Origin of the sequence: Streptomyces sp. HM190 (assembly GCF_009857135.1) — a bacterium.
GTDB classification, from domain to species: Bacteria; Actinomycetota; Actinomycetes; order Streptomycetales; family Streptomycetaceae; genus Streptomyces; species Streptomyces heilongjiangensis.
Genome location: NZ_CP047318.1, coordinates 3,102,333 through 3,216,795, shown reverse-complemented (window position 1 = coordinate 3,216,795; position 114,463 = coordinate 3,102,333). Strand labels below are relative to the sequence as shown.

Genomic DNA, 114,463 nt, shown 5'->3' with positions numbered 1-114,463 from the left:
CTCGGGACGGCCGCTGCCGCTCGCCGAACTCACCCGCCGCGCCGCCTCCGACCCGCATCCCGGCCGCGTCGAACACGGCAGGGCGCTCACCGACTTCACCGGCGGCGCGGTGGCCGTGACCGACGCGGCGGCCGTCGCCTCGCCCGCCCCACCGCCGTCGGTGTTCCGCTGACCCGACGTCAGGGCACGGCGGGGCAGGGCACGGTGTCGCTGGTCGCCGGTCGCCGGTCAGAAGTTCTGCACGTCCACGCGGGGCGCGCTGTCGTGCCAGGTGCAGAACACCGACACCCGGTCCGCACCCGCGGCGAAGTCCACGCGGATCCAGGACTCCGTCTTCCACACCTGCATCGACCAGCCCGCGCCGGGCGTCGCCGAGACGAGCGTCGCGTACGTCCTCGTCAGCGAGAAGACCACCCGGCCGCCCTCGGTGCCGTACGCCTTGACCTGACCGGAGTCGCCGGACGCGCCCCCGCCCGGACTCGGGCTGACCCGCAGGGACTTCGCCGGGGGCGGTGACGCCGCGCCGGTGCCGCTGCTCCCCCGACCGTCCGTCCGCTCCGTCCGGTCGGCACCGGGGGAGGTCGGGCCGGCCGTGTCGGGGACCCGCTCGGGCTCCTCTCGGTCCGCTTCCCGGTCCTTCGCGTCGGCGGCCGTGATGGGCAGGGCGCGGGGCGGGTCGTAGGCGGTGCCCTCCATCACCGTGTGGACACTCCACCACGTCAGCGTGACCGCCGCGCTCGTGGCGAGCAGCCAGGCCAGTACGGGGAGAAGTCCTCTGCGCATCGCGGCCATCCTGCACCACGAGCCCCGTCCGTGTCGTGGGGGTGCGGGGGCCCGCCCGACGCGTGGAGGGCCTGGGGCGCGTGTGCGCGGGGCCTGTGGACAAGTTGTCCACAGGCCCCGACCGGGCTCGCCCCGATGGCGTACGGTGCGGCGCATGGCAAGTGTGCTCGTGGTCGAGGACGACCAGTTCGTACGCTCGGCGCTGATCAGGCATCTGACGGACGCCGCACACACCGTGCGCAGCGTCGGCACGGCCCTGGAGGCGCTGCGCGAGGTCGCCCACCACCGCTTCGACCTGGTCGTCCTCGACCTCGGGCTGCCCGATCTGGACGGCTCCGAGGCGCTGAAGATGCTGCGCGGGATCACCGACGTACCGGTGATCGTCGCCACCGCCCGGGACGACGAGACGGAGATCGTCCGCCTGCTCAACGCGGGCGCGGACGACTATCTGACCAAGCCGTTCTCCGTGGAGCACCTGTCGGCCCGGATGGCCGCCGTCCTGCGCCGCGCACGCGGGCCCGTCGGCGAGCCGCCCCCGTCCACGGTCATCCGCGTCGGTGGTCTCGCCATCGACCCGCTGCGCCGTCAGGCCGCCCTGGACGGCGTACGACTCGACCTGACGCGCCGCGAGTTCGACCTCCTCGCGTTCCTCGCCGGCCGGCCCGGGGTGGTCGTGCCCCGCAGGGAACTGCTGGCGGAGGTGTGGCAGCAGTCCTACGGCGACGACCAGACGATCGACGTCCATCTGTCGTGGCTGCGGCGGAAGTTGGGGGAGACGGCGGCGCAGCCGCGCTATCTGCACACCCTGCGGGGCGTCGGGGTGAAGCTGGAGCCGCCGGGGCCGGCGGTGCTGCCATGAGGTGGGCGCTGGTCAAGGTGTGCGTGGCGGTGACGACGATGGTCGTGGTCGCCTTCGCCGTGCCGCTCGGGCTCGTCATCAAGGAGATGGCCCGCGACCGCGCGTTCTCGGGCGCCGAGCGGGTGGCGGCGGCCATCGCCCCGGCCCTGTCCATCACCAGCGACCGCGAGCAGTTGGAGCGGGTCGTCGCCTCGGCGGGCGCGGACGACGGCCTCGCCGTCCACATCCCCGCGGCCGGTGACGGGGCCGCCGCGCTCGACCTCGGCCGGCAGCGGGCCTCCGACGAGGACATCGCCACCGTCCGCGCGTTGGGCCGCGCGTCCACCACCGACGTCGCGGGCGGGTCCACGCTGCTGCAGCCCACCGCGGTCAGCTCGGGCGAGACAGCCGTCGTCGAGGTGTTCGTCCCCGAGGCCGCGGTGAGCAACGGCGTGGCCACCGCGTGGGCGGTGCTCGCCGGGGTGGGCGTGGCCCTCGTCGTCGGCTCGGTCGCGGTGGCCGACCGGCTGGGGGTGCGGATGGTCCGGCCCGCCCGGCGGCTGGTGCACAGCGCCCGCGACCTGGGCGAGGGGCAGCTGGGCGCGCGGGTGCCCGAGGAGGGGCCGAAGGAACTGCGGCTGGCGGCGGTGGCGTTCAACGCGATGGCCGACCAGGTGGTCCAGCTCCTGGCGAACGAGCGGGAGCTGGCGGCCGATCTGTCGCACCGGCTGCGTACGCCGCTGACCGTGCTGCGGCTCAACGCGGCCTCGCTCGGCGACGGGCCGGCCGCCGAGCAGACCCGGGCGGCGGTGGAGCAGCTGGAGCGCGAGGTCGACACGATCATCCGGACGGCGCGGGAGGCCAAGCCGCAGACCGCGTCGGTGGGCCCGGGCGCCGGGTGCGACGCCGCGGAGGTGGTGCGGGAACGGATGGCGTTCTGGTCGGCGCTCGCGGAGGACGAGGGCCGCAAGTGGCGGGTGGCCGGGGTCGAGCGGCCGGTCCGCGCCCCCGTCGCCCGGGCCGACCTCGCCGCAGCGCTCGACGCCCTCCTCGGCAACGTCTTCCGGCACACGGCGGAGGGCACCGCGTTCGCCGTCGACGTCCACGACGGCGAGGACGCCGTGATCGTGCTCGTCTCCGACGCGGGTGACGGCATAGCCGACCCCGCGGCGGCCATGGCCCGCGGCCGGGGTTCCGGGCACGACGGCTCGACCGGGCTCGGCCTCGACATCGTGCGCCGCCTCGCGGAGGCCACGGGCGGCGACGTCCGCATCGGATCGTCGGTGCTGGGTGGCGCCGAGGTACGGATCTGGATCCAGTTGGGCGGACCGGGCGGCAAGGGGCCGGCCCGCAAGGGGAACCGCGGGACGATGCGACGCCGCAGACAGACCGGACCGGCGTCGGTCCTCAGGTGACGACACCCCTCGGGGACGAGGATCTCGGTGGCCGGGGTGGCCGGGGTGGCCGGGGTCCGGGCCATGGCCCCCGGGTGTTTGCAGGAACGAACTCCTGGTGGTCCCGGTCCAGTGGCCCAGGGCCAGGGACACGCTCGCCGTCCGCCCGCGGGCCGAGACCGGCACCGGGTGCCGCCCCGGGTCGTCCCGCGCGCCGCAGGGCCCGCCCTGTGGGCTCGCCGGGCCTTCGTACCTGCTGGGTCGGGGTGGACCGTGCACGGGTCCGCGAGGGTTTCGCGGCACGGGTGTGCAGCGTGGGCACGGTGCCGCCGCCGACGAACAAACACGAACGAACAAGAACTGTCACGGCGACCGGTCGGTGGCCCTCGCAAACGAGTCGCACGCGGCCTGGCGCGCCCGGACGACCCACACGGGGACGCGCGCGGACGGCCGTGCCGTACGCGGGCGCGCACGGTACGGCCCCCCGTACCGTCGCCGACCAGGAGGCGGAGCCGGCCGGTACCCCCGAGGCCGCCCCGGCGGCGCCCTCAGGGCGGCGCACGGGCCCGTCGGGGCGCCCGGGGGCCCCAGGAGCGCCCGGCGCGCCACCGAGGCCGACAGGAGCCCCGTCCAGGGCCGACCTCACCCGCCCCCGCCTGTTCCCGCCCGCCCCAGCCCGTTCCCGCTCTCGGCGGCCCCCCGGTGGCCGCTCCCCCCCCGTGTGGGGTGTCTTGTGCGATCGCCGCGCCCCGGTCGCGTGAGCCTCCCGACACGTGACATGACTCACGTATGTGACGGTCACGTTTCGACGAACAGGGATTACGTTTCAACAAAGGGGGACAAGAAGGCTTGACGCGCGACCTGGCATGGAGCTGTTATGGCGACCACCGTGTTCGGTCAAGTTGGTTTCTGGTTGATTTCGATCACTAACCGACGAGGGCCTCTTGATGACCGAACCACTTGTCCCCAGGGAGCCGTTCATGCATCTCACACCTTCCGGTCTCTCCGTGCCCGGCACGAGCCGCCGCACCCTGCTGCGCGGCATAGGCGGGGCCGCGGCGCTCGGCGCGGGCATCCCGCTGCTCAGCGCCTGCGGCGGCAGTGGCAGCTCGGCCACTGACTCGAAGACCGTCTCGCTCGGCTCCAACGCCTCCGACGCGGTGCCGAAGAAGGCGTTCGCGGAGATCTACGCCGACTTCGCCAAGAAGTCAGGCATCAAGGTCGACGTGAACACCAAGGACCACAACACGTTCCAGGAGCAGATCAACTCCTACCTGCAGGGCACGCCGGACGACGTCTTCCACTGGTTCGCGGGCTACCGGATGCAGTTCTTCGCCTCCAAGGGGCTGGCCAGCCCGATCGACGACGTCTGGAAGACGATCAGCGGGAACTTCCCCGAGGCGATGCAGAAGCTGAGCAAGGGCGAGGACGGCAAGTTCTACTTCGTGCCGCTGTACACGTACCCCTGGGCGCTCTTCTACCGCAAGAGCGTCTTCCAGGAGAAGGGCTACGAGGTTCCCACCACGTGGGACCAGCTCATCGCGCTGTGCAAGCAGATGAAGAAGGACGGCCTCGTCCCGATCGCCTTCGGCGACAAGGACGCCTGGCCGGCGATGGGCACGTTCGACCAGATCAACTTCCGCGCCAACGGCTACGACTTCCACGTCGAGCTGATGGCGGGCAAGGTCTCCTGGACCGACGCCAAGGTCCGCAAGACGTTCGACCTGTGGACCGAGCTGCTGCCGTACCACCAGGAGGGCGCGGTCGGCCGCACCTGGCAGGACGCGGCGCAGACGCTGGTGTCGAAGAAGGCGGGCATGTACCTGCTGGGCTCCTTCGTGGGCCAGCAGTTCACCAACAAGGCCGACCTGGACGACCTGGACTTCTTCGCCTTCCCGGAGATCGACCCGGCGTACGGCCAGGACACCGTCGAGGCCCCGACCGACGGCTTCATGATGAGCAAGAGCCCGAAGAACAAGTCCGGCGCGGTCAAGCTCCTGGAGTTCCTCGGCACCGCCGAGGCGGAGCAGATCTACCTCAAGGCCGACCCGAACGTGGTGGCCGCCTCCACCAAGGCCGACACCTCCTCGTACACGCCGCTGCAGAAGAAGGCGTACGACATGATCTCCGGCGCCAAGAGCCTGACGCAGTTCATGGACCGCGACAGCCGCCCGGACTTCACCTCCACGGTGATGCAGCCGTCGCTGCAGAAGTTCATCCGGGACCCCAAGGGCATCGACAGCCTGCTCTCGTCGATCGAGCGCCAGAAGAAGACGATCTTCGCGTCCTGACGGCCGACCGTCCCGACGGCCGCCCCACGACCGCCTCCGCGGTCACGCGGGCGGCCGCCGGGGCGGCTGTCCCCAGGACTGTCCGCCCCCCAGACCGTCCTCACGACTGGATGACCGACAGACATGACGACCTCGCCCACCAAGAGCCCGGAAGCGCCCGCGCCGCCTCCGGGCTCCACCCCTGCCGCCGCGAAGGCGGCCACCAAGGTGCCCCAGGGGCACAAGCGCCTCCTCACCCCGCGTGACCGGCTCACGCTGGGCCTGATGGCGGGCCTGCCGACGTTCCTGCACGTCGCCCTCGTCTGGGTGACCGCGCTCGCCTCGATCCTGCTGGCCTTCACCACCTGGGACGGCATCGGCTTCGACTCCATCAAGTGGGTCGGACTGCACAACTTCTCGGAACTGTTCACCAACAACCCGCAGTTCTGGCCCGCGGTCGAGCACAACATCGTGTGGTTCGTGGTGCTGATCCTGATCCCGACACCGCTGGGACTGTTCCTCGCGGTGCAGCTGGACAAGCAGATCCGCTTCAGCCGCGTCTACCAGACCGCGTTCTTCCTGCCCGTCGTGATGTCGCTCGCCGTCATCGGCTTCGTGTGGCAGCTGATCTACAACCCCGACACGGGCCTGATCAACAGCATCATCGGCGCCAACGAGCCCGGCCGCTACATCGACTGGATCGGCGACCCGGACCTGAACCTCTGGGCGATCCTGATCGCCGCGTCCTGGCGCCACACCGGCTACATGATGATCCTCTACCTGGCCGGTCTCAAGAGCGTCGACCCGTCCCTGCGGGAGGCCTCCGCCCTCGACGGCGCCAACGAGTGGCAGACGTTCAAGAACGTCATCTTCCCGACGCTGCGCCCCACGAACACCGTCGTGCTGGTCGTCACCATCATCGAGGCCCTGCGCGCCTTCGACCTCGTCTTCGTCTTCAACAAGGGCGCCGAGGGCACCGAGCTGCTGTCGATCCTGGTCACCAACAACATCATCGGTGAGTCCAGCCGTATCGGATACGGCTCGGCCATCGCCGTCGTCCTGCTGGTGATCTCCCTCGCCGTGATCATCCCCTACCTGATCGCGACCTTCCGGAAGGAGCGGCGCGCATGAGCACCACCGTCGCGACCGGCGCTCTGAAGAAGCGCACTCCCGTCCGCCCGGCCCGGGTCCTGCTGCACGTCTTCCTCGCCGGTGCGGCGCTCGCCTGGCTGGCGCCCCTGCTGTGGGCGCTCTACGCGGCGATGCGCCCCTACGGCGAGACCAGCGAGAAGGGCTACGTCTCCTGGCCCGACAAGCTGAGTTTCGACAACTTCACGAACGCGTTCACCCAGTCGGAGATGACGCACTACTTCGTGAACACGCTGATCATCGCCGTACCCGCGGTGCTGCTGACGCTGTTCCTGTCGTCGATGGTCGCGTTCTACGTCAGCCGCTTCGACTTCCGTGTCAACCTCTTCCTGCTGCTGGTCTTCACCGCGGGCAACCTGCTCCCGCAGCAGGTCATCATCACCCCGCTGTACCGCCTGTACCTGCTCATCGACCTGCCCGGCATCACGATGAGCGGCAAGCTCTACGACTCCGCGCTCGGCCTGGTCCTCATCCACGTGGCCTTCCAGTCCGGCTTCTGCGCCTTCGTGCTGAGCAACTACATGCGGTCCCTGCCGCACGAGCTGACCGAGGCCGCGCTCGTCGACGGCGCCTCCGTGTGGCGTCTGTACTGGCAGATCGTGCTGCCCCTGTGCAAGCCCGCCATGGCCGCCCTGGCGACGCTGCTGTCGATCTGGATCTACAACGACTTCTTCTGGGCGCTGGTGCTGATCTCCACCGGTGAGAACATGCCGATCACCTCGGCCCTGAACAACCTCTCCGGCCAGTACTTCACCGACCCCAACCTGGTCGCCGCCGGTGCCCTGCTCACCGCCATCCCGACGCTGGTCGTGTACTTCGCGCTCCAGCGGCAGTTCGTCAGCGGTCTGACGCTCGGCGCCAACAAGGGCTGACACCGGCCCCGTTCGAAAGAGAACAACCCGACCCATGAGCACCCTGAACGTCCCCGGCATCGCGTACGGCGGCGACTACAACCCCGAGCAGTGGCCCGAGGAGGTCTGGCAGGAGGACGTACGCCTCATGCGCGAGGCCGGCGTCACCATGGTCAGCGTCAACATCTTCTCGTGGGCGCTCCTGGAGCCCCGCGAGGGCGAGTACGACTTCTCCCGCCTGGACCGCATCCTCGCCCTGCTCCACGAGAACGGCATCGCGGCCGACCTCGCCACCCCGACGGCGGCGCCCCCGGCGTGGTTCTTCCGCGCCCACCCCGAGGCGCTTCCCGTCGACAAGGACGGCCGCACCCTGTCGTACGGCAGCCGCCAGACGTTCTGCCCGTCGAGCCCCGCGTACCGTGAGGCGGCCCTGCGGATGGCCGGCGAACTCGGCCGCCGCTACGCCGACCACCCCGCGGTGGTCATGTGGCACGTCCACAACGAGTACGGCTGCCACAACGGCGAGTGCCACTGCGACACCAGCGCCGCCGCGTTCCGCGTCTGGCTGCGCGAGAAGTACGACGACGACCTGGCGGCGCTCAACGACGCCTGGGGCACCACGTTCTGGAGCCAGTGGTACTACGACTGGGACGAGATCATCCCGCCCCGCGCCACCGGTGCCGTCCCCAACCCCACGCACCAGCTGGACTGGCGCCGCTTCTGCAGCGACGCGCTGCTGTCCCTGCTGAAGGCGGAGCGCGAGGTACTGCGGGGCGCCGCCCCCGAGGTGCCCGCCACCACCAACTTCATGGTGATGTACAACTTCGACAAGCTGGACTACTGGCGCTGGGCCCCCGAGCTGGACATCGTCTCCAACGACCACTACCTCCAGTCCACGGACCCCGAGTCGGAGATCGACATCGCGCTCAGCGGCGACCTGGTGCGTTCGCTCGCGGGCGGCCGCCCCTGGCTGCTGATGGAGCACTCCACCGGCGCGGTCAACTGGCAGCCGGTCAACCGGGCCAAGACGGCAGGCGAACTGCGCCGCAACGCGCTCTCCCACGTGGCGCGCGGCGCCGACGGCATCGCCTACTTCCAGTGGCGGGCCGCGAAGGCGGGCGCCGAGCAGTGGCACTCGGCGATGCTCCCGCACGCCGGCACCGACAGCCGGATCTGGCGGGACGTCGTCGCCCTGGGCGCGGACCTGAAGGCGCTCGCGGAGGTCCGCGGCAGCACGGGCACCGCCGAGGTCGCCGTCGTCTGGGACTGGGACGCCTGGTGGGCCGTGGAACTCCCCTCGCAGCCGAGCGGTGAGCTGCGCTTCCAGGACCTGGTGCGGGCCTGGTACGAGCCGCTGTGGCGGTCCGGCGTGGCGGTGGACTTCGTCCGCCCCGACGCGGACCTGTCGGCGTACCGGCTGGTCCTCGCACCGAGCCTGTACCTGGTGGACGACGAGGGCGCCGCGAACCTCACCGGCTTCGCCGAGCGGGGCGGCACCCTGGCCGTCGGCTTCCACAGCGGGGCGGTCGACGAGAACTGCCACATCCGCCTCGGCGGCTACCCGGGCGCGTTCCGCGAGGCGCTCGGCGTCCACACGGACGAGGTGTTCCCGCTGCTGCCGGACGAGTCGGTCGAGCTGACCGGACTGGGCGAGGGCGCGCGCGGCGTCCTGTGGTCCGAGCGGGTCGCGCTGCGGGGCGCCGAGCCGGTCGCCTCGTACGCCTCCTGCCCGCTCGCCGGGGTCCCGGCGGTGACCCGTCACACGTACGGCACGGGCACGACCTGGTACGTGGCGACCCGCCCCGACGGGGAGACCCTGGCAGCCCTGCTGGACCGCATCCGCGAGGAGGCGGGCGTACGCCCGGTCCGCACGACCCCGCGCACGGTCGAGGCGGCCCTGCGGCGCGGCCCCGAGGCCGACTACCTCTTCCTGATCAACCACGGGGACGAGGAGGCCGAGGTCGAGGTGGCCGCGGACGCGGTCGACCTCCTGACGGGCAGGACCGTCACCACCGGCTCCCTGAAGCTGGCGGCCGGCGACGTGGCGGTGGTGCGCGAACCGCGCTGACGGTCGCGAACTGCTCGGGGCGCCCGTACGAGCACTGACTTGTGAGTCGGTGCCGTGCGGGCGCCCCGCGCGTATTCCTACTCGTTTGATAATCTCGGTCCATGAGTGAGACCTCGTACAGCATCGGCGAAGGGCCCGCCACCAGGGTCAGTCTCTCCTTGCCGGAGGGCACCGCCGAGGCGATTCGCCGGCGGGTGGGCAAACGGGAGTTCTCGGCGTTCATCACCAGGGCGGTGGAGCGTGAACTGCGGGGGCAGATCCTCGACGAGTACCTCGCCGACTACGAACAGCGCAAGGGCCCGATCTCCCCGGACGAGCAGGAGCGTGCCCGGCGGGTCTTCGACGAGGTGTTCGCCGAGGAGGGGCAGTGGCCCGCCGCAAGCTGAGCCACGAGGGCACTCTCGTCCTGGACTGTGAAGGCATGTCCAAGCTCGTGGACGACCGGGAGCCGGTCGTCGCCCTGGTCGCCGAGGCGCGCAGGCGCGGCATGGAAGTGGCCGTCAGCGCGCTCACGATCATCGAAGCGGTGCACCGGCGGACCGACAGGGCACGGCTCGCCTGGATCCTGTCCGGCGTGCGGATCGTGCCCGTCGGGGACGAGGAGGCCCGAGCGGCGTCGGCCATGCTGATGTCCGCCGGTCTGCATGGCCACAAGTACGCCCTCGACGCCGCGGTCGCCGAGATGGCCCTGCGGCAGCACCGCCCGGTGGTCATGCTCACCTCGGACGTCGACGACATGGCGAAACTCTGCGGGGAAAGCGTGCGCCTGGTCGCCGTGTAGGGAGCCGGTCCGGGCCGGGCCGTCACGCATGCGGGGCGCGCACACCCCGAGGGGCGCGGTGCTCCCCTAATGGCACCGCGCCCCTCGCCCCCGCTCCCCCCGGAGGGCTTCCCCGGCCCTCCGTTCGCGTCCGGCGGCTTCGCGGCCGCCGGAGGTCGGTGTGTTACGGCCTGGGCGTCGCCAGCGGCGGGAGCGCGCCCGTCTTCGCGGCCTGGGAGTACCACAGCGCGCTGGACTTGGGGGTGCGGGTCAGCGTCGCGTAGTCGACGTACACCGCGCCGAAGCGCTTGCTGTAGCCGTAGGCCCACTCGAAGTTGTCCATCAGGGACCACAGGTAGTAGCCGCGCACGTCCGCGCCCTCGGCGATGGCGCGGCGCACGGCGCGCAGGTGGCCGTGCAGGTAGGCGATGCGCTCCGGGTCGTGGACGCGGCCGTCGCTGTCCATCTTGTCGTCGTAGGCCGCGCCGTTCTCCGTGACGTACAGCGGCAGGCCCGGCGCCTCGCGGGTGTACCGCATGATCAGCTCGTGCAGGCCGGTCGGGTCGATGGTCCAGCCCATCTCCGTGCGCTCGCCCGGCGTCTGGTGGAACAGCACGTCGTCCGCGCCCGGCCACGGCGAGTGCTCGCTCGCGCCGTGCCCGTCCGCCCGCGGCCCGGCCATGTCCGGCGACGCCGCGCCGACCAGGGTGGGCGTGTAGTAGTTCAACCCCAGCGCGTCCAGCGGCTGGTGGGCCGTCGCCACGTCCCCGTCCTGCACGAACGCCCAGTCCGTCAGCTGCGACGTCGCCGCGAACAGCGACTCCGGGTACGCCCCGTGCAGCATCGGCCCGTGGAAGACCCCGTTCGCCAGGTCGTCGATCTTCCGGACCGCCGCCAGGTCCTCCGGGGTGTTCGACAGCGGCCGGACGACGGACGAGTTCAGGCTCACCGCGACCGAGTTGCGCGCCGGCATCACCGAGCGCAGCGCCACCGTGCCGAGACCGTGCGCCAGGTTCAGGTGGTGGGCCGCGCGCAGCGACGCCACCGGGTCCGTACGGCCCGGCGCGTGCACCCCGGAGCCGTAGCCCAGGAACGCGCTGCACCACGGCTCGTTCAGCGTGATCCACTGCTCGACGCGGTCGCCCAGCGCCTCGCCCACGATCCGCGCGTACTCGGCGAAGCGGTACGCCGTCTCGCGCTCCGGCCAGCCGCCCGCGTCCTCCAGCTCCTGGGGCAGGTCCCAGTGGTAGAGCGTCACGGCCGGCTTGATGTTCTTCGCCAGCAGCTCGTCGACCAGCCGGCGGTAGAAGTCCAGGCCCCGCTGGATCGCCGGGCCCCGGCCCGTCGGCTGCACCCGCGACCAGGAGATCGAGAAGCGGTACGAGGTCAGCCCCAGGTCCGCCATGAGCGCCACGTCGTCGCGGTAGCGGTGGTAGTGGTCGACAGCGATGTCACCGGTCTCACCACCGGCCGTCTTGCCCGGCGTGTGGCTGAAGGTGTCCCAGATGGACGGCGTGCGGCCGTCCTCCCGCACCGCCCCCTCGATCTGGTACGCGGACGTCGCCGCGCCCCAGAGGAAGGCGGGAGGAAAGGTCACTGGCGTCGTGGGCTCAGGCATGGAAGCGCTCCCATTGGTGGTCGATCAGACCGACGATGTGGGTGGGGGGAAGGAGGAACTGACGAGCGGGGAAGGGGCCGGGGCGGCGGTGACCCGGCCCCCAGGAGTGCGGCGGACGGCGCGGGGGTCAGCCCTTCACCGCGCCCTGCATGATGCCCCCGACGATCTGCTTGCCGAAGATCGCGAAGACCAGGAGCAGCGGCAGCGTGCTGAGCAGCGCGCCCGCCATGATCAGGGCCTGGTCGGGGGTGTAGCCCCGGCCGAGACCGGCGACCGCGACCTGCACGGTCGGGTTGCCCAGCTGGGTCAGGACGAGGAACGGCCAGAGGAAGTCGTTCCAGGTCTGGACGAACATCAGCATGCCCAGCACGGCCATCGCGGGCCGCGCGGCGGGGAAGACCACGTGCCAGACCACCCGCCAGCTGCTCGCGCCGTCGACGCGGGCCGCCTCGATGATCTCGTCGGGCAGCGCCTGGAGCAGGTACTGCCGCATGAAGAACACACCGAACGCGCTGACCAGCGACGGCAGGATGACCGCCTGGAGCTGGTCGGTCCAGTCGAGCTTGGCGACCATCATGTACAGCGGGATCACCTGGAGCTGCGGCGGCACCATCATCGTGCCGATCACGATCAGCATCAGCGCGCCGCGGCCCTTGAACTTCAGCTTGGCGAAGGCGAAGCCGGCGACGGTCGACAGGAAGACGATGGTCAGCGAGGAGACGCCGGCCACGATCGTGGTGTTGAGGAACGCCTCGCCGAGGTTGGCGTCCTTCCAGGCCACTTCGATCTTGTCGAAGAGGTTCGCGCCGAACCAGAACGGCGGCGGGGTCTCCGCCAGCCGCGCGTTGTCACGGGAGGCGGCGACCGCCGTCCAGAACAACGGGAAGATCGACACGACGGTGAACGCGATGAGGAGGACGTACGCGAGGGGTCCCGCGTGGTGCTGGCCGCCCGCGCGGGCGGCCTTCGGGCCGCGCCTGCGCCTGCCGCTGTCCGGCGGCTCGGGCGCCGCGTCGGCCGGGGGTTTGGTGATTGTCGTCGTCACGGCCGGTCTCCTAACTACTGGCGCGCAGCCGGCGCGAGATGACGTAGTTGATGATTCCGACCACGATGAGGATCAGGAACATCGTCCAGGCGATCGCCGAGGCACGGCCCAGGTGCTGGTTCACCCAGCCCTGCTCGTACAGGTACAGGCCGAGCGTCTGGAACTGGTGCTGGGACCCGCCGGACGCGCCCTTGTTGGCGTCGAACAGCAGGGGCTCGGCGAAGAGCTGCGAGGCGCCGATGGTCGAGACGACGCAGGTGAAGAGGATCGTCGGGCGCAGCGAGGGCAGCGTCACATGGAGGAACTGCCGCCAGCGGCTCGCGCCGTCCAGGGCCGCCGACTCGTACAGGTCCTGCGGGATCGCCTGCATCGCGGCCAGGTAGATCAGCGCGTTGTAGCCGGTCCAGCGCCAGATGACGATGGTCGACACGGCGATCTTCGAGTACCAGGTGCCGTTCTGCCAGTCGATCTGGTCGATGCCGAACAGCCCCAGGAACCAGTTGATCATGCCGTAGTCGCGGCCGAAGAGCAGCACGAAGACCAGGGTGGCGGCCGCGATCGACGTGGCGTACGGGGCGAGCATGATGACCCGGTAGAAGGTCGACGCGCGGAGCTTGTAGTTGAGGATGTGCGCGATGCCCAGCGCCATCAGCAACTGCGGGACGGTCGAGATGATCCCGATGATCAGCGTGTTCTTCGCCGCGTTCCAGAAGAACTCGTCGTCGAAGATGCGGGTGAAGTTCCGCAGTCCCACCCAGTCCATGTCGGTGGGGGCGGTCAGTTCCACCGCGTGCAGCGAGGCCCAGCCGGTGTAGAGCAGCGGGAACAGGCCGAACGCGACGAACAGCAGGAAGAAGGGCGAGACGAAGGCGTACGGGCTCCAGCGCACGTCCCGCTGCCAGCGGCGGGACAGCCGGGCCCGGCGTCGTTCCTCGGTCGCGGACTCCGCGGGCGGGCGGGCCGGGGCCGCGCCCCCCTTGACGGGGGGCGCGGCGGCGTCGTGCCGTGTGGGCATACCGGTCACTTGTCCAGTGCGTTGTCGATGGTCTTGACGGCGTTCTTCCACGCGTCCGCGGCGGACTTGCCCTGGGTCACGAGGATCACGCCGTTGTCGGTCAGGCCCTGCTGGATGATCTGGTCCTTCGGGCCGATCGTCTGGACGGGGATGTTCTTGGCGGCCTCGGCGAAGATCGTGCCGATCGGCGCGTCACCGGTCATGTCGTTCTTCGCGTCCTTCACCGCGGCCGAGTCGTAGGCGGCCGGGGTGCTGGGGAAGCTGCCCTGTACGGCGAAGAGCTTCGCCTGCTGCTCGGGAGCGGTCAACCAGGCGGCGAGCTTCGCGGCCTCCTCGGCGTTCTTGCCGTTCTTCGGCACGGAGAGGAACGAGCCGCCCCAGTTGCCGGACTTCGGGGCCTGGGCGATGTCCCACTTGCCGGCCGCGTCGGGCTTCGACTTGCCCTTGATGTAGCCGAGCATCCACGGCGGGCAGGACATCGCGGCGAACTTGCTGTTGGCGATCGTCGTGTCCCAGGCGGGCTGGAACTGCGTCTGGTTGCCGACCAGCCCGTCCTCGGCGGCCTTCGCCGTGAGGTCGAAGGCGTCCTTGACGGCCGGGTTCGTCTTGTAGATGACCTCGCCGGAGGAGTCGTAGAACCGGTCCTTCTCACTGCTGAGGATCGCCTGCAGCAGACCACCGGGGGAGTCCAGGAACGTGGTGCCCTTGGGCGCCTTCGCCTTGTACTTGTTGCCGGTCTCGACGAACTTGTCCCAGCTGCCGGCCCACAGCTTGCCGACCTCGGCGCGGTCGGTGGGCAGCCCGGCCTTCTCGAAGAGGTCCTTGCGGTAGCAGATGGCCATCGGGCCGACGTCGGTGCCGAGCGCGACGGTCTGGCCGCCGGAGGTGGTGGCCTGCTGCCACTTCCAGGGCAGGTAGTCGTCCTTCTTGCCGTACTTGGACAGGTCGAGCAGCTTGTCCGACTGGGTGCCGACGATTTCGGCGATGTTGCCGACCTCGACCATCTGGATGTCCTGCAGACCGCTGCCGGTGGTCAGGTGGTTGAGGAGAGCGGGGTAGTAGTTCTCGTTCCGCTCCACCACGGTCTGCTGGATGTCGATGTCCGGGTGGAGCTTCTCGTACTCCTTGTACAGGCCGGACTCCTCGAAGCCCGCGGTGCCGAACAGCCCCAGGGTGATCTTGGTCTTGCCGCCGCCACCACTGCCCGACGACGAGTCGTCCTCGTCCTTGCCGTCGTCGGCGCAGCCGGCGAGCAGCCCGGCGCCCAGTGCGGCGACGGCCGCGATGACCACCGTCTTGCGCGTGGTGCGGGCGATTCGGGTGCCCCCGCCCGACCGCAGCCGAGAGTGGGGGAGGGTACGTGCTCGCATTGCGTCCTCCTGATGCCCTGACGTGCCGACCCCCCGGCCAACTGCGTTGTTGGGCCCGTCTTTTCACTGCTGCGGCTCGGGCGGGGAACGTGCGGGATGTGTAAGTGCCAGGTACTGTGGGAGCGCTCCCACAAGTGATGTGTTGAAGAGTCGTCGGTTCGTGCGGGGGTGTCAAGGGAGTCGGCGCGGAGAGATGTCTTCGGTTATCGGGCTGTTAACTAACCGCGGGACCGAGGGCCGGGCAAGCCCCGTGTCGTCCTCCGGCACGGCCGGGGGTCTTCACAGGTCGGCGGTACCGGGGAGACGAACAGGTCGGCGGCCGGGGCCGCGCCGGTCCGGGGACCGGGCCCCGGGGTCCGGAACAGGGGTCGCCGGACGTCGTCGGGGGAGCGGGGCTGTTAGATTCCACGCCAGTGCGGTGTGAACGGGAGGCGACCATGGTGGCAGGCCACGGAGCACGGGGCCGGAGCGGCCGGCGGCCGACCCTGGAGGAGGTCGCCGCGCGGGCCGGTGTCGGCCGCGGCACGGTGTCCCGTGTGATCAACGGCTCGCCGCGGGTCAGCGAGGCGACCCGGGCGGCGGTCGAGGCGGCCGTCGCGGAGCTGGGCTACGTCCCGAACACGGCGGCCCGCGCCCTCGCCGCGAACCGCACCGACGCGATCGCGATGGTCGTGCCCGAGCCGGAGACCCGCTTCTTCTCCGAGCCCTACTTCTCCGACATCCTCAAGGGCGTCGGCGCCCAGCTCTCCGACACGGAGATGCAGCTCCTGCTGATCTTCGCGGGCAGCGACCGGGAGCGCCGGAGGCTGGCCCAGTACCTGGCGGCCCACCGGGTCGACGGGGTGCTGCTGGTCTCCGTGCACGCCGACGACCCGCTGCCCGACCTGCTGTCGCAGCTGGAGATCCCCGCGGTGATCAGCGGTCCGCGCTCCGAGCACGAGACGCTGCCCTCGGTCGACTCCGACAACTACGGCGGCGGCCGCTCGGCCGTGGAGCACCTGATCGCACGCGGCCGGTCCCGGATAGCCACGATCACCGGCCGCCTCGACGTGTACGGCGCCCAGCGCCGTATCGAGGGCTACCGCGACGCACTGGAGGACGCGGGGCGCGAGGTGGACGAGCGGCTGATCGCCCCCGGTGACTTCACGGAGGAGGGCGGCCGCCGGGCGATGCGGGAGCTGCTGGAGCGCTGCCCGGACCTCGACGCGGTGTTCGCGGAGTCCGACGTCATGGCGGCGGGAGCCCGGCAGGTCCTCCGGGAGGCGGGGCGCCGCCTGCCCGACGACGTCGCCATGGTGGGCTACGACGACTCCGCCATCGCCCGTCACATGGACCCGCCCCTCACCAGCGTCCGCCAGCCGATCGAGGAGATGGGCCGCGCCATGATCGACCTGCTCCTCGACGAGATCGCCGACCGCCGTCCGGCGATCTCCCGGGGTCTGGAACGCCGTCAGGTGGTCCTGCCCACGGAGCTGGTGGCGCGGGCGTCGTCCTGAGCCGGCCGCGCGCCCGCGCGGGTGGTCAGCCGAACGCCTCGGGGACCCACAGCCGGGCCGCCGCGTCGCGGGCACGGGGAACCCGGCGATGGCGAGGATCCACCCGGTGGCGCTGGTGGCCCGCTCGGTGATCCATGCGTTCGTCTCGGCGCCCGGATCAACCAGCCCGCACGGAGGGTGGGTTCGACGGGGTGGAACGACGATCGGCCCCGGTCCGCTTCCGCGGGCCGGGGCCGATGTATCAGGGTGAGTGACGGGACTCGAACCCGCGACATCCTGGACCACAACCAGGTGCTCTACCAGCTGAGCTACACCCACCATGACCGGCGGTTCATCCGAAGGTTTCCCCGACCGGCCGAGAAAAAGTGTACAGGGTCTTCAGGGGTGCCCGCGCACACGTTTCCCCGCGGGGCTTCAGGGGCCCGGCGAGGCCCCCGGAGCCGGTCTAGCCGGCGGGCAGGACGTGCTTCGCGGCGATGGTGCGTGCGGTGTCGGAGTCGGGGCCCGGCTGCGGGACGAAGATCGCCTCGCGGTAGTAGCGGAGCTCGGCGATGGATTCGCGGATGTCCGCCAGCGCGCGGTGGTTGCCGTTCTTCTCCGGGCTGTTGAAGTACGCCCTCGGGTACCAGCGGCGGGCCAGCTCCTTGACCGAGGAGACGTCGACGATCCGGTAGTGGAGGTAGTCCTCCAGCGTCGGCATGTCCCGCAGCAGGAAGCCGCGGTCGGTGCCCACCGAGTTGCCGCACAGCGGCGCCTTGCCCGGCTCCTTCACATGTTCGCGGACGTACGCGAGGACCTGCTCCTCGGCGTCCGCCAGGGTCGTGCCGCCGGGCAGCGCGTCGAGCAGACCGGACGCGGTGTGCATCTGGCGCACCACCTCCGGCATGGTCTCCAGCGCCGAGTCCGGCGGGCGGATGACGATGTCGACACCGTCACCGAGCACGTTCAGCTCGGAGTCGGTGACGAGGGCGGCCACCTCGATGAGCGCGTCGTCGGACAGCGAGAGGCCGGTCATCTCGCAGTCGATCCACACCATGCGATCGTTCATGTGTCTCACCTTACGGCCCGTGACAGCCGTCCGGCCCGGTCCTGCACCGGGGTGATCCAGTGCGGGACCGGGCCGTCATGCGCCGTCGCGCGCTAGTGCGCGCTGCGCTGCCCCGGCAGCCTGCCGGTGGCGTACAGCTCCGGCTTGGCGCCGTCCGCCGACAGGGACGCCGACGGCGCCAGGGCGCTTGCCGTGGCCGTACGCCGGGCCTGGGGCGGCACCCCGTGGGCGTGCTCCGGCGACACCGGGGACGGACCGGGGTGGCCGGCCTGGCTGTCGTGCTCGGCGGGCTTGTCGCCCTGCGGGCGACGGGCGCGGTAGGCCGCCCGGTACGCCGCGGGGGACGAGCCGAGCTGGCGGCGGAAGTGCCCGCGCAGCGCCACCGGCGAACGGAAGCCGCAGCGGCCCGCGACCTCGTCCACCGAGTAGTCGGACGTCTCCAGCAGCCGCTGCGCCTGCAGCACCCGCTGGGTGATCAGCCACTGCAGCGGGGCGCTGCCCGTCAGCGACCGGAACCGGCGGTCGAACGTCCGCCGGCTCATGTACGCGCGCGCGGCGAGCGTCTCCACGTCGAACTGCTCGTGGAGGTGCTCCAGCGCCCAGGCGACGACCTCGGCGAGCGGGTCGGCGCCGATCTCCTCCGGTAAAGACCGGTCGAGGTAGCGCTCCTGGCCGCCCGACCGGCGCGGCGGGACCACCAGCCGGCGGGCGAGCGCGCCGGCCGCCTCGTTGCCGTGGTCCGTCCGCACGATGTGCAGACAGAGATCGATTCCGGCCGCGGTGCCGGCCGATGTCAGTACGTCCCCGTCGTCCACGAACAGCTCGCGCGGATCGACGTGGACGGACGGATAGCGCTTGGCCAGCGTCGGCGCGTACATCCAGTGCGTGGTGGCCGGCCTGCCGTCCAGCAGTCCGGCCGCGGCCAGCACGAACGCTCCGGTGCACAGCCCCACGATGCGGGCGCCCTCTTCGTGCGCGCGACGCAGGGCGTCGAGCGCTTCCTCCGGCGGCGGTGAGGTGATCGAACGCCATGCGGGCACGACCACCGTGCCCGCCCGCGAGATCGCCTCCAGGCCGTTCGGTGCGGTGAGTTCCAGGCCCCCCGTGGTCCGCAGGGGGCCTTCCTCGCCCGCGCACACCAGAAGGCGGTAGCGCGGTACGCCGGCGTCCTGGCGGTCGATCCCGAACACCGACAGCGGTATGGAACTCTCGAAGATGGGGCCGCCGCTGAACAGCAGCACCGCGACGATCTCCTTGCGGCGACGCCCGGAAAGCTTCCGGGCCGCGGCATCCGGCGCGGCGGTGGAGTCGTGGCTCATCCTGCTAAGCCCCCCTCGGTGGTCGCGGCTCCTCGGTTGTGTCGCTCCTGCACGTTTCCCCTCGGTCCTGCACGAGTCCCCCGCCGTAAGACAGTCATGATCGAATCTACTGTGTCCCGTGGTGCCGGCGTGACCAGTTCGCCATCCGGCACATTGTCGACATGGCAACTTGGCGTAAAGCATTCGATCACGAAGCGTTGCACTCGTGGGCCGTGCAGGGAAGTGCGCCTCGTCCCGGTGGCTGGTCCACGTAGGGTGCGCGCGGCCCCAGGACCCCTTTCAGCGCAGGTCGAACGGGGGGTGGGGGGGTGTTCGACCCAGGGATACCCGGTGAGCCGAAGTTGGCTGAAAAGATACGGGCGTGGGTACGGAAACCGGTCAGTCGACCGGCGTACTCGAACCGGGGTTCCGCCCGCCCCTGTGCGCCCGCGAGGCGGCGCGGCCGTGCCGGCCACGCTGGGAGGAGCGCTCTTCGGTCACGGCGCGTTCGGTTCGGTCCGTGTGCGGTGAACGGCTCGGGGGGACCGGGCGAACCGTATGGGTCGGGTGGGTCGCCCCGGTCACGTGGGTCGCGTGGGGCGCGTGTGCCATGTGGGCCGCTCCGCGTTCGGACTGGCGCAGCAGGACGCGGCACACCCCGGTCACCGCGGCCAGGCCCAGGGCCGCGCCCGTCGCGCCGGCCAGCGAGGTGCCGTACCAGACGAGGACGACGGGTACGAGCACGCAGCTGAACACCGCCCAGCGGACCACGTCCGTCGCGGTGTCGGGGTGGGCGGGGGCCGGACCGGGCGCGGCGGCGGGGGGAGGACCGTCGGCCGGAGGGGGGCCGTCCGCCGCGGCGGGGCGGGGGGTGTCGGGGACGGTGCGCGGGGCGTCGGGGGCGGGGTGGGGCGACTGTCGGGCGGGGCGGGGTGCGGACACGGGCTGGCTCGCTTCTGGGCTCCCTCGGGTCTGGCTTACCGGGGTTCAACGCGTGTTCGACCCGTCGGTCACTGCCGTCGCCCCGTCGGGTGGACCTCGGGGGCCGCCCGGTGCGCACCCCGGCCGGGCGGTGTCCGGGCCGGGCGGTGTCCGGGCCGGGCGGTGGGAACCGGCTGTACGTGGCAGCAACCATTGCGTTACGGGCGGGGGGTCGTGCATGCTCCCTGGAACCCCGCGGAGCCGGTGCGCGGAGGAGGCGTGCGGCCGTACCCTTGGGGGTATGGGGTTGGGAAGATGATTCCCGGACACAGCTCCGCCGCACACTGACGTCCCATCCACGTCGTCCCACCCACGAGGATCCGAACGCCGAGACACTCATGGCCGGTCACGATTTCTTCGACTCCGCGGACCGCAAGCGACGTCCCGTCGCCGATCACACGGCGGCCGACCCCCTCGCGGCGGAAGAGGCACGCCCCAGCTGCGACCCCGCCTTCAAGCACGGCGTCGTCGTCGGCTTCGACGGTTCGACGTCCAGTGAGCGCGCCCTCGCCTACGCCATCGGCATGGCCAGCCGCTCCGGCTCGGGCCTGATCATCGTCCATGTCGCCAACCGGCTGCCCACGACCGTGTGGGCCGGCTGCGAGCCGCCGGTCTTCGTCGACGTGCCGGATCACCGCACCGAGGTGCTCGGACTGGAGCTGGCATGCGCCGACTACCTCGCCGAGGTGCCGTGGATCCTCGTCGAGCGCGGCGGTGACATCTGCCACGAACTCGAAGAGGTCGGGCGGGAGTACGAGGCGGACGCGATCGTCGTCGGGTCCACGCACGGGATCGTCGGGCGGATCTTCGGCTCCGTCGCCGGACGCCTCGCGAAGCGGGCGCAGCGGCCCGTCATCGTCATCCCGTAGCCCGTAGCCCGTAGCCCGTAGCCCGTAGCCCGTAGCCCGTAGCCCGTAGCCCGTAGCCCGTAGGCCCGTTGTCCGTCGTCCGGTGGCTCCCCTCCGCCGCGCTCCCTCCCTTCTCCCGCCTCTCCTCCTTCCGTCCCGCAACTCCCGTTTCCCACAGGTGGGATGGCGGGGCTTCGCGCGGGTCCGCCGTGCGCCGCCGGGTGAACCTACTGGCGCGTAGAGGTGTTTGTGCTCTTGTGAAGGGCATAACCCGTGCTGGGTCAACTCGCTCTCGGGCGGCCGACGTACGGGCCGCCGCGCGCGGCGTCGGCCCACCGGCCCACGAGGCTTCCCAGGCGGGCTGCCGGACGGGGTGTGACGGCCACGGGTTGACCGGCAGCCGGTGCCGGGGAGTTGGGCGACCCCGGCGACATGGAGCGGACCCCCACGGGTGCGGTGGCACCACGTGGGGGTCCGTTCGGCTGTTCTCGCCCGTGCGGGGGAGCGTGGTCGCCCGACTACTCCACCGTCACCGACTTCGCCAGGTTCCGCGGCTTGTCGATGTCCCGGCCGAGGGCCAGCGCCGTGTGGTAGGCGAGGAGTTGGAGGGGGATGCCCATCAGGATCGGGTCGAGTTCGTCCTCGTTCTTGGGGACGACGATCGTCTGGTCGGCCTTCTCCTGCTCCTGGTGCGCGACGGCGAGGATCTTGCCGCTGCGGGCCTTGATCTCCTCCAGCGCGGCGCGGTTCTTCTCCAGCAGGTCGTCGTCGGGGACGATCGCGACCGTGGGGAGCGCCGGCTCGATCAGGGCCAGCGGGCCGTGCTTCAGCTCGGAGGCGGGGTAGGCCTCGGCGTGGATGTACGAGACCTCCTTGAGCTTGAGGGAGGCCTCGCGGGCGACCGGGTAGCCGCGGACCCGGCCGATGAAGAGCATCGAGCGGGCCTCGGCGTACTCCAGGGCCAGCTTCTTGATCTCCTCCTCCTGCTCCAGCATCTCGGCGATCTGTGCGGGCAGCTTGCGCAGGCCCTCGATGATCCGCTTGCCGTCGCGGACCGAGAGGTCGCGGGTGCGGCCCAGGTGCAGGGCGAGGAGCGCGAAGGCCACCGTCGTGTTGGTGAAGCACTTCGTGGAGACCACGCAGACCTCGGGGCCCGCGTGGACGTAGATGCCGCCGTCGGCCTCGCGGGCGATCGCCGAGCCGACGACGTTCACCACGCCGAGGACGCGGGCGCCCTTGCGCTTCAGCTCCTGGACGGCCGCCAGTACGTCGTAGGTCTCACCGGACTGGGAGACGGCGACGTAGAGGGTGTCGGGGTCCACGACCGCGTTGCGGTAGCGGAACTCGGAGGCCGGCTCGGCGTCGGCGGGGATGCGGGCCAGCTCCTCGATCATCTGGGCGCCGATCATGCCCGCGTGGTACGAGGTGCCGCAGCCGAGGATCTTCACCCGGCGGATCTGGCGCGCCTCGCGGGCGTCCAGGTTGAGACCGCCGAGGTGCACGGTGGAGAACCGGTCGTCGATGCGGCCGCGCAGCACCCGGTCCACGGCGTCGGCCTGCTCGTGGATCTCCTTGTGCATGTACGTGTCGTGGCCGCCCATGTCGTACGAGGCCGCCTCCCACTCCACGGTGGTGGGCTCCGCGGTGGTGCGGGTGCCCTCCGTGGTGTAGGTGCGGAAGTCGTCGGCCTTGAGGGTGGCCATCTCGCCGTCGTCGAGGGTCACTATCTGCCGGGTGTGGGCGACCAGCGCGGCGATGTCCGAGGCGACGAACATCTCCTTCTCGCCGATGCCGAGGACGACCGGGGAGCCGTTGCGGGCGACGACGATGCGGTCGTTGAAGTCGGCGTGCATGACGGCGATGCCGTAGGTGCCCTCGACGATCCGCAGGGCCTGGCGGACCTTCTCCTCCAGGGTCTCCGCCTGGGAGCGGGCGATGAGGTGGGTGAGGACCTCGGTGTCCGTCTCGGAGAGGAACTCGACGCCGTCCGCCTCCAGCTTGCGGCGCAGGTCGGAGGCGTTGTCGATGATGCCGTTGTGGACGACGGCGACCTTGTCGTCGGCCGACATGTGCGGGTGGGCGTTGATGTCGGAGGGGGCGCCGTGGGTGGCCCAGCGGGTGTGGGCGATGCCGGTGGTGCCCTTGAAGCGCGCGGGGACCTTGGCCTCCAGGTCCCGGACCCGGCCCTTGGCCTTGACCATCTTCAGCCCGGCCGTCCTGGGCGAGGTGACCACTATGCCCGCGGAGTCGTAGCCCCGGTACTCCAGGCGCTGCAGGCCCTCCAGGAGCAGCGGCGCGACATCACGCTTGCCGATGTAGCCGACAATTCCGCACATGTATGGGTATCCCGTTTCTCGGTCGGTGTGTACCGGGTCCGTGGCCGTCCCGTCAGCCGTAGACGATGCGGCGCAGCTGCCTGAGCGTCAGCTCCGGCGGCGCGACCGCCCGGTATGTCAGATCCGCCGCGATCCGTTCGAAGATCGCCGCGTTCACCAGGCCCTGGGCCTGGAGCTCGCGGTGGCGGCGACGGACGTAGTCCTCCGTCGTCTCGTCGAAGTAGGCGAGCACGTCCTGGATCACCCGCAGGGCCTCGCCCCGGCTCAAGGGCGTGGACCGCGTCAGATGATCGACAAGTTCGTCGTGCACCCGGTAGATCCTGGGGTACGGGCGTCCGTTTCGCAAGAATCCTGCCCGATTTCGGGCAAGCTGCTGTCGGAGGGCCCGCGCGCGGCGGTCCCGGGCGGGTCACATGCGCTTGAGGACCGCCTGCTTGGCCAGCGTGAACTCCTCGTCCGTGAGGACGCCCGACCTGTGCAGCTCGCCCAGCTCACGCAGACGGCGCAGCAGGGCGTCGTGGTCGTCCCCGCCGCCGGGGGCGGGGAGCCGCGGCGCGGGTGCGTCGGCGGCGCTTGACGGGTGCGGCAGCCGGGCCTTCCTCACCGTCGACCAGGGCAAGCGGTACGTCGACCAGCTGGCGCTCCACAGGTTCGACAAGCTGCACCTGCACCTGCACCTCTCCGACGACCAGGGCTGGCGCATCGCGATCGACTCCTGGCCGCGCCTCGCCACCCGCGGCGGCTCCACCCAGGTCGGCGGCGCCCCTGCGGCGTCCAGCCCGCCACCGCGAGGTGGGCAGGAATCTCCCGGCTTCAGCCGGGAGAGCACGTCAACTCGACATGAAGTACGACAAGGACACGCCGCTGGGGCTCGACTGGGCGGGGTACGTGGAGGTGCGGCGGTCCTACGACTGGGATCCGGGCGCCTACCGGGACGGCGTGCCGGCCTCGGCGGTCCGGGGGGTCGAGGCGCCGCTGTGGACGGAGACGGTCGTGACGCCCGCCGACATGGACCGGATGGTGTTCCCGAGGCTGCCGGGCGTCGCCGAGCCGGGCTGGTCGCCGGCCTCGACGCACGACTGGGACGGCTATCGGGTGCGGTCGGCCGCGCAGGGGCCACGGTGGGCGGCGCTCGGGATCGGGTACCACCGGTCGCCGCAGGTGGACTGGCCCGCGCGGTAGGACGCGGGGTTCGGGTCCCGCCGGCGGGTGTGCATCGGCACGACGCGACGGGCACCTCGCAGGACCGTACTCCGAGGTGCCCGTCTGTTCTTGGGGGACGTGCCGGGGGCTACAGGCCCGCTATCGGGTTCCTCAGGTCGCCGACCAGTTGCAGCGCGCCGGCCGGGTCCGACAGGTCGACCATCTGGCGGTTGTCGCGCAGTTGGAGCCGGTTGAGGCAGGACAGCGCGAACTCGGGCGCGAACATGTCGTACTGGGCGAACTTGTCGGCCAGTTCGGGCACCGCGTGCTGGTAGTCGCGTACCGTCTCGGCGACCGTCCGCCAGAAGTCGTCCTCCGCCAGCACACCCTCCTCGGCCAGCTGGGCGGCGAGGAAGCGGAAGAAGCAGTCGAAGACGTCCGTGAAGATCGACAGGAGCTTCTTGTCGTCGGGGACGTCCACCCGCAGGCGCTCGACCGTCGGCGGGAGGACCGCCTGCGGGTCCATGACCGCGATCTCCTCCGCGATGTCCTTGAAGATCGCCCGCTCGACCGCCCCGTCCTTCAGCACCAGGATGACGTTCTCGCCGTGCGGCATGAACACCAGGTCGTAGGCGTAGAAGCAGTGCAGCAGCGGCGTGAGGTACGCGTTCAGGTAGCGGCGCAGCCATTCCGTCGGGGTCAGGCCCGAGCGGGCGATCAGGGCCGCCGCGAAGCCGTCGCCCTCGTGGTCGACATGGACCAGCGAGGCCATCGTCGCCAGTGACTCGCCCTCCCGGAGGGACGCCACCGGGCTCTCCCGCCACAGCGCGGCCAGCATCTTGCGGTACGGGGAGTACCGGTCGGTGGCGGCCTCGTACTCCAGGTGCCGGTAGCCGACGGCGGCGCGCTCGCGGATGATCGTCAGGCCCGTCGACTTCAGCACCGGGTCGTTCTCGATCAGGGCGGCCAGCCAGTCGTTGATCGCCGGGGTCGCCTCCATGTACGCCGCCGACAGGCCCCGCATGAAGCCCATGTTGAGGACGGACAGGGCCGTCTTCACGTAGTGCTTCTCCGGGCTGGAGGCGTTGAAGAAGGTGCGGATGGACTGCTGGGCCAGGTACGCGTCGTCGCCCTCGCCGAGCAGCACGAGGTGCCGCCGGGCGACCTCGGCGGCGAAGGTCACGGACAGCTTGTTCCACCACTGCCAGGGGTGGACCGGGATGAACAGGTAGTCGGCCGGGTCGAGGTCCAGGCCGGTGAGGACGGAGGTGAAGCGGGCGACGGTCTCCGCGCCCAGCTCGTCCCGCAGGAAGGTCTCGTACTCGATGCCGACGCCCGCCGTGAACGCCGCCCGGGAGCGGTGCGCGGCCAGCCAGACCAGGCGGACCGGGCTCGCCGTCTCGGGGGCGTACGCCAGGTACTCGTGGACGCCGAAGCCGAGGCGGCCGTTGTTGGCGACGAAGCAGGGGTGGCCCTCGGTCATCCCGGTCTCGACGGCCTGGAAGCCGGCGTCCACCAGCTCGGCGACCGGGACCTGCGGTCTGGTCAGCTTGTAGCAGGTGCCGGAGAGGGTGGAGGAGATCTCCTCCAGGTAGACGGGGAGGATCTCGTCGCTCAGCCCCAGGGACCCCCTCAGCTCGATGAAGAAGTCCAGCGCGGCGAGGGGGAGGTCGACGCCGTCCCGGTGACGGGTGATCGAGTCGGCGTCGACCTGCCAGTGGTCGAGGGCGTAGCGCGTCGCGGTGAACCCGTAGCGGGTCTGACCGTCGTCGCTGCGGACCTCGAAGCGGCCGTCGGCGGTGGCCTGCGGCGTGATGAGCCGCTCGTGGGCGAACTCGGCGAGGGCTTTGCGGACGAGCAGGCGGTTGGCCCGTGCCCAGCGGTGGGGGGACAGATGCGCCACGGCATCGGACAGGGTCATACGGGGACTCCTCGGGCGGCGAGGCGGTGACGGGCGAGGAACTGCTCGCGGGTGCAGAAGCTGAGCAGGGCGCGCTTCTCCGGCTTGTCGATCTCGCGGTCGGGGACGAAACCGACGAACGCGTTGAGCGCGTGCACCGCCGTGTTGGACACGTCCGGCTCGACGACGACCCGGCGGGTGGCCGGGTCCTCGAAGAGGTGCGCCATCACGGCGGTGATCACGGACCGGGTGAACCCGTGCACGGGGGTGTCCGTCGGCGGCACCAGGAAGTGCATGCCGACATCGCCGGGCTCCGGCTCGTACAGGCCGACCAGCTCGCGGTGGGCGGGGTCGTACTTCTCCATCAGGAAGGCGGGCTCGCCGTCGCGCAGGCCCAGCAGGGCGTGGTGGTGGGGGTCGGCCGCGATCTCCAGGTAGGCGCGCTCGACGTCCTCCGGCCGGGCGTCCTGCATCATCCAGTAGGCAGCCTTGGGGTGGGTGACCCAGCCGTGCAGCAGCTCCGCGTCCCCCAGCGGGTCCAGGGGGCGGAAGGTGAAGTCCGTGCCGCTCATACCGCGAACTCCTGGAAGGCGATGGTCTTCTCGACCGGGTAGTACTCGGTGCCCAGCAGCTCACGGATGATGGACGCGTTGCGGTACGCGCCCATGCCCAGGTCGGGCGAGGTGATGCTGTGGGTGTGGACGCCCGCGTTCTGCAGGAAGATCCCGCGGCCGGTGGTGTCGATGGCGTAGTTGCGGGCCACGTCGAAGCGGCCGTGGCCGTCGTGGACGAGCCGGTCGCGGATCGGGGCGAGGAACGCCGGCGGCCGGTAGTGGTAGCCGGTGGCCAGGACCAGGCCCTCGGTCTCGATCGCGAAGTCCTTGCCCTGCTCGTCCTGGCGGAAGCCGAGGGTGTACCGGCCGTCCGTGTAGGAGGCGCTGCGCAGGGTGGAGTTGGTGAGCAGCCGGGTGGGGACCGGGCGGCCGCCGGCGGTCACGTTCTTCTGGTACAGCAGGTCGAAGATCGAGTCGATCAGATCCCCGTTGATGCCCTTGAACAGGCCCTTCTGCTGCTTCTCCAGCCGGTAGCGGGTGTCCTCGGGCAGCGCGTGGAAGTAGTCGATGTAGTCCGGGGACGTCATCTCCAGCGTCAGCTTGGTGTATTCGAGGGGGAAGAACCGGGGGGAGCGGGTGACCCAGTTGAGCCGGTAGCCGTGGACGTCGATCTCGGAGAGCAGCTCGTAGTAGATCTCCGCGGCGCTCTGCCCGCTGCCGATGATCGTGATCGACTTCTTCTTCAGCAGCTCCGCCTTGCGGTGCACGTACTGCGCGTTGTGGAAGAAGTCGCCGCCCAGGCCCTCGCACGCCTCGGGGACGTGCGGGACGGTGCCGGTGCCGAGGACCAGCCGCCGGGCGCGCAGGACCTCCCCGCCGGCCGTCCGCACCGCGTACACGTCGTCCTCGTACGTCACCTCGGTGACCGTCGTGCCGAAGCGGACGTTGCTCAGCCGGTTCGCGGCCCAGCGGCAGTAGTCGTCGTACTCGACGCGCAGTGGGTAGAAGTTCTCGCGGATGTAGAACGAGTACAGCCGGCCGGATTCCTTCAGGTAGTTGAGGAAGGAGTACGGCGACGTCGGGTCGGCGAGGGTGACCAGGTCCGACATGAACGGGGTCTGGAGGTGGGCGCCGTCGAGGAACATCCCCGAGTGCCACTCGAAGTGCGGCTTCGCGTCCAGGAAGATCCCGTCGAGTTCGGCGATGGGCTCGGTGAGGCAGGCCAGGCCGAGGTTGAAGGGTCCCAGTCCGATGCCGATGAAGTCGTGGACGTGCCCGGCGGGTTCAGGAAGCGACGCGGTCAACGGATTCTCCCAGGTACTGCTCGGCGTGGCCGGCGATCAGGTCGAGCACGGCGGCGATGTCGGCGACCGTGGTCTCGGGGTTGAGCAGGGTGAACTTCAGGTAGTGGCGGCCGTCCACCTTGGTGCCCGCCACCACGGCGTCGCCGGAGGCGAACAGGGCCTTGCGGGCGTACAGGTTGGCGCGGTCGATCTGGGCGGGGTCGGTGACGGCCTCGGGGACGTAGCGGTAGACCAGCGTGGACAGGCGGGGCTCGACGACCACGTCGTAGCGCGGGTCCGCGGCGAGCAGCCGCCAGCCCTCCTCCGCCAGGTCGCAGACCTCGTCGAAGAGCTGCCCGACACCGTCGGCGCCCATCGTGCGCAGCGTCATCCACAGCTTCAGCGCGTCGAAGCGGCGGGTGGTCTGGAGGGACTTGTCGACCTGGTTGGGGATGCGCTCGGTGACCATGCGGCGCGGGTTGAGGTACTCCGCGTGGTACGTGGCGTGGCGCAGGGTCGCCCCGTCCCGGACCAGGACCGCGGACGAACTCACCGGCTGGAAGAAGGACTTGTGGTAGTCGACGGTGACCGAGTCGGCGCGCTCGATCCCGTCGAGCAGCGCGCGCCGCTTGCGGGAGACGAGCAGTCCGCAGCCGTAGGCGGCGTCGACGTGCATCCACGTCCCGTACTGGGCGCACAGCTCGGCGATCTCGGGCAGCGGGTCGATGGACCCGAAGTCGGTGGTGCCGGCGGTGGCGACGACCGCCATGGGGACGAGGCCCTCGCCGCGGCAGCGCTCCAGCTCGCGGGCGAGCGCCATGGTCTGCATCCGCTTGTCGGCGTCGACCGGGACGGAGACCACCGCGTCCGGTCCGAGGCCGAGCAGTTTCGCCGACTTCTTCACACTGAAGTGGCTGACCTCGGAGGCGAAGATCCGCAGTCGGGCGTGGTCGGCCGGTCCCTCCCACCCGTCGGGCCCCGGCTTCGCCTCCTCCCGGGCGAGGAGCAGTGCCTGGAGGTTGGACTGCGAGCCGCCGGAGGTGAACACGCCGTCGGCGGCGGGGCCGAAGCCGACGCGCTCGTTGGTCCAGTCGATGAGTTTCCGCTCGATCAGGGTGCCGCCCGCGGACTGGTCCCAGGTGTCCAGCGAGGAGTTGACGGCGGACAGGACGGCCTCGCCGAGCACGGCCGGTATGACGACCGGGCAGTTGAGGTGGGCGAGGTAGCGGGGGTGGTGGAAGTAGACCGCGTCCCGGAGGTACACCTCCTCCAGTTCGTCGAGGACGGCGGCCGTGTCGTGCAGCGGCCGGTCGAGGTCGATCCTGTCGATGACGGGAGCGAGTGCGTCGACCCCGACACCGGTGAACGGACGGTCGGTGGTGGCGAGTTTGGCCGCCACCCGCTCCACGCCTTCGGTCACGGTGCGGCGGTACCGCTCCGCGGTCGTGTCATTGAGCAGGTGCGAGCGCATGGGGAGGTCCTCCGAGCGGGGGGTCCGGGTGGGACGGAGAGATGAGGGGGAGTGGAGTGGAATCCCGAATTCAACTTAGGCAAGCCTAACCTAAATTGGTCGGGTGTGGCCATGCCTCCTCCGTGACTGTCATCACGTCAGTCACGCGGCCGGTGACGGCAGTTGGCCCGACGAGCGCCCTATTCGCCGCGCTCCCGCAGCTGTTCCTCCGTCAGGCCCTCACGCCAGTACCCGACAAAGGTCACGCGCCGCTTGTCGACGCCGCGTTCCCGCACCAGATGCCGGCGCAGCTCCTTGACCCGCCCGGACTCCCCGGCGATCCAGGCGTACGGCAACGCGCAGGGCGGCAGTACGGCGGCGCGGACGGCGTCCACCGCGGACGGCGCGCCCTCGCCGCGCACCAGCCAGGTGATCTCGGCGTCGGCCTCGGTGGACAGGTCCTGGACGTCCCCCGCGTGGTGGACCTCCAGCCAGACCCGCGCCGGCGTCCCGGCCGGCAGCGACTCCAGGATCGCCGAGGCGGCCGGCAGCGCCGTCTCGTCCGCCCAGATCACCACCAGGTCGGTGCCCTCCGGCGGCCGGAACCGGATCGCCCGGTTGTCGGCGACCGCGGGTCCGAGCAGCACCACCCGGTCCCCGGTCCGCGCCCCCGACGCCCACCGGGACGCCGGCCCGGCGGGCACGGCGGCCCCCGGCTCCACCCCGTGCAGCACGAAGTCGATGTCGATCCCGGCGGTCTCCCCGCACGCGTCGGTCCGCAGCCCTCGCAGCGTGTACGAGCGCATCACCGCCCGCATGTCGTCCGGCAGTTCCCGCCATGCCTGCCACCAGCCGTCGCCCAGTTCGTAGGGGACGACGGGGGCGTCCTGCCCCGGCTGCGGCAGGAACAGCGACAGCGACTGGTCCCTCCCGTCGGACCGGAAGAACCGCAGGTCGTCCCCCGCGAAGGAGACACGCACGAGAGACGGCCCCAGCCGTCGCGTCCGCACGACCTGGAGGGGGAAGAAACGGAAGGGGGCGGCTACGGCCGTCGTCATCGCATGCTCCTGGGACGGGTCGGGGCGCGGGTGGGCGGGAGGTCGCGCCCGGCACGGTCGGGGACGCGGGGCGTCGGCGTGTGCGGCGCCGCCGCGTGCGCGCGCCGGCCACGGCGCACGCGCGGCTCACCCGCGGTCAGGGCCTCAACTGACCTTCTTGGCCTTCTCGATCGCCTCGGCCAGCTCCTCCAGGAGCGGCGCGCACTTGTCGTAGGACAGGATCGGCTCGGGGTTGCGCCCGATGACCTGACCGGCCTTCACCGCGGGCAGCTTCTTCCAGGTCGCCTCTTCGATCGCGTCCGGCTGGATCGCCGACGTGCGGTTGTCCATGATGATGACGTCCGCGCCGTACTTGTCGACGTTCTCCCAGCTGAGGTTCTCGAACCAGCCGCCGCTGGCCTTCAGCGCCTCGGCGCTCGGCTCGACGAAGTTCACACCGAGGGACTTGAAGTACTCCAGGTCGATGGAGAGGTTCGAGCCGGACACGTAGAAGATGTCCTGGCTGGCCGAACCGGCCAGCACCTTGATGTCGGGCTTGGCCTTGGTGGCCGCGCGCAGCCGGGCGGCGGCGTCCTCGAACCGCTTCTTCGCCGCCGTGACCTTCTCGGACTCGACGTCCGCGCCCAGTGACCTGGCCAGCTCGTAGACCCGCTGGAGCGGCTCGGTCATCTGACGGTCGAACACGGAGATGCCGACGCTCGGGGCGAGCTTGGCGATCTTCTCCGCGGACGCCTCGGGCACGTACCAGAGGGTGCCCGCGTCGTCGAACATCGTGGTGATGAGGACGTCGGGGGAGAGGGCCGCGTACTTCTCGACGCTGAACTCGTCCCACACGTTGCCGATGACGGTGACCTTGCTGACGTCGAGGTCGCCGGCCTGGACGTCGGCCTTGCCGTTCTGCAGCTTGGTCGGGCCGAAGACGCCCTTCACGCCGATGCCGTAGTCGTGCAGCGCGGCGGCGACGCCGACGAAGGCGACGATGTTCGCCGGGGTCCTGTCGAGCTTGACGGTCTCGCCGCGGTCGTCCTTGAACGTCCAGGGGCCCGACGTGGCGGCAGCCGTCTTCTCGCCGGAGCCGGCGCCACCGCTCGCCTTGTCGTCTCCGCAGGCGGCGAGCACGGCACCGAGACCGAGTGCGCCACCGGCGGCGAGGATGCCACGGCGGGTGAGATGAGCGGCTCTGGCGTTGGGCATGAGTGTGGCTACTTTCGAACGGGGCGGAGTGCCGCCCGAGGGTGAGTTCGAAGGTAGGTTAGCCTAACCTCACCGCTTGTCCAGGGGGTGGGGTCCGCTGTGCGGGCACCTCGCCGGGGCGGGTGCCCGTCCCCGTGACCGCCGGACCGCCTCCCGCACGGCGGAGGGCCGGATCCGTGCGGATCGGATCCGGCCCTCTCGACACCGTCCCGATACGGCGGTGTCAGCCCACGAGCCCCAACTCACGCGCGATCAGCATGCGCTGGACCTCGCTCGTGCCCTCGCCGATCTCCAGGATCTTGGAGTCGCGCCACATACGGGCCACCGGATACTCGTTCATGAAGCCGTAGCCGCCGTGGATCTGCGTGGCGTCGCGGGCGTTGTCGACGGCGACCGTGGAGGAGTACAGCTTCGCCAGCGCCGCCTCCTTCTTGAACGGCTCCCCGGCGACCAGCCGCGAGGCCGCGTCCCGCCACGCCAGACGGGACGTGTGGGCCTTCATCTCCATGTCGGCGATCTTGAACTGGATCGCCTGGTTGGAGCCGATCGGCCGGCCGAAGGCGTGGCGCTCCTTGGCGTACTTCACCGACTCGTCCACGCAGCCCTGGGCGAGCCCCGTGGCGAGCGCCGAGATGGCGATCCGGCCCTCGTCGAGGATGCGCAGGAACTGCGCGTAGCCGCGGCCGAGTTCGCCGAGGAGGTTCTCCGCCGGGACCCGGACGTCGGAGAAGGACAGCTCACGGGTGTCGGAGGCGTTCCAGCCGACCTTCGAGTAGGGGGCCGCCACCGTGAAGCCCGGGGTGCCGGACGGGACGATGATGGAGGAGATCAGCGGCTTGCCCTCCGGGGTGCGGCCGGTGACCGCCGTGACCGTGACGAGCCCCGTGATGTCGGTGCCGGAGTTGGTGATGAAGCACTTGCTGCCGTTGATCACCCACTCGTTGGTCTCCTCGTCGAGCCGGGCCGTCGTACGGGTCGCGCCCGCGTCCGAGCCGCCGTCCGGCTCGGTGAGGCCGAACGCGCCCAGGACCTCCCCGGAGCACAGCCGCGGCAGCCACTCCTCCTTCTGGGCCCGCGTGCCGAACAGATGGATCGGCATGGCGCCCAGGGAGACACCCGCCTCCAGGGTGATGGCCACGGACGAGTCGACCCGGGCCAGCTCCTCCAGGGCGATGCCGAGCGCCAGGTAGTCACCGCCCATGCCGCCGTACTCCTCCGGGAACGGCAGCCCGAACAGGCCCATACGGCCCATCTCGCGCACGATCTCGTACGGGAACTCGTGCCGCTCGTAGAAGTCGCCGATCTTCGGCGCGACGACCTCGTGCGCGAACTCCTCCACCGTGCGGCGGAGTTCTTCCAGTTCGGGAGAGAGGTGGTGGTCCATGAAAACTCACTGCTCCTTGTGGGAGAGGGCTCGTACGGTGCGGGACGGGCTGGGTCGGCCCAGGTGGTCGGCCATCCACGCGCTGGTGGCGACGAGACGGCCGAGGTCGACGCCGGTGTCGATGCCGAGGCCCCGCAGCATCCACACGAGGTCCTCCGTGGCGAGGTTGCCGGTGGCGCTCCTCGCGTAAGGGCAGCCGCCGAGGCCGCCGGCGGAGGCGTCGACGGTCGTGACGCCGTGCCGCAGCGCCGTGAGGGTGTTGGCGAGGGCCTGGCCGTAGGTGTCGTGGAAGTGGACACCGAGGGTCCCGGTCGGCACGCCCGCCTCGTTCAGCGCCAGGAGCAGCGCCTGCACATGGCCCGGCGTGGCGACGCCGATGGTGTCGCCGAGGCTCAGCTCGTCGCAGCCCAGGTCGATGAGGGCCCGGCAGACCCGGACGACCTGCGCCACCGGCACCGGGCCCTCCCAGGGGTCGCCGAAGCACATGGACAGATAGCCCCGCACATGCACGCCGTCGGCCTTCGCCCGCCCGACCACCGGGTCGAACATGGCCAGCGCCTCGTCGACCGTGCGGTTCAGGTTGGCCTTGGCGAAGGACTCGGTGGCGCTGGCGAAGACGGCCACCCGGCGGGCGCCCAGCGCCAGGGCCCGGTCGAGACCGCGCTCGTTGGGCACCAGGACCGGCAGGTCCACCGGCAGATCGGCGACCTGCGGGAACAGTGCCTCGGCGTCGGCGAGCTGCGGCACCCACTTCGGGTGCACGAAGCTCGTCGCCTCGATCGTCGTGAGCCCCGCGCCGGCCAGCCGGCGGACGAACTCGGCCTTCACCTCCGTCGGGACGGTCGCCTTCTCGTTCTGCAGGCCGTCCCGGGCGCCCACCTCGTGGATGCGGACCCGTGCCGGGAGCCCGTCGGAGGCCGGGGCGGGCACGGTCATCGGGAGGCCGAGGGCAGTGCCCCCGGCGGTCGTCGCCGTGCTGTCCGGTGCGGTCATCGCGCGGCCTCCGCGTCCTGCTCCTCGTGCGGGGCGACGACCGCCAGCACCTGGTCCATGGCGACGGTCGTGCCCGGCGCCACGTCCAGCTCGGTGACGGTCCCGGCGTGCGGCGCGGCGATGACGTGCTCCATCTTCATCGCCTCCACCACCAGCAGACTCTGACCGGCGCTCACCTCGTCCCCGACGGCCACCTTCACCACCGTGACCGTGCCGGGCATCGGCGCCGTCAGCGAGTCCGCGCCGCCGTGGGCCGCGCCGGTCAGGGCGGCGGCCACCGGGTCGTGGTCCCGTACGTGCCAGGCGTCGCCGTCCCGGCCGAGCCAGCCACCGGCGTGGTGGAAGGTGTGACGGACGCCGTCCAGGGTCACCGAGACCCGGTCGCCGGTGACGGTGTGGGTGCCCAGCGGGCGGTGGGTGACGGGTTCGAGGCCCGGCACCCGCAGGTCGAACGCCGGCGGGACGGCCGCACCGCCCAGGCGCCAGCCGTTCGGCACCGAGAAGGGGTCCGTCCAGCCGTCCCCGCGGGGCGTCAGCCCGTCGAGCCGCAGGGCCGCCGCCGCCTCGTACACGGCCTCGGGCACCCCCTCCGGCAGGAGCCCGTCGACCTCCCGCTCGACCAGGCCGGTGTCCAGGTCGCCCGCGACCACCGCCGGATGCGCCAGCAGCCGGCGCAGGAACCCGGCGTTCGTCTGCACGCCGAGGGTGACCGTCCCGGCGAGGGCGGCCCGCAGCCGGCGCAGCGCGGTGGGCCGGTCGGGGCCGTACGCGATGACCTTGGACAGCATCGGGTCGTACAGCGAGCCGACCTCCGTGCCCTCGGTGAGGCCGGAGTCGGTGCGGACGCCGTCGCCCTGCGGCTCGCGCAGCCTGAGGATCGTGCCGCCGGAGGGCAGGAAGCCACGCGAGGGGTCCTCGGCGCAGATCCGCGCCTCGACCGCGTGGCCCGTCAGCCGGATGTCGTCCTGTGTGAGGGCCAGCCGCTCGCCCGCCGCGACCCGCAGCTGCCACTCCACCAGGTCGACGCCGGTGACCAGCTCGGTCACCGGGTGCTCCACCTGGAGGCGGGTGTTCATCTCCATGAAGTAGTACGACGACGGATCGCCGCCGGGGACGATGAACTCGACCGTGCCCGCGCCGGCGTAGCCGCAGGAGCGGGCCGCCTGGACCGCCGCCTCGCCCATCGCGGCGCGGGTGGCCTCGTCGAGCAGGACGCTGGGCGCCTCCTCGATGACCTTCTGGTGGCGGCGCTGCAGGGAGCACTCGCGCTCCCCGAGGTGGATCACGTGCCCGTGGTGGTCGGCCAGGACCTGGATCTCGATGTGCCGGGGGCGGTCGATCCACCGCTCCACGAGCAGGGTGTCGTCGCCGAAGGAGGCGCGGGCCTCGCGGCGGGCGGCGGCGATCTCGTCGGCCAGCGCGCCCTCGTCCCGCACCAGCCGCATGCCCTTGCCGCCGCCGCCCGCGCTGGGCTTCAGCAGCACCGGCATCCCGATCTCCCGTGCGGCGGCGGCGAGTTCGGCGTCGGTCAGACCGCTGCCGCTGGAGCCGGGGACCACCGGCACCCCGGCCGCCCGGACCGTCTCCTTGGCGCGGATCTTGTCGCCCATCAGGGAGATGGCGTCGGCGGGCGGCCCGATGAAGACGAGCCCCGCATCCGCGCACGCCCGCGCGAACCCGGCGTTCTCCGCGAGGAAGCCGTAGCCCGGGTGCACGGCCTGCGCGCCCGTGCGGGCCGCCGCCTCCAGCAGGCGCTCCACCGACAGATAGCTCTCCGCCGCCGGCGCCGGACCGATCCGTACCGCCATGTCGGCCTCCCGCACGTGCCGGGCGTCGGCGTCCGCGTCGGAGTACACCGCGACCGAGCGGACGCCGAGGGCGCGCAGGGTGCGGATGACGCGGACGGCGATCTCGCCGCGGTTGGCCACCAGCACCGTGTCGAACATGCTCATGTTCACAAGCCCCCTCACATCCGGAAGACGCCGAACTGGGGGTCACCCAGGGGCGCGTTGGCGCACGCGGTCAGGGCGAGGCCCAGGACCTGGCGGGTGTCCAGCGGGTCGATCACGCCGTCGTCCCAGAGGCGGGCGGTGGCGTAGTAGGCGTTCCCCTGGCGCTCGTACTGGGCGCGGATCGGGTCCTTGAAGGACTCCTCGTCCTCCGGGGTCCACTGCTCCCCCCGTGCCTCCAACTGGTCCCGCTTCACGGTCGCGAGGACCGACGCGGCCTGCTCGCCGCCCATCACCGAGATCTTGGCGTTGGGCCACATCCACAGGAAGCGCGGTGAATAGGCCCGGCCGCACATCGAGTAGTTGCCCGCGCCGTACGAGCCGCCGACGACGACCGTCAGCTTGGGGACGCGGGTGCAGGCCACCGCCGTCACCATCTTGGCGCCGTGCTTGGCGATGCCGCCGGCCTCGTAGTCCCGGCCGACCATGAAGCCGGAGATGTTCTGCAGGAACACCAGGGGGATGCCGCGCTGGTCGCACAGTTCGATGAAGTGGGCGCCCTTCTGAGCCGACTCCGAGAACAGGATGCCGTTGTTGGCGACGATCCCCACCGGGTGGCCGTGGATCCGGGCGAAGCCGGTGACGAGGGTCTGCCCGAACTCCGCCTTGAACTCGGCGAACCGCGAGCCGTCCACCACGCGCGCGATGACCTCCCGCACGTCGTACGGGGTGCGCGAGTCGACCGGCACCGCCCCGTACAGCGTGTACGGGTCGACCTTCGGCTCGACGGCCGGTTCGACCGACCAGGGGAGCGGGCCGCGCGGGGGCAGCGTCGAGACGATGGTCCGCACGATCCGCAGGGCGTGCGCGTCGTCCTCGGCGAGGTGGTCGGTGACCCCGGAGACCCGGGAGTGGACCTCGCCGCCGCCCAGCTCCTCCGCGGTGACGACCTCACCTGTGGCGGCCTTCACCAGCGGGGGGCCGCCGAGGAAGATCGTCCCCTGGTTGCGGACGATCACGGCCTCGTCGCTCATCGCCGGCACGTACGCGCCGCCCGCCGTGCAGGAGCCGAGGACGGCCGCGATCTGCGGGATGCCCGCGCCCGACATCCGGGCCTGGTTGTAGAAGATCCGGCCGAAGTGCTCGCGGTCGGGGAAGACCTCGTCCTGCATCGGCAGGAAGGCGCCGCCGGAGTCGACGAGATAGAGGCAGGGGAGGCGGTTCTCCAGTGCCACCTCCTGGGCCCGCAGGTGCTTCTTCACCGTCATCGGGTAGTACGTGCCGCCCTTGACGGTGGCGTCGTTGGCCACGATCACGCACTCACGGCCGCTGACCCTGCCGATCCCGGCGATCACCCCGGCCGCCGGCGCCTGCCCGTCGTACATGCCGTCGGCGGCGAGGGGGGCCAGCTCCAGGAAGGGCGAGCCCGGGTCCAGGAGGGTGTCGACCCGGTCCCTCGGCAGCAGCTTGCCGCGGGCGGTGTGCCGGGCGCGCGCCCTCTCGCCGCCGCCGAGGCGGGCCGCGGCCAGTCTGGCGCGCAGTTCCTCGCCGAGGGCGCGGTGCGCGGCCTCATTGGCCCGAAACGACTCAGCCGCGGGGTCCGCCGCGGTCGTGAGCTCCGGTGCCTGGTCCATCGTGCGGTCCCCTCACCTTTTGTTAATGAGCGTTAACGCATTTCCCCCAGGTTAACGACCGCTAACCTCCCTGTCTAGAATTGGCTCCATGGCCACCAGAACCGACGCCCCCACCCGCCGTGAGCAGATCCTCAAGGAGGCCGCCCGGCTCTTCGCCGAGCGCGGCTTCCACGGGGTCGGCGTCGACGAGATAGGCGCCGCCGTCGGCATCAGCGGCCCCGGCCTCTACCGCCACTTCGCCGGCAAGGACGCGATGCTCGCCGAGCTGCTGGTCGGCATCAGCGGCCGGCTGCTGACGGGCGCGAAGCGCAGGATCGCCGAGGCGGACGGCTCCGCGGGGGGTGGCCGGGGGGCCGGGGGTGCGGGCCGTACCGCCGGTGGCGCTCCTGGCGGTGGGGTGGCGGCCGGGGGTGGTGCGGTCGTCGGGGGTGCCGTTGCCGGCGGGTCGCGGGTGGACGGACACAGGGGGCGGCGGGACTCCGGGGCGGTGCTGGACTCGCTCATCGAGGGGCACATCGACTTCGCCCTCGACGACCGTCCGCTCATCACCCTGCACGACCGTGAGCTGGACCGCCTCCGCGACAGCGACCGCAAGCTGGTGCGCCAGCTCCAGCGGCAGTACGTCGAACTGTGGGTCGAGGTGCTCCGGGAGGTCTACCCCGCCCTCACCGAGCCGGCCGCCCGCTCGGCCGTCCACTCCGTCTTCGGCCTCCTGAACTCCACCCCCCACCTGGGCCGCCCGGGTTCCCTGCCGGGCCGCGCGGCCACGGCGGAGCTGCTGCACCGCATGGCCCGCGGCGCGTTCGCAGCGGCGGCTGCCGCCGACTGAGCCGGTCCGTGCCGGATCACCCCCGAGGGCGTCCGTGGCCGGTACCGGTGCGGGGCCGGAGCGAGGACCGGCGCCCGGGCCGGCGCGTGGGCCGGGCGGGGTGCCCGGCGTGACGAGCGTTACCCCCTCGGTTGTCTGGACGGCTGTTCGTACTCGCCGGTACGGTGGGGTCTGAGCAAGCGCTTAGCCATGCGGGGTGGGGTCGTTCGACCCCGGATCCGCCGGCTTGCAGCCATGTGGGTGACAGTGGCGCCGGTTCGGGCGCAGAAAGGGGTCGGCTGTGCGCCGTACGGTGTTCAACGAGGATCACGAGGCGTTCCGGGAGACCCTGCGTGCCTTCATCGAGGCCGAGGTCGTCCCCGTCTACGACGAGTGGCTGGCCGCGGGCCAGGCGCCGCGCGACTTCTACTACAAGCTCGCCGAGCTGGGCGTCTTCGGCATCCGCGTGGACGAGGAGTACGGCGGCGCCGGCATCGACTCGTACAAGTTCGAAGCCATCCTCTACGAGGAGACCGCCCGCGCCGGCATCACCTTCGGCGGCTCCGGCGTGCACGTCCTGCTCGGCCTGCCGTACATCAAGATGCTCGCCAACGACGAGCAGAAGAAGCGCTACCTGCCCAAGTTCGTCTCCGGCGAGGAGATGTGGGCGATCGCGATGACCGAGCCGGGCACCGGCTCCGACCTCGCCGGCATGCGCACCACCGCCAAGCTCAGCGAGGACGGCACGCACTACGTCCTCAACGGCGCCAAGACCTTCATCACCGGCGGCGTGCACGCCGACCGCATGATCGTCTGCGCCCGCACGGCCGCCCCGACCAAGGAGGACCGCCGCCACGGCATCTCCCTGTTCGTCGTCGACACCAAGGCCGAGGGCTACTCGGTCGGCCGCAAGCTCGACAAGCTCGGCCTGAAGACCTCCGACACCGCCGAGCTGGCGTTCGTCGACGTCAAGGTCCCCGCCGAGGACCTCCTCGGCGAGGAGAACAAGGGCTTCTACTACCTCGGCCACAACCTCGCCTCCGAGCGCTGGGGCATCGCCTACGGCGCCTACGCGCAGGCCAAGGCCGCGATCCGGTTCGCCAAGCAGTACGTCCAGGACCGCGTCGTCTTCGGGCAGCCCGTCGCCGCCTTCCAGAACACCAAGTTCGAGCTGGCCGCCTGCCAGGCCGAGGTGGACGCCGCCGAGGCGGTCGTCGACCGCGCCACGGAGGCCCTCGACGCCGGTGAGCTGACCCCGGCCGAGGCCGCCAGCGCCAAGCTGTTCACCACCGAGGTCGCCCACCGCGTCATCGACCGCTGCCTCCAGCTGCACGGCGGCTACGGCTTCATGAACGAGTACCCGATCGCCCGCCTGTACGCGGACAACCGCGTCAACCGCATCTACGGCGGCACCAGCGAGATCATGAAGACGATCATCGCCAAGGACATGGGGCTGTAAGGCCCCGGTCATCACCGTCCCGTACAACTGACCCCATGAGTCAGGCACCACTTGAGGATCTCCTCGATCTGCTCGACCTGGAGCAGATCGAGGAGAACATCTTCCGCGGCCCGTCCCGGCCCGCGATCGTCCCGCGCGTCTTCGGCGGGCAGGTCGCGGCGCAGGCGCTCGTCGCCGCGGGGCGGACGGTCCCCGAGGACCGGCTGCCCCACTCCCTCCACGCGTACTTCCTGCGGACCGGCGACCCGGGCGCGCCCATCGTCTACACGGTCGAGCGCATGAACGACGGCCGGTCCTTCACCGCGCGCCGCGTCCTCGCCGTCCAGCACGGACAGCCGATCTTCGCCCTGTCGGCGTCGTTCCAGCGGTGGGAGGAGGGCCTCGAACACCAGGCCCCGATGCCGCCCGCGCCCGACCCGGAGACCCTGCCCACCGCCGAGGAGCGCCTCCCGGCGTACGGCCTCGACCCGGCCGTCGTGGAGAAGATGCTGGAGGCACGGGCCGCCGTCGACCTGCGCTACGTCGACGACCCGCCCTACGGCCGCTACGGCGAGCCCCGCGCACCCCGCTCCCAGGTCTGGTTCCGCGCCAACGGCAAGCTCGACGACGACCCCCTGCTGCACGTGGTGCTCGCCACCTACGTGTCGGACATGACCCTCCTCGACTCCATCCTGCTCGCCCACGGACGCGGCGGCTGGGCCGTCGGCGACGTCGTCGGGGCGTCGCTCGACCACGCCATGTGGTTCCACCGGCCGTTCCGCGCCGACGAGTGGCTGCTGTACGACCAGGAGTCGCCGTCCGCGTCGGCCGGGCGCGGCCTCGGCCAGGGCCGCATCTACACCCGCGACGGCCGGCTCGCGATCTCCGTGATCCAGGAGGGCGTCGTCCGCGTCCCCCGCCCGAAGCCGACGAGCCCCTAGGAGTGCCTGGTCAGGGGGTTCGCCGTCAGCTCTCCCGCAGCCCCGCCTGCTCCAGCAGGTACGCCGTCATCGGGTCGTAGTAGCGCGGGCTGACCACGTGGTCGTCGAGCGGGACCGCGACCTGGAGGGTGCCCTCGGCCTCGCCCAGGAAGAGGGCCGGGTCGTTGGAGTCCGCGTAGCCGACGGAGTCGATGCCGAGCTGGGCCGCGCAGCCCGCCCATCCGTGGTCGGCGACCACCAGGTCGGGCAGCGGCCGGCCGGCGCCCTCCAGGCCCCGCAGGATCGCCCGCATCGGCTCGGGCGAATGGGTGTGCCAGAGCGTGGCGCCGTGTTCGAGGACGGCCACGTCCGCGAACTGCATCACGTACCCCTCGTCCGTCTGGAGCCCGTCCGGGATGACGACGATGTCGCAGCCCGCCGCGCGCAGCGCCCGCGCCGTCTCGTGGTGCACGTGCAGCAGGCCGCCGGGGTGGCCGGTGGCGAACAGGACCCGCTGGGTGCCCTCCGCCGCCTTGCGCAGCCGCGCCGCCATGCGTTCCAGCGCGTCGACCGTCAGATCCGGGTCGATGGTGTCCTGGCCGTAGCGGTACCCGGGGTCGTCGTTGACGCCGACCCGCTCGGCCATCACGGCCAGCACGTCCTGCTCGTCGCTCCAGCGGTCGCCGAGTTCCAGCCCGAGCCAGTAGTGGCGGTTGCCGTTGGCCAGTTCGCGGTAGTGGGAGAGGTTGTTCTCGCGCGGCGTGGCGACGTCGCCCGCGATGCGCGTCCGTACGAGGTGTTCGACGAGCTCGGCGCGGCTGGGGGTCCCGGGTATCGGCATGCGTCCATTGTGAGGCAGACGACTGCGCCAGTCGCGGGCGTACCGTCCGCTGCGACCTGCGTCACTCCCCCCGTCGGCCGGCCGTTCGCCCCAGCGGTTCACTCCTGGCGCAGCGCGAACCACAACTCCATCCGCACGTCCGGGTCGTCCAGGTCGGCCCCCAGCAACGCGGCGCAGCGGCCCACCCGTTGGCGGACCGTGTTGCGGTGCACGGCGAGCGCGACGGCCGTACGGTCCCAGCTGCCGTGCAGCGACAGCCACGTCCGCAGGGTCTCCACGAGCGCGGGGGAGCCCGCGAGCGGCGCCAGCAGGGTGCGGGCGTGGGCCGCCGCGTCCCTCGCCGGCACGAGATCGGCGAGCGCGGTCCGGGTCCCGTGCCGCACCAGCGCCGTCCGGGTGGCCCGCGCCCTGGCCAGCGCGCGGGCGGCCTGCGCGTCCGCGGACGGCCACGCGTCCGGGCCCGCCGGCGCGCTCACTCCGCACGTCCAGCCCGGCTGGGCGGTGACCTCGCGGCCGGCGGGCACCAGGACGCGTACGACGTCGCCGTGATGGTCCACCAGCGCGGAGCCGAGGGCCGCGCCGAGCGCGGCGGCCGTCAGGGGGTCGGGTGGGGACGCGTCGTCGTTGGGGTGGGCGTGCACGACCAGCCACGCGGCGGCCCCGCCCAGCAGGGGCGCGACCTCCTCCGGGGCCGCGCCGAGCAGCAGCCGCACCAGGGCGGAGACGCGGGCCGCGCCGGTGCCGCTCTGCTGCTCGCCGGTGAGCAGGGAGAGGAGCACGGCGGCCACGGAGGTGATCGTGTGCGTGCCGGGGTCGCGGCGGGGGGTGGCGACGGCGAGGGCGAAGCGGGGCGGTGAGCCGAGGGCGTGGGCGGTGAGGTGGGTGCCGTCGACCGTGTCCGTGGCGGAGGCCGGGGTGGGGGTGCGCGGGGAGAGCCCGGGGGGCTGCTGTGCCGGGGCGGCCGCAGGTGCGTCGTGGCCGGTCGCGCGGTTCCCCGCGCCCCTCGGGGGGTGGGGGTGCACCACCGCTGTCAGGGCGGCCAGGGCTCGGGTGACCGCCTGCCCCTGGTCGCGACCGGACGCCGCCAGCTCCGTGCCCTCCGGGCCGTACAGGACCGCCCGGCCCTCGACACGCCGGGCCAGTTGGCGCAGGACCGACCGGACCGGGTCGGGGCGGGACGCCGCCGCGGCGAGGCCCTGCTGGGCCTCCGTGACGCGGCGGAGCTCGGCGTGCCGCGCGCGGGCCATCAGCTGCCAGACCGCCCGCGCCACCCCGGAGAACGTGGTGCGCGGCGGGACCTCGACCAGGGGCAGCCCGTGCGCGTCGCAGGCGGCCACCAGGGCCCCCGGGACGGTGTCGTGGACCGGGGCGAGGCCGAAGCCGAGGGCCGCGCCGCCCGCCGCCACGATCCGCGAGACGTACGCGTCGAAGTAGGCGCCGGACCCGGCGCCCCCGGCGTCCTCCGGGGCGTCCGCCCCCGCCGAGGCCTCCGGGGCGTGCGACCCGGCCGCGCCCTCCGGGATGTGCACGCCCGCCGTCAGCAGCAGCTCGCCGCCGAGCAGGTACGGATGGGGGTCGGACAGCTCCGATGTGTGCGCCCCGTGGATCACCGTGCCACCGCCCGCCGGGCCCGCGATCTGCCGCAGCCCCAGGTCCTCGCGGGCGAGGAGGGCGGCGAGGGGTACGGCGGGGGTGGGCGGCACGGCCGGGAACACCGCGTCCGACATGATGTGCATTTCCTCCATCGGCAACGGCTCCAGTGGAGGAAACGTACACTTCGCAGCCGCTTGCCGGCCACCTACTGTCGAGGCACGCGCCCCCGCGCGCCCGCACCCCACCGCACGTACCGGCACCCACCTCCTGGAGAGCACGCGCCATGAGCAGCAACGAGAACCCGGCAGCCGGCGGCCACCCCCGCGGCCCCGTCGACTCCTCCCGCATCCCCCGGTACGCCGGCCCCGCGACCTTCGCCCGGCTGCCGCGCCTGGACGAGGTCGGCGGGCGGGCCGACGTCGCGGTCGTGGGCGTGCCGTTCGACTCGGGTGTCTCCTACCGTCCCGGCGCCCGGTTCGGCGGCAACGCCATCCGTGAGGCGTCCCGGCTGCTGCGCCCCTACAACCCGGCCCAGGACGCCTCCCCGTTCGCCCTCGCCCAGGTCGCGGACGCCGGTGACATCGCCGCCAACCCCTTCAACATCAACGAGGCCGTCGAGACCGTCGAGGCCGCCGCCGACGAACTGCTCGACAGCGGGGCCCGCCTGATGACCCTCGGCGGCGACCACACCATCGCACTGCCGCTGCTCCGCTCCGTCGCCAAGAAGCACGGCCCGGTCGCGCTGCTCCACTTCGACGCGCACCTCGACACCTGGGACACCTACTTCGGCGCCGAGTACACCCACGGCACCCCGTTCCGGCGGGCCGTGGAGGAGGGCGTCCTCGACACCTCCGCCCTCTCCCACGTGGGCACCCGCGGCCCGCTGTACGGCAAGCAGGACCTCACCGACGACGAGAAGATGGGCTTCGGGATCGTCACGTCCGCCGACATCTACCGGCGCGGCGCCGACGAGGTCGCCGACCAGCTGCGCCAGCGCATCGGCGACCGCCCGCTGTACATCTCCATCGACATCGACTGCCTCGACCCGGCGCACGCGCCCGGCACCGGCACCCCGGAGGCGGGCGGCATGACCTCGCGGGAACTGCTGGAGATCCTGCGCGGCCTGGCCTCCTGCAACCTGGTCTCCGCCGACGTCGTCGAGGTGGCGCCCGCGTACGATCACGCCGAGATCACCGCGGTGGCCGCCTCGCACACGGCGTACGAACTCACCACGATCATGTCCCGCCAGATCGCCGAGGCCCGCAAGGGGAACACGGCCGGGTGAACCGCGCCGGGCACCACGAGGAGAAGGCAGCGCAGTGACCCACGACCACGACCTGGTACTCCGTCCGACCGCCGCCCAGCGGGAGGCCGCGCTGAACCCTCCGCCCGGCCGCACCGGCGGGGACCTGGTCGTGGAGACCCTGGCCGGGCTCGGCGCGACCACGGTGTTCGGGCTGCCCGGCCAGCACGCCCTCGGCCTGTTCGACGCGCTGCGCCGCTCCGGCCTGCGCTACGTCGGCCTGCGCGTGGAGAACAACGCGGGGTTCGCGGCGGACGCGTACGGCCGGATCACCGGCGAGGCCGCCCCGCTGCTGGTGTCGACCGGTCCCGGCGCGCTGACCTCGCTGGCCGCGCTGCACGAGGCCGCCGCGGCCTCCGCCCCCGTCCTCGCCATCGGCAGCCAGGTCCCGACGGCGGGCCTGGGCGGCGGCCGCCACGGCTATCTGCACGAACTCCCCGACCAGGCGGCCTCGTTCCGGGGCGTCGTGAAGTCCGTGCACACCGTCCGCACGCAGTCGCAGATCCCGTCGGCGGTCGCCGCCGCCTGGGAGTCGGCGCTGACCGCCCCGCACGGCCCGGTGTGGGTGGAGATCCCGCAGGACGTCCTGCTCGCCGAGACGGTGATCCCGGTGGTGACGGGCGCCGACGCCTTCCCCGAGGAACTGCCCCCGCGCCCCGAACTGACGGCGGTGGCGGCCGAGCTGCTGGCGTCCGCCGCCCGCCCGGCGATCATCGCGGGCGGGGGAGTCGTACGGGCGGACGCGGCGGGCAAGCTGCGGCAGCTGGCGGAGCGGCTGTCGGCGCCGGTCGTGACCACGTTCGGCGGCAAGGGCGCCTTCCCGTGGACGCATCCGCTGTCGCTCCAGTCATGGCTGGAGGACCGGCACACCACGGACTTCCTGGAGGACGCGGACGTCCTGCTGGTCGTCGGCTCGGGTCTCGGCGAACTCTCCTCGAACTACCACACGTTCAAGCCCCGCGGCCGGGTCGTCCAGATCGAGGCGGACCTCGGCAAACTGGAGTCCAACCACCCCGCGCTGGGCATCCACGCCGACGCGCGGCTCGCGCTCCAGGCGCTGCTGGAGACGATCGAGGAGCCGAGGCAGGACGCGTCGGCGCCGGAGCGGGTGCGGGAGGTCCTGGCGAAGGTCCGCGCACGCATCGACGCCCAGGGACTCGCCCTCGAACAGGACCTGCTGGCGTCCGTCCGCCGGGCCCTGCCGTCCCGGGCGCCCTCCTTCTGGGACATGACGATCCTCGCGTACTGGGCGTGGTCGGCGTTCGACCCGCGGGGCGCCAACACCATGCACTCCGCGCAGGGTTCCGGCGGCCTCGGCTACGCCTTCCCGGCGGCCCTCGGCGCTGCCGTCGCCGACCCCACGACCCCCGTCCTCGCGGTCTCCGGCGACGGCGGCGCGCTGTACTCCGTCGCCGAACTGGCCACGGCCCGGCAGTACGACCTGAACGTCACGTGGCTGATCGTCGACGACGGCGGCTACGGCATCCTCCGCGAGTACATGACCGACTCGTTCGGCGCGACGACGGGCACGGAGCTGACCCGCCCGGACTTCGCGGCGCTGGCGGAGTCGTTCGGCGTGCCGGGGGTGCGGACGAGCCCCGAGACGCTCGCGGAGGACCTGGCGAAGGCGCTGGCCGCGCCGGGCCCTTCGGTGGTGGTGCTGCCGGCGGTGCTGCGGATGTTCGCGCCGACGCACGTCACCGGGTAGTACGACGGGCCGCCCGGAACTCCCGCTCCGGGCGGCCCGTCCGTGTCGCCGCCGAGCCGGTCAGCGCAGGGAGCTGCCGAACAGGGCGTTCGTGTACGGGGCCGAGAGGTCCTTCGGGCCGAAGGCCAGGGCCGACTTCGTGGTGAGGCCCGACGCGGTGCCGCGCAGGAGCCAGACGGCGCCCTGGGAGGCGTTCTCGGCGATGGACGCGGCGGCCAGGTCGCGGTGGCCGTCGCCGTTGACGTCGAGCAGGGCCGTCGTGGCGCCGAACTGGTCGTTCGCCTCGGCGACGCCGGGGACGCCCGCGGTGTTCTGGTGGAAGACCTGGGCGCCGGTGCCGGTGAGGCCCGCGGCGCTGCCGCGGAGCAGGGCGACCGAGCCGGCGTCGGCGATGCTGCCGATGTCCTCGCCCTCGATGCCGAGCGCGACGTCCGCGTAGCCGTCGCCCGTGACGTCGGCGACGGACACGGCGGAGCCGAGGCGGTCGCCCTCCTCCTGGGCGCCCGGGAAGCCCGCAAGGCCCTGGTCGAAGGTGTGGGTGTTCGCCTCGGTGAGGCCCGCGGCGGAGCCGTACGCGATACGGGCCTTCTCGGACCAGTCGTCGGCGCCGACCACCAGGTCGTGGTAGCCGTCGCCGTTCACGTCGCCGACGCCGGTGCCCGCGTCGCCGCCCGTGGTGTCGCCGGGCGCCTGGCCGCGGGTGAAGCCGGTGGCGCCGCCGCCCATGAGCAGACGGTTCCCCCAGGTGCCGTCGCCGGTGTAGACCCACTGGACGAGGTCGTCGCGGCCGTCGCCGTCGAAGTCGCCCACCTCGCCGGAGACCACCGGGCCGGTGATGGAGGAGGGGCCGTCCTCGCAGCCGCCGCCGGTCGCGCAGGAGGCGTCCTCCTCGGACCAGCCCCACCACAGCGACTTGTCGAGCAGCGGCAGTACGGCCGTCGGCTTGCCGTCGCGCTTGATCGGGCCCTTCCACAGCGCGGCCGGGGCGCCCGACGGGTCGTCACCGCTGACCCGCTGCGCGGAGAACAGCGCCAGGTCGGTCCTGCCGTCGCCGTCGAAGTCACCCGCCTGGGGCGCGGCCCCGTAGGCGATGGCGGTGCCACCGGTCAGGCCGGACGCGGAACCCCACAGGATCACCGAGCCCTCCTTGCCGCCCGCGATCACCAGGTCGCCGTAGCCGTCGCGGTCCAGGTCGGCCTTGGCGAACGACGTGCCGAACAGCTGGTTCTGGGTGGCGGCCCCCGGTATCCCGCTGGTCGAACGGCTGACGATCTTCTTGTTGGCCGTCGACAGCCCCTTCGCCGAGCCGTACGTCACCGCCACGTACCCGGCCTTCGTCCTGCCGGACACCGTCGCGCCCGGCGCTCCGACGACCAGGTCGGCGTAGCCGTCCCCGTTGAAGTCGTCCGCGGCCGGGACGGAGGTGGTGGCGGCCGACGCGGAGCCGGAGCCGGTCAGCACCACCGAGGCGGCCAGCGGTACGGCCAGGAGGGCGCTGCTGATCCTGCGTCGGGTGGCTCGGGGTGCTCGGGACATGGGCGGTGCCTTTCGAGTCGGTCATGACAGTTGTTGCTCAGGAAGTGCGACTCGAACGGAGGGGCGGGGGTTGTACGGCGGACGTGTCCTTCTTTCCGGTCGGGCTTTCCGGTCGGGCCTCGGGCTTTCGGGTCGGGCCTCGGGCTTTCCGGTCGGGCTTTCCGGTCGGGCCCGCGGACGCGCGGGGTGGCGGTAGCCGGCGGGCTCCCGGCCGTGCGTCGGCCGGGAGCCCGCGCGGCACGGTGCCGCTGCTACCAGATCGCCTCGACCCACTCCGGGTGGTCGATGAACGGGTTCCGGTTGCCCTGGTAGTCGCTGTAGATGAGGTCGTTGCGGCGCTCCTCCCACGCGTCCGGCGGGTCCTCGTCGTTCCATGCCTTCAGGACGGAGAGGCGGCCGTGGAAGCGGGTGCCGCCGTTGTCGACGGAGTCGTTGGGCTCCAGGTTGGGCCAGCCGTCGTCGCCCTCGTAGCGGACCGCCATGTAGAGGATCATGCGGGCCACGTCGCCCTTGACCGCGTCGCGCGGTTCGAAGGAGTTCGCGTCGACGAGGCTGCCGCCGCTGTTGGTGAAGGCGCTGCCGCCGTTGTCGAAGTCGAGGTTGCCGCGCCGGGCGTTGACCTGGACGTCCTCGGCGCGCAGGTGGTGCAGGTCGGTGCCGGGGCCCGCGGAGGTGCCGAAGTCGCCGTGAGACTGGGCCCACACGTGCTCGCGGTTCCAGTTGCCGGTGCTGCCGCCGTTGAGGGACTTGCTGCGGGAGATGCCGCTGTACAGCAGCTTGACGTTGCTGCTGTTGTTGGGGTCCTGGTCGGTGACCTTCAGCGCGTTCCAGACCGCCGAGTACGAGATGGCCGTCTGGTCGCTGATGATCGTGTGCAGGGAGGACTTCAGCGCCGTGCCGGTCTTGCCGATCGCGTTCGCGTAGTACGTGTCGTCGTACGCCGTCGTCGTGGCCGAGGCGGGGGCGGCGGTGGCCGCCGGCAGGACGAGACCGGCGAGCACGGCCGACGTCGCGAGCGCGACCGTCTTCCAACTGCGTATCCGCGCAGCAGGCATGAGGGGGTGTCCCTTCCCGGAGGGCCGCGTGGAACGAGGGGTGGTTCGGGGAGTCTCGGTCTACGCGGGTTGACTTGTGGGCCACCGAGAGATTGGCATGGACGGGTCATTCCGTGTGTAACCGGCGGGGGGCGGTTCGGTGACGTTTTTGAGAACGCGTCATCTTCCGTGCGCCCACGGTTCCCCGCGTGCCCCGGGCGAAGGGGAGACCCTCATTGACGTGCGGCGTCAGGCGTGCTGCGGGCCGACGGGCGGAGGCGCCGCGGCGGTGGACGGCGTGGCGGTGGACGGCGTGGCGGTGGACGGCGTGGCGGTGGACGGCGTGGCGGTGGACGGCGTGGCGGTGGACGGCGTGGCCGGGAGGTCCAGCAGCGTCAGGTAGTGGCTGACGTGGGCGGCGGCGTGCAGCATGGCGACGCCCTGTGCGGTCAGCCGGCGCTGCCAGTCGCCGAGGGAGGCGGCGAGGGCGTCCGTGCCGCCGGCCGTGCGGATCCGCCGGACCACGGCGGCGATGTGGGCCGGCGGATGGCCGCCGCGCCGCAGCAGATGGGCCAGCTCGGCGTCGCGGACGTCGTCGGCGCGGAAGACGCGGTACCCGGTGGCCGGGTCGCGCGCCGGGGCGAGGATGCCGGCCTCCTCCCACTTCCGCAGCGTGGCCGGGGTGACGCCCAGGTGACGGGCCAGCTCCCCGACGGTCCGGTTCCGGTGCGCGCCCTGCCCCGTCGCCCCCGTCGTCCCCGTCGCCCCTGTCACCCCCGTCGGGCCGGTGGGCGCTGTCGGTCCCGTCCGCTCCGCCGTCAGCCGGCCGAGGTCGTGCCGTACCGCCGCGAGGGTCTCCCGGTCGCGCAGCAGTCCGCTGTGGCCGCGGTCGACGAGGGCCAGCGCGTCGTCCAGCGCGCCGCCGTGGAGCGCGCGCATGATGCGGCCGCCGGTCCCGTGCCCGTACGCCCGGACGAGGGCGAGGAAGGTGCGCAGGGCCGCCGCGTGCACCTCGGTGTAGACGCGGTAGCCGCTGTCCGTGCGCTCGGCGGGCGGGAGGAACCCGTCCCGCTCGTAGTTGCGGACCGCCTGGGCCGAGAGGCCGTGCTCACGCGCGAGATCGGAAGGTCGCAGGCTCGTCATCGTTTGAGACTTTATGGTCATGTCGCACCGCCGTGCACACGGAATGCGGCACCAAGTCTCAACCGGACATTCAAAGATACGGTGGAGGCTCATGAGTCAGGACATCCGAGACTTCGTGCCCCCGTCGTGCGGCCTTCTGGCGCTCGGCGAACCCACCCACCAGGAACCGGCCTTCGCGCGGCTGCGCAACGACCTGTTCGCCGAACTGGTCGAGCACGGCTTCCGCTCCGTCGCGCTGGAGACCGACCGCGTGGCCGCGCTCGCCGTGGACGACTTCGTCCGGGAGGGCACCTCCACCCTCGACACGGTGCTGCGCGAGGGCTTCTCCCACGGCTTCGGCGCACTGGACGGCAACCTGCGGCTGGTCACCTGGATGCGCGCGTACAACGAGGGCCGGGCGCCCGGGGAGCGGCTGACGTTCCACGGCTTCGACGCCCCGTTGGAGACCATGAGCGCCCCCAGCCCCCGCCCCTACCTCGAACACGTCGCCGCGTACCTGCGGCACGGCCCGGCCCCCGGCCCGGACCTCGACTTCGCCCACCTCGTGGGCGACGACGAGCGGTGGAGCCGCACGGAGGCGGTCCTGGACCCCGCCCGGTCGGTCGGCGGCACGGCCGACGCCGCCCGGCTGCGGGTCATCGCGGAGGACATGCTCGCCGCACTGTACGAACGCGCGCCGGAACTCGTCGCGGCGACCTCGCGGGACGCCTGGAACCGGGCCCGGATCCACCTCACCGCCGTCATCGGTCTGCTGCGCTACCACCGGGAGGCGGCCCGGCGCATCGAGGAGGGCGCGCGGGTGACACGGCTGTGCGTCACCCGGGACATGCTCATGGCCCGCAACCTCCTCGACATCCGCCGGACCGAGGCCCGCCGCGGCCCGACCCTGGTCTTCTCCCACAACCTCCACCTGCAGCGGAACCCCGGCACCCTGCGCATGGGGGACACGGAGGTGAACTGGTACGGCGCCGGGGCCGTCGTGGCCTCACTGGAGGGCGAGCGGTACACCTTCGTCGCCGGCAGCCTCGGCCGCAGCGACGCCATCGCGCTCGGCGAACCCGACCCCGACACCTACGAGGGCGGGCTGCAGCGCCGGGTCGGCACCTGGGCCCTGGCCCCGGCCGCCGCGATCCCGGACGCCCGCACCCGGACCGACACCACACCGCCGCAGGGATACTTCCCTCTCGACCGGGCGACTCTGGACGGCGCGGACGCCGTCCTGCACATCACGGCGGGCTGAGGTCCCGGCGGGCGGGGCGGGTCGGGCGAGGCAACCACCAGGGGGGCCCTTTCGTCTTCCTTTCCGGGCCTGCAACCCTGTGTACGACAGGTGACCAGCCCACCGACCCGACCCGTTCACCGGAGAACCCATGCCGTCCAGCGCGAAGAGACCCAGCCGACTGAACGACACCGTGGCCGCATAAGTTGATATCCATAGCCTCGCGGGTGTTCTCGCGAATACGCAGCGGCACCTCCTCCGTCGAAGGGCGCCGGGCCCGCGTCCTGCTGTGGGCCGCGGTGGGCGTGACGGCGCTGGGATTCTTCGTCGCGTTGGAGATCGCCGCCCGCCACTACGGTGTGCCGGGGCCGCTCACCAACCAGGCGCGGGAGGTGGTGTTCGCCCCCAAGTCGGGTCCGTTGCTGTACGCCAGCATGGCGCTGACGATGGTGGTGCTCACCTGGCGGCAACGGCTGATCGCGGCCGCCGTCGCCGTCGGCATCGACGTCGTCTTCTTCCTCGTGCGGTGGGCCGCCGGCGCCGACATGATGTTCGGCAACGGCGCGCTGTGGGTGATCCTCGGCTGCGCCGTGGTCGCCGTCACCCGCCGCACCGGCCGGGAGAGGACCCTGCTGCTCAAGGGGGTCGGGCTGGGGCTGCTGCTGGTGGCCGGCCGCAAGACCGGTGACACGTGGCTGCTCATCACGTCCAAGACCCAGCCGCTGGTGCTCGACCAGTACCTGGCCTCCGCCGACCACGCGCTGGGCAACCCGTCGTGGCTGATGGGCCGGCTGGTCCGGGTCACCGGACCGGTCGGCACCCACCTCCTCGACTGGATCTACATCCAGCTCGCGGTGGCCGCCGTCGCCGTCGCCCTCTACCAGCTCCGCCATGTGGCGGCCGAACGCCGCTTCCCCCGCCACCACCTGGTGCGGACCTTCCTGGTGATCGGCCTCCTCGGCCCCGGCATCTACATGATCTTCCCGGTGGTGGGGCCGGTCTTCGCCTACGGCGCCGGCGCCATGGGAACCGGCGGCGAGCCCTGGGCCCTGGCCAGCCTGTGGCCGCACACGGCCCCGCCGATCGGCGCCCCCGAGGCGATGCCGTACGACGGGATCACCCCGCGCAACTGCATGCCCAGCCTGCACACCGCGTGGGCCACCGCGATCTTCCTGCACTCCCGCGGCGGCCCCCGCGCCCTGCGCTGGGCGGGCACGTTCTGGCTGGTCGCCACGCTCTGCGCGACGCTCGGCTTCGGCTACCACTACGGCGTGGACCTCATCGCCGGTGTGGTGTTCACCCTCACCATCGAGGCGGCCCTGCGCACCTACGACCGGGGCTGGGACCGCTCGGGACTCCAGATGGTCGCCTACGGCGCGGCGGTGTTCGTGGCGCTGCTGGTGTCGTACCGCTGGCTGCCGGAGGAGATGGCCCGCTACCCGTGGGCGGCGGGACCGATGCTGCTCACCGCCATGGGGTCCGTGATCTACGGTTACGCGCGCACCGTCGGGCGGTGGGAGCCGAAGGCCGCGCCGCTGCCCCGGCCGGAACGCCGGCTCGAACTGGTGTGAGCGGCGCGGCGGGCCCGTCTCAGCCCTTCAGCCGCTCACCCAGCTCGTCGAGGTCGGCCACGAACCACGTCTGACGGTTGCGGTTGCACTCGCGGACGAAGTCCCGCAGGGCCGTACTCGCCGTCGTGTGGCGGGAGATGTCGCCGACGACGGCGAGACCCGTGCGGTACTGCGCGAACTTCTGCACGATGTCACCGGCGACCCGCGTCCGCAGCTGGAAGAACGACGCGTCGAGCCGCTCCACCGGGACGGCGACCCAGGCGGCCCCGTGGTACCCGGCGTCGCCGATGAGGTCCAGCACGTCGCTGTCGCGGGCGATGGGTTCGCCCTCGGGGGCGCACAGGAGGACGGGCACGTCGTTAAGGGTCCGCAGGGTGATCGTCATGGACGCCGAGCCTATGTGCCGGCCGGACCCCGGGCGACGGGTTTCCCGGCCGCTACTTGCTGTGGACGAGCTGGATCAGGTTGCCGCAGGTGTCGTCCAGGACGGCGGTGGTGACCGGGCCCATCTCCAGCGGCGGCTGGGTGAAGCGCACCCCGAGCGCCGTCAGGCGGTCGTACTCCGCGGGGACGTCGTCCACGGCGAAGGACGTGGCCGGGATGCCGTCCTCGGTCAGGGCCGCCTTGTACGGCCGCACCGCCGGGTGGCCGGAGGGCTCCAGCAGCAGCTCGGTCCCCTCGGGCTCCTCCGGGGAGACCACGGTGAGCCACCGGTCCGTGCCGCCCATCGGGACGTCGTGCTTCTTCACGAAGCCCAGCACGTCCGTGTAGAAGCGCAGGGCCTTCTCCTGGTCGTCGACGAAGACGCTGGTGATGTGGATCCTCATGGTGTGCTCTCCGGTCCGTCGGGCCTGAGCCATCGGGTCATGACGCGCTCCAGCGGCTCGGTGTTCAGGTCGTGGAACTTGTAACGGCCCTGGCGGCGCGTGACGACCAGACCCGCCGATTCCAGGACGGCCAGATGCTGGCTGATCGCCTGCCGGGACAGCCCCAGACCGTGCCGGGCGACCAGCCGCCCGCATATCTCGAACAGCGTCTGCCCGTCCCGTTCCACCAGCTCGTCGAGGATGCGCCGCCGGGTCGGGTCGGCCAGCGCCTTGAACACATCCTCCGCCATGCCGACCACGATAGGCAAGAGTTCACTTGCCTATCAAGCGGGTATGGGGGGCGGGCCGGGGCGCCGCCCGGAGGTGAACCCGGACGCGCCGCACCCGTCGTGCCCGCTCCGCCGGCCGGTCAGATGCCGAACGGCGCCGCGTAGCGCACGGTGCCGCTCGGCAGGGGGTGCGCGGGGTCGAGGGCGAGGGCCATCAGCGCCTCGTCGGGGACGTCGACGGTCAGGCGGATGCCGTGCGGCGAGGCGCGGCTGAAGCCGAACCGGGGGTAGTACTCCGGGTGGCCGAGGACGACGACGAAGCGTTCGCCCCTCGACGTGGCGGCCCGCAGCGCGGCCCGGACGGCCGCCGCCCCCGCGCCGGTCCTCTGACGGTCCGGCAGGACCGCCACCGGGCCCAGGCACAGGGCCGGAACGCTGTCGATGTGGCAGCGGGTCAGCAGCGCGTGGCCGACGACCGTGCCGTCCTCCCCGGTGGCGACGACCGACAGGCCGTCGATCCAGCCGGGGTCGGCGCGCAGCGCCTCGACGAGGTCGGCCTCCTCGGGCCGCCCGAACGCCGCCAGGTTGACGGTGCGGACGGCGGGAACGTCCGCCTCGGTCTCGGCGCGCGTGGTCCACGACTGGGGCATGGCGGGTGGATATCCGTTTCGTCGGAGTTCTGGGGGATGTCGCCCCGGGACGCTAGCACCGGCCGCGCAACCGTGCCGGGAATTGCGAACGGGAGTGCAACTATCGGACACCCTTGCGAGTCGAGTGAGGTGAACGTGCCACGAGTGCGTTCGCTGCCACTCAAGGGGGAAACCTTCATGACTCACCGGATGTCCCGGACACACCGGACGTCCCGCGGCACCCGTGTGCTCGCCACGGGCATAGGGGTCGGACTGCTCGCACCGCTGTCCGTCGCGCTCGCGCCGAACGCGGCGGCCGCGCCGCCGCCGGTCACCTGCACCTCGGACCGGGCGGGGCTGGCCGAGAAACTCCAGAAGGACATCGCGGCGGCGGTCGCCGAGCGCAAGGGCACCATCGCTGTCGGGGTCCACGACCGGACCACGAACACCACCTGCACCCTGCGCGGCAGTTCCGCCTACGACTCGGCCAGCGTGGTGAAGGTCACCGTCCTCGCGGCGCTCCTGTGGGACGCCAAGAAGACCGACCGGTACCTCACCGACCGCGAGACCAGGCTCGCCACCGCGATGATCACCAAGTCCGACAACGCCGCCACCAGCACGCTGTGGAAGCAGCTCGGCATGACCAAGATCAAGGGCTTCCTGACGGCCGCCAGGATGACCCAGACCAAGCCCGGCGCGAACAACTACTGGGGCCTCACCCAGATCACGGTCCGCGACGAGCAGCGGCTGCTCGCGCTGCTCGCCGGGAAGAACACCGTCCTCGGCGACAACGCCCGCGCCTACGTCCTGAAGCTGATGAACCAGGTCGTCTCCGCGCAGCGCTGGGGCACCCCGGCCGGGGCGCCGTCCTCGGTGAGGACGCACGTCAAGAACGGCTGGCTGTCGCGGGCCACGCACGGCTGGCGGGTGCACTCCGTCGGCGTGTTCCAGGGCGGCGGCCGGGACTACCGCATCACCGTCCTCACCCACGGCAACCCCGACATGACGTACGGCGTGAACAGCATCCAGGCCGTCGCCAAGGTCGTCCACAAGGACCTGGTGCCCGTGACCGGCGCGGCGAGCGCGCGGCGCTACGTGCCGACCAGCGACCCCCAGGAGGCGTTCCCGGCGGTGCCGCCCGCCGGCTGACCCGGCGCCCCGCCGGCCGGCGGACACCCGCCGGCCGGTGCCCGCCCGGTCGCCGTCGACGTCCGACCAGCGTCGACGGCGGATCCGGGCGGGCGTCAGCGGCTCGTCAGCACGACGAGCCGCTGCGTCGCCCGGGTCATCGCCACGTAGTGGTCCACCGCTCCCTCGACGCCGGTGCCGAAGTCCCGCGGGTCGACGAGGACGACCAGGTCGAACTCCAGGCCCTTCGCCAGCTCGGGGGTCAGGGAGCGGACCCGTGGGGTCGCCCGGAACGAGGGATCGCCGATGACACAGGCGATCCCCTCGCCGTGAGCGGCGAGCCACTCGTCGAGGATCGCGTCCCGCCGCTCGACACCCGCGTGCAGGACGGGCACGCCGCCGCTGCGGATGGACGTCGGGACGTTGGCGTCCGGCAGCACCGCCCGGATCACCGGCTCGGCCTCCGCCATGATCTCCGCCGGGGTCCGGTAGTTGATGGTCAGGGAGGCCAGCGCGACCCGGTCCAGACCGATCCGCTCCAGCCGCTCCCGCCACGACTCCGTGAACCCGTGGCGGGCCTGGGCCCGGTCACCGACGATGGTGAAGCTCCGCGACGGGCAGCGCAGCAGCAGCATCTGCCACTCCGCGTCGGTCAGTTCCTGCGCCTCGTCCACCACGATGTGCGCGAACGGCCCGGCCAGCAGATCCGGGTCGGCGGCGGGCACCTCGGCCTCGTCGACCAGGCTGACCCGCGCGTCCTCGCCGCGCAGCATCACCACCAGGCCCTCCCCGTCGTCCCCGTCGGCGCCGGAGACGGCCGCCGCCTCGATCAGGTTGTCGACGACCTGCTCCATGCGGACGCGCTGCGCGGCGAGGACGGCCTCCCGGCGGCGCCTGCGCCGGGCCGTCTCCGGGTCGCCGAGCCGCTGCCGGGCCGCGTCGAGGAGCGGCAGGTCGGACACCGTCCACGCCTGCGGGTCTCCCGTCCGCCGCAGCCTGCGGACGTCGTCGGGCCCGAGCCAGGGCGCGCACCTGCGCAGATAGGCGGGGACCGTCCACAGGTCCGCGACCAGGTCGGCCGCCTCGATCAGCGGCCACGCGCGGTCGAGGGCGGCCAGCAGGTCCCGGTCCCGCGCCAGCGCCTTCCGCAGCCGGTCGGGCGAGGTCTCGTCCTGCCTGTCCACCAGGATCGTGAGGAGCGCGTCCCGCACCTGCTCGCGTGCCTCGTTGTGCGGGGTGCCGGGCTCGGCCGCCGCGAACGCCTCGGCCCAGTCGTCGGGGCTCACCCACACGTCCGACCACGGGGTCTCGACCAGCAGCCCCTCGGTGGGCGGCTCCTCGTAGAACCGGACGGCCTCCTCGATCGCCTTCACCATGGCGCCGGACGCCTTCAGCCGGGCCACCTCCGGGTCGGTCTCGACCCCGGCGCCCGCGCCCTCGGCGACCAGGTCCCGCAGCACGCAGATCTGCACCCCCTCCTCACCGAGACTCGGCAGGACGTCGGCGACGTACGACAGGTAGGGCCGGTGCGGGCCGACGAACAGGATGCCGCCGCGGCGGTGGTCGACGCGGGGGTCGGCGTGCAGGAGGTAGGCGGAGCGGTGCAGGGCGACGACCGTCTTGCCGGTGCCGGGACCGCCGTCGACGACGAGGGCACCCCGGGAGCCCGCGCGGATCACGGCGTCCTGGTCGGCCTGGATGGTGCCGAGGACGTCCCGCATCCGCTCCGACCGGTTGCCGGCGAGACTGGCGATGAACGCGGACTGGTCGTCGAGCGCGGCATGCCCCTCGAACCCCTCCGGGGTGAACACCTCGTCCCAGTAGTCGCTGATCCGGCCGTCCGTCCAGCGGTACCGGCGGCGGCTCGCCAGACCCATCGGCTGGGCGTGGGTCGCCCCGAAGAACGGCTCCGCGGCGGGGGACCGCCAGTCGATCAGCAGTCGGCGGCCCGTGCTGTCGGTGAGGCCGAGCCGTCCGACGTAGACGGGCTCGGCGCCGTCCGCGCCGACCATGCGGCCGAGGCACAGATCCAGTCCGAAGCGGCGCAGGGTGCGCAGCCGGGCGCTCAGCCGGTGGATCTCCGCGTCCCGGTCCATCGCCTGCCTGCCCGTGCCGCCCGGCGCCCGGCGCTCGGCGGCGAGCCGGGCGGACACCTCGGCGATCGTCTGCTCCAGGCACTCCGCGACGGCCGCCAGGTGCCGTTCGTCACCGGCGATCAGCGCCGGGTCGGCCTTGGCGGCGAGGCGCTCGGGAAGGTCGAACGCGCTGGTGGACAGGGAGTTCACGACGGCTGACTCCGATCTGGGGCGGACCCGGATGTGCGGTGCGGGTGGGGGAGGTGGGGCGGGAGCGGGGGTGGGGGGGCTGGGGGGAGGACGGTGCACGCGACCCTGAGGGGCGCTCCCCGATGTCCGGTCTTCCCGTCGTTCACGGCTTCGGCCGGTGATTGTGCGGGACGGAGGGGGCCTTGCCGCAAGGCCCCCCTTGCGCTATACGTTGAGAGTGGCAAGGAGTCCGTGACTCCTTGCCTTCGCCGTTTTCCGAGGTCCGAACCGGCCGGATCCGGCCGGTTCGGACCGGTTCACGGGACCCACCCCGACGGCACCGAGCCGCCCTACGGTGACCGCCATGCGCCCGACAGCCCCGTCGACGACCCGCCCGCGGACCGTCCTGGCCGCCACCGCCGGTCTCGCCGCGGCCGCCGGCCTCACCGCCGCCGGTCCTGAACCGCCCGCGCTCGAACGCCGGTCCTGAGCTGTCCGCTCTCAACTGCCTTTCCTGAACGGCTGGTCCTGAGCTGTCCGCTCTCAACTGCCTTTCCTGAACGGCTGGTCCTGAGCTGTCCGCTCTCAACTGCCGTTCCTGAACCGCCGGCCCTGAACCGTCCGTCCTCAACTGCTCAATCTGAACCGCCGGTCCTGAAATGTTTGTCCTCAACTGCCGTTCCTGAAATGCCCGTTCGTGCCCGGTGGCCGTCGCGGGAGGGGTCGCGTGAACCGTTGCGGCACCCTCGTCCGATGAGGGGGTGTGAGCGACATGAAGCGGGGGAGTCCGGGCGACGCCGAGCTGATGCGGGCCGTCGCGGACGGCGACCGTCGCGCCTTCGAGGAGCTGTACCGCCACTACGCGCCGTGGCTCGTGCTGCGGCTGCGCGGGCGGTGCTCCGACCCGGTGCTGGTCGACGACGTGGTCCAGGAGACGTTCCTCGACGTGTGGCGGGGAGCGGCCCGCTACCACCGGGAGGGCGACGTGGCGGGCTGGCTGTGGCGGATCGGGTCGCGTCGGCTGGTGGACGCGCTGCGCGGCGACGGCGCCCGCGGCCGGCTGCGGCAGGCACTGGCCCGGCTGCGCCACCGCGACGAGGCGTCCGCCGAGGAACAGGTGCTGGCCCGGGTCCGCCACGGCGACCTGGCGGGCTCGCTCGCCGCGCTCTCGCCGGAACTGCGGGCGGTGCTCCAGGCCACGGTGATCGACGGACTGACGACCCGTGAGGCGGCCGTCCTGCTGGGCATCCCGCCCGGCACGGTCAAGACCCGGGCCATGCGCGCCCGGAGGCAACTGCGGGAGGGCCTGGCATGAACTGGCACACGGACGACGCGGACCTGCGGGAGTACGCCGCCGGAGTGCTGGCGCCGCCCCGGCTGTGGTCCGTCGAGACCCATCTCGCCGCCTGCGCCGACTGCCGGACGGCACTCGGGTCCCATGTCCCGGCCGCCGGGACCGACCTGGGCTGGGCCCGGCTCGACGCCGCGCTGGACGCCCCGCGGCCCGGCCCCGCCGAGTCGCTGCTGGTCCGGTGCGGGGTCGCCGACCACACCGCGCGGCTGCTCGCGGCGACCCCGCTGCTGCGCGGCTCCTGGCTCGGCGCCGTGGCGCTCACCCTGGCCCTCGCGGTCTGCGTGGCGCTCGCCGCGTCCCCGCTGATGCTGCTGGCCACGGCGCCGCTGCTGCCGCTGGCGGGGGTGGCGTTGTCCTTCGGACCCGGCCTCGACCCGATGTACGAGACGGCCGTCGTCGCGCCGATGCACGGCTTCCGGCTGCTCATGGTGCGGACCGTAGCCGTGCTCGCCACGACGACGCCCCTGAGCGCGCTGGCGAGCCTGGCGCTGCCGTCGCTCGGCCTCGCGGCCCTCGGCTGGCTGCTGCCCGCCCTCGCGCTCACCTCGACCGGCGTCGCGCTGTCCGCCCGGCTGGGGCCCGTCCTCGCGCCCGCGCTGGTCGGCGGCGCCTGGGCCGCGCTGGTGGCGCTGAGCCGTCTGCTGGCCTCCGGCACACCGCTGCCCTTCACCGCCGAGGGCCAGGGCGGGGCGGCGGCGCTCGCCGTGGTGGCGACGGTGCTGCTGGTGGCGGCACGCGACCGCTTCGACGGCGGGGTCCTGCCCGGACCGTCCCTCCGCTCCTCGCGAACCCTTCGATCCGCAGCCAGGAGGCTGTCATGACACGACCCACGGTCTCGGCCGCCGGCCTGACCCTGAGCTACCGCGGCACCAGGGCCGTCGACGAGGTGACGCTGCGGCTCACCGAGGGCGTCACGGGCCTGCTCGGACCGAACGGCGCGGGCAAGACGACGCTGCTGCGGATCCTCGCGACGGCGACCGCGCCGGACAACGGCGCGTTCACGGTGCTCGGCCACGACCCGAGCACCGTCGCCGGCCGGCAGGACGCCCGCCGGGTCCTCGGCTACCTGCCGCAGAACCCCGGCTTCCACCCGGACTTCACCGCCTTCGAGTTCGTCGACTACGTGGCCGTCCTCAAGGAGCTGACGGACCGGCGGACCCGGCACGCCGAGGCCCGCCGGGTGCTGGACGCGGTCGGGCTCGCGGACGTGCGCGGAAAGAGGATCCGGAAACTCTCCGGCGGCATGAAGCAGCGCGTGGCGCTGGCCGCCGCCCTGGTCGGCGACCCCGGCTTCCTCGTCCTGGACGAGCCCACGGTCGGCCTGGACCCGGAGCAGCGGATGCGGTTCAGGGAGCTGATCGCGGAGGCCGGCGAGGGCCGTACGGTGCTGCTGTCCACCCACCAGACCGAGGACGTGGCGATGCTGTGCCACCGGGTGGTGGTCATGGACCAGGGGCGGGTGCGGTTCGACGGCACCCCGGCGGAGCTGACGGCGGTGGCGGACGGCCGGGTGTGGCGCAGCGCGGAGCGCCATCCGGGCGCCCGGGCCGGCTGGCGCACCGGCACCGGCGAGTTCCGCAACGTCGGGGACCCGCCGGAGGGCGCCCGCCCGGCCGAGCCGACGCTGGAGGACGGCTATCTGCTGACCCTCGGCGGCGACCCGGTGGCGGAGGCGGCGGTATGACGGCCCTGACCCGGACCCCGGTCACCGCCCCCGCGCCGCCGTCGGCCCGGCAGGGCCTGCGGGCGGTGCTCGCGCTGGCCCGCGTGGAGGCGCGGCGCCTGCTGCTGCACCCGTTGGTGCTGGTCGCGCTGGCCGGGTACCTGGCGCTGCTGCTGTGGCCGGGCGGCGAGCCCGAGGACGCCTACCCGGTCCTTCAGGACATCGACCGCGAGACACAGCTCGGCCAGCTGCTGCTGGGGCTCGCGGTGATGATCGCCGCGAACCTGGGGGTGCTTCGCTCGCACCGGCGCGGCACCGACGGCTCCTTCGCGGTGCTGGTGGTGCGGCCGTGGCGGCGCACCTGCGCGCACGTCCTGTCGGTGCTGCCGACGGTGCTCGTCGGGGCGCTGCTCGTGGCCGGGCAGTTCACCGCCGAGGCGCTGAAACCCGGTGCGGTCGGCCACGGCTCGGTGTTCGAACTGGTGACCGGTCCGCTGCTGGTCCTGCTGCTGGGTGTCCTGGGCGTCCTGCTGGGCCGGGTGGTGCGGTCGTCGTTCGCGGCCCCGCTCGCCGCGGTCGCCGTCATCGCCGTCTCGTTCGTCTTCGTGGCCGGGTCCGGCAGCCCGGCCTGGGTGCGCGGCATGACGCCGCTCCTCTTCGACGAGGGCGCCCGGCCGTTGCCGTCCGCCCTCCAGGGGCGGCCCGCGGGCCGGCACGCCCTGTACCTGCTGGCGCTCGCGGTGCTGGCGGCGGCGGGCGCCGTCCGGGCGAGCGGCGGCCGGACCAGGGCCGTACGGGTCACCGCGCTCACGGCGCTCGGCGCGGTCGTGGCCGCCGTCGTGCTCCAGGGCACGGCACCGTCGGACGCGGTGCGCGAGGCACGCGAGGTGGCGACCCGTGACCCCGCCGAGGTGCAGGACTGCGAGCGGCGCGGGCCCACGACGTACTGCGCGTTCCCCGAGTTCACACCCTGGATCGACGAGTGGGCCCGGGTCACCGACCGGGTGCGGTCACTGGCCGGCGGCTCCGGCGCGGAACAGGCGCTGACCGTACGGCAGAAGGTCGCCGCCCTCGACGGGCCGTCCGGCACCGGGGAACCGTCGCCCGCCGCGCCCGGCGAGGTCACGGCGAGCACCGCCTGGGGCGGGGAACGCGAACTGGAGTTCGCGGCGAGCGTCGCCCGGGGGCTCGTCGTCGGCCACGAGCGCCACGCGGGGGCGTACTGCGACGCGCGGGGCGTGCTCACGGTGTGGCTGGCGATCCACGCGACCCGCGACGGCGAAGCCCTGTTCGCCGAGACCGGCAACGCCTACGACAGTCCCGGCGTGATCCACGCGCCGGTCACCGCGATCGCCCTGCGGGACCGCGAACTCACCGTCGTCCAGCGGCTGCTGGCCCTGCCGCGGGAGCGGGTGGGACGCGCCGTGCGGGCGCACTGGGCGGAGCTGTCCGCCGCCGGTACGACCACCGACCGCGCGGCCGCCGTGCTGGGCGTCACCGCCCCGGCCGAGACGGCCGCCGACCGGGCATGGAGGTGCGCGTGAGGCGGCGCGCGGCGGTGGCCCTGGCCCTGGCCCGGCCCACGGTGCGGTCCCTGCCGTGGCGGCTGCTCGGGGGCGGCTGGGCGCTCGGGGTGGCCGTCGCCGCCGTACCGGCCCTGTTCGCGCTGCACCTCCCGGCGGCGGTCCTCGCCGACGTGGCGCGGGTGGCGGCGCTGTGCGGGGCGGTCGGAACGGCGTTCGCGCTGGACGACCCGGCCCGGCACACCACCGGGACCGTTCCCGTGCCGCGCCCGCTGCGGCAGACGCTGCGGGTGGCCGTGGCCGGGCTCGCGGGCGCGCTCTGGTGGGCGGCGGTCCTCGGCGCCGTACGGGCGGGCGCCGACGCCGGGACCTGGGCCGGGGTGCCCGCCGGAGCCCTCACGGTCGAGGCCGCGGCGCTGTCCGGGCTGGCGCTGGCGCTCGCCGGGGCGGCGGTCCGCTTCAGCGCGGTCCGGCTGCCCGGCCCGGCGGTCGCCGCCGCGCTGCCCGCGCCGCCGGTCGCGGCGGCCGTGTTCCTCCCCGACGGGTACGCGCTGTTCGTGCCCCCCGGCGACCCTCGCTGGGCGGACGCCCACACCCTGTGGGCCGGAATCCTGACGGCGACGCTCGCCGTGTGGGCGGCGTGCGCCCTGGAACCACGCCACCGGAGCGGCCGGGTGCCGGGGCGCACGCGGGGCGGGGAGGAGCGGGGCGGGGCGACGGCGCGGTGAGGCACGGTGAGGCGGGCGACGGCGGCTGACCTGGTGCGGGGCCCGGGGCCGGCCGGTGCGGGAGCCCCTCCCGCTCACCGCGGCAGAGTGCCGCTCCGCCGCGGCGCCACCCGGTTTCCCGGCACCGCACAGCGCGGCCGATGAGTTCGTGGCTCCCGGGCGGTCCAAGCTGATGACACCCGAGGAAAGGACACGGCCATGTCGGAGCTTCTCGTGGACTTCATCACGTCCCTCGACGGCTACGCGTCGGGAGAGGGATGGCCCGGGTTCTGGGGCCTGGAGGGCCCGGAGTACCTCGCCTGGCTCGGCGAGCAGCCCGAGGTCACGTACCTGATGGGAGCGAACACCTACCGCCTGATGTCGGGCTTCGCCGCGGGGGAGGTGCCGGCGGGCCAGGACGAGTTCAGGCCCGAGGAGGAGGCGTCCGTCGACGAGCTGACGCGGGCGTCCAAGGTGGTGTTCTCCTCCTCGCTCCAGGAGCCGCTGACCTGGGCCAACGCCACGCTCGTCCGCGACGACGCCGTCGGGGCGGTCCGCGCCATGAAGGCGGGCGGCACGGGGATCCTCAGCACGATCGGCAGCCTGAGCCTGTCCCGGTCCCTGCTGCGGGCCGGACTCGTCGACCGCTTCCGGGTCGTGATGTTCCCGGTGATCACCGGTGCCACGGGTGAGGAACGCATCTACGACGGCTACCCCGACGTCGCGCTGGAGATGACCGACCACCGCACCTTCGACGGCCGCACCCAGCTGGTCGAGTACCGGCCCCGCGTGCTCGACCACCCGCCCCTCGGCTCCCCGGCCTGACGTCACCCCCGCCGCCCCCCGCGCCCCGATTGTTGCGGCGGGATGAAATCCGCACCCCGCGGCGTTGGTGCCTTCCGGACGTATCCGCAGGACGAGGAGGGCACCGCGTGGCCGGGCGACAGGGGGAGGACGGCGTGGGAGAGCCGGCGAAGGGATCGGCGGCCGGGCGGGCGCCCGGCTGGGCGCGTCGGCTCGCCTCGTACGCCTGGCGGTACCCCCGCAACCTCGTCCTCGCCCTCGGCGCGTCCCTCGCCGGCATGGCGGTGATGGCCCTCGTCCCCCTGATCACCAAGGTGATCATCGACGACGTCATCGGGGACCGGACCCGCGGCATGACGCTCTGGGCCGGCGCCCTCGTCGGCTCCGCCGTCCTCGTCTACGTCTTCACCTACGTCCGCCGCTACTACGGCGGACGCCTCGCCCTCGACGTGCAGCACGACCTGCGCACCGAGATGTTCGGGACGATCACCCGGCTCGACGGGCGGCGCCAGGACGAGCTGTCCACGGGGCAGGTCGTCGGCCGCGCCACCAGCGACCTCCAGCTCATCCAGGGCCTGCTCTTCATGCTGCCGATGACCATCGGCAACCTCCTGCTGTTCCTGATCTCCCTGGTCGTCATGGCGTGGCTGTCCGTCCCGCTCACCCTGGTCGCCCTGGCCGTCGCCCCCGCCCTGTGGTGGATCGCCCGCCGCAGCCGCGCCCGGCTGCACCCCGCCACCTGGTACGCGCAGGCCCAGGCCGCCGCCGTCGCGGGCGTCGTCGACGGCGCCGTCAGCGGCGTACGCGTGGTGAAGGGGTTCGGGCAGGAGGAACAGGAGACGGGGAAGCTGCGCGAGGTGGGCCGGCGGCTGTTCGCCGGGCGGCTGCGCACCATCCGGTTCAACTCGCGCTACACCCCCGCCCTCCAGGCCGTCCCCGCGCTCGGCCAGGTCGCCATGCTGGCGCTCGGCGGCTGGCTCGCGGTCCGCGGACACATCACGCTCGGCACGTTCGTCGCCTTCTCCACCTACCTCGCCCAGCTGGTCGGCCCCGTCCGGATGCTCGCCATGGTCCTCACCGTCGGCCAGCAGGCACGGGCCGGCACCGAGCGCGTGCTGGAGCTGATCGACACCGAGCCGACGCTGACCGACGGCACGAAGACGCTGCCCGCCGACGCGCCCGCGACCGTCGAGTTCGACGACGTGTCGTTCGGCTACGAGGACGGCCGCCCCGTGCTGGACGGGCTGAGCTTCGAGATCCGGCCCGGCGAGACCCTCGCCGTCGTCGGCTCCTCCGGCTCCGGCAAGTCCACCGCCTCGCTGCTGCTGCCGCGCTTCTACGACGTGAGCCACGGCGCCGTCCTCATCGGTGGCCACGACGTCCGCGAACTGACCCTCGACTCGCTGCGCGCCGCGATCGGCCTGGTCCCCGAGGACTCCTTCCTCTTCTCCGACACGGTCCGCAACAACATCGCCTACGGCCGCCCCGACGCCACCGACGAGCAGATCGAGGCCGCCGCCCGCACCGCCCAGGCCGACGGCTTCATCGCCGACCTGCCCGAGGGCTACGCCACCAAGGTCGGCGAGCACGGCCTGACCCTCTCCGGCGGCCAGCGCCAGCGCATCGCCCTGGCCCGCGCCATCCTCACCGACCCCCGGCTGCTCGTCCTCGACGACGCGACCTCCGCCGTGGACGCCCGCGTCGAGCACGAGATCCACGAGGCACTCAGCCACGTCATGGAGGGCCGCACCACCCTCCTCATCGCCCACCGCCGCTCCACCCTCGGCCTCGCCGACCGCATCGCCGTCCTCGACCGGGGCCGCCTCGCCGACATCGGCACCCACGAGGAGCTGGAGCGCCGCTCCGCCCTGTACCGGCGGCTGCTCACCGACCCCGACGAGCTGGGCGGCGTCTCACCCGGCCACCTCCTGCAGGTGCCGGCCGCCGAGGACGCCGTGCGCGACTCGATGGGGGCCGCGATACGGGACGAACTGGACGCCGAGTTCGACGCCGAACGCGGCATCACGCCCCGGCTGTGGACCGGCGACCGGGAGCCCCGGGACGCCGCCTTCGCCGGCACCCCCGCCACCCCCGAACTCCTCGCCCAGGTCGAGGCGCTGCCCCCGGCGCGGGACACCCCGGACATCGACGAGGCCCACGCGGTCGCCCCGGAACGCTCGTACGGCCTGCGGCGCCTGCTGCGCGGCTTCGGGCTGCCGCTGCTGCTGAGCCTGGCCCTGGTCGCCGTCGACGCCGGCATGGGGCTGCTGCTGCCGGTCCTGATCCGGCACGGCATCGACGAGGGGGTCTCCCAGGCCGTCCTCGGCGGGGTCTGGGCCGCGTCCCTGCTGGCCCTGGTCTCGGTGCTCGTCCAGTGGGCGGCCCAGGTCGGCGAGATCCGGATGACCGGCCGTACCGGCGAGCGCGTCCTGTACTCGCTGCGGCTGAAGATCTTCGCCCAGCTCCAGCGGCTCGGACTCGACTACTACGAGCGGGAGCTGACCGGCCGGATCATGACCCGGATGACGACCGACGTGGACGCACTGTCGACGTTCCTGCAGACCGGCCTGGTCACCGCGTTCGTCTCCGTCGTCACCTTCTTCGGCATCATGGTCGCCCTGGTCGTGATCGACGTCCAGCTCGCCCTGGTGGTCTTCGCGACGCTCCCGCCGCTGGTCCTCTGCACGTTCTTCTTCCGCCGGGCGAGCGTGAAGGCGTACGAACTCGCCCGTGAGCGGGTCTCCGCCGTCAACGCCGACCTCCAGGAGTCCGTGGCCGGACTGCGGATCGTGCAGGCGTTCCGGCGCGAGCGGGACGGCGCCGAGCGGTTCGCGGCCGGCAGCGCCGCCTACCGCGAGGCCCGGGTGCGCGGCCAGTGGCTGATCTCGGTGTACTTCCCGTTCGTGCAGCTGCTGTCGTCGGTCGCGGCCGCGGCGGTGCTCGTCGTGGGCGGCCACCGGGTCGACGCGGGCACCCTGACCACCGGCGCCCTGGTGGCGTACCTGCTCTACATCGACCTGTTCTTCGCCCCGGTGCAGCAGCTCTCCCAGGTCTTCGACGGCTACCAGCAGGCCACCGTCTCCCTGGGCCGCATCCAGGAACTGCTCCAGGAGCCGACGTCGACGAAGTCCGCCGACGAACCCCAGCGGGTGCGGTCGCTGCGCGGCGACATCGCCTTCGAGGGCGTGGACTTCCAGTACGGGGGCTCCACGGGTGAGGAGGCGGCCCTCAGCGGCGTCTCCCTGCGGATCCCGGCCGGGCAGACCGTCGCGTTCGTCGGCGAGACCGGCGCGGGGAAGTCCACCCTCGTCAAGCTGGTCGCCCGCTTCTACGACCCCACGGGCGGCCGGGTCACCGTCGACGGGACCGATCTGCGCGACCTCGACATCGCCTCGTACCGGCACCGGCTGGGCGTCGTCCCGCAGGAGGCGTACCTCTTCCAGGGCACGGTCAGGGACGCCATCGCCTACGGCCGCCCCGACGCCACCGACGCCGAGGTGGAGGCCGCCGCGCGGGCCGTCGGCGCCCACGACATGATCGCCACCCTCGACGGCGGCTACCTCCACGAGGTCGCCGAACGCGGCCGCAACCTCTCCGCGGGCCAGCGCCAGCTGATCGCCCTGGCCCGCGCCGAGCTGGTGAACCCGGACATCCTGCTGCTGGACGAGGCGACGGCGGCCCTCGACCTGGCCACCGAGGCCCAGGTCAACCAGGCCACCGACCGTCTCGCCGGACGCCGCACCACCCTCGTCGTCGCCCACCGCCTCACCACCGCCGCCCGCGCCGACCGCGTCGTCGTCATGGACCACGGCCGGGTCGCCGAGGACGGCACCCACGACGAACTCCTCGCCCTCGACGGCCGGTACGCGCGGCTGTGGCGGACCTTCGTGGGCGAGCCGGCGATGAAGGCGTAGGCCGTCGCCGGCCGTCGTCGGCGAATCCCTCCCGTCGCGCAACCGTTCGGCGACCGTCGTGCGTCCGAATATCCGTACGCTTCTGCGGTGGGAGGGACAGACGGTGAGCAGGGGTGCGAGAAGCGCGATCCGCCGGCCGCTGGCGCTCGCGCTCGCCGTCCTGACCCTGGCCGGGCTGCTCGCCGTGGCCGGTCCCGCGGGCAGCGCGGAGGCGGCCTCGTCGTGCGCCGGCCGCAAGGTGCGGACCCTGACCTTCGACGCCGGGACCGTGCGCGTCTACCGCAAGGGCGGCCGGTACGTGTGCGCCGTGCTCGTGCCCCGCAAGCAGGTCACGGGCAAGGGCGGCGCGAAGGCCCGCAAGGGCACCATCCGCGTCCGGGCGTGGGCCGGGCAGTGGGTGCGGAACAAGCGGCACCCGGCGGGCCCGGTCACCGTGCACGCGGGCCGGCGTCCCGTGTGCGTCCACGCGCGGGTCGGTTCCGTGCGCTACACCTCGGGCTGGATCCTGCGCTGACCACCGGCCGGCCCCTGCCGCGTACCCGGGCACACAGGGTTTTCCCTATCTCCGCCATCTGCGCCTGACAGCAGTCCAGTTGGCCCCTTTCTTCCCTGGTGCCCCGGCGGTCGCTCCGATAGCTTCCGGCGCACAGCCGTTCCACAGGGGAGAGAACGCATGCGCAAAGCGCTCAGGTGGGTGCTGTCGCTCGTGGTGCTCATCGGCACACTGAGCACGGCGGGCGCGGCCACCGCCGCACAGCCGGACACCACCGACATCAAGGACCGACTGCTCGCGATACCGGGTGTGAGCCTCATCGAGGAGAAGCCGTACCCGGGTTACCGCTTCTTCGTCCTCAACTTCACGCAGCCGGTCGACCACCGCCACCCGGCGAAGGGCACCTTCCAGCAGCGGATCACCGTCCTGCACAAGGACACCAGCCGCCCGACGGTCTTCTACACCGGCGGCTACAACGTCTCCACGACCCCGAGCCGCCGCGAGCCCACGCAGATCGTGGACGGCAACCAGGTCTCCATGGAGTACCGCTTCTTCACGCCGTCCCGTCCGGCCCCGGCCGACTGGACCAAGCTGGACATCTGGCAGGCCGCCAGCGACCAGCACCGCATCTTCACGGCGTTCAAGAAGATCTACGACAAGAAGTGGATCTCCACGGGCGGCTCCAAGGGCGGCATGACCGCCACGTACTACGAGCGCTTCTACCCGAAGGACATGGACGGCGTCGTCGCCTACGTCGCTCCCAACGACGTGGTGAACAAGGAGGACTCGGCGTACGACCGGTTCTTCGCGAAGGTCGGCACGAAGGAGTGCCGCGACCGGCTGAACGCGGTGCAGCGCGAGGCGCTGGTGCGCCGTGAGCCGCTGGAGAAGAAGTACGCGGAGTACGCCGCCGCCGAGGGCCTCACCTTCACCACCATCGGCAGCCTCGACAAGGCGTACGAGGCCGTCGTCCTCGACTACGTGTGGGGCTTCTGGCAGTACAGCCTGCTCGCCGACTGCGACAGCGACACCATCCCGAAGAACGCCAAGACCGCCACGGACGACGAGATCTGGAACTCGATCGACGCGATCTCCGGCTTCTCCGCCTACGCCGACCAGGGCCTGGAGCCGTACACGCCGTACTACTACCAGGCGGGCACGCAGCTCGGCGCGCCGACCATCAAGTTCCCGCACATCGAGAAGAAGTACATCCGCTACGGCTACCAGCCGCCGCGCAACTTCGTCCCGCGGGACATCAAGATGAAGTTCCAGCCGCACGCCATGCGCGACGTCGACAGCTGGGTCCGCGACAACGCCCGCCACATGCTCTTCGTGTACGGCGAGAACGACCCGTGGGGCGCCGAGCCGTTCCACCTCGGCAAGAAGGCCCGTGACGCGTACGTCTTCACGGCCCCCGGCGCCAACCACGGTGCCCGGGTCTCCGGTCTCGTCGAGTCGGAGAAGGACCTCGCCACCGCTCGCATCCTGAAGTGGGCGGGCGTCGCCCCGGCCGCCGTCCAGCAGGACGCGAGCAAGGCGAAGCCGCTCGCGAAGTTCGACTCCAAGCTCGACAAGCGGGACGTCGAGCGTGAGATGACGCTGCGTCCGTAACACCCCCGAGCCACCCCCAGAGCCCCGGTGCCGCCCGACGGCGACACCGGGGCTCACCCGTGTCCGGGGTCCAGGGCCTTCGGAGGGCTCAGACGTCCTCGGTGTCCAGCGCCACCCAGCCGGCCTTCGTCGAGGGCGCGAAGAGGATGCCGCCGGCGACGAGGGGTTCGGTGTCGAGACCGGTGTCGAAGCCGCTGTGGTCGTCGAGGTACGGCAGGCTGTGCCGGTACAGCAGTCTGCCGGTGCGCGCGTCGAAGGCGGCGGCACCCTGCCCGTTGACGACGTAGACCCGGTCCCCGGCCTGGATCGGCGGCGCGTCGGTCTGGCCCTTGCTGGGCAGCCGGACCCGCCACAGCTCCTTGCGCCGGGCCGCGTCGACGGAGACCAGTTCGCCGCCCGTGGCGGTGGACGCCACGTACATCACCCGGCCCGGTGTCACCGACAGCTCGGGCCCGTCCTGTCCGGCGCCCAGGGTGGCTCCGGCCTCCGTGCGGGTCGCCTCGGCCCCCTTGGCCAGTTCCATGCGGAGCACCCCCTGGCCCGACGGCGCCGAGTACGTGTCCATGGCGGCGCAGTACAACTGCGGCCTGCCGTCCTCCTCCAGCAGCGCCTCCGTGCCGGGCGAGCAGACCGCGGGCAGCTCGAAGGAGGTGAGGCGCCTGCCGCTGTCCTTGTCGAGGACGGTGACGTAGTTGTCGCCCATCTCGGCGCCCTCGCCGGTGGTGAACACGTAGTACCGGTCGCCCAGCACCCGCTGCCCGGCCGCGCCGTTCCTGCTGGGGACGTGGGAGCCCTCGACCCAGGGCTTCCCGCCCGTACGCGCGTCGACGGAGTACACCGTGCCGTCCTCGGTGAGCGAGTACACCCGCTCGCCGTCGCTCATGAGGCGGTCGGCGAGCACCGCCGTGGCGTAGCGCCACTTCACGGAGCCGTCGGCGAGCGAGAGCCCCACGAGGCGGTCGCCGACGTTGACGACCGCGACGTCGTCCACGACGACCGGGCTGTTCTGGCTGCCGTACGTCGAGACCTCGCTGTTGCGCCACAGCTCCTTGCCGGTCGCCGCGTCGATCCGCACGGCCCGGTCGCCGATGCACACCAGCGACGAGTCGGCGTACACGCAGTCGCTGTCCTGGAGGTTGTACTGCCACTGCCGCCAGCCGTCCGGCCGGCGCTCCGGGCTGTCGTGGTAGGCGTACGAGAAGTTGCCGGAGCCCGACTGGGCCGCGATGTACTCGGCGGAGCCCTTCGGCTGGCTCGTCACGGTGCGCCCCCGGCTCGTGGGACCGGTCCCGGTGGCGTCCCCGCTCTGGCGGAACCCGTACACCAGCCCGCCCGCGATCGTGCTGACCGCCACGACCGCAGCCGCCACCGCGAGCGCCCGGCGGCGGCGCCCGCGGCCGGGCGGGGGCATGGGGGCGGCGCCCAGGTCCGTCGTCACCGCCCCCACGTCCGTGGTGTCGGAGGCGGTGTCGGCGTCCGGGTCGGCGTCGGACGCGGTGTCCCGGCGCGCGTCGGCGTCCGCGGCGGTGCCGGTCGCCGCGTCCGCGTCCGTCGCGGTGGGCCCCTCCCCGTCCGGGGCCGCGCCCGCCGCCGGCGGGGCCGGCGTCCTCGGCGCGGCGGGCCCCTCCAGGGTGCCCGGGTACGTGTCGGCCAGCAGGGAGAGCAGCTCCGCCGCGTCAGGGCGGTCGTCCGGCTCCTTGGCCAGGCAGCGCTCCACCGTGGGCCGCAGCCAGCCCGGCAGGGCGTCCAGCTTCGGCGGCTCGTGCACGAGTTGGTACACCAGCGTGTACACGTCCGTCGCGTCGAACGGCACCCGCCCGCTCGCCGCGTACGTCAGCATCGAGCCCAGCGAGAAGATGTCGCTGCGCGGCCCGACGTCCTTCTGGGCGCGTATCTGCTCCGGCGACATGAACGGCGGCGTGCCGATCGTGACGCCGGTCCCGGTCAGCCCGGGGGCCGTGAGTACCGCGTCGTCGGCCGCGCGCACGATGCCGAAGTCGATGACCCGGGGCCCGTCGTCGGCCAGCAGCACGTTGCCCGGCTTGAGGTCCCGGTGCACGATCCCGACGCGGTGGATGTCCTGCAGCGCCTCCGCGAGCCCGGTCGCGAGACGGTACAGCTCCTCGTCGGTGAGGGCGGGCCCCTTGGTGACCCGCTCGTCGAGCGGCTGCCCCGGCACGAAGAGGGTCGCCATCCAGGGCGGGTCGGCGTCCGGGTCGGCGTCCACGACGGGCGCGGTGAAGGCCCCGCTGACCTGCCGGGCGGCGGTCACCTCACGCCGGAAACGGCCGCGGAAGTCGGGCTGGTGGGCGAGGTTGCCGCGGATCACCTTCACGGCGACCTGGCGGCCCGAGGGCGACGTGCCGAGGTAGACGTGGCCCATGCCGCCGGAGCCCAGGTGGGAGTCGATGCGGTAGCCGGGGATGTCCGGCAGCTCCTCGTTGCCCGGAGCGCCCTGGGCTTCCTGGGCCATCGTTCCCCCACCGTCGTCGTACGGACCGTCAACCGCGAACGGATGATATCGATCCGGCCCACAGCCGTTCGGAGGGGTGTTCGACCTCGGGCGCCCTCAACGGTGTGCGCGGCGGCGGGCGTTGTCCGGACCGGGGCGAGAGGTCGTACGGGTCATACGGGGCGGGCGCAGCCCACCGGCCTCCTGCCGCCCAGCTGCACGTACAGGTCGGTCGAGACGGGGCACTGGGTCCTCTTCTCGACGGCGGCCGTGACCCGGTACTCCGGGGCGTGCCCCCCGTTCCCGTTCCGGTCGGCGTCGGCGCCGGAGTCGCACGCCGTCTCGCGGACCTCGCCGTGCCCCGCGCCGTAGAGGCAGTCGCCGACGATGGTGCGGGGCCCTCCGCCGCCGCCGGGGTCGCCCGGGTGCGGCGGCTGGAGCTTGCGCATGCAGGCCCAGCCCTGCGGCACCGAGCCGTCGCCGTCCTCGTCCGCGCCGGGGGCGGGCCGCGACTCGCTGATGTGGAGGACGAAGTCGGTGGTCGCCGGGCACGGCGGCCCCTGCGGGACCCCTCCGTCGTGGCGGGCGACGACCCGCGCGGCGGCCCGCTCGCTCGCGCACGGCACCTCGGTGAAGCCGGTCGTCCCGAAGGAGCTGCACTCGTCGGTCCCGAGGAACACGGTCCCGTACCCGGCGGGCCGGGTGGGGGCGGTGGTCGTCGTCCGCCCCCGGGGATCCGGACCCGTACCGCCCGGCCAGACCTGGCAGCCCGACAGCAGCGGCACGGCCAGCACGGCGGCCGCGGCGAGCCCGGCCGCCGGACGCACCCCTCCGGCGCGGCGCACCCCTCGCATGATCACCCCCCGACGTACGCGTCCAGCGTGACCCGGCGGCGCCGGGCCCTGCCCGGCATACCGGGCGCATTGCGTACGGTGCGGGTGGTGCGCGAGGAGTGCGGCGTAGGTTCCGTACGTCAGCGTCCGTACGCCGGGATCCCGCGTTCGGGACTGCCGGATGCCGGACCCTGTCGGTCAGGACCGGTAGCTCAGCCCGTGTCCGATGGCGTAGAGCACGCGCGTCGGGTCGTCGGCCCGCTGCACCGGCACCGGCAGCCGACCGCGCGGCGCGACCCGCCCGGCCAGCACCCGCGCGGCGGCCCGCACCTCGACGTCCGTCCACGAGTACGCGGCCAGATACCCCTTCACCCGCGGCAGTTGCGCCACGTCGTAGGGGTTGCGGAGCGCCACCGCGACCACCGGCACTCCGGTGGCGAGGAGCTGTTCGACGAGCGTCCGCTGCGTGCTGTCCGCCGTCACGTTGTACGTCCCCACGACCACCGCGTCCTGGCCGCGCGCCATCGCGACGGCCTGGTCGACGAGGGCCTGGGTGGGCGCCGTCCCGGTGGAGAGCCGGCTCGTGGTGAAGCCGAGGGAGGCGAGTTCGGCGGCGAGGACGGCCGTCGGCGGTCCGGTGGTGCCCGACGGGGACGCCGGGTCGGCGCCGACGACCAGCACCTTCCTGTGCGTACGCCGGGACAGCGGCAGCAGCGGGCCCTCGTTGACCAGCAGGGTCGTGGTCCGCTCGGCGATCCGGTCGGCGGCGTCGAGATGGCGCCGGACGCCCACCACCCGGTCGACGCCCGCGGCGGTGACGTACGGCTTGTCGAGGAGTCCCAGCTTCGCCTTGAGCCGCAGGATCCGCAGGACCGACCGGTCGAGGCGGGCCTCGGTCAGCTCCCCGGCGCGTACCGCGTCCAGGACCGCGTTCCACGCGACGTCCAGCGAGGGCGGGTTGAGGAGCTGGTCGACACCGGCCTTCAGCGCCAGCACCGGCACCTGGTCGTCGCCGTACTTCTCCCGTACGCCCTGCATGCCGAGGGAGTCGGTGACCACGACCCCGTCGTAGCCGAGCCGTTCGCGCAGGATGCCGGTGAGGATGGGGTGGGAGAGGGTGGCCGGGTCGCCGGACGGGTCGAGGGCGGGGACCATGATGTGCGCGGTCATGATCGAGTCGATGCCGGCCCGGATCGCGGCCTTGAACGGCGGCGCGTCCAGGGTCTCCCACTGCTGCCGGGTGTGCTCGATGACGGGGAAGCCGTAGTGGCTGTCGACGGCCGTGTCCCCGTGCCCCGGGAAGTGCTTGGCGGTCGCCGCGACCCCGGACCCCTGATACCCCTTCACCTGTGCCGCGACCAGGCCGGCGACGGCCGTCGGGTCGGCGCCGAAGGAGCGGACGCCGATGACCGGGTTGGCCGGGTTGACGTTCACGTCGGCGACGGGCGCGTAGTCCTGGCGGATGCCGAGCGCGCGGAGTTCGGCCCCGCCGATCCGTCCGGCCTCGCGGGCGTCTGCCCGTGACCCTCCCGCGCCGAGCGCCATCGCGCCCGGCAGCAGCGTCGCCGGCTTGCCGACGCGGGCCACGATGCCGTGTTCCTGGTCGGTGGAGATCAGCACGGGCAGCCCGCGCGGCTGTGTGAGGGAGGCCCTCTGGATGCCGTTCGACAGCGCGGCGATCTGGTGCGGGTCGCGGGTGTTGTGCGCCCAGGAGAAGTAGATGATGCCGCCGACCCGGTACTTCGCCACCAGCTCGGCGGCCGTCCGGACGCCGATCTCCCGGAGGTTGGCGTCGATGTCGGCCTGGTCGGGTCTGGTCGCGGAATGACCGAAGACCCGCATCACGAACAGCTGGCCGACCTTCTCCTGCAGGGTCATGCGGGAGACGAGGCGGCGCAGCGCCTTGTCGTCGGGTCCGGCGGCCTGTGCGGCGGGGCCGACTGCCAGGGCCGCGGTGACGCCTGCCGAGGCGGCGAGGACGGTACGTCTGGAGGGCACGTGCGCTCCTTCCGGAGAAGATCCACTGAAGGAAACTTCCGAGGAGTCACGAATATCCGGGAAGTTTCTTCCGGTCAAGGGAACGCACGGGACGGGGCGCGGTCATGGTGGGGCGGTCGCCTGAGGGGCCGTCACCGGCGCTGTCGGAGGGGGCGCGCCGGTGACGGCGTGCTGCCGGCCGCAGGCGGTGGAGAGGGGTGGTCGGCGATCGCAGCCGGCGGCGAGGCCGACGGGCCGCGCTGCGGAGACTCACCCGGCAGCGTGCGGGTGGGACGGGGCGGGGCCGGTTCGGGTTCCCCGGCAGGGGCGGGATCTCGGAAGTCGGTGGGGGTGGGGTGGGAGTGCCTGGGGTGCCTGGTAGCTCGGGAGGTGCGCGGTTCGCCGGCGGGTGCGGGTGGTGCGTGGTTTCTCGCGCGCAGTTCCCCGCGCCCCTGACGGCTCGGGCCTGCGGCCCGGCCTTCGCCGGGTGGCGCCGTGGAAAGGCGCGGGGCACGTCCCCGGTCGCTTTCCAGGGGCGCGGGGCGGTGACACATGCGGCTCCGCCGCGTGGGCGCGACCAGCCCCCACTCACCCGCACCCGCCGAACAGACCGCGCGCCCCCGACCCCCTGGGCGCCCGGTCCACCTGGCGGACGCCACCGCGCGGAGCCGCACCGGGGCGCGACCATGGTCGTATGCCCCTCGTCCACATCCCCGGTTCCAAGTCCATCACCGCCCGCGCCCTCTTCCTCGCGGCCGCCGCCGACGGCGTCACCACCCTCGTCCGCCCCCTCCGCTCCGACGACACCGACGGCTTCGCCGAGGGGCTGACCCGGCTCGGCTACCGCGTGGGCCGCACCCCCGACTCCTGGCAGGTCGACGGCCGCCCGCAGGGCCCCGCCGTCGCCACCGCCGACGTCTACTGCCGGGACGGCGCCACCACCGCCCGCTTCCTGCCGACCCTGGCCGCCGCGGGCCACGGCACCTACCGCTTCGACGCCTCCGCGCAGATGCGCCGCCGCCCCCTCGCGCCCCTCACCCGGGCCCTGCGGGACCTCGGTGTCGACCTGGTGCACGAGGAGGCCGAGGGCCACCACCCGCTGCGGATCAGGGCGAACGGCGTCGCCGGCGGCGCCGTCACCCTCGACGCCGGCCAGTCCTCGCAGTACCTCACCGCGCTGCTGCTGCTCGGCCCGCTCACCCGCGACGGTCTCCGCGTCACGGTGACCGACCTGGTGTCGGAGCCGTACGTCGAGATCACCACGGCGATGATGCGGGCGTTCGGCGCGGACGTCCGCCGCGAGGACGACGGCACCGGCGTCACCTACACGGTCGCGCCCGGCGGCTACCGCGCGACCACCTACGCCGTCGAGCCGGACGCCTCCACCGCGAGCTACTTCTTCGCCGCGGCCGCGCTCACCGGCACCGAGGTCACCGTCCCCGGCCTCGGTGCCGGCGCCCTCCAGGGCGACCTGCGGTTCGTGGACGTCCTGCGTCGGATGGGCGCCCGGGTCGACGTACGGGAGGACCGGACGACCGTGTGCGGCACCGGCGAACTGCGTGGCCTGACCGTCAACATGCGGGACATCTCCGACACCATGCCGACCCTCGCCGCGATCGCCCCGTTCGCCTCCGGGCCGGTCCGGATCGAGGACGTCGCCAACACCCGGGTCAAGGAGTGCGACCGGCTGGACGCCTGCGCGGAGAACCTCCGGCGGCTGGGCGTGGACGTCGCCACCGGGCCCGACTGGATCGAGATCCGGCCGGGGGCGCCCACGGCGGGCGTGGACATCACGACGTACGGCGACCACCGTGTCGTCATGTCCTTCGCCGTGACGGGACTGCGGGTGCCCGGCATCACCTTCGACGACCCGGGCTGTGTCCGGAAGACGTTCCCGGACTTCCACACGGAGTTCGGGGCGGTGTTCGGGGAGCTTCGGCGGGGAATGTCCGGCGGCCCGTCGGCCAACTGAACGCCCGTACAGCAGCGGGGGGCGGAGCGGCCGTCCCTCCTTGCTACTCTCCCGGCCATGACTGCCACCGAGCCCACCATCGTCGCCACCTCGGGCGGCCACCGCAGGGGGGACCGCATATGGGTCGGTTTCCACTCCCTCGTGCACCACGCGGTGGAGCTGTCGGGGGTGAACGGCCGTCGTCCGAAGGTGATGTACGTCGGGACGGCCATCGGCGACGCCGAGCACATGACGGCGCGCATGGGCGAGGCGGCGCGGGTGGCGGGCTTCGACCTCACCCCGCTCCAGCTGTTCCCGATGCCCAACATCGAGGACGTCGAGGGCGCCGTCCTCGACCAGGACGTCGTCTGGGTCATGGGCGGTTCGGTGGTCAACCTGCTGGCCGTGTGGCGTGTCCACGGCCTCGACACGGTGTTCCGGCGGGCCTGGGAGGCGGGGGTCGTCCTCAGCGGGGTGAGCGCGGGCTCCATCTGCTGGTTCCAGGGCGGTACGACCGACTCCTTCGGCCCCCGACTGCGGCCCGTCACCGACGCGTTGGGGTACCTGCCGTACGGCAACGGCGTCCACTACGACAGCGACGCCGGCCGGCGTCCCCTCGTCCACGGCCTCGTCGCGGACGGCACGCTGCCGGAGACGCACTGCACCGACGACGGGGTGGGCCTCGTGTACCACGGCACGAAGCTGACGGAGGCGGTCTCCGAACTGCCGGGCAAGGGGGCGTACATCGTGCGCCGGGAGGGGGACGGGGTGGTGGAGGACCGGGTGGAGCCGCGGCTGCTGCCGGAGCCGGGCGCCTGATCGCTCGGGACGCGCGAGGTTCCGGCGGGTGCGGGCGCGTCCCGGTTCCCGCGCGGTTCCCCGCGCCCCCGAAGGGAACGGGCCTGCGGCCCGCCCTTCATCCGGAACAGCGCGGGGCGGCGCGACCAGCCCCCTGCCGCCGCATGCGGCCGTCCGGGCCGAGCCGTGGCCGTGATCTGCGCCCGGCCGGCCGTGGCGCCGCGGACGTGGACGGGACGGCGGGCTCGCGGCCCGACCTCCGGCCGGTCACGAGCCCGCGCCGTGCTCGACGTCCCGCGCTCGGCCCGCCCCTCGCTCAGGCCGCGTCGTTGAGGAGCCGTGTGAGGTGTTCCCGCCCGGCCGTCAGCAGCTCCGGCAGCGGCGCGGCGGCCTCGTACCACCGCTTCTCGTACTCCCAGCACAGCCAGCCGTCCCACTCCTTGCGGGTGAGGACCTCCAGGCACTCGCCGAGCGGGAGGACGCCCGCGCCGAGCGGCAGCGGGGTCGTGTCGTCGGCCGACGCGATGTCCTTCACCTGGACGTAGCCGAGGAAGGGGGAGAGCGCGGCGTACGACTCCGCGGGCTGCTCGCCGCCGAGCCAGGTGTGCATGACGTCCCACAGCGCGCCCACGTTGCGGTGGCCGACGGGGCCGAGGACGCGGATGGCGTCGGCGCCGGTGCGGTGCGAGTCATGGGTCTCCAGCAGGACGCGCACACCGCGGTCGGCCGCGTCCTCCGCCGCCGTGCCGAGCCGCCGGGCCGCGACGGCGTCGGCCTCCTGAGGGCTCTGCCCGCTGTCCGGGTCGCCGCCGGGGAAGACCCGGACGAAGGGCGCGCCCAGGTCCCGCGCCAGGTCCAGAAGGCCCCGGATCTCGTCGAGCACGGGCCCGTCGTCGCCCGGCGCCGCGACCTTCGCGTACCCGGCGACCCCCAGGATCTCCACGCCGGCCGCCTTGAACTCGGCGGCCACCCGGTCCCGTTCCGCGCTTCCGACCCCCGGATGCACCGGCTCCTCGGGGTGGGCGCGCAGCTCGACACCGTGGTAGCCGTGCCCGGCGGCGAGCCGCACGACCTCGGACACGGGGACACCGGGCACGCCAAGAGTGGAAAACGCAAGCTTCATGTCGTCGGACCTTACTCGTCGCTCGTCGGTCGGTACGTCCTTCCGGTTGCCCGCCGCCAGAGGTGGTCACGCGGGTCGTCCCCGGCCGGGACGCGGTGCTCGTCAGATGTCCCGCTGTTCCAGCGGCTTGGTCGCCGGCCCTTGGAGGACGCGGCCGTCCGGGTCGAAGCGGGAGCCGTGGCACGGGCACTCCCAGGCGCGTTCGGCACGGTTGAAGGCGACGAGGCAGCCCAGGTGGGTGCAGCGGGCGGACAGGGTGTGCAGGACACCGTCGTCGTCGCGGTGGACCGCGCAGTGGTGGCCGCCGACCCGGACGATCGCCCCGTCGCCCGGCGCGATCGCGTCGAAGGAGGTGTCGGCGGCCGGGGAGAGCCGGTCGCCGACGAAGTGCCGGGCGACCTGCGCCTGGTGCTTGAGGAAGCTCGGCGCCTCCCGCACCGTGCTGAGGACGCGGCGCGGGTCGTACAGGTCGCTCCACGGCGCCTTCCGCCCGTCGATCGCGTCGGCGAGGAGCCGGCCCGCCATGACGCCGCTGCTCATCCCCCAGCCGCCGAACCCGGTCGCCACCCAGGTGTGCCGGCTGCCCGCGTGGAAGGGGCCGACCAGCGGCACGGAGTCGGTGGAGTCGTTGTCCTGGGTGGCCCACCGGTGCGTGAAGTCGAGCGGCCCGAAGCGGTCGACGGCCCACTCGGCGAGCAGTTCGAACCGCTCCTCCACGGTGCCGGCGCCCGGTGTGAAGTGCTCCCCGGTGACGATCAGCAGCCGCCGCCCGTCCCCGTACGGGGCGGTGCGCACGGAACGGGTGCGCTGCTCCTGCGTGATGTACATGCCGTGCGGGTCGGCGTCCGCCGGAATCGGCGCGGTGAGGACCAGCTCCCGGCGCGGGGAGAGCCGGGCGAACAGCAGCGCCCGGTCGAACACCGGGTAGTGCGTGGCGACCACGACCTCCCCGGCGGTCACCGTGCACCCCGCCTCCGTCGTCAGCCGGCACGGAGAGCTCTCCTTGAGCCGGGTCACCCGCGTCCTCTCGTGGACCACACCGCCCCGGCGCACGAGATCGTCGACGAGCGCGAGGAGATAGGCCCGCGGATGGAACTGCGCCTGCTCCGCCACCCGTACCGCGCCCGCCACGGGGAACGGCAGTCCCGTCTCCGTCACGAACGACGCCGGCAGCCCGGCCTCCCGCGCGGCCTCCGCCTCGGCCCGCAACCCGTCCACACCGCTCGGGTCCTCGGCGTACGTGTACGCCTCCGTCTCCTCCCAGTCGCACGCGATGCCCAGTTCCGCCACCACGGCGGCGGCATGCCGGATCGCCGCCGTCTGCGACCGCGCGTACAGGTGTGCGGCCCGCGCGCCCCGGTGGTTCCGCAGCCGGGCGTAGATCTGCGTGTGCAGGGCGCTCACCTTCGCCGTGGTGTGGCCCGTGACCCCGGCGGCGACCCGGTCGGCCTCCAGCAGCGCCACGCGGCGGCCGGTCCGGGCCAGTTCCCAGGCCGTGCTGATCCCGGCGATGCCGGCGCCGACCACGGCGACGTCGACGACGAGGTCCCCGTCGAGCGCCGGGTGCCGGCTCGCCTCGGGCGCGGTGTCGAGCCAGTACGACTTCTGCTTGCCCGTGTAGATGTGCATGGCGGCCGGGTTCCCTTCGGACGGACGGCTCAGCGGGGGTCGCGTGGACTGTCGGGCGGACTGTCGCGTGGACTGCCGGGCGGGCCGGCGCGTGGGGTGTCAGGCGTGCGGCGCCCGCGGTCGGTGTCGGAACCGCCGCCGGAGCGCTGCCGGTGGCTGGTGTCGCACCAGGGGTGCATCCGGCTGCGGCGGCAGGTGCACAGGGCCACCCGGAAACGGTCCGACGTCACGGTCGTACCGTCCTCCGTGGTGACCTCGACGGGGCCCTCGACCAGCAGCGGGCCGGAGCGCCGGACGGTGATGCGGCGGCGTTCAGCAGGGTCGTTCGGCACGGATGACCACCAGCTCTTCCTTCTCGTCGTCCCCCTCGTCCCCCTGGTCGTCCGTATCCCTTCTGTTCGCTCTGTTCTCTCCGTCCCCCAGCAGTCCCCGGTCGCGCAGCCAGCCGCTCCGTGACCGCAGCACGGGGCCGAAGGCCACGTACCGGCGGTCCACGACCTCGGCCCCCAGGCCCGCCGCCCGTACCTGGGCCAGCGTCCGCTCCGCGTCGCTCAGCGTCGACTGCACGAGCAGCAGCACCCCGCCAGGCGCCAGCAGCGCGGGCGCGTCCCGGCAGATCCGGTCCAGGGCGAGCCGCCCGTCCCGCCCCGCGTCCCAGGCCCGCGCGGCACCCCGTACGGCCGCCGCCCGCCCGGTGCCGCCGTCGCCGGGCTCCGGTTCCGGCCCCGGTACGTACGGCGGGTTGGACAGGATCAGGTCGAAGGACCGGCCCGACACCGGGGCCAGCAGGTTCCCCCGGACGACGCTCAGCGGGAGCCCGGCCAGTACGGCGTTGACCTTGGCGTTGATCACCGCCCGCCACGAGATGTCCACGGCGGTCACCCGCGCCCCCCGCCGGGCCGCGGCCAGCGCCACGGCGCCCGTGCCCGTGCCGACGTCGAGGACCCGGGCCCGCCGGGTGAGCCGCTCCCGTCCGAGGGCGTGCACCAGAAGCTCGGTGTCGTCCTGCGGGGCGTAGACCCCCGGCAGGGCGAGGGGAGGTGAGAGAGGGTTCACGGTGACTCGGCCTCCGGGTGTGGGGGTGAGGGGCGGCGGCCGGTCGAGCGGGTGCCGAACGGCTGCCGTGCGGGCGGTCTCAGCCGGGCGCCCGCAGCGAGGACCGGCCGGCCCGCCAGGCGTCGAGGAAGCGGTCGGCGAGAGCGTCCTCCAGATGGTTCGTGGCGTCGACGCCGAACGCGACGTCGGCGTCCAGGTGCGGCTCCTCGACGAGCAGCCCGGCGACGACCTCGTGCCGTACGACCTGCTCGTGCACGGCGTCGGCCTCCACGTGCTCGGTGTAGAAGTGCTCGGCCGCCGCCCCGGCCCCCGTCCGCCGCATCGCCTTCGCGAGCCGCCGGGAGGCGGGGGAGGAGGTGATCTCGACGGCCGCGAAGTGGCCGACGAGGGCGCCGCGCAGGGACCGGTGCAGCCCGAGGAGGGACATCAGGTTCACGAGGGCGAGGGTCTGCGCGCAGGCCACGTCCACGTAGCGGCCGTAGGCCGGGTCGAGCCCCAGGTCCGTCATGAGGTCGGCGAAGAGACGGGCGTGCACCCGGTCGGCCCGGCCGCCCCCGAACTCGTCGAACTCCACGGCGGCCATCCCGGCCTTCGCCCGCCCCCACAGCCGGGGCAGCACCCAGGCGTGCGGGTCGGCCTCCTTCAGGTGGTAGAGGGAGCGCTGGGCGGCGTACTCGCGCAGCTGCCACAGTTCGCCCTCCTCCGCGAGGAACCTGCTGACGCCGGTGCCGTCCGTGGGGTGCGCGGGTTCCACCAGCAGCTCGTCCAGCGCCTCGTCGGCGCGTGCGTGGCGGGGCGCTGCGTCCCGCAGCGCCGCCAGGAACGGCCGCTCCAGCGCGGCCCGGAACCGCAGCAGCTCCGGGTCCCACTCGCGGTCGTCGGGGACGCCCGCGAATCCGCGGTAGTGCAGCTCGTAGCAGAGGTACAGCGCGAGCTGCAGATCCTCGCCGAACGGGTCGGCCCGCGCGACCGCCCGTCCGTCGGGTGGCGGCCCGCCCCCGCGCAGGCTCTCCACGAGGGCGTCCGAGATCCCGCCCCTTCCCTCGGGCAGCGACGGCTCCTGCGACCGGACATCCATGCGCGCCGGGTACCCCATGACACGTCCTTAGTCACCCGAGGACCGGACGCCCCCCACGCCACACCGGCACGCGACCTGCGCGGAAGCCTCCAGGCCCCGGCAGCACGGCTATGGCCGCACCGCGGGGACGTCCCGCGCGGAGAAGGGCGCGGGGAAAGCACGGGAAAGGGGCCCCGCGGCCGCGGGGCCCCTTTCACCGGCTCAGCTCGGCGTGCGCCGAGCGCGCGCGGTCGGCGCAGCTCAGACGTGCTCGTCCTTGGAGGACGAGCGCCCGGTGCCCTGGACGTGCTCCTGGGCCTTGCCCTTGAGCTTCTTCGCCTCGCCGCGGGCCTGCTGCATCTTGCCCTCGGCCTGCTGCTGGCGGTCGCCGGTGACCTTGCCGGTCATCTCCTTGGCCTTGCCCTTGATCTTGTCCATGTTGCCCTTGTCCTTGGCGACCATGGTGTTTCCTCCTGAGTGGGGGTGAGGCTTTCCCCCTCAACGTAAGCCGGACTCGTCACCGTCGCGCGTCGAAGCGTCACTGTCCGTGACCGGCCCCCGGTGGCCGCGACGACGCGCCCTCGACCGCCGGTCACTTCGCGCGCGGTGCCCCCGTCGAGCCCCGGACCATCAGTTCGCCCCGCACCGTCGCGATGCCGCCGGGCGGCGCCTCCTCGCGGCCCATCGCGATCCGTCCCGCGCGCGCCCCGGCCTCCGCCAGCGGCAGTCGTACGGTCGTCAGCGCGGGCACCGCGTCGATGCTGAACGGGAGGTCGTCGAACCCGGCGACCGAGACGTCGTCCGGGATGCGCAGGCCGGAGTCGCGCAGCGCCGCGCACGCGCCCAGCGCGACCGTGTCGTTGGCGGCGACGACCGCCGTCAGCGTCCGGTCGCGCCGCAGCAGCTCCAGCGTCGCCTCGTACCCGGAGAGCCGGTCGTAGCGTCCGTAGACGGTCCGTTCGGCGTCGTCCTCGATGCCGGCCGCGGCCAGTGCGGCCCGGTGCCCCTCCAGGCGGTGCCGGGTGGTGGTGCGCTCCTCGGGCCCGGCGATGTACCCGAGCCGCCGGTGCCCGAGCCCGATCAGGTGCTCGGTGAGCTGCTGCCCGCCGCCCCGGTTGTCGAAGGTGATCGCGATGGCCTCGGGTGTCGGCGGACGGCCGCACAGCACGACCCGCGTCCCGGCGTCCGCCAGCCTGCGCAGCTTGTTGCCGACGGCGGCGAGATGCGCCGGGTCCTCGATGGCCCCACCGGTCAGCACCACGGCCGCGGCGCGCTGGCGCTGCAGCAGGGTGAGGTAGGTCAGTTCACGCTCCGGGGAGCCGCCCGTGTTGCACACCACGGCCAGCCGCTCCCCGCCCGCGCGCCCGCCCGGCCCGCCGATCTCGTTCTGGATGGCGCTCGCCATGATCCCGAAGAAGGGGTCGGCGATGTCGTTCACCAGGATGCCGACGAGGTCGGAGGTGGCGGCGGCGAGGGCGCTGGCGGGTCCGTTCAGGACGTAGTCCAGCTCGTCGACGGCCTTGAGCACCCGCTCCCGCGTGGACGCGGCCACCGGGTAGTTCCCGTTGAGCACCCGGGAGACGGTCGCGGGCGACACCTGCGCACGGGCCGCCACGTCCGCCAGGGTCACTGTCATCGTCTACTCGCCTCCGGTGAGCGTCTCGTTCGGGTCGTCGTGAGCCGGGTGGCTCGTCCAGTGGGCCGCACGCGCCCTGGACGGGGCGGCGTGGTTCGTCCGGGGAACCATACGGCCGCGATCACTGTTCGCCCCCTCGAACAACTCGAACCCCCCTGCGGGCTTGTCCCGACCGCTGCTCAGAGGCTAGCTTCTCACTAGATAGAAAGCGCTTGCTGTCACGCTCACCTCTCCATGGGACGCCGGGCGTACGCGGCGCCGGACGCGTACGAACCAGAACGAACACGTCAGCAAGGCAGAAACAGACGAAGGGATCGGCCGTGACACGCAAGACCGTACGGATCGCCATGAACGGCGTGACCGGGCGCATGGGGTACCGCCAGCACCTCGTCCGCTCCATCCTCGCCCTCCGCGAGCAGGGCGGACTCGACCTCGGCGACGGCACCGTCCTGTGGCCCGAGCCCGTCCTCGTCGGCCGCCGTGAGCACGCGCTCCGGGCGATGGCCGAACAGCACGGCCTGGAGCACTGGTCCACGGACGTGGACGCCGTCCTCGCCGACGACACGGTGGACATCTACTTCGACGCCCAGGTCACCTCCGCCCGCGAGGAGGCCCTGAAGAAGGCGATCGCGGCCGGCAAGCACATCTACACGGAGAAGCCCACGGCCACCGGCCTGGAGGGTGCCCTGGAGCTGGCCCGCCTCGCCCATGCCGCCGGCATCAAGCACGGCGTCGTCCAGGACAAGCTGTTCCTGCCCGGCCTGCTGAAGCTGAAGCGCCTCATCGACGGCGGCTTCTTCGGCCGCATCCTCTCCGTCCGCGGCGAGTTCGGCTACTGGGTCTTCGAGGGCGACTGGCAGGAGGCGCAGCGCCCGTCCTGGAACTACCGCGCGGAGGACGGCGGCGGCATCGTCGTCGACATGTTCCCGCACTGGGAGTACGTGCTGCACGAGCTGTTCGGACGGGTGAAGTCCGTGCAGGCGCTCACCGCCACCCACATCCCGCAGCGCTGGGACGAGCAGGACAAGCCGTACGACGCCACCGCCGACGACGCCGCGTACGGGATCTTCGAGCTGGACGGCGGCGCGATCGCCCAGATCAACTCCTCCTGGGCCGTCCGCGTCAACCGCGACGAGCTGGTGGAGTTCCAGGTCGACGGTACCGAGGGCTCCGCGGTCGCGGGCCTGCGCAACTGCCGCGTCCAGCACCGCAGCGCCACCCCGAAGCCGGTGTGGAACCCCGACATCCCCGCCACCTACTCCTTCCGCGACCAGTGGCAGGAGATCCCCGACAACGCCGAGTTCGACAACGGCTTCAAGGCGCAGTGGGAGCTGTTCCTCAAGCACGTGTACGCCGACGCGCCCTACCACTGGGACCTGCTGGCCGGCGCCCGCGGTGTCCAGCTCGCCGAGCTGGGCCTGAAGTCCTCGGCGGAGGGCCGCCGTCTCGACGTGCCGGAGATCCAGCTGTGAGCATCCGACTCCCCGACGGCGCGGGCGGGCTGAGGACCTACACCCCCCGCACCGAACCGCTGGCCCTGACGACGGGCGCCCCCTTCACCTCCCGCACGGTCTTCTCGGCGGCGCACGTCGTCGCCGACCCCTTCGCCGACGTGTCCCCGGACTCGCCCGCGGCCGTCGACTGGGAGGCGACCCTCGCGTTCCGCCGCCACCTGTGGTCGCACGGGCTCGGCGTCGCCGAGGCGATGGACACCGCGCAGCGCGGCATGGGCCTGGACTGGGCGGGCGCGGCGGAGCTGATCCGCCGCAGCGCCAAGGAGGCCAAGGCGGTCGGCGGCCGTATCGCGTGCGGCGTCGGCACCGACCAGCTGACCGCGCCGGCGTCCCTGGACGAGATCCGCGCGGCGTACGAGGAGCAGCTGGCGGTCGTCGAGGAATCGGGCGCCCAGGCGATCCTGATGGCCTCGCGTGCGCTGGCCGCCGCCGCGCGGGGCCCCGAGGACTACCTGGAGGTCTACGGGCACCTGCTGCGCCAGGCCGCCGAGCCGGTCGTGCTGCACTGGCTCGGCCCCATGTTCGACCCGGCGCTGGAGAGCTACTGGGGCTCCTCCGACCTGGACACGGCCACGGACACCTTCCTGGAGGTCATCGCCGCCCACCCGGACAAGGTCGACGGCATCAAGGTCTCGCTCCTGGACGCCCAGCGGGAGATCGACATCCGCCGCAGGCTCCCGGGCGGAGTCCGCTGCTACACGGGTGACGACTTCAACTACCCCGAGCTGATCGCGGGCGACGAGCAGGGCTTCAGCCACGCCCTCCTCGGCATCTTCGACCCGCTGGGCCCGCTGGCGGCGGAGGCGGTCCGCGTCCTCGACACGGGCGACGTGAAGGGCTTCAGGGAACTCCTGGACCCGACCGTGGAACTCTCCCGCCACCTCTTCCAGACCCCGACCCGCTTCTACAAGACGGGCGTGGTGTTCCTGGCGTGGCTCTCGGGCCACCAGGAGCACTTCACGATGGTCGGCGGCCTCCAGTCGGCCCGCTCCCTCCCGCACTTCGCGCGGGCGTACGAACTGGCCGACGGCCTGGGCCTGTTCCCGGACCCGGCGCTGGCGGAGACGCGCATGAAGAACCTCCTGTCGGTGTACGGGGTGGCCCAGTGAGCACCGCTACCGGACTGGAACGCTTCTCCATCAACCAGATGACGGTGAAGCAGCTGTCGATGCCGGAACTGGTCGCCGGCTGCGTGGAGCTGGGCGTCCCCGGCGTGGGCCTGTGGCGCGAGCCGGTGGCCGAGTTCGGCCTGGAGGCGACGGCCAAGCTGGTCCGCGACGCGGGTCTGACGGTCACGACCCTCTGCCGGGGCGGCTTCTTCACGGCGATCGACCCGGCGGAGCGGGCGGCGGCCCTCGCCGACAACCGCAAGGCGATCGACGAGGCGGCCACCCTCGGCACGGACACGCTCGTGCTGGTCTCGGGCGGTCTCCCGCAGGGCTCCAAGGACCTGCACGGGGCGCGGGAACGCATCGCGGACGCCCTGGCCGAACTGGGCCCGTACGCGGCGTCGAACGGGGTCCGCCTCGCCATCGAGCCGCTGCACCCCATGTTCGCCTCGGACCGCTGCGTGGTGTCGACGCTCTCGCAGGCCCTGGACATCGCGGAGCGCTTCCCGGCGGACCAGGTCGGCGTGACCGTGGACACGTACCACATCTGGTGGGACGACACGGCCCCCGCGGCGATCGCCCGCGCGGGCGCCGGCGGCCGCATCCACACGTTCCAGCTCGCCGACTGGATCACCCCGCTGCCGCAGGGGGTGCTGACCGGCCGCGGCCAGATCGGTGACGGCGCGATCGACATGCGGGAGTGGAAGGGATACGTGGAGGCCGCCGGCTACACGGGCCCCATCGAGGTCGAGCTGTTCAACGACGAGCTGTGGGCGGGCGACGGGCGTGCGCTGCTCGCGCAGACGGCGCAGCGGTTCGTGCAGCACGCGGCGTAGCTCCGGCGGCGAGCCCGGCAGAGTGGTCGGCGCCGGGCTCGCCGCCGAGCAGGCGTGTACGTTACGTATACCGATCTCGTGTCCGACGTCATGATCCGCGTGCCCGCCGAAGTCCGTGACCAGCTCGCCGCCGTGGCCGAGGCCCGGGGGACCAGTCTTCGTGCCCTCATGCAGGACATAGCTGCGCAGACACTGATTTCCGAGCAGATCAAGGAACGTGCCGACCGCACCCGGGCCCTGCTCGCCGAACGCTTCGGGCACGAGGTGTCCGAGGAGGAGTCCGCCGCCATGCGCCGCAAAATGCGGGAGGCCTCGGCTGCCCACCGGGCTGCTCTCGCGCAGGTGGAGTCCTCGCGTTGAGCCAGACCGAGCATTACGTTCTTGACGCGCCGACTCTCGTGGCGCTGGGTGGTGACAAGCAGGTCTCCGGCCTCATCCACGCCGCGGCGGCGAGTGACGATGTCCGTCTGTGGGTGCCTGTCCTGTGCCTTCTGGAAGCAGAGCGCCGTCGTGCGGGCACGGTCGACCATCTGGGTGTCCTGGTGGACGTGCTCTCCACCGTCGACGACGACTACGCCATGGCCCTGACGGTCGCCGAACTGGGGCGAACGGGAATCGCCCAGGACGCTGCGGCCGCCGTTCACGCGGCGAGGCCCAACGGGACTCTTCCGGTAGGGGCGCTGATCGCCACGGTGGAACCAGGTGTGTACGAGGGACTCGGAGCCGGAGTCATGGACCTGAGACGCTGACCGGCGGTGCGGGGCCGCGTCGCGTACGTGGGCGGCCCTGGTCCGGCCCCCGCGTCAGACCTGTCTGACCCCGACCTGCTTGCCGCAGAGCGGCTTGAGGTCGTCGAGGTCGGAGGTGAGGACGGTGACGGGGGGTCGGGCCGTGCAGCTCCTCGTTCGCGGCGATGAGTTCGTCGAGCTGGTCGCGCTCGATCTGACGCTGCACAGCGGCTTCCACGTACGCGGAGATGCCGCGCTTGCCGACCCTGGTCCGGACGGCCGCGATGGTGCCCTCGTGGACGGACACGGACACGGATTTCGTCGGCCCCTCACCGGGCCCGTGGGCATGCTCACTCACGGCCCCGATCCAACGAAACTTCTATGAGAGCGTGCGGCCGGAGCCGCGGCGCTGGGCCGAGTGGCAGACGAATTCTGTCCAGGCGGCGGGGGAGAGGGTGAGGGTGGGGCCGGTGGGGTTCTTGGAGTCGCGGATGTGGATGGTGTGGGGGGTGGCGGCTATCTCGACGCAGTCATCGCCGGATGCGCTGCTGTAGCTCGACTTGTGCCAGGCGAGAGCGACTTCGACGCAGTCACCGGATGCGCTGCTGCTGTGGCTGCTCTTGAACCAGGACAGTTCGGGGGTGCTCATAGGTCTCCTCGCATCCGCTTCAACAAGCCCACGGAGTCCCGCATGGTGAGGGCCTGCGAACGCATCCTGGCATAGCGCCTCTGGAGCACGCTGACCACTTTCGGGTCCGTGATCAAGAGGCCGCTCTCTTGGCCCTCGTTGTAAGCGAACCACTTGGCCTCCGGGGTTTCCAGCAGTTGCATCGGGCCAGCGAGGCCGGAGTGTGACGCCTGCACCAAGGGCATCACCTGGATCTCGACGTTCCGCAACTCGGAGATCTCCAGCACGTGATCGATGAGCCCCCGGGTGACCCCCGCACCGCCGGTGCTTCGAACGAATAGCTGCTCTTCCAGGATGAACCCGAAGGCGGTGTGCGGGCGTTCGTGCAGCAGCCGTTGCCGCGCGGCTCGCGCTGCCCACCGCTCCTCGATCTGGCGGTCGTCCATGGGCGGCAGTTGGTCGACGGCCATGGCTCGCAGGTACGCCTCCGTCTGCAACAGCCCAGGGATCATGCGGCACTCGTACGTGTACAACGTGATCGCCGTCGCCTCCAGCCGCGCCCACTTCCTGAACCACGCCGCCAACCCCGGCTGTCGCCCCAGGTGTTGGGCCGCCCGCACCAGCGCGCCCGTGTTGCCGAGGGCCCGGTCCACGCCCTGCACCAGGGTCGTGTCCGGCAGGCGGCGGCCCAGTTCCACGGACGCCACCATGTGCTTGGAGTAGCCGATGGTGTCGGCCAGTTCCTCGCGGCTGAGGCCGGTGTGCTCGCGGAGCGCCTGCACCATCGCCCCGAACGTGCGGAGACTGTCGGACGCCTCGGGTTCACCACCCGCGCCGATCGTCGTCATGTCGCTGCTGTCGGCCCCCATCGGCCACCTCCCGCGCACCCGCCCACGCACCACACCGGACCACACCGCTCAACGGCCATGGTCACGGCACGTCACCGGTACTGTCCAGTCAGTGACCGTGTACGCCGCGTGAGCGTACGCGGCGTTCCGGTGGCCAAACGGGCCCCGCCGCGGCCAGATTGTGGGGCATGACCGCACCGCCCGCTGCCCAACGCACCGCCATGGCCGAGTCGTTCACGCGCCGCTTCAGCTCCACCCCGCTCGGCGCCCGTCTCGCGAGACGTACGGCGCTGGTCCAGTTGAACGCCTGGGGTATCGCCTACGGCTCCGACGTCTCCGAGCGTACGGCCGTCGTCGTCGCGGAACTCGCGGCGAACGCGGTGACGCACGGCCGTGTGCCCGGCCGGGACTTCGAGCTGAGACTGTCCCTGCCCACCGGCTCGCTCCGCATCGAGGTCACCGACACCCGGGGCGACGGCCGCCCGCCGGGCCCCGGTGCCGTGCGCGCCGCCGGACCGCTGGACGAGTCGGGGCGGGGGATGGCGCTCGTCGAGGCGCTGGCCGACCGCTGGGAGGTGCGGGAGCGGACGCCACCCGGCAAGACCGTGCTGGTGGAGATCGACGTACCGGGGTGGCTGGCGCTGATGCGGCGGCTGGCGGTGGCGAGGCCGCCGAAGCGGCGCGGTTAGCGCGCCGCCGCCGTGCCGGTCGTCGGTGCCGGATGTTCCGCTCGGGCTGATTCAGGACGCGGGTGGGTGCCTCTGCCCGAGTGGACGGCGGGGCGGCGACGGCTGCCGCTGCCCTCCGGGCGGGGGCGGCGGTGGTGGACAGGCCGGCCCCGGCTGCAGGCCTCTCGCGCGTTCGACCACATCGACGGCTTCCACCGCTCCCGGCACGTCCGGAAGCGGCTCGGCCCCCGGTCCGACCGAAGGCGAGGAGAAGCGCCGCGCCGCCTCGGCAACGGCCGAACGAACGCACCTGAAACCCCGTCAACCCCGCCCTGACCTGCTGACACGGTTCTGACCCCGGCCTCACGGCAGATGCGCTGCTCCCCGCCCACCTCCGCAATCAACTCTGTTTCGCTCATTGACATCTCACTCGGAAGCCCCAACGCTGGGAGCGCTCCCATAACAGCCTGCAACTGGAAGGAGTCCCCCCACATGCTTCACCAGAGTCCGTCAGCCAGGCGTTCGCGGTCGTCCCTCCGTCGGCCCCTCCAGGCGCTCGTCATGCTGTTCGCCGTGGTGGTCGGCGCACTCACCTGGTCGGCCCCCGCACAGGCACACGGCACCATCGTCAGCCCCGCCACCCGCGCGTACCAGTGCTGGAAGACGTGGGGCAACAACCACACGAACCCGGCCATGCAGACCCAGGACCCCATGTGCTGGCAGGCCTTCCAGGCCAACCCCGACACCATGTGGAACTGGATGAGCGCGCTCCGCGACGGCCTCGGCGGCCAGTTCCAGGCGCGGACCCCCGACGGGACGCTCTGCAGCAACAACCTGTCGAGGAACGCCAGCCTGGACAAGCCAGGGCAGTGGAAGACCACCACCGTCGGCAACAACTTCTCGGTCCAGCTGTACGACCAGGCGTCCCACGGTGCCGACTACTTCAAGGTCTACGTGAGCAAGCAGGGCTTCAACCCCAAGACCCAGACCCTGGGCTGGGGCAACCTCGACTTCATCACGCAGACCGGCCGCTTCGCCCCGGCGCAGAACATCACGTTCCCCGTCCAGACCTCCGGCTACACCGGACACCACATCCTGTTCGTGATCTGGCAGGCCTCGCACCTCGACCAGGCCTACATGTGGTGCAGCGACGTGAACTTCGGCTGAGCCGGAGAACGCCGCACACGGCACCGGCCTCTGCCGGGCGCCGGTGACCCGCCGTCCGGCCGACCGAACCCCGTCGGGCCAGGGGACCCCTGTGGTCACCCTGCCCCGACGGGGCTTCCTGCCTTCCAGCCGGTGTACGAGGCGATCGGACCGTGGTCGGACAGGGCGGGGACACCGGCCGCGGCGCCTCCCCCGTCAGCCCGGCACCGCGGTCCCCGCCCTGTGCCGGTGCCGCCGCCCCGTCACCTGGCGACCGTCAGCAGGTCCCGCTGGTCCTCCGGCAGCTCGACCCGGTCCGCGTACAGCAGCGCGTTCCCCGGCTCGAAGACCAGCGCCACCTCGCCCGCCAGGCCCCCGTTGCCGCTCAGCACCTGCACCACCCGGTCGCCGAGGCGGACGTCGTACTCGTAGCGGGAGCCGACGTAGGAGCTGGTGACGACCTCGGTGCTGAGGTGGTTGACGCCCGCCGGGGTCTCGGCGGAGGCCAGCACCTCCAGGCGTTCGGGGCGGACCGCCACCGTCACCGACTCGCCGGCCCCGACACGGCGTTCGCTGTCGACCCGCACCACCTCGCCGTTCGCGTCGAGGCGCACGTCGTGCCGGGTGCCGTCCAGGCCGACCACCTTGCCGGTGAGGAAGTTGCAGCGGCCCACGAACGCCGCCACCGCCGGCGCGGCCGGGCGCTCGTAGATCTCGTGGGGCGTGCCGATCTGGATCATGTTGCCGCCCTCCATCACGGCGATCCGGTCGCTCAGCGCGAGGGCCTCGTCCTGGTCGTGGGTGACGTACACGGTCGTGATGCCCAGTTCCTCCTGGAGCCGCTTCAGCCAGGCGCGGGCCTGCTCGCGGAGTTTCGCGTCGAGGTTGGACAGCGGTTCGTCGAGGAGCAGGACCGTCGGGGAGTACACCAACGCCCGTGCCAGCGCCACGCGTTGCTGCTGGCCACCGGACAGCTGGTGGGGGTAGCGGCCGGCCAGCGCGGCCAGCCCCACCTTGTCCAGCGCGTCGTGGATGAGCGTCCTCTGCTGGTCCTTGGGCACCTTGCGGATGGTGAGCGGGAGGGCCAGGTTCTTCGCGATGGTCATGTGCGGCCACAGCGCGTACGACTGGAAGACCATGCCCAGGTTGCGCTCCTCGGGCGGGAGGAAGACACCGGCCGCCGCGTCCACGAAGGTCCGGCCGCCCACCGCGATCGAGCCCTCCGTCGGCTGCTCCAGACCCGCGATGCAGTTCAGCGTCGTCGACTTGCCGCAGCCGCTCGCGCCGAGGAGAGTGAAGAACTCGCCGTCCTCGATGGTGAAGGTGACATCGCGCAGGACGGAGTTGTCGCCGAACGTCTTCGCCAGGTTCTTGACGGTCACCTCAGGCATGGTGCTTTCCCTTCATGAGCAGTCCCGCCAGGGCGACGAAGACAGCGGTGATGCCGATCTGGAGGGTGGCCAGCGCGGCGACGGACCCGGCCCTGCCCTGCGTCCACAGGCTGAGCATGGTGGTGCCGAGGATGTTGTTGTCGGCCGAGCTGAGGAAGACGGCCGGGGAGTACTCCTTGAGCATGATCACGAAGGTGAGCACGAGGGCTCCGGCGAACGCCGGGGTGACCAGGGCCCGCAGGACCCGGAAGAACGTCATCAGCCAGTCGGCGCCGGAGACACGGGCCGCGTTGTCCAGTTCCCCGCCGATCTGCATGATCGCGGGGGCGACCGAGCCGAACGCGCTGGGCAGGGCGCGCATGCCGAAGGCGATGATGACGGCGTAGACCGTGCCCTGGAGGACGGACCCCGTGCCGAACGGGGCGAGCGCGAAGGCCCAGAAGAAGCCGATACCGATGATGATGCCGGGCAGCGACTGCGGGATGAGCGCCAGGTACTCCACCGCCCGGCCCCACCGGAACGTGGAGCGGCGGGCCACCATCACCGCGAACACGGCGAGGACGGACACGACCACCGAGCCGACCCCGGCCACGATCAGGCTGTTCCACAGCGACTGCACGTAGTTGTCGGAGTCGAACACCAGCTCGTAGTTCTTCGTCGTCACCGTCCGGAACGGCGACTGGAGCGGCGTGAAGACCAGGGTGAAGGACCGCATCACCAGGCCCGCGATGGGGATGAGGGCGCCGACGACGACGTACAGCCAGATGAACGCGATGCTCACCCACTTCAGCCAGCCCAGGTCCAGCTTGCGGGGCCGGGTGACCTTGCCGCGGACGGAGACGAACCGGGCCGCGTCCTTCAGCAGCTTCGCCTGCACGGCGACCAGGCTCAGGGTGACGACGAGGATCACCGTGGAGGCGGCGCCCAGCATCGTGTAGTCGGGGTCCACCGACTGAAGTCCGTTGTGGTACAGGAACGTCGAGAACACGTCGATGTCGACGGGCTGCCCGTACAGCAGCGGCACGCTCAGCGTCTCGATGGAGACGGAGAAGACGAGGATCGCGCTGTACACGATCGGCGGCCGCAGCAGCGGCACGATCACCTGGGCGAGGATCCGGAAGGGGCCCGCCCCGCACACCTGGGCCGCCGATTCCAGCGACGCGTCCGACTGGCGCAGCGCGTTGGCGCAGAACACGTACGCGATCGGGGCGAGCGCCACCGCCTCGGTGAGCGCCATGCCCGGGATCGAGTACAGGTTCCACGGCACGGAGCCGAGGACCTGCTGCACCTTGACGCTGACGAACCCGGCCGGGCCGTACATGATGATCCAGCCGAAGCCCAGGATCAGCGACGAGATGAAGAACGGCCACTGCATGGCGAGGGCGATCAGCCGCCCGCCGGGCAGCTTGGTCCGGACGACCACGATGGCCATCGGGATGGCGATCGCCAGGCTGAGGACCGTGGTCAGCGACGCGAACAGCAGCGTGTTCAGGGCGACTTCACCGAAGCCGGCCTTGGTGAACAGGTCGGTGTAGCCGCTGAGGGTGAAGGCGCCGCCCGCCTCGTAGAGCGGGCGGTTGCGGATGCTCTGGTAGAGGGTCGGGACGATCGGGGCCAGCACCAGCACGGCGAGGAACGCCAGGACCGCGTACTGGACCACCGTGTCCCGTCCGATGCCGAGCGGGCGCCGGTAGCGCGGCGGTGCGAACGGCTCGGCGGGTGACGCTCCGGCCGGCGTCCCCGGTGTCCGGGGGGCCCGGGGTGGCTGGGTGAGGGTTGACATCTGCTCTGACTCCGATCGTCCCTGACCCGCGCCTACTTGCGCAGTCCGTCGAAGCGCTCCAGCCAGGCCGCGGCGTCGTCCTTGGCGACCTGCTCGTACTTGACGTGGATGATGTTGTCCTCGCCGACCGCGTCCACGACCTCCTGGTACGTGTGCAGGCCCTCGCCCTTCACGCCCTCGCGGTACGAGGCGAGCCCGCCCTCGGCGACCGCGCGCTGACCCTCGTCGGAGAGGGCGAAGTCCAGGAAGAGCTTCGAGGTCGCCGGGTGCGGGGCCTCGGCGGCGATCCCGATGCCGCGCGGCAGGACGACCGTGCCGTCCTTCGGGAAGACGATCTTCACCAGGCCGGCGCTGTCCTCGACCACCGGGTACGCGGGGGAGGCGCTGATCAGGAAGCCGGCCGAGTACTCACCGGAGACGATCTTCTCCAGCTGGGTGCCGGAGGAGGTCTCCGGGCGGCTCAGCGGGAGGATCCGCTTCAGGTCGTTCCACGCCTCCGGATTGCCCTCGGTGAGCGCCCGCGTCACCGTGAAACCGAACGAGCCCTCCGGGTCGCGGACCGTCACCTTGTTCTTGAACGTGTCCTCGTCGGACGTGACGATGTCCGCGAAGTCCGTCAGCGTCGTCGGCGGCTTCTCCATCAGCGAGGTGTTGTAGGCGATGGTCATCGGGTCCTGCGACATCGCGTACACGCTCGGCAGCAGCTGCGCGCCGTCACCCAGCTCCTTCAGCTCCGGCGACTCGTATTCCAGGACCGTGTCCTTGCGGGCCGAGAAGTCCGCCCAGGCGGTCGCCGCGCTGGAGATCAGCACGTCCGCCGGGGACGAACCGGCCGCGTTCTCGGAGAGCGTCTTCTGGAACAGCTCGTCGCTGTCCAGCTCGTTGACGGAGACGGTCTTGATGAAGTCGTACTTCTTCTTGAAGTCCCGGACGATCGGCGCCATGTTCTCGTCGCCGAGGTTCGAGTAGACGGTGAGCTTGCCGCCCTCCTTCTCCGCCGCCTCGACCAGGTCGGCGTAGTCGGCCGGGTAGTAGTCCGGCACCTTGCCCGCGGAGATCTTGTTCACCGCGACCTTCGGCGCGTCGCTCTCCCCGCCGCCGCAGGCGGCCAGGGTGCCGAGGGCGAGGGTCGCGGCGATCGCGGCCGCCAAGGGGCGCCGGACGGGACGCCGGTACGTGGGTGCCGTGCCGGTGACGGCGAAGTGTCCGGTGCCGATATGGCTGGATCTGGCCATGGTTCTCCTCCTGGCGCGTGCCTGCTGGCAGCTGTTGCCGGGAGGTTAGGGACCCGGGTCAGGCCGGTAAATCCTTTGCCGCTCAGAGCTCGTACTGCTCGTATTGGTCGTTGTGTACGTGACGCGAGTCACCACCGTCGAGCAGGGCCGCATGGCTGAGAACAACCGCCTCTGACGTGCGCGGCGAGCCGGCCGGGCGGAGGCTCGCGCCCCCTGGCCCGGCCGGACCCGGTCCGTCGCGGAGAGGCTGGGGCGTGTTTCGACAGGAGCGTCGTCTGCCCGAAGGGCAGGCCCGGCGGCGTCCGGTGCGTGCGATCGCACGGCGGAGGGTCGCCCCGATACCGGTGGCATCGGGGCGGTCCCGACAACGCGGCGAGCGTGCGTGCCGGACGCCGCCAGGCAGACGGGATCTTCGCAACACGCCCTAACGCTCGATGTCGAGCGCCGTGCCGTACAGGCGGTTCACCCTCAGCCGGACGACCACCCGGCGCTCGGCGACCAGCTGCCGCAGGAACGCGTCCTCGTCCTCCGGCCTCTCCGCTCGCGGGATCATGCCGAGGAGTTCCCGCCCGACGGCGTCCCCGGGAACGGTCGTGGTCCCGGAGACCTCGGCCTCGCCCTCGGCGACGGCGAACGACCACACGTCACCGCCCTGGACGTGGAGCGCCGCCCGCGGGTCGCGCCGCAGATGCCCGACCTTGACCCGGTCGGCCGTCGTCGAGAACCGCACGGTGCGGGAGCCGGGGTCCCAGCTGTACAGCATGGTGGTCAGGTGGGGGTGGCCATCGCGCTTGACGGTGGCGAGCGTGCCGAACCGCTGCGCGCCGAGCACGCCGGAGAGCGCTTCGTCGGACAGGGGGCGAGGTGTCGGTCCTTGAGTCATGACGTGATCAACACCCTTGGCGGCCCGGCCATTTCATCCCGTCGCCGCCGGCTTTTGCAGATGCGCCGTGAGCTGCTGGAGCCGCTCCCAGGACGCCGGGTCCTCGCCGTCGCCGAGGGGGTAGTGCAGGGCCGGGCGGGTCGTCGGGCCGAGGCCCGTGGGGTGCTGGTCGAGCGGTGGCCGGCGGGCGTGGTCGGCGCCGATGGCGTCCACGTCGTCGGGGCCCAGGGTGAAGGCGGCCGGCAGCGGCGGCCCCTCCAGCCGCGGAGCGGTCGCGAGGTCGGCGGGGGCCGCCTGCACCGACGTCAGCATGGTCCGCAGCGCGTGCCGGGTGACCAGCTCCTCCGCCAGGGCCCGCACCCGGTCCAGGGGCGGCTCCTCGCCCGGCGCGTACCCGACGGTCAGGACCATGTCCTCCTCGACGCCCTTCGTGGTCCGTGTCACCCGCAGCGTCGCGATGGCCGGGCGCTCGGGGCTCCCCACCACGACCAGCTGCGACGGCTCGGGCATCCGCTCCCGCGCCAGATCCGTCAACTGCCGCGGCGACCACGGAAGGTTGACGGGCTCCGCAGTGCCCCAGCCGGCGGGCGCCGAGCCGGTCAGCGTCTCCCAGGCCGTCTCCAGCGCGCCGCCCAGCAGGAGCCGCTCGTCGGGCCGGTGCGCCGTCCGCATCGCGACGATCAGCCGGCGGCCCGGCGCCTCCTCCGCGCGGCGGGTGAACGCGGCGGCTACCGTCGCCGTGCCGTCCTCGGACAGCGCGTGCGAGAACGCCCCGTCCTGCCAGCGCAGCACCGCCCCCGACAGACCGTCGTAGTAGCCGCACTCCGGGTCCCGCACCACCCACCGGTTGGGCACACGCGCGAGCGTCGCGCGGGCCGGGGCGCTCAGCCGGACCCCGGGCGGGGTGACGATCTGCAGCGACCGCCGGGAGGCCACGGCCGTCCGCATGATCTCGGCGAGCCAGCTGGTCAGCGCCACCACCGGGCGGTCGACCAGGACGACCGCCGCGTGGTCGGTGACGACGTCCACCGCGGGCTGCCCGGCCCCCGCCGACGGCACCGCCGACACGTCGACCGCCTCCGTGCTCGCGGCCCCGGCCGGCCAGGTCGTGCCGCCCAGCAGCGCGTTGAGGCGGCCGCACACCACCCCGGCCAGCTTCTCCGCCTCCGGTACGGCCGTGGAGGCCCGTGCCTCCGTCCACCAGTAGGGGGTCCTCGCGCTCTGCCCGAGCAGCCGCTCCGCCTCGCCCGGCACCCGCACCAGCAGCGGCGACTCCACCGACACCAGGGGGCGCCCGCCGGGGCCGTGCAGCTGGACGACCGCCCCGTCGGCCGCCGCCGACAGGTCCAGGTCGGAGCCGCCCGCGTACAGGCTCGCCATGAGCGCCCACACGTCGGGCATCGTCGGGGTGAGGGCGATGACGTCCTTGGTCACGTGCGGTCGTCCTTCTCGGCGGTCGTGGCATGTCGTCCTGCCGGGGCGGGCACGGGGCGGCGCGATCCCGCCGGGCCGGGGCCGGTCGTGGGCGGGCGCCGGCCCGGCCGAGCCGTCACCTGAGCCGTCGCCCGAGCCGTCACCTGTGGTGTCACGAGTGGCGTCACCTGTGGTCGGTCCCGTCGCCGGACAACGCGGTCTGGACCAGCTGGTGGGCGCGGCCCCGGCGGACCAGGGTGCCCCGGCCCGGCGGCTGCGCGGACGGGTACAGGCCGGGGAACAGCTGGCCCTCGCTCCGCTCGCCGGTCATCAGCAGCGCGGCCGTGCCGGTCTCGCGGAGCGTCTGCAGCAGCGGCTCGTACACCGCCCGTGAGGCGCCCGCCGTCCGCCGCGTGATCACGAAGTGCAGGCCGATGTCCTGCGCCGACGACACATACGGCAGGAACGGCGCCAGCGGCTGCTGCCCGGCGGTGGTGAGGATGTCGTAGTCGTCGACGAGGATCACGATGCGCGGCCCCTCGAAGGCGGGCTCGTCGGTCACCGCGTCCGGGTCGGCGGTCTCCGGCATCCGCTTCTCCAGTTCGGTCGCGATGCCCGACGCCAGCCCGGCGGCGAGCTTCGCGTTGTGCGCGTAACCGCCCCGGTACGGCTCCGGGACCACGCCCCGCAGCCCGCGCCGCGGGTCGAACACACCGAAGACCAGCTCCTCCTCGGAGTACCGCTCCACCAGCCGGTCCACGATCAGCTTCAGCAGGTTCGTCTTGCCGCACTCGTTGTCGCCGAGGACCAGCAGATGCTGGTCGGAGCCGAACAGGTCCAGCAGCACGGGCGCGAGGGCGTCCTGGTCGACGCCGATCGGGACGCGCCCCGGCTCGGCGACCTGCGACGGCAGCCGGCCGGCGGGCAGCCGCGTCGGCAACACCCTTACCGGAGGCGCGAGTTCGCCGTGCCAGGTGGAGCGGATCGTCCGGGCCGCGTCCTCCAGCGCCGGACCGAGGTCGCCCGTCGAGGGCCGTCCGTCCAGGCGGGGCAGCGCGACCTGCGCGAACAGCTTGCCGTCGGTGAGGGCCCGCCCCGGCGTGTCCGGCGACAGGGTCTGGGAGAGCTTGCGGTCGACGCTGGAATCGCTCGGGTCGTTGAGCCGCAGCTCGATCCGGGTGCCGAACATCGACTGCGTCGCGATCCGCACGTCGTTCCAGCGGAGCATGCCGCCGACGACGTGGATGCCGTAGCCGCCGCCCCGCTTCAGCAGGTCCACGACCGTGTCGTCCAGTTCGGCGAACTCGTCGCGCAGCGCCCCGAACCCGTCGATGAGCAGCACGACGTCGGTGGAGCCCAGCTCCCGCAGCCCGCCCCGGGCGCGCAGCCGGCGCAACTGGTCGACGGAGTCGATGCCGTGCTCGCGGAACAGCTCCTCCCGCTCGATCAGCATCGTCCGCACCTCGGCGACCGTCCGCGCCGCCCGCTCCCGGTCGGCCCGCCCGGCGATCCCGCCGACGTGCGGCAGCCCCGAGAGGGCGGACAGGCCGCCGCCGACCAGGTCGAGCCCGTAGAGGGCGACCTCGGCGGGCGTGTGGGTCGCCGCCAGCGACAGCGCGAGGGTCCGCAGCAGCGTCGTCTTTCCCGACTGCGGGCCGCCGATCACCGCCGCGTGTCCGCCCGCGACCGTCAGGTCCAGCACCCAGTGGCCCTGCCACTGCTTCGCCGGATCGTCCAGCACCCCGAGCGGCACCCGCAACGGCCCCTGACACGCCGAGAGTTGCAGCCCGCGCTCGTCCACCTGCACGGGCCCGGCCGCCGCGTCCAGCGTGATCGCGTCCGGCAGCGGCGGCAGCCAGATCCGCCGCACCGGCCGCGCGGCCCCGGCGAGCCGGTCGACCATCACCGACATCACCGTCGGCCCGGTCTCCCGCTTGGTCGCCTTGGGCTCCTCGGACGCGCCGCCCGCCGCCGGAGTGCCGCCGAGCGTGTTGTACGCCGGGTACGGCCACGCGAGCGGCGTGTCGTCGTCCTCCCGCGCGGCGAGCGCCGGACCCCGGTAGGCGCCGGACACGTACCCCGCCTTGAACCGCTCGTACGTCGAGGTGTCCACCTTGAGGTAGCCGAAGCCCGGCAGCGGCGGCAGATGGAAGGCGTCGGTGGTGTCGAGGACGGTCCGCGACTCGTCGGCGGAGAACGTCCGCAGACCCAGCCGGTACGACAGATAGGTGTCCAGGCCCTTGAGCTTGCCGCCCTCGATGCGCTGGCTGGACAGCAGCAGATGCACGCCGATGGAGCGCCCGATGCGGCCGATGGAGAGGAACAGGTCGATGAAGTCCGGCTTCGCGGTGAGCAGTTCACCGAACTCGTCGATCACGACGAACAGGTGCGGCAGCGGTTCCAGGTCCGGGCGGCTGCTCGCCCGCAGGGCCGCGTAGTGCCCGATGTCGGCGACGTTCCCCGCGTCCTTCAGCACCTGCTGCCGCCGCTTGACCTCCCCGGCGAGGCTGGAGTGCACGCGCTCCACGAGGCCCGCCTGGTTCTCCAGGTTGGTGATGACCCCGGCCACGTGCGGCAGACCGGTGAACGGGGCGAACGTCGCGCCGCCCTTGTAGTCGACCAGGACGAGCGCGAGGTCCTCGGGCGGGTGCGTGGCGGCGAGCGCCAGCACCAGGGTGCGCAGCAGTTCGCTCTTGCCGGACCCGGTCGCGCCCACGCACAGCCCGTGCGGGCCCATGCCCAGCTCGGAGGACTCCTTCAGGTCCAGCAGCACCGGCTCGTGACGGTCCGTCAGGCCAATCGGCACGCGCAGGAACTCCCGTTCGCCGCGCGGCGCCCACAGCCGCTCCAGGTCCAGTGCGGCCGGGTCGTCGACACCGAGCAGCACGGGGAAGTCGACGGGCCCGGTGACCGGGGTGCCCTCGGCCGCGGACTCCGCCGACAGCCGCAGCGGCGCCAGCAGCCGGGCGATTCCCTCGGCCCCGGCGGCGGTCACGTCGTCGCAGGAGCCCCGCGCGACCGCGTGGGCACCCTCCCGGAGGTCCTCGACGACGACCTGGTCGCCCCGCACGGTGATCCGCACCGACACCTGGTCCGGTTCGTGCACCTGCCGCTCCAGCAGGTGCAGCACCGTGACACCCATGTCGCCGAGCCCCACCGCCGTGTCCGGCAGCGGCAGTTCGGCGGCCGTCTCCCCGTACTCGTCGCTCACCACCAGCATGCGCGACGCCAGCCCCAGGGCGCCCCGGTCGGCCAGCCCCCGGCGCACCTCCGCCGCGTACGAGGCACGCCGCCCCAGCTCATGACGGAAGTGCCGGGCCAACTGCGCCAGGCTCGGCGCGATCCGCCGGGCGGCCACCGGCCCGTCGTGCTCCTGGCCGTCCAGCACGTGCGGCAGCCACTTCGCCCACTCCCAGTCCGGCAGCCGCTCACCGGGCACCCCGAGCGCCACGGCCACGTCGTCCGGCGCGTGCGTCACGGCGACCTGGACGAGCAGCGCCCGCGCCACCCTCAGCACACCCTCCCGGTCCCCGACGACACTGACGTTGCCCGCGCGGTCCAGGGGCACGGTGACCGGGCAGTCGTCGGCCACCGAATAGCGGGCCAGCAGGGCACGCGCCTCGTTCAGCATGAACGGGTCCGGCGGCGTCATCACCCCGCCCTGGTTCTGCCCGATGGCCAGCTCCGCCACCGGCACGTCACCGGTGCCGACCCGCACCCGCAGGAAGTCCGGGTCCCGCCGCCGGCGCTCCCACAGCCGCGCCGGGTCCCGCGCGAGGTCGTACAGGGCCTCGGGGGGCGGGTCGAGCACCCGGGCCAGCGTCCGCCGCTCGCGCTCGCTCGCCCCCAATTCCTCCCGCAGCTCCTCCAGGTACTCCAGGTACCGCTCCCGCTGCGCCCGCCGGGTGCGCTGCGCCTTGCCGCGCTGCGACAGGAACAGCGCCACCGCGCCGAGCAGCGCGAAGACCAGCACGACCGCGCCGAGCGCCGCGAACTGGCTGCTGCGGATCACGGTCATCATCACGACGGAGCCCATGACCCCCGCCATCGGCAGCAGCGCCGTCGCCGCCGAACCCGCCTTGCCCTCCGGGAGGTTCGGCGGCGGTTCGATCGTGCGGGGTTCGGCCGCCCCGAGCGGGCGGGTGCTGCGCGCGGGCCGGTGGACCAACTGCTGGGTCACGGACGGACCCCTTCTTCCCAGGGGAGGTCGAACATCGCGGTGCGGTGAGGGCGGGCGTCAGCCCCCGCGTGCTGCGGGCGCGGGGCGAGCGCGGAGCCGGGCCGGCGGCTCATCGCATCCTCACCGCCCGGGTCATCGCCTCCGCCGCCAGCGTCACGGCCGCGTCCCGCGTGGCCTGGCCCAGCAGGGCGGTGCGGATCGGCCCGCCCTGGGCGAGGTGCCGGTCGTAGGGGACGGTGACGACGTGCACGCCGGACTCCTTCAGGTGCGCGACCGCCGTCTTCCGGTCCAGGGTCACGTCGGGCGAGTTCGCGGTGAGCGCCACGACCGTCGAGGCCAGCGCGGAGTGCGGCAACTGGCCCAGCCAGTCCAGGACCTGCCGGGTGCCGTTGACCCCCTCGGCGGTCATCGGGGCGACGACCACGCGCGCGTGCGCCGTGTCCATCGCCGTACGCGCCACCTCGCCCGGCAGCGTCTCGCAGTCCACCACGGTCACCGCGAAGTAGCGCCGCAGCGCGAGGGTCACCGTGCGGTACGTCCGGATGTCCAGCGGGGCCCCGACGCGGCCCTGGCTGGCGGGCAGCAGCCAGCCGCCGTCCGACACGGGCACCAGGTAGCCGGTGACGTCGGTGAGCTGCATCGCCGGGTTGAGGATCCGTGCGAGGTCGGCCGCCGCCCAGCGCACCGAGTCGGCGCCCATCCGCACCGGCAGCGTGCCGAGCGCGGCGTCCGCCTCCAGCGTGAGCACCGGGTCGTGCCGGTAGTGGTTGAACGTCCGCCCCAGCAGTGCGGCCACCGTCGACTTGCCGACGCCGCCCCGGATCGACGTCACGGCGATCACCCGCCCCGTCGTCACCGGCTGCTGCAACTCCCGCGCGATCCGCGTCTCCTCCGCCACGTCCTGCGCGGCGGAGGAGGTCAGCTTCTTGATCGAACGCCCCGTCCGCCGGGCCACGGACTCCCCGTGCTGCGGCCGACCCAGCGCGTGTGCCAGCCGGGGATCGATCGTCGGCACCGACTCCGGAGTGTGCGCCGGGGACTGCGGCACCCGCGAACCCCGCGGCGCGGCGGCGGCCGGGCGAGCGGGGCGGGGTACGGGCTCCTGGGGGAGACCGAGGCGGGGGTCCGCGTGGTGCGGATCCTGGGCATCGACGGCGGGGGCGGGCTGCCCGGGCTGTCCGTGCTGTGCGGGCTGCACCGGTTGAACAGGCGGAACAGGCGGAACAGGTACGGGGCCCACGGGCACCTGAACCGGTCCCGGCCCTGGATAGCCCGGCACCGCCCGTATCGGCCGGTCACCGGCGCCCTCTTCAGCGGGTTGAGCTGGTTGAGCTGGTTGAGCCGGTTCAGCCGGTTCAGCCGGTTCGGCAGGTCCGGCCTGCGCGGACCGCTCGACCGCCTCGGGCGGAACCGAGCGCACCAGCCGCAGCGTCGGCTCGGCCCGCCGCGCGGCGCCGGAAGGCACACCCGTCGCCCGCGTCGTACCCGTCGCCCCGGTCCCACCCGCCGCACCCGACGCGGCGTCGGCCCCCGACGCCGCGGAACCGGACGCGGCACCCGCCCCCGCCCCGGCGCCCGACCGCGCCCCCGCACCGTCCTGCCCCAGCTCGCGCAGCACGTCCCGCTGCCAGTCCTCTCCCTGCGCCATGTGCGCCCCCAACTCCTAAGCGAAGGTGTCGAGCAGTCGCCCGTAGACGCCGAACACCCCGATGAGCAGCGGGAACAGGGTGATGACGCCGATGGACTCCAACGTGTCGCCGAGGCGGCGGAGCCGGACCCGGACATGTTCCGCGGGCTGCACGGCGAGCACGAGCAGCGGCAGGACGGCCAGCAGGACGAGCACGGCCAGCGGACCGGCCGCGTCGCCGGACCCCTCCACCCAGACGGCGATCAGCCGCACCACGAGCAGCGCCGCCGCGCCCAGCAGCACCACGACCTCGGTGACCAGCGGGAACGCCCGTGCGCGCAGCGCGAGGACGACCATGGTGACGACGGCCAGCAGCACGGTCCACGTGGTGGGCGCGCGCAGCGCGAACACCCCGGCGGCGGTGACCGAGACGGCCATCGTCACCGTCGCCAGCACCAGTCCCCGGTGGGTGGCGGTGAGCGCGGCCGCCACCTGGTAGCGGCTCACGGAGGTCCCCGCGGAGCGCCGGTCGTCGAGCCCGGAGAGGCCGGACGCCATCAGCGCGAGCCGGGGCAGCAGCCCCAGCACGATCACGGAGACGACGGCGAGCACGGCGCCCACACGGGCCTGTTCGGCCGCCGGTGACGGCGCCGACACGAACGCGGCGACCCCCAGCCAGCAGGCCGTGGCCCCGGCCAGCGCCCCGGCCCCGACCAGCCCGCCCCGCCCGAGCGGGCTGAACAGGCCGAGCAGGGCGAGGGTGACGATCCCCGCGCCGGCCAGCGCCGCGACCCGCGCGGTGCCGGACCAGTCCTGCGCGTCGGCCAGCGTGGAGGCGCCGAGCAGCGCCAGCGCCCCGGCGGTCACCAGCAGCGTCGTGGCGAGCCCGTACCTCCTCAGCCGCCCCAGCAGCGCGCCCGCGAGCGCGGCGACCAGGGCGACGGCGAGCAGCGCGCCCGCGACGGTCCCGGCCGCGTACGCGTCGCGGGCCAGCCACCCGGCGGCCAGGGCCCAGCCGACCGTGGCGAGCCCGGCGGTGACCCGTCGTGCGGCAGGGCTCCAGCGCCGGGCACGGGAGTCGAGATCCTCGGCGGCCTCGTCCGTGACGTCGTGCACGACGGGTGCCGACGGCGCGTCCTCGGCGCGCACCAGACGCAGGACGGCGCCGTCCGCGACACCGGCCGACTCCAGGGTGCTGTCGTGGGCGAGCGCGCTGCCGTACGCGGTGACGAGATGCCGCAACTCCGGCCGTCCGCCGACCTGGTCGTCGAGCAGACGCATCACCTCGGGCAGCAGCAGCCCGACCGGTTCCCGCGACGGCAGCACGAGATCCACGCGCCGTCGTTCACCGACCAGCGTGACCCGGCTGAGTGCCGTACGACCGCCGGCCGTCTCCTGGTTCAGGGCCCCCGTAGACATCACGCGTTCGAACCTATCACCGGGTAGAAGTGCTGGTCGGAGCCGTCGAGGAGGCCCCCGACGGGCTCGCCGAGGGCGTCACGGACGGCTGTACCGAACTCCCGTACGGGCTCTTGCCGATGATGCGGTTCGACACGAATGACCACCCCACACATCCCGCGCACAACACCGCCGCGATGACGATCCCGGCGAAGACCTTCCCGATCCGCTCGTCCACCGAGCGCCGCTGCCGCTGTGCCCCGAACAGCAGGGCGTCGCGCAGCCGTCGACGGCGCACCGACACCGACTCCAGCAACTGGCTGTCGTAATCCTGCGCCGTCACGGCCGTCTTCCCTCACTCACTGCTCACTGCCCACGCACCCGGTGCTCACGCACCCGGACGCGGATGCCGGATGCCGGATGCCGGACTCGTACGCCGGTCCGCGTCAGCCGATCTGGTCGACCGCCGCGCGGGCCTTGGCCAGCGTCGACTGGGCGGTGCCGTCGTTCTGTTCCAGCGTGGTGCGCACCAGGCGGATGATCTCGCGGACCTCGCCCGCCGCCTTCTTCCAGCGCTCCTCCTTGCCGTGGTAGTCGTCGGAGACACCGTCGGCCTGGAAGTCGGTCATCGCGGCCTTCACCGCGGCGTCGCGGTCGCTGAGCACACGCTCCAGCTGGCCCACGATGGTGCCGAGCGAGGTCTGCACCTCGCCCGAGGCACCGGTGTCGTACGAACGGCGGTCCTGTGTCTGACCCATGGTGAATGTCCCCCTGTGGCTCTCGTGACTCTCGTGGCTCTCGGAGTGTCGATGAACCGGTCTAACCGGTCTAACCGGTCCAACCGGCCCAACCGGCCCAACCGGCCCAACCGGCCGGTTGCCGTGGCCGCCGGCTAGCGGGCGCCGAAGCGGGCCGCGTCGAAGTTCGCGAGACCCATGTTCTGGTTGGCGTTGTCCTGGGACTCCACGTCACCGGTGCCGAAGGCGTTGTCCATGCCCGACTGACCGCCCAGGATCGCGGCGAGCGAGCTGTTGAGGTCCGCGGTGATCTCGTCCGCGCGGTTCTTGAACGAGTCGAACGCCACCTTGCCCGAGCCGTTGAACTTGCCCTCCAGCGGCTCGGCCGCGCTGATCAGCAGCTGGATCAGCGTCCCCAGGTCGTCGCTCGAACCGAGCGTGCTCTTGCCGAGGTCCGCCAGAGTCGTCGACCCCATGTCGAACTTCACGTCGTGTCCACCCCCGTGTGTCTGGGTCACCTACGTTGCCGCCATGCTCTCCCACAACCCGTTGCACCCGCAACGCACTTGCCGTCTAAGTGACGTGATCGGGACATAATTCGAACGGGCTTGTGGCGCGACCGCGTTCACGCACGGCTCTCGGCGGCGGCCTTGAGGTCGCGCAGCCACGCTTCGAGGCCCGCGCCGAGCGCCGCGGTCGCCAGGGGCACGTCCGCCTCGACCTGGTCGCCGGTCCAGGTCTCCTCGGTGTGCACCCGGACACCGCCCGCGACCTTCTCGAACCTCCACAGGTGGACGCCCTCGTCGATCCGCAGCCCCTCGCCGACCGCGGGCCCGCTCCACAGGAGGCAGGTGCCGCGCTCCGCCTGCCGGACGGTGGAGGTGATGTCGAGGACGGTCGCCGGCGTCGTGGGCGTGGCGGGCGCCGGGGTGGTCCAGCGGAACCGCGACCCCTTCCGCAGCGGGCCGTGGTCGAGCCGCTGGGCGGTGAGGACGGGCGGCTGCCACGACGGCCAGTTCGCCACGTCGGTCTGGAGCTTCCAGACGGTGCTCAGCGGCGCGTCGATCACGGTGTCGGACCGGTAGCGGATGCGGGCGTCGGGGTCGACGCCCTCGCCCCGGCAGGCGGCCGGCCGGTGGGCGCTCCCGGAGGCGGGCGCGGCCTGGGCGGGGGTGACGGCGGCCCCGAGGACGCCGGCGAGCGCGAGGGAGAGCGGAACGGTGAGCGCGGCGGTGCGTGTGCGGAACATGGTCGTCTCTTCCTGTGGTGTACGGATCGTGGTGCTCGGAGGCTGAAGCGCGGGCCGATGTGCGGGCCGATGTGCGGGCTGACGCGCCGGCCGATGTCCGGGCTGACGCATGGGCTGATGTGCTCGCGATGTGCTCGCTAGTGCTGGCCGCTGAGAAGGCTGTTGAGAGGGCTGTTGAGAAGGCCGTTGAGGGGGGCTGCTTCGGGCGCCGCTCAGGGCGCCGCTTCCCGCTACGGCTCCAGCACGACCTTCCCGGCGACCGTGCCGGACTCGGCCAGGCGCAGGGCCTCGGCGATGGCGCCGAGGGGCAGGCGGGCGGCGATCCTGGCGGTGACGTCCCCGCGGAGGTATGCCGCGAAGACCTCGGTGAGGTCGGCCCGCAGCCGGGCCCGGAACCGGTCCTTGGCCAGGGCGCGCCCGGCCCAGAGGTTGAAGAAGTACGCCCGGCGGCCGTTGGGCAGGGCGTTCCACAGCCACACCCGGCCGAGCAGGCGGAGCACCGGCCACTGCCCGGAGCCCTCGTCGTCCCGCGTGGCGGCGCTGCCGTACGAGACGAGCGTGCCGCCGGGGGCGAGGAGCCGCCAGGAGTCGACGATGCCCGTGCCGCCGACGTGGTCGAAGACCGCGTCCACTCCACCGGGGGCCAGTGCACGGATCCGCGCGGCGACGTCCCCGGCGCGGTAGTCCACGGGTACGACCCCCTGGTCCCGCAGGGCGTCGTGGTGGCGGGCGGACGCCGTGCCGATCACCCTCGCGCCCGCGGCCCGCGCCAGCTGCACCAGGACCGAGCCGACCCCGCCGTTCGCGCCGAGCACCACGACGGTCTGCCCGGCCCGCACCCGGGCCGTGCGGTGCAGCATGCGCCAGGCGGTGACGCCGTTGACGACGAGGGTCTCCGCCTCCGCCGCGCCGATCCCCTCCGGCACCGGCACCACGTCCGCCGCGTCGACGAGGACATGGCTGGCCCAGCCGCCGACCTTGAGGAGGACGGCCACCCGGGTGCCGGCCAGGGCCGGGTCGACGCCCGCGCCGGTCGCCTGCACGGTGCCGACCAGGTCGTAGCCGGGGACGAAGGGGAAGGGCGGCTGGTCGTAGTACCGGCCGCGGCGCATCTGCTGCTCGGCGAAGGAGACCCCGGTCGCCTCCATCCGGATCAGCACCTGACCGGGCCCCGCGACGGGCACGGCCCCGCTCCGGATCTGCAGCCCCTCCGGCTCGACCTTGCCCGGCAGGACGACCTCGACCAGTCCTTCGCCACTCATGACGACCTCCACTTTTCGCGAGTGATTCTCTCGTTCGTTAGAAGTTCTAACGCAAGAGGCAAGGGGGTGTCAACTGGTTGAGTGATAGCCTCTAACTAAATCTTCAGCATGTAGTCCCGCAGGTGAGGCGCCCGGGACTCCCCGAACTCGAACGGAAGGGCCACACCTCATGGCCGACACGGGCACCACCCCGCGCGAGCGCTACCGCACCCAGGTGCGGGCCGAGATCAAGCAGCGCGCCTGGGAGCAGATCGCCGCGGCGGGAGCCTCCGCGCTCTCCCTCAACGCGATCGCGAAGCAGATGGGGATGAGCGGACCCGCGCTCTACCGGTACTTCGCCGGCCGCGACGAACTGATCACCGAACTCATCCGGGACGCGTACCGCAGCCTCGCCGACACCTTCCGCGCCACCGCCGCCCCGCAGAGCCCGGCCGACGGCTCCGGCGCGCCCGGCGCCCACCTGGCCGCCCTGGCGCACACCCTGCGCGACTGGGCCCTGGACGACCCGCAGCGGTACTTCCTGATCTACGGCACGCCGGTCCCCGGCTACCACGCGCCGGACGACATCACCACGATCGCGTCCGAGATCATGGCGACCCTGCTGGAGGCGTGCGCCACGCTGCCCTCGGACGGCCCCGCGCCCTTCCGCCGGGCCATGGCCTTCTGGACCCGGCTGCACGGCGTGCTGTCCCTGGAGCTCGCGGGCCACTTCACCGGCATGGACCTCGACCCGGCACAGCTCTACGCCGGCGAGGTGGAAGCCCTGCTCCGCCCCTAGTGCCGCGGCAGGCAACGTTTGCGCGACGGGGCAAACGTTTGCCCCGTCGCGGCGCAAGCGACGGCGCCCCCCAACCCGGGCCCGTGGGGGTCCCTCGGCCGCCCAAAAACCTCAGGAGGCCGTACAACCCTTCGCCCGCCTCGCCGGTCGTACGGGGCGTCGGAACTTCTGGAGGGGGATCTGGGGGGATCACGGGGTTCTGACGGGGGAGGGGAAGGCCGAGGGGCCCGGTCGTCGACCGGGCCCCTCGAAACGTGCCGGGCGGCACGAGAACCTGACCGCCCCCCTCAGCGCGAGCCCCCCTCCTCGGCGCGAGCCCGCCCTCTCAGCGCAGTGCCCCGCCCCTCAGCGGTGCCCTCAGCCCCTCAGCGGTGCCCTCCGCTCAGAAGAACACCCCGCACCGCAGCAGCACGTTCGCGTACGGCCGCGCCTCCCCGGTGCGGACGATCAGCCGCGCCTCCGCCGACAGTTCCTTCAGCCGCTCGTGGGGGACCAGCTCCAGCGCGGTGAAACGGTCCGCCAGCAGGGCCGCCGCCTCCGGGTTGGCGTCCCGGACCTCGTGTGCGGCGGTCGCCCCCTCGACCACCAGCTCGCCGAGCAGGCCGTCCAGCACCTCGGCGAACGACGGCACCCCCGCCCGGAACGCCAGGTCGACCACCCGGGGCCCCTGCGGCAGCGGCATGCCCGCGTCGCACACGAGCACCCCGTGTCCGTGCCCCAACTCGGCGAGCGCCCCGGCCAGATGGCGGTTGAGTATCCCGCCCCGCTTCACCGGTCCCCACCCCCGAGCGCGGCGACCTCGTCGGCCGTCGGGAAGGACACCTGGGCCCCGGCCCTGGTGACGGCCACCGCCCCGACCCGCGCCGCGTACGCGGCGGCCTCGGCGGGCTCCTCGCCGCAGCCGAGCTTCCAGGCCAGCGCCGCCGTGAACGCGTCCCCGGCCCCCGTGGTGTCCACGGCCTCCACCCGCACGGCCGGCACCCGGATGGTGCCCTCGGCCGTCGCGATGAGCGCGCCCTCCGCGCCCAGCGTCACGACCACCGAGCGGGGCCCGAGCGCCAGCAGCGCCCGCGCCCAGTCCTCCGGCGACCCCTCCAGCTCGCCCCCGGCGATGACCCGCGCCTCGTGCTCGTTGACGATCAGCGGGTCGCAGGCCGCCAGGACCTCCTCGGGCAACTCCCGCGGCGGCGACGGGTTCAGCACGAACCGCGTGCCCTGCGGCAGCCGCCGTACGACCTCCACCACCGTCTCCAGCGGGATCTCCAGCTGCGCCGACACCACCCGCGAGCGCCCGAGCAGCGGGTCCGCGGCCCGGACGTCCTCGGGGGTCAGCCGCCCGTTGGCGCCGGGCGACACGACGATGCTGTTGTCGCCCGACGGGTCCACGGTGATCAGGGCGACCCCGGTGGGCGCCCCGCCGACCAGCACCCCCGCCGTGTCGACCCCCGCCGCGCGCTGCGAGTCCAGCAGCAGCCGGCCGTTGCCGTCGTCGCCGACCCGGGCCAGCAGCGCCGTACGGGCCCCGAGCCGGGCCGCCGCCACCGCCTGGTTGGCGCCCTTGCCGCCCGGATGCACGGCCAGGTCGGAGCCGAGCACCGTCTCACCGGCCCCCGGCCGCCGCTCGACACCGATCACCAGGTCGGCGTTGGCCGATCCCACGACCAGGAGGTCGTAGTCGTACATGAAGCATCTCCCTGTGCTGGGTTGGAGCCGCCCGCCGGCCGGTCGCGCCGGAGGGCGGAAACGCCGAGGCGGCCGGACGGGTCCCCCGTCCGGCCACCGCATCGTGTCAGCCGCCGAACTCGGCCACGTTCTCCGCCGTGACCACCTTCACCGGCACCATCACCGACTTCTTGACCTTCCCGCCCTCGGCCGCCCGCACCGCGTTGCGCACCGCGATCCTGCCGAGTTCGGCGGGCTGCTGCGCGACCGACGCGTACAGCGTGCCGCCCTCGACGGCCTTCAGACCGTCGGCGGTGCCGTCGAAGCCGATGACCTGGACGGACTTGCCGGCCTTGGAACCGAGCGCCTTGATCGCGCCGAGCGCCATCTCGTCGTTCTCCGCGAAGACACCGTCCACGTCGGGGTTGGCCTGGAGGAGGTTCGTCATCACGTCGAGGCCCTTGGTGCGGTCCCAGTCGGCGGGCTGCTTGGCGAGGACCTTGATGCCGGGGTACGCCTTCAGACCCTCGGCGAAGCCCGCGCCGCGCTCCCGGCTGGCGGAGGTGCCCGCCTGGCCCTGGAGGATGACGATCTCGCCCTTGCCGCCCAGCTTCTCCGCGAGCGCCTTCGCGGCCAGCTTCCCGCCGCTGACGTTGTCGGAGGCGACGAGCGCGGCCGTGTCCGCGCCGTTGACCGCCCGGTCGACGGCCACCAGCGGGATGTCCGCCTTGTTCACGGCCTTCGCCGCCGGGGTCACCGCGTCGGAGTCCACCGGGTTGACGATGATCGTGCCGAGACCTTCGCTGGTGAAGTTCTGCAACTGGTTGGCCTGCTGCGAGGCGTCGTTCTGCGCGTCCGTCACGGACAGGTCGACGCCCAGCTTCTTCGCCTCGTCCTGCGCTCCGGCGCGGATCTGCACGAAGAAGGGGTTGTTCAGCGTGGACAGCGACAGACCGATCTTCTCGCTCTTGGCCGCCGACGAACCGCTGTGCAGGAAGGACGTCGCGCCCACGACCGCCGCCGCGACCACCGCCGCCAGGACGTACGTCAGCGCCTGCTTGCGCCGGTCGCCCGAGCCACCGGTCCCGGCGGCCACCGGCGTCGCCCCCGCCTTGCGGCGGACCGTGTCGAGGAGCACCGCCAGCGCGATGACGACACCGATGACGACCTGCTGCCAGAACGCCGACACCGACAGCAGGTTCAGGCCGTTGCGCAGCACCGCCAGGATCAGCGCGCCGATCAGCGTGCCCGACGCCTTGCCCGTGCCGCCGGCGAGCGAGGCGCCGCCGATGACGACCGCCGCGATCGCGTCCAGTTCGTAGCCCTGCGCGGCCTGCGGCTGCGCGGACGACAGCCGGGAGGCCAGCACGATGCCCGCCGCGGCGGCGAACAGCCCGGACAGGGCGTAGATCACGAGCTTCTGCCGCTTCACCCGCAGGCCGGACAGCCGGGCGGCCTCCTCGTTGCCGCCGATCGCGTACATGGCCCGCCCGATGTACGTGCGGCCCAGGATCACCGCGGTGATCAGACCCATCACGACCATCACCAGGACGGGCACCGGCAGCCAGCCGCCGAGGTTGTCACCGAGGTGCGACACCGACTCCGGGAACGCGATCGGGCTGCCCTGCGAGATCACCAGCGACAGACCGCGCCCCACCGACAGCATCGCGAGCGTCGCGATGAACGGCGGCAGCTTCCCGTAGGAGACGAGGAAGCCGTTGACGAGACCGCACGCGATGCCGGTGACGACCGCGAGGAGGACGGCTATCGGGACCGGCACGCCCTCCGACGTGGCGCTCCACGCCAGCACCGTCGCCGACAGGGCCGCCACCGAACCCACCGACAGGTCGATGCCCGCCGAGACGATCACGAAGGTCACACCGAAGGCGAGGATGGCGGTGACGGCCGCCTGGACGCCGATGTTCAGCAGGTTGTCGGCCGTCAGGAAGTCGCCGGACAGCACCGACATCGCGACGACGAGGACGATGAGGGCGCTCAGCGCGCCGTTGTCGAGCAGGATCCTGCGCAGGCCCGGGGCGCCACTCGCGCCCGTCGTGCCCTTGAGCGTGTCAGCGGCCACCGGTGGCCTCCGTTCCGGTCGTGGTGGTGTGCGGGGTGGACACGGCGAGCGCCATCACCGCGTCCTGGGTGGCCTCGGCGGCGGGCAGCTCGCCCGCGATCCGCCCCTGGGCCATGACGATCACCCGGTCGCTCATACCGAGCACCTCGGGCAGATCACTGGAGATCATCAGGACGGCGGCGCCCGCGGCCGTCAGCTCGTTGATCAGCTCGTAGATCTCGACCTTCGCGCCGACGTCGATGCCGCGCGTCGGCTCGTCGAGGATCAGCACCTTGGTGTCCGCGAGCAGCCACTTGCCGATGACGACCTTCTGCTGGTTGCCGCCGGACAGCGTCCGCACCGCCTGGCCCAGACCGGCCATCCGCACGCCCAGCTGCCCGGCGACCCGCGCCGCGTTCGCCCGCTGCCCCTTGAGGTCGACGAACCCGCCCCTGGTCGCGCCCCGCAGGGTGACCAGACCGAGGTTCTCCTCCACGGAGGCGTCGAGCACCAGGCCCTGGCCCTTGCGGTCCTCGGGGACGAGACCGACGCCCGCGGTCATCGCCGCGTTGACGTCGTGCCGGGGGACCGGGGCACCGGAGACCCGCACGGCGCCCCTGTCGTACGGGTCGGCGCCGAACACGGCCCGCACGACCTCCGTACGGCCGGCCCCGACGAGCCCGGCGATGCCGACGACCTCACCGGCCCGCACCTCGAAGCTCACGTCGTGGAAGACGCCGTCGCGCGTGAGCCCCTCGACGGCCAGCAGCGCCTCCCCGGCGTCCGGCCGCCGACGCGGGTACTGCT

At 72.6% G+C, this 114,463-nt stretch carries 97 protein-coding genes, 1 tRNA gene and 4 pseudogenes (2 of these 102 only partly in view); 40 read left to right on the top strand and 62 right to left on the bottom strand.

What is annotated here, in order from left to right:
• Positions 1-172 carry the 3' portion of a spermidine synthase gene (locus GSY65_RS13465; protein ID WP_159767741.1) on the top strand. Its footprint begins 692 nt before the window's first position, so only the last 172 of its 864 coding nucleotides appear in the window; its start codon lies beyond the left edge, outside the window; its stop codon occupies positions 170-172.
• A gap of 56 nt (positions 173-228) precedes the next feature.
• On the opposite strand, the gene GSY65_RS13460 is transcribed toward GSY65_RS13465, so the two are convergent.
• The gene (locus GSY65_RS13460) at positions 229-792 is read right to left on the bottom strand and encodes a hypothetical protein (RefSeq protein WP_159767738.1); all 564 of its coding nucleotides are present in this window, start codon (positions 790-792) and stop codon (positions 229-231) included.
• Positions 793-937: 145 nt separating this feature from the next.
• Here GSY65_RS13460 and GSY65_RS13455 point away from each other — a divergent pair, with 145 nt between their 5' ends.
• The 8 genes from GSY65_RS13455 to GSY65_RS13420 all read left to right on the top strand — a co-directional run bounded on the left by GSY65_RS13455 (position 938) and on the right by GSY65_RS13420 (position 10,134).
• A complete protein-coding gene (locus tag GSY65_RS13455; protein ID WP_159767735.1) occupies positions 938-1,642 on the top strand; it encodes a response regulator transcription factor in 705 nt (234 codons plus the stop codon).
• Positions 1,639-3,036 (top strand): sensor histidine kinase, encoded by a 1,398-nt coding sequence (locus GSY65_RS13450; protein WP_159767732.1) that lies wholly within the window; start codon positions 1,639-1,641, stop codon positions 3,034-3,036. The genes GSY65_RS13455 and GSY65_RS13450 overlap by 4 nt, the downstream gene beginning before the upstream one ends.
• Before the next feature lie 959 nt (positions 3,037-3,995).
• A complete protein-coding gene (locus GSY65_RS13445; protein ID WP_159767729.1) occupies positions 3,996-5,306 on the top strand; it encodes an ABC transporter substrate-binding protein in 1,311 nt (436 codons plus the stop codon).
• Between the two features lie 123 nt (positions 5,307-5,429).
• Entirely contained in the window at positions 5,430-6,416 is a 987-nt protein-coding gene (locus GSY65_RS13440) for a carbohydrate ABC transporter permease (RefSeq protein ID WP_159767726.1), read from the top strand.
• Complete coding sequence (locus tag GSY65_RS13435; protein ID WP_159767723.1) at positions 6,413-7,306, top strand: carbohydrate ABC transporter permease; 894 nt, start codon at positions 6,413-6,415, stop codon at positions 7,304-7,306. The genes GSY65_RS13440 and GSY65_RS13435 overlap by 4 nt, the downstream gene beginning before the upstream one ends.
• A 34-nt stretch (positions 7,307-7,340) precedes the next feature.
• Positions 7,341-9,353 (top strand): beta-galactosidase, encoded by a 2,013-nt coding sequence (locus GSY65_RS13430; protein WP_159767720.1) that lies wholly within the window; start codon positions 7,341-7,343, stop codon positions 9,351-9,353.
• Between the two features lie 101 nt (positions 9,354-9,454).
• A complete protein-coding gene (locus tag GSY65_RS13425) occupies positions 9,455-9,739 on the top strand; it encodes a hypothetical protein (protein WP_159767717.1) in 285 nt (94 codons plus the stop codon).
• A complete protein-coding gene (locus GSY65_RS13420) occupies positions 9,721-10,134 on the top strand; it encodes a DNA-binding protein (protein WP_159767714.1) in 414 nt (137 codons plus the stop codon). The genes GSY65_RS13425 and GSY65_RS13420 overlap by 19 nt, the downstream gene beginning before the upstream one ends.
• A 163-nt stretch (positions 10,135-10,297) precedes the next feature.
• Here GSY65_RS13420 and GSY65_RS13415 read toward each other — a convergent pair whose 3' ends face one another.
• From GSY65_RS13415 to GSY65_RS13400, 4 genes are all read right to left on the bottom strand, one after another.
• The gene (locus GSY65_RS13415; protein ID WP_159767711.1) at positions 10,298-11,731 is read right to left on the bottom strand and encodes a GH1 family beta-glucosidase; all 1,434 of its coding nucleotides are present in this window, start codon (positions 11,729-11,731) and stop codon (positions 10,298-10,300) included.
• A gap of 127 nt (positions 11,732-11,858) precedes the next feature.
• Positions 11,859-12,776, bottom strand: coding sequence for a carbohydrate ABC transporter permease (locus GSY65_RS13410; protein WP_159767708.1), 918 nt, complete (start codon positions 12,774-12,776; stop codon positions 11,859-11,861).
• Between the two features lie 10 nt (positions 12,777-12,786).
• The gene (locus GSY65_RS13405; protein ID WP_159767705.1) at positions 12,787-13,791 is read right to left on the bottom strand and encodes a carbohydrate ABC transporter permease; all 1,005 of its coding nucleotides are present in this window, start codon (positions 13,789-13,791) and stop codon (positions 12,787-12,789) included.
• 5 nt (positions 13,792-13,796) lie between these two features.
• Entirely contained in the window at positions 13,797-15,161 is a 1,365-nt protein-coding gene (locus GSY65_RS13400) for an ABC transporter substrate-binding protein (protein WP_159767702.1), read from the bottom strand.
• A gap of 440 nt (positions 15,162-15,601) precedes the next feature.
• On the opposite strand from GSY65_RS13400, the gene GSY65_RS13395 reads away from it, so the two are divergent.
• Complete coding sequence (locus tag GSY65_RS13395) at positions 15,602-16,657, top strand: LacI family DNA-binding transcriptional regulator (protein WP_159775899.1); 1,056 nt, start codon at positions 15,602-15,604, stop codon at positions 16,655-16,657.
• A gap of 245 nt (positions 16,658-16,902) precedes the next feature.
• On the opposite strand, the gene GSY65_RS13390 is transcribed toward GSY65_RS13395, so the two are convergent.
• From GSY65_RS13390 to GSY65_RS34700, 4 genes are all read right to left on the bottom strand, one after another.
• A tRNA-His gene (locus GSY65_RS13390) sits at positions 16,903-16,975 on the bottom strand.
• Positions 16,976-17,102: 127 nt separating this feature from the next.
• Positions 17,103-17,705, bottom strand: a complete 603-nt coding sequence (gene orn / locus GSY65_RS13385; RefSeq protein WP_055511897.1) for an oligoribonuclease — start codon at positions 17,703-17,705, stop codon at positions 17,103-17,105.
• A 92-nt stretch (positions 17,706-17,797) separates the two neighbouring features.
• Complete coding sequence (locus GSY65_RS13380) at positions 17,798-19,024, bottom strand: helix-turn-helix domain-containing protein (RefSeq protein WP_159767699.1); 1,227 nt, start codon at positions 19,022-19,024, stop codon at positions 17,798-17,800.
• A gap of 378 nt (positions 19,025-19,402) precedes the next feature.
• A complete protein-coding gene (locus tag GSY65_RS34700; RefSeq protein ID WP_236579772.1) occupies positions 19,403-19,945 on the bottom strand; it encodes a hypothetical protein in 543 nt (180 codons plus the stop codon).
• A gap of 377 nt (positions 19,946-20,322) precedes the next feature.
• On the opposite strand from GSY65_RS34700, the gene GSY65_RS13370 reads away from it, so the two are divergent.
• The gene (locus GSY65_RS13370; RefSeq protein WP_159767696.1) at positions 20,323-20,853 is read left to right on the top strand and encodes a universal stress protein; all 531 of its coding nucleotides are present in this window, start codon (positions 20,323-20,325) and stop codon (positions 20,851-20,853) included.
• A gap of 497 nt (positions 20,854-21,350) precedes the next feature.
• Here GSY65_RS13370 and glmS read toward each other — a convergent pair whose 3' ends face one another.
• From glmS to GSY65_RS33745, 3 genes and pseudogenes are all read right to left on the bottom strand, one after another.
• Positions 21,351-23,168 carry a glutamine--fructose-6-phosphate transaminase (isomerizing) gene (glmS, locus tag GSY65_RS13365; RefSeq protein ID WP_159767693.1) on the bottom strand — a complete coding sequence of 606 codons (1,818 nt, stop codon included), beginning with the start codon at positions 23,166-23,168 and terminating at the stop codon, positions 21,351-21,353.
• Positions 23,169-23,220: 52 nt separating this feature from the next.
• Positions 23,221-23,478 (bottom strand): hypothetical protein, encoded by a 258-nt coding sequence (locus GSY65_RS13360; protein ID WP_159767690.1) that lies wholly within the window; start codon positions 23,476-23,478, stop codon positions 23,221-23,223.
• 99 nt (positions 23,479-23,577) lie between these two features.
• A pseudogene (locus GSY65_RS33745) lies at positions 23,578-23,766 on the bottom strand (SHOCT domain-containing protein); the annotation flags it as partial.
• Between GSY65_RS33745 and GSY65_RS13355 the strand changes: the two are divergent.
• Positions 23,756-24,350 (top strand): annotated as a pseudogene (locus tag GSY65_RS13355) (family 20 glycosylhydrolase); the annotation flags it as partial. The pseudogenes GSY65_RS33745 and GSY65_RS13355 overlap by 11 nt on opposite strands.
• A gap of 109 nt (positions 24,351-24,459) precedes the next feature.
• On the opposite strand, the gene GSY65_RS13350 reads toward GSY65_RS13355, so the two are convergent.
• From GSY65_RS13350 to GSY65_RS13305, 10 genes are all read right to left on the bottom strand, one after another.
• Positions 24,460-26,232, bottom strand: a complete 1,773-nt coding sequence (locus GSY65_RS13350; RefSeq protein ID WP_159767687.1) for an IucA/IucC family protein — start codon at positions 26,230-26,232, stop codon at positions 24,460-24,462.
• Positions 26,229-26,783 (bottom strand): GNAT family N-acetyltransferase, encoded by a 555-nt coding sequence (locus GSY65_RS13345; RefSeq protein WP_159767684.1) that lies wholly within the window; start codon positions 26,781-26,783, stop codon positions 26,229-26,231. The genes GSY65_RS13350 and GSY65_RS13345 overlap by 4 nt, the downstream gene beginning before the upstream one ends.
• Positions 26,780-28,069, bottom strand: coding sequence for a lysine N(6)-hydroxylase/L-ornithine N(5)-oxygenase family protein (locus GSY65_RS13340; RefSeq protein WP_159767681.1), 1,290 nt, complete (start codon positions 28,067-28,069; stop codon positions 26,780-26,782). The genes GSY65_RS13345 and GSY65_RS13340 overlap by 4 nt, the downstream gene beginning before the upstream one ends.
• Complete coding sequence (gene desA / locus GSY65_RS13335) at positions 28,050-29,519, bottom strand: lysine decarboxylase DesA (protein WP_159767678.1); 1,470 nt, start codon at positions 29,517-29,519, stop codon at positions 28,050-28,052. The genes GSY65_RS13340 and desA overlap by 20 nt, the downstream gene beginning before the upstream one ends.
• A gap of 179 nt (positions 29,520-29,698) precedes the next feature.
• On the bottom strand, positions 29,699-30,556 hold the full coding sequence (locus tag GSY65_RS13330) for a siderophore-interacting protein (RefSeq protein ID WP_159767675.1): 858 nt from the start codon (positions 30,554-30,556) through the stop codon (positions 29,699-29,701).
• A gap of 144 nt (positions 30,557-30,700) precedes the next feature.
• Complete coding sequence (locus tag GSY65_RS13325) at positions 30,701-31,750, bottom strand: ABC transporter substrate-binding protein (protein WP_159767672.1); 1,050 nt, start codon at positions 31,748-31,750, stop codon at positions 30,701-30,703.
• A gap of 223 nt (positions 31,751-31,973) precedes the next feature.
• Positions 31,974-33,134: an acyl-CoA dehydrogenase family protein gene (locus tag GSY65_RS13320; protein ID WP_159767669.1), complete on the bottom strand. Its 1,161-nt coding sequence runs from the start codon at positions 33,132-33,134 to the stop codon at positions 31,974-31,976.
• Between the two features lie 6 nt (positions 33,135-33,140).
• Entirely contained in the window at positions 33,141-34,070 is a 930-nt protein-coding gene (locus tag GSY65_RS13315; RefSeq protein WP_159775895.1) for a hydroxymethylglutaryl-CoA lyase, read from the bottom strand.
• A 53-nt stretch (positions 34,071-34,123) separates the two neighbouring features.
• Complete coding sequence (locus tag GSY65_RS13310; RefSeq protein ID WP_159775893.1) at positions 34,124-36,073, bottom strand: acetyl-CoA carboxylase biotin carboxylase subunit; 1,950 nt, start codon at positions 36,071-36,073, stop codon at positions 34,124-34,126.
• A 20-nt stretch (positions 36,074-36,093) separates the two neighbouring features.
• Positions 36,094-37,710: a carboxyl transferase domain-containing protein gene (locus tag GSY65_RS13305; RefSeq protein WP_159767666.1), complete on the bottom strand. Its 1,617-nt coding sequence runs from the start codon at positions 37,708-37,710 to the stop codon at positions 36,094-36,096.
• An 88-nt stretch (positions 37,711-37,798) separates the two neighbouring features.
• On the opposite strand from GSY65_RS13305, the gene GSY65_RS13300 reads away from it, so the two are divergent.
• From GSY65_RS13300 to GSY65_RS13290, 3 genes are all read left to right on the top strand, one after another.
• Positions 37,799-38,539, top strand: coding sequence for a TetR/AcrR family transcriptional regulator (locus tag GSY65_RS13300; protein WP_159767663.1), 741 nt, complete (start codon positions 37,799-37,801; stop codon positions 38,537-38,539).
• 280 nt (positions 38,540-38,819) lie between these two features.
• Positions 38,820-39,977, top strand: coding sequence for an acyl-CoA dehydrogenase family protein (locus tag GSY65_RS13295; protein ID WP_159767660.1), 1,158 nt, complete (start codon positions 38,820-38,822; stop codon positions 39,975-39,977).
• A gap of 35 nt (positions 39,978-40,012) precedes the next feature.
• On the top strand, positions 40,013-40,897 hold the full coding sequence (locus GSY65_RS13290; protein ID WP_159767657.1) for an acyl-CoA thioesterase: 885 nt from the start codon (positions 40,013-40,015) through the stop codon (positions 40,895-40,897).
• A gap of 25 nt (positions 40,898-40,922) precedes the next feature.
• Here GSY65_RS13290 and GSY65_RS13285 read toward each other — a convergent pair whose 3' ends face one another.
• Both GSY65_RS13285 and GSY65_RS13280 read right to left on the bottom strand, forming a co-directional pair.
• The gene (locus GSY65_RS13285; protein ID WP_159767654.1) at positions 40,923-41,717 is read right to left on the bottom strand and encodes a phosphatase; all 795 of its coding nucleotides are present in this window, start codon (positions 41,715-41,717) and stop codon (positions 40,923-40,925) included.
• Positions 41,718-41,815: 98 nt separating this feature from the next.
• Positions 41,816-43,462 carry a PucR family transcriptional regulator gene (locus GSY65_RS13280; protein WP_159767651.1) on the bottom strand — a complete coding sequence of 549 codons (1,647 nt, stop codon included), beginning with the start codon at positions 43,460-43,462 and terminating at the stop codon, positions 41,816-41,818.
• Between the two features lie 131 nt (positions 43,463-43,593).
• Here GSY65_RS13280 and speB point away from each other — a divergent pair, with 131 nt between their 5' ends.
• Both speB and GSY65_RS13270 read left to right on the top strand, forming a co-directional pair.
• Positions 43,594-44,595, top strand: a complete 1,002-nt coding sequence (gene speB / locus GSY65_RS13275) for an agmatinase (protein ID WP_159767648.1) — start codon at positions 43,594-43,596, stop codon at positions 44,593-44,595.
• Between the two features lie 34 nt (positions 44,596-44,629).
• On the top strand, positions 44,630-46,321 hold the full coding sequence (locus GSY65_RS13270; protein ID WP_159767645.1) for a thiamine pyrophosphate-binding protein: 1,692 nt from the start codon (positions 44,630-44,632) through the stop codon (positions 46,319-46,321).
• Between the two features lie 60 nt (positions 46,322-46,381).
• Here GSY65_RS13270 and GSY65_RS13265 read toward each other — a convergent pair whose 3' ends face one another.
• The 3 genes from GSY65_RS13265 to GSY65_RS13255 all read right to left on the bottom strand — a co-directional run bounded on the left by GSY65_RS13265 (position 46,382) and on the right by GSY65_RS13255 (position 50,034).
• The gene (locus tag GSY65_RS13265; protein ID WP_159767642.1) at positions 46,382-47,857 is read right to left on the bottom strand and encodes an FG-GAP-like repeat-containing protein; all 1,476 of its coding nucleotides are present in this window, start codon (positions 47,855-47,857) and stop codon (positions 46,382-46,384) included.
• A 251-nt stretch (positions 47,858-48,108) separates the two neighbouring features.
• Complete coding sequence (locus GSY65_RS13260; RefSeq protein WP_159767639.1) at positions 48,109-48,912, bottom strand: endonuclease I family protein; 804 nt, start codon at positions 48,910-48,912, stop codon at positions 48,109-48,111.
• Positions 48,913-49,140: 228 nt separating this feature from the next.
• Positions 49,141-50,034: a TioE family transcriptional regulator gene (locus GSY65_RS13255; protein WP_159767636.1), complete on the bottom strand. Its 894-nt coding sequence runs from the start codon at positions 50,032-50,034 to the stop codon at positions 49,141-49,143.
• Between the two features lie 91 nt (positions 50,035-50,125).
• Between GSY65_RS13255 and GSY65_RS13250 the strand changes: the two genes are divergently transcribed.
• Both GSY65_RS13250 and GSY65_RS13245 read left to right on the top strand, forming a co-directional pair.
• The gene (locus tag GSY65_RS13250) at positions 50,126-51,274 is read left to right on the top strand and encodes an erythromycin esterase family protein (protein ID WP_159767633.1); all 1,149 of its coding nucleotides are present in this window, start codon (positions 50,126-50,128) and stop codon (positions 51,272-51,274) included.
• Positions 51,275-51,480: 206 nt separating this feature from the next.
• The gene (locus GSY65_RS13245) at positions 51,481-52,824 is read left to right on the top strand and encodes a phosphatase PAP2 family protein (RefSeq protein WP_443043216.1); all 1,344 of its coding nucleotides are present in this window, start codon (positions 51,481-51,483) and stop codon (positions 52,822-52,824) included.
• Positions 52,825-52,843: 19 nt separating this feature from the next.
• Here GSY65_RS13245 and GSY65_RS13240 read toward each other — a convergent pair whose 3' ends face one another.
• From GSY65_RS13240 to GSY65_RS13225, 4 genes are all read right to left on the bottom strand, one after another.
• Positions 52,844-53,209, bottom strand: a complete 366-nt coding sequence (locus GSY65_RS13240) for a DUF4180 domain-containing protein (RefSeq protein ID WP_159767630.1) — start codon at positions 53,207-53,209, stop codon at positions 52,844-52,846.
• A gap of 52 nt (positions 53,210-53,261) precedes the next feature.
• Entirely contained in the window at positions 53,262-53,651 is a 390-nt protein-coding gene (locus tag GSY65_RS13235) for a VOC family protein (RefSeq protein WP_159767627.1), read from the bottom strand.
• Positions 53,648-53,941: an ArsR/SmtB family transcription factor gene (locus GSY65_RS13230; RefSeq protein WP_159767624.1), complete on the bottom strand. Its 294-nt coding sequence runs from the start codon at positions 53,939-53,941 to the stop codon at positions 53,648-53,650. Before GSY65_RS13230 ends, GSY65_RS13235 begins: the two co-directional genes overlap by 4 nt.
• A 119-nt stretch (positions 53,942-54,060) precedes the next feature.
• Positions 54,061-54,570 carry a GNAT family N-acetyltransferase gene (locus GSY65_RS13225; RefSeq protein WP_159767621.1) on the bottom strand — a complete coding sequence of 170 codons (510 nt, stop codon included), beginning with the start codon at positions 54,568-54,570 and terminating at the stop codon, positions 54,061-54,063.
• A gap of 189 nt (positions 54,571-54,759) precedes the next feature.
• On the opposite strand from GSY65_RS13225, the gene GSY65_RS13220 reads away from it, so the two are divergent.
• Positions 54,760-55,698 carry a serine hydrolase gene (locus GSY65_RS13220; RefSeq protein ID WP_159767618.1) on the top strand — a complete coding sequence of 313 codons (939 nt, stop codon included), beginning with the start codon at positions 54,760-54,762 and terminating at the stop codon, positions 55,696-55,698.
• Between the two features lie 95 nt (positions 55,699-55,793).
• On the opposite strand, the gene helR is transcribed toward GSY65_RS13220, so the two are convergent.
• On the bottom strand, positions 55,794-57,962 hold the full coding sequence (gene helR, locus GSY65_RS13215; protein WP_159767615.1) for an RNA polymerase recycling motor ATPase HelR: 2,169 nt from the start codon (positions 57,960-57,962) through the stop codon (positions 55,794-55,796).
• A gap of 343 nt (positions 57,963-58,305) precedes the next feature.
• On the opposite strand from helR, the gene GSY65_RS34310 reads away from it, so the two are divergent.
• The 10 genes from GSY65_RS34310 to GSY65_RS13170 all read left to right on the top strand — a co-directional run bounded on the left by GSY65_RS34310 (position 58,306) and on the right by GSY65_RS13170 (position 70,010).
• Entirely contained in the window at positions 58,306-58,431 is a 126-nt protein-coding gene (locus tag GSY65_RS34310; RefSeq protein ID WP_268978198.1) for a hypothetical protein, read from the top strand.
• A gap of 282 nt (positions 58,432-58,713) precedes the next feature.
• Positions 58,714-59,256: an RNA polymerase sigma factor gene (locus tag GSY65_RS13210; protein WP_159775889.1), complete on the top strand. Its 543-nt coding sequence runs from the start codon at positions 58,714-58,716 to the stop codon at positions 59,254-59,256.
• Positions 59,253-60,116 carry a zf-HC2 domain-containing protein gene (locus GSY65_RS13205; protein WP_159767612.1) on the top strand — a complete coding sequence of 288 codons (864 nt, stop codon included), beginning with the start codon at positions 59,253-59,255 and terminating at the stop codon, positions 60,114-60,116. The genes GSY65_RS13210 and GSY65_RS13205 overlap by 4 nt, the downstream gene beginning before the upstream one ends.
• Entirely contained in the window at positions 60,113-60,979 is an 867-nt protein-coding gene (locus GSY65_RS13200; RefSeq protein ID WP_159767609.1) for an ABC transporter ATP-binding protein, read from the top strand. The genes GSY65_RS13205 and GSY65_RS13200 overlap by 4 nt, the downstream gene beginning before the upstream one ends.
• Positions 60,976-62,502: an ABC transporter permease gene (locus GSY65_RS13195; protein WP_159767606.1), complete on the top strand. Its 1,527-nt coding sequence runs from the start codon at positions 60,976-60,978 to the stop codon at positions 62,500-62,502. Before GSY65_RS13200 ends, GSY65_RS13195 begins: the two co-directional genes overlap by 4 nt.
• Positions 62,499-63,209 carry an ABC transporter gene (locus GSY65_RS13190; protein ID WP_201452529.1) on the top strand — a complete coding sequence of 237 codons (711 nt, stop codon included), beginning with the start codon at positions 62,499-62,501 and terminating at the stop codon, positions 63,207-63,209. Before GSY65_RS13195 ends, GSY65_RS13190 begins: the two co-directional genes overlap by 4 nt.
• Positions 63,210-63,407: 198 nt before the next feature.
• Positions 63,408-64,013, top strand: a complete 606-nt coding sequence (locus tag GSY65_RS13185; protein ID WP_159767603.1) for a dihydrofolate reductase family protein — start codon at positions 63,408-63,410, stop codon at positions 64,011-64,013.
• Between the two features lie 134 nt (positions 64,014-64,147).
• Complete coding sequence (locus tag GSY65_RS13180) at positions 64,148-67,906, top strand: ABC transporter ATP-binding protein (RefSeq protein ID WP_159775887.1); 3,759 nt, start codon at positions 64,148-64,150, stop codon at positions 67,904-67,906.
• A 103-nt stretch (positions 67,907-68,009) separates the two neighbouring features.
• A complete protein-coding gene (locus GSY65_RS13175; RefSeq protein ID WP_236579770.1) occupies positions 68,010-68,420 on the top strand; it encodes a hypothetical protein in 411 nt (136 codons plus the stop codon).
• Positions 68,421-68,579: 159 nt separating this feature from the next.
• Positions 68,580-70,010 (top strand): S28 family serine protease, encoded by a 1,431-nt coding sequence (locus GSY65_RS13170; RefSeq protein WP_159767600.1) that lies wholly within the window; start codon positions 68,580-68,582, stop codon positions 70,008-70,010.
• An 88-nt stretch (positions 70,011-70,098) separates the two neighbouring features.
• Here GSY65_RS13170 and GSY65_RS13165 read toward each other — a convergent pair whose 3' ends face one another.
• From GSY65_RS13165 to GSY65_RS13155, 3 genes are all read right to left on the bottom strand, one after another.
• Positions 70,099-72,483, bottom strand: coding sequence for a protein kinase domain-containing protein (locus GSY65_RS13165; protein WP_159767597.1), 2,385 nt, complete (start codon positions 72,481-72,483; stop codon positions 70,099-70,101).
• A gap of 152 nt (positions 72,484-72,635) precedes the next feature.
• Positions 72,636-73,316, bottom strand: coding sequence for a hypothetical protein (locus tag GSY65_RS13160; RefSeq protein ID WP_159767594.1), 681 nt, complete (start codon positions 73,314-73,316; stop codon positions 72,636-72,638).
• A 177-nt stretch (positions 73,317-73,493) separates the two neighbouring features.
• Entirely contained in the window at positions 73,494-75,293 is a 1,800-nt protein-coding gene (locus GSY65_RS13155; protein ID WP_159767591.1) for a glycoside hydrolase family 3 protein, read from the bottom strand.
• Between the two features lie 673 nt (positions 75,294-75,966).
• On the opposite strand from GSY65_RS13155, the gene aroA reads away from it, so the two are divergent.
• Positions 75,967-77,244, top strand: a complete 1,278-nt coding sequence (gene aroA, locus GSY65_RS13150) for a 3-phosphoshikimate 1-carboxyvinyltransferase (RefSeq protein WP_159767588.1) — start codon at positions 75,967-75,969, stop codon at positions 77,242-77,244.
• 57 nt (positions 77,245-77,301) lie between these two features.
• Complete coding sequence (locus GSY65_RS13145) at positions 77,302-78,042, top strand: peptidase E (protein WP_159767585.1); 741 nt, start codon at positions 77,302-77,304, stop codon at positions 78,040-78,042.
• A gap of 295 nt (positions 78,043-78,337) precedes the next feature.
• On the opposite strand, the gene GSY65_RS13140 is transcribed toward GSY65_RS13145, so the two are convergent.
• From GSY65_RS13140 to GSY65_RS13110, 7 genes and pseudogenes are all read right to left on the bottom strand, one after another.
• Positions 78,338-79,144, bottom strand: a complete 807-nt coding sequence (locus GSY65_RS13140; RefSeq protein WP_159767582.1) for a sugar phosphate isomerase/epimerase family protein — start codon at positions 79,142-79,144, stop codon at positions 78,338-78,340.
• 102 nt (positions 79,145-79,246) lie between these two features.
• Entirely contained in the window at positions 79,247-80,773 is a 1,527-nt protein-coding gene (locus GSY65_RS13135) for an FAD-dependent oxidoreductase (protein ID WP_159767579.1), read from the bottom strand.
• A gap of 140 nt (positions 80,774-80,913) precedes the next feature.
• Positions 80,914-81,105 (bottom strand): annotated as a pseudogene (locus tag GSY65_RS34695) (CDGSH iron-sulfur domain-containing protein); the annotation flags it as partial.
• Positions 81,086-81,829, bottom strand: a complete 744-nt coding sequence (locus GSY65_RS13125; protein WP_159767573.1) for a HemK2/MTQ2 family protein methyltransferase — start codon at positions 81,827-81,829, stop codon at positions 81,086-81,088. The pseudogene GSY65_RS34695 and the gene GSY65_RS13125, both read right to left, overlap by 20 nt.
• 79 nt (positions 81,830-81,908) lie before the next feature.
• A complete protein-coding gene (locus GSY65_RS13120) occupies positions 81,909-82,907 on the bottom strand; it encodes an iron-containing redox enzyme family protein (RefSeq protein WP_159775883.1) in 999 nt (332 codons plus the stop codon).
• A gap of 240 nt (positions 82,908-83,147) precedes the next feature.
• Complete coding sequence (locus tag GSY65_RS13115; protein WP_159767570.1) at positions 83,148-83,348, bottom strand: CsbD family protein; 201 nt, start codon at positions 83,346-83,348, stop codon at positions 83,148-83,150.
• A 130-nt stretch (positions 83,349-83,478) separates the two neighbouring features.
• Positions 83,479-84,522, bottom strand: a complete 1,044-nt coding sequence (locus tag GSY65_RS13110; protein WP_159767568.1) for a LacI family DNA-binding transcriptional regulator — start codon at positions 84,520-84,522, stop codon at positions 83,479-83,481.
• A 320-nt stretch (positions 84,523-84,842) separates the two neighbouring features.
• Between GSY65_RS13110 and GSY65_RS13105 the strand changes: the two genes are divergently transcribed.
• The 5 genes from GSY65_RS13105 (at position 84,843) to GSY65_RS13085 (ending at position 88,730) form a co-directional block, all read left to right on the top strand.
• The gene (locus GSY65_RS13105; RefSeq protein WP_159767566.1) at positions 84,843-85,994 is read left to right on the top strand and encodes a Gfo/Idh/MocA family protein; all 1,152 of its coding nucleotides are present in this window, start codon (positions 84,843-84,845) and stop codon (positions 85,992-85,994) included.
• Positions 85,991-87,145, top strand: coding sequence for a dihydrodipicolinate synthase family protein (locus GSY65_RS13100; protein WP_159767564.1), 1,155 nt, complete (start codon positions 85,991-85,993; stop codon positions 87,143-87,145). The genes GSY65_RS13105 and GSY65_RS13100 overlap by 4 nt, the downstream gene beginning before the upstream one ends.
• A 38-nt stretch (positions 87,146-87,183) precedes the next feature.
• On the top strand, positions 87,184-87,981 hold the full coding sequence (locus tag GSY65_RS13095; protein WP_201452786.1) for a sugar phosphate isomerase/epimerase family protein: 798 nt from the start codon (positions 87,184-87,186) through the stop codon (positions 87,979-87,981).
• A 78-nt stretch (positions 87,982-88,059) separates the two neighbouring features.
• Positions 88,060-88,341: an Arc family DNA-binding protein gene (locus tag GSY65_RS13090; RefSeq protein WP_159767560.1), complete on the top strand. Its 282-nt coding sequence runs from the start codon at positions 88,060-88,062 to the stop codon at positions 88,339-88,341.
• Complete coding sequence (locus tag GSY65_RS13085; RefSeq protein WP_159767558.1) at positions 88,338-88,730, top strand: hypothetical protein; 393 nt, start codon at positions 88,338-88,340, stop codon at positions 88,728-88,730. The genes GSY65_RS13090 and GSY65_RS13085 overlap by 4 nt, the downstream gene beginning before the upstream one ends.
• A gap of 136 nt (positions 88,731-88,866) precedes the next feature.
• Here the strand turns inward: GSY65_RS13085 and GSY65_RS33740 are convergent.
• The 3 genes and pseudogenes from GSY65_RS33740 to GSY65_RS13070 form a co-directional block, all read right to left on the bottom strand.
• Positions 88,867-89,067, bottom strand: a pseudogene (locus GSY65_RS33740) (hypothetical protein); the annotation flags it as partial.
• A gap of 21 nt (positions 89,068-89,088) precedes the next feature.
• Complete coding sequence (locus GSY65_RS13075) at positions 89,089-89,358, bottom strand: DUF397 domain-containing protein (RefSeq protein WP_159767554.1); 270 nt, start codon at positions 89,356-89,358, stop codon at positions 89,089-89,091.
• Positions 89,355-90,206: a helix-turn-helix domain-containing protein gene (locus GSY65_RS13070; RefSeq protein ID WP_159767551.1), complete on the bottom strand. Its 852-nt coding sequence runs from the start codon at positions 90,204-90,206 to the stop codon at positions 89,355-89,357. Before GSY65_RS13070 ends, GSY65_RS13075 begins: the two co-directional genes overlap by 4 nt.
• Before the next feature lie 167 nt (positions 90,207-90,373).
• Between GSY65_RS13070 and GSY65_RS13065 the strand changes: the two genes are divergently transcribed.
• Positions 90,374-90,874, top strand: coding sequence for an ATP-binding protein (locus GSY65_RS13065; protein ID WP_159767548.1), 501 nt, complete (start codon positions 90,374-90,376; stop codon positions 90,872-90,874).
• A 540-nt stretch (positions 90,875-91,414) separates the two neighbouring features.
• Positions 91,415-92,020 (top strand): lytic polysaccharide monooxygenase auxiliary activity family 9 protein, encoded by a 606-nt coding sequence (locus tag GSY65_RS13060; protein WP_159775881.1) that lies wholly within the window; start codon positions 91,415-91,417, stop codon positions 92,018-92,020.
• A 242-nt stretch (positions 92,021-92,262) separates the two neighbouring features.
• On the opposite strand, the gene GSY65_RS13055 is transcribed toward GSY65_RS13060, so the two are convergent.
• The 13 genes from GSY65_RS13055 to GSY65_RS12995 form a co-directional block, all read right to left on the bottom strand.
• Entirely contained in the window at positions 92,263-93,390 is a 1,128-nt protein-coding gene (locus tag GSY65_RS13055) for an ABC transporter ATP-binding protein (protein WP_159767545.1), read from the bottom strand.
• On the bottom strand, positions 93,383-95,173 hold the full coding sequence (locus GSY65_RS13050) for an ABC transporter permease (protein ID WP_159767542.1): 1,791 nt from the start codon (positions 95,171-95,173) through the stop codon (positions 93,383-93,385). The genes GSY65_RS13055 and GSY65_RS13050 overlap by 8 nt, the downstream gene beginning before the upstream one ends.
• 32 nt (positions 95,174-95,205) lie before the next feature.
• Positions 95,206-96,408, bottom strand: a complete 1,203-nt coding sequence (locus tag GSY65_RS13045) for an ABC transporter substrate-binding protein (RefSeq protein ID WP_159767539.1) — start codon at positions 96,406-96,408, stop codon at positions 95,206-95,208.
• A 424-nt stretch (positions 96,409-96,832) separates the two neighbouring features.
• The gene (locus GSY65_RS13040) at positions 96,833-97,291 is read right to left on the bottom strand and encodes a pyridoxamine 5'-phosphate oxidase family protein (RefSeq protein WP_159767536.1); all 459 of its coding nucleotides are present in this window, start codon (positions 97,289-97,291) and stop codon (positions 96,833-96,835) included.
• A 33-nt stretch (positions 97,292-97,324) separates the two neighbouring features.
• Positions 97,325-98,725 carry a DUF6177 family protein gene (locus GSY65_RS13035; protein WP_159767533.1) on the bottom strand — a complete coding sequence of 467 codons (1,401 nt, stop codon included), beginning with the start codon at positions 98,723-98,725 and terminating at the stop codon, positions 97,325-97,327.
• Between the two features lie 163 nt (positions 98,726-98,888).
• Positions 98,889-102,884, bottom strand: coding sequence for a type VII secretion protein EccCa (gene eccCa, locus GSY65_RS13030; RefSeq protein ID WP_159767530.1), 3,996 nt, complete (start codon positions 102,882-102,884; stop codon positions 98,889-98,891).
• Positions 102,885-102,993: 109 nt separating this feature from the next.
• Positions 102,994-103,899: a type VII secretion protein gene (locus tag GSY65_RS33735; protein WP_236579767.1), complete on the bottom strand. Its 906-nt coding sequence runs from the start codon at positions 103,897-103,899 to the stop codon at positions 102,994-102,996.
• Positions 103,900-104,547: 648 nt separating this feature from the next.
• On the bottom strand, positions 104,548-105,930 hold the full coding sequence (gene eccD / locus GSY65_RS13020) for a type VII secretion integral membrane protein EccD (protein ID WP_159775879.1): 1,383 nt from the start codon (positions 105,928-105,930) through the stop codon (positions 104,548-104,550).
• 16 nt (positions 105,931-105,946) lie between these two features.
• The gene (locus GSY65_RS13015; RefSeq protein ID WP_159767524.1) at positions 105,947-106,252 is read right to left on the bottom strand and encodes a hypothetical protein; all 306 of its coding nucleotides are present in this window, start codon (positions 106,250-106,252) and stop codon (positions 105,947-105,949) included.
• 103 nt (positions 106,253-106,355) lie between these two features.
• Positions 106,356-106,667 carry a pore-forming ESAT-6 family protein gene (locus GSY65_RS13010; RefSeq protein ID WP_159767521.1) on the bottom strand — a complete coding sequence of 104 codons (312 nt, stop codon included), beginning with the start codon at positions 106,665-106,667 and terminating at the stop codon, positions 106,356-106,358.
• Between the two features lie 134 nt (positions 106,668-106,801).
• A complete protein-coding gene (locus tag GSY65_RS13005; RefSeq protein ID WP_201452527.1) occupies positions 106,802-107,134 on the bottom strand; it encodes a hypothetical protein in 333 nt (110 codons plus the stop codon).
• A gap of 137 nt (positions 107,135-107,271) precedes the next feature.
• A complete protein-coding gene (locus GSY65_RS13000; protein WP_159767515.1) occupies positions 107,272-107,895 on the bottom strand; it encodes an SRPBCC family protein in 624 nt (207 codons plus the stop codon).
• A gap of 230 nt (positions 107,896-108,125) precedes the next feature.
• Positions 108,126-109,157 (bottom strand): medium chain dehydrogenase/reductase family protein, encoded by a 1,032-nt coding sequence (locus GSY65_RS12995; protein ID WP_159767512.1) that lies wholly within the window; start codon positions 109,155-109,157, stop codon positions 108,126-108,128.
• Positions 109,158-109,326: 169 nt separating this feature from the next.
• On the opposite strand from GSY65_RS12995, the gene GSY65_RS12990 reads away from it, so the two are divergent.
• The gene (locus tag GSY65_RS12990) at positions 109,327-109,935 is read left to right on the top strand and encodes a TetR/AcrR family transcriptional regulator (protein WP_159767509.1); all 609 of its coding nucleotides are present in this window, start codon (positions 109,327-109,329) and stop codon (positions 109,933-109,935) included.
• 382 nt (positions 109,936-110,317) lie between these two features.
• Here GSY65_RS12990 and rbsD read toward each other — a convergent pair whose 3' ends face one another.
• The 4 genes from rbsD to GSY65_RS12970 all read right to left on the bottom strand — a co-directional run.
• Positions 110,318-110,707: a D-ribose pyranase gene (gene rbsD, locus GSY65_RS12985; RefSeq protein WP_159767506.1), complete on the bottom strand. Its 390-nt coding sequence runs from the start codon at positions 110,705-110,707 to the stop codon at positions 110,318-110,320.
• The gene (locus GSY65_RS12980) at positions 110,704-111,618 is read right to left on the bottom strand and encodes a ribokinase (RefSeq protein ID WP_159767503.1); all 915 of its coding nucleotides are present in this window, start codon (positions 111,616-111,618) and stop codon (positions 110,704-110,706) included. Before GSY65_RS12980 ends, rbsD begins: the two co-directional genes overlap by 4 nt.
• Positions 111,619-111,724: 106 nt before the next feature.
• The gene (locus GSY65_RS12975) at positions 111,725-113,677 is read right to left on the bottom strand and encodes an ABC transporter permease/substrate-binding protein (protein ID WP_159767500.1); all 1,953 of its coding nucleotides are present in this window, start codon (positions 113,675-113,677) and stop codon (positions 111,725-111,727) included.
• On the bottom strand, positions 113,667-114,463 hold the 3' portion of the coding sequence (locus GSY65_RS12970; protein WP_159767497.1) for a sugar ABC transporter ATP-binding protein. 733 nt of this gene lie beyond the right edge of the window; 797 of the gene's 1,530 nt are visible here — the last part of the coding sequence; its start codon lies off the right edge, out of view — the gene reads right to left on this strand; its stop codon occupies positions 113,667-113,669. Before GSY65_RS12970 ends, GSY65_RS12975 begins: the two co-directional genes overlap by 11 nt.

Coding starts and splice junctions, on each gene's coding strand:
- GSY65_RS13160 (WP_159767594.1), bottom strand. CDS start 73,316: ATGCGAGGGGTGCGCCGCGCCGGAGGGGTGCGTCCGGCGGCCGGGCTC.
- GSY65_RS13400 (WP_159767702.1), bottom strand. CDS start 15,161: ATGCGAGCACGTACCCTCCCCCACTCTCGGCTGCGGTCGGGCGGGGGC.
- GSY65_RS13195 (WP_159767606.1), top strand. CDS start 60,976: ATGACGGCCCTGACCCGGACCCCGGTCACCGCCCCCGCGCCGCCGTCG.
- GSY65_RS13460 (WP_159767738.1), bottom strand. CDS start 792: ATGGCCGCGATGCGCAGAGGACTTCTCCCCGTACTGGCCTGGCTGCTC.
- GSY65_RS13185 (WP_159767603.1), top strand. CDS start 63,408: ATGTCGGAGCTTCTCGTGGACTTCATCACGTCCCTCGACGGCTACGCG.
- GSY65_RS13345 (WP_159767684.1), bottom strand. CDS start 26,783: ATGAGCGGCACGGACTTCACCTTCCGCCCCCTGGACCCGCTGGGGGAC.
- aroA (WP_159767588.1), top strand. CDS start 75,967: ATGCCCCTCGTCCACATCCCCGGTTCCAAGTCCATCACCGCCCGCGCC.
- GSY65_RS13135 (WP_159767579.1), bottom strand. CDS start 80,773: ATGCACATCTACACGGGCAAGCAGAAGTCGTACTGGCTCGACACCGCG.
- GSY65_RS13095 (WP_201452786.1), top strand. CDS start 87,184: ATGACGGTGAAGCAGCTGTCGATGCCGGAACTGGTCGCCGGCTGCGTG.
- GSY65_RS13370 (WP_159767696.1), top strand. CDS start 20,323: ATGGCCGGTCACGATTTCTTCGACTCCGCGGACCGCAAGCGACGTCCC.
- GSY65_RS13040 (WP_159767536.1), bottom strand. CDS start 97,291: ATGACTCAAGGACCGACACCTCGCCCCCTGTCCGACGAAGCGCTCTCC.
- GSY65_RS13200 (WP_159767609.1), top strand. CDS start 60,113: ATGACACGACCCACGGTCTCGGCCGCCGGCCTGACCCTGAGCTACCGC.
- GSY65_RS13440 (WP_159767726.1), top strand. CDS start 5,430: ATGACGACCTCGCCCACCAAGAGCCCGGAAGCGCCCGCGCCGCCTCCG.
- GSY65_RS13380 (WP_159767699.1), bottom strand. CDS start 19,024: ATGAGCCACGACTCCACCGCCGCGCCGGATGCCGCGGCCCGGAAGCTT.
- orn (WP_055511897.1), bottom strand. CDS start 17,705: ATGAACGATCGCATGGTGTGGATCGACTGCGAGATGACCGGCCTCTCG.
- GSY65_RS13240 (WP_159767630.1), bottom strand. CDS start 53,209: ATGACGATCACCCTGCGGACCCTTAACGACGTGCCCGTCCTCCTGTGC.
- glmS (WP_159767693.1), bottom strand. CDS start 23,168: ATGTGCGGAATTGTCGGCTACATCGGCAAGCGTGATGTCGCGCCGCTG.
- GSY65_RS13060 (WP_159775881.1), top strand. CDS start 91,415: ATGCTGTTCGCCGTGGTGGTCGGCGCACTCACCTGGTCGGCCCCCGCA.
- GSY65_RS13145 (WP_159767585.1), top strand. CDS start 77,302: ATGACTGCCACCGAGCCCACCATCGTCGCCACCTCGGGCGGCCACCGC.
- GSY65_RS13210 (WP_159775889.1), top strand. CDS start 58,714: ATGAAGCGGGGGAGTCCGGGCGACGCCGAGCTGATGCGGGCCGTCGCG.
- GSY65_RS13435 (WP_159767723.1), top strand. CDS start 6,413: ATGAGCACCACCGTCGCGACCGGCGCTCTGAAGAAGCGCACTCCCGTC.
- GSY65_RS13225 (WP_159767621.1), bottom strand. CDS start 54,570: ATGCCCCAGTCGTGGACCACGCGCGCCGAGACCGAGGCGGACGTTCCC.
- GSY65_RS13220 (WP_159767618.1), top strand. CDS start 54,760: ATGTCCCGGACACACCGGACGTCCCGCGGCACCCGTGTGCTCGCCACG.
- eccD (WP_159775879.1), bottom strand. CDS start 105,930: ATGTCTACGGGGGCCCTGAACCAGGAGACGGCCGGCGGTCGTACGGCA.
- GSY65_RS13350 (WP_159767687.1), bottom strand. CDS start 26,232: ATGACCCTGTCCGATGCCGTGGCGCATCTGTCCCCCCACCGCTGGGCA.
- GSY65_RS13260 (WP_159767639.1), bottom strand. CDS start 48,912: ATGCCTGCTGCGCGGATACGCAGTTGGAAGACGGTCGCGCTCGCGACG.
- GSY65_RS13415 (WP_159767711.1), bottom strand. CDS start 11,731: ATGCCTGAGCCCACGACGCCAGTGACCTTTCCTCCCGCCTTCCTCTGG.
- GSY65_RS13425 (WP_159767717.1), top strand. CDS start 9,455: ATGAGTGAGACCTCGTACAGCATCGGCGAAGGGCCCGCCACCAGGGTC.
- GSY65_RS13315 (WP_159775895.1), bottom strand. CDS start 34,070: ATGACCGTGCCCGCCCCGGCCTCCGACGGGCTCCCGGCACGGGTCCGC.
- GSY65_RS13285 (WP_159767654.1), bottom strand. CDS start 41,717: ATGCCGATACCCGGGACCCCCAGCCGCGCCGAGCTCGTCGAACACCTC.
- GSY65_RS13255 (WP_159767636.1), bottom strand. CDS start 50,034: ATGACGAGCCTGCGACCTTCCGATCTCGCGCGTGAGCACGGCCTCTCG.
- GSY65_RS13140 (WP_159767582.1), bottom strand. CDS start 79,144: ATGAAGCTTGCGTTTTCCACTCTTGGCGTGCCCGGTGTCCCCGTGTCC.
- desA (WP_159767678.1), bottom strand. CDS start 29,519: ATGCGCTCGCACCTGCTCAATGACACGACCGCGGAGCGGTACCGCCGC.
- GSY65_RS13000 (WP_159767515.1), bottom strand. CDS start 107,895: ATGTTCCGCACACGCACCGCCGCGCTCACCGTTCCGCTCTCCCTCGCG.
- GSY65_RS13250 (WP_159767633.1), top strand. CDS start 50,126: ATGAGTCAGGACATCCGAGACTTCGTGCCCCCGTCGTGCGGCCTTCTG.
- GSY65_RS13280 (WP_159767651.1), bottom strand. CDS start 43,462: ATGGAGGAAATGCACATCATGTCGGACGCGGTGTTCCCGGCCGTGCCG.
- GSY65_RS12990 (WP_159767509.1), top strand. CDS start 109,327: ATGGCCGACACGGGCACCACCCCGCGCGAGCGCTACCGCACCCAGGTG.
- GSY65_RS13070 (WP_159767551.1), bottom strand. CDS start 90,206: ATGGGGGCCGACAGCAGCGACATGACGACGATCGGCGCGGGTGGTGAA.
- GSY65_RS13055 (WP_159767545.1), bottom strand. CDS start 93,390: ATGCCTGAGGTGACCGTCAAGAACCTGGCGAAGACGTTCGGCGACAAC.
- GSY65_RS13075 (WP_159767554.1), bottom strand. CDS start 89,358: ATGAGCACCCCCGAACTGTCCTGGTTCAAGAGCAGCCACAGCAGCAGC.
- GSY65_RS13120 (WP_159775883.1), bottom strand. CDS start 82,907: ATGGATGTCCGGTCGCAGGAGCCGTCGCTGCCCGAGGGAAGGGGCGGG.
- GSY65_RS13110 (WP_159767568.1), bottom strand. CDS start 84,522: ATGACAGTGACCCTGGCGGACGTGGCGGCCCGTGCGCAGGTGTCGCCC.
- GSY65_RS13165 (WP_159767597.1), bottom strand. CDS start 72,483: ATGGCCCAGGAAGCCCAGGGCGCTCCGGGCAACGAGGAGCTGCCGGAC.
- GSY65_RS13045 (WP_159767539.1), bottom strand. CDS start 96,408: ATGGCCAGATCCAGCCATATCGGCACCGGACACTTCGCCGTCACCGGC.
- GSY65_RS13450 (WP_159767732.1), top strand. CDS start 1,639: ATGAGGTGGGCGCTGGTCAAGGTGTGCGTGGCGGTGACGACGATGGTC.
- GSY65_RS13265 (WP_159767642.1), bottom strand. CDS start 47,857: ATGTCCCGAGCACCCCGAGCCACCCGACGCAGGATCAGCAGCGCCCTC.
- GSY65_RS12995 (WP_159767512.1), bottom strand. CDS start 109,157: ATGAGTGGCGAAGGACTGGTCGAGGTCGTCCTGCCGGGCAAGGTCGAG.
- GSY65_RS34310 (WP_268978198.1), top strand. CDS start 58,306: ATGCGCCCGACAGCCCCGTCGACGACCCGCCCGCGGACCGTCCTGGCC.
- GSY65_RS13455 (WP_159767735.1), top strand. CDS start 938: ATGGCAAGTGTGCTCGTGGTCGAGGACGACCAGTTCGTACGCTCGGCG.
- GSY65_RS13205 (WP_159767612.1), top strand. CDS start 59,253: ATGAACTGGCACACGGACGACGCGGACCTGCGGGAGTACGCCGCCGGA.
- GSY65_RS13115 (WP_159767570.1), bottom strand. CDS start 83,348: ATGGTCGCCAAGGACAAGGGCAACATGGACAAGATCAAGGGCAAGGCC.
- GSY65_RS13405 (WP_159767705.1), bottom strand. CDS start 13,791: ATGCCCACACGGCACGACGCCGCCGCGCCCCCCGTCAAGGGGGGCGCG.
- GSY65_RS13290 (WP_159767657.1), top strand. CDS start 40,013: ATGAGTCAGGCACCACTTGAGGATCTCCTCGATCTGCTCGACCTGGAG.
- GSY65_RS13300 (WP_159767663.1), top strand. CDS start 37,799: ATGGCCACCAGAACCGACGCCCCCACCCGCCGTGAGCAGATCCTCAAG.
- GSY65_RS13305 (WP_159767666.1), bottom strand. CDS start 37,710: ATGGACCAGGCACCGGAGCTCACGACCGCGGCGGACCCCGCGGCTGAG.
- GSY65_RS13010 (WP_159767521.1), bottom strand. CDS start 106,667: ATGGGTCAGACACAGGACCGCCGTTCGTACGACACCGGTGCCTCGGGC.
- GSY65_RS13235 (WP_159767627.1), bottom strand. CDS start 53,651: ATGAGGATCCACATCACCAGCGTCTTCGTCGACGACCAGGAGAAGGCC.
- GSY65_RS13065 (WP_159767548.1), top strand. CDS start 90,374: ATGACCGCACCGCCCGCTGCCCAACGCACCGCCATGGCCGAGTCGTTC.
- GSY65_RS13445 (WP_159767729.1), top strand. CDS start 3,996: ATGCATCTCACACCTTCCGGTCTCTCCGTGCCCGGCACGAGCCGCCGC.
- GSY65_RS13170 (WP_159767600.1), top strand. CDS start 68,580: ATGCGCAAAGCGCTCAGGTGGGTGCTGTCGCTCGTGGTGCTCATCGGC.
- GSY65_RS12980 (WP_159767503.1), bottom strand. CDS start 111,618: ATGTACGACTACGACCTCCTGGTCGTGGGATCGGCCAACGCCGACCTG.
- speB (WP_159767648.1), top strand. CDS start 43,594: ATGAGCAGCAACGAGAACCCGGCAGCCGGCGGCCACCCCCGCGGCCCC.
- GSY65_RS13430 (WP_159767720.1), top strand. CDS start 7,341: ATGAGCACCCTGAACGTCCCCGGCATCGCGTACGGCGGCGACTACAAC.
- GSY65_RS13310 (WP_159775893.1), bottom strand. CDS start 36,073: ATGTTCGACACGGTGCTGGTGGCCAACCGCGGCGAGATCGCCGTCCGC.
- GSY65_RS13230 (WP_159767624.1), bottom strand. CDS start 53,941: ATGGCGGAGGATGTGTTCAAGGCGCTGGCCGACCCGACCCGGCGGCGC.
- GSY65_RS13330 (WP_159767675.1), bottom strand. CDS start 30,556: ATGACGACGGCCGTAGCCGCCCCCTTCCGTTTCTTCCCCCTCCAGGTC.
- GSY65_RS13320 (WP_159767669.1), bottom strand. CDS start 33,134: ATGGACCACCACCTCTCTCCCGAACTGGAAGAACTCCGCCGCACGGTG.
- GSY65_RS13050 (WP_159767542.1), bottom strand. CDS start 95,173: ATGTCAACCCTCACCCAGCCACCCCGGGCCCCCCGGACACCGGGGACG.
- GSY65_RS13325 (WP_159767672.1), bottom strand. CDS start 31,750: ATGCCCAACGCCAGAGCCGCTCATCTCACCCGCCGTGGCATCCTCGCC.